This is a genomic window from Ferranicluibacter rubi (genome assembly GCF_011603255.1).
Classification (GTDB): Bacteria; Pseudomonadota; Alphaproteobacteria; order Rhizobiales; family Rhizobiaceae; genus Ferranicluibacter; species Ferranicluibacter rubi.
Genome location: NZ_JAANCM010000009.1, coordinates 1 through 115343 on the forward strand (window position 1 = coordinate 1; position 115343 = coordinate 115343).

The following is a 115343-nucleotide window of genomic DNA, read 5'->3' on the forward strand; positions in this document are numbered from 1 at the left end:
CGCAGTGAGGCGCTTGGGGGGGGCGGGGCGGAGGCTGGAGGCGAAGAGGCGCCGCGGACGTGCCTCATCCTTCCCGGTTCGCGCGGCTCCGAGATCACGCGGCTGCTGCCGGTGTTCCGCGAGGCGGTGGAGATCATGGCGCGGCGGACACCTGCGTTCCGCTTCGTCTTGCCGACCGTGCCGCGGCAGGCCGAGCATGTACGGGAGATGGTGCGCGACTGGCCGGTCAATGTCGAGGTGCTGGTGGGAACGCCGGCCAAGTGGCAGGCCTTTGCCGAGGCCGATGTCGCCATGGCGGCCTCCGGCACGGTCATCCTCGAACTCGGCCTTTGCAGCATTCCCGTCGTGTCGAACTACAAGGCGGACTGGCTGATCCGGATGATGCACAAGCGCATCCGCATCTGGACCGCCAACCTGCCGAACCTGATCGCCGACTATGTGATCGTTCCGGAATATTTTAACGAATCGATCCGGCCCGGCGCGCTCGCCCGCTGGATGGAACGGCTTGCGCTCGACACGCCGGAACGCCGCGCAATGATCGACGGTTTCGATACGGTGTGGGACGTCATGCGCACGGACGTGCCGCCCGGCGAGCGGGCGGCAGAGGTCGTGCTCGAGACGATGGCAGCGAAGGCTGCACGCCTCTAGAGGCTGTCAGGTTCGTTCTGAACCAGCCAGACTCTAAATCCCTCTTTTGTCGTTTGTCTCTTCGGGATAACCGGATTCCACTTATCCCAGACAAACTCTAGCGCGTCAGGCTTTGTCGGCCAGAAGGCGCTCGATGAGATCGGGGGTCAGTTCGGTGAAATGGGTGATGACGATGGTGGGGTCGAGGGTTTCCACGGCGACGTCGGAATAGCCGAAGGGGACGGCGATGGAGGGGATGGCGGCGTTCTGGGCGACGAGAATGTCGTTGCGGCTGTCGCCGATCATCACTGCGCGCCCGGGCGTTCCCCCGGCAAGGCGGATGGTGGCGAGCAGATGCTCGGCATGGGGCTTGCGGACGTCGAACGTGTCGCCGCCGGTGATCGCCGCAAAGCGGGCGGTGAGACCGAGGGTTTCGAGCAGCGTTCGTGCGAGCATTTCCAGCTTGTTGGTGCAGACGGCCAGCAGGTAGCCGGCGTCCGACAGCCGGTCCATGGCATCGAGCACGCCGGGATAGGGCATGGAAGCGCCGGGCATCGTGGCGTGGTAATGGGCGACGAATTCCTTCATCTGCCAGGCGAGATCGTCTTCGCTCAGCGGCTTGCCGCGCAGCTTGAACGTCCGCTCGATCATGGCCTGTGCGCCGTGGCCGACGAGATGGGTCAGGTCGTCATAGCCGACCGGTGCGAGGCCCGCCTGCGTGACCGCGTGATTGAGGCTCGCGACGAGATCGGGCGCGGTATCGACCAGCGTGCCGTCGAGATCGAAGACGATGGTGGCGGGGGCCGGGGAGCTGGATGAGGAGGCGCTGGATGAGTGGGACATGGTGGCGCGGCCTTTGCGGGTCTGGAGTCCGGGTCTGGGGTTTGCCTGCCGGGGTATGCGACCGCGGGCGGAAATGCAATCTGTCTCGGTTCGACGGCGATCGGCCGGTCGCTTGAGGGGGCACGTTCGGCGGGGTGTTCGTGCCAGGGGCTTTCCTCTGTCGCATGGGCCGTGTAAACCTCCGGGCGGCCGGGCCTGCCCGGACCACGGGTTCAACGGGAGACAGCGGCGCATGGATGCCCGCCACATGAAGATCAAGGCCGCCGAGGCGGCGCTCGCGCATGTCGAGGACGGCATGCGGCTCGGGATCGGAACCGGCTCGACGGCCGAAGAGTTCATTCGCCTGCTCGCCGAAAAGGTCGCGGACGGTTTTCGCATCGAGGGTGTTCCGACATCCGAGCGCACGGCGCGGCTATGCCTCGACCTCGGCATTCCCCTGCGCTCGCTGGACGAGCTGCCGGAACTGGACCTGACGATCGATGGCGCAGACGAGGTCGATTCCAACCTCAACCTCATCAAGGGCGGCGGCGGGGCGCTCCTGCGGGAGAAGATCGTGGCATCCTCCTCGGCGCGGATGATCGTCATTGCCGACGAGAGCAAGGTCGTGGACACGCTCGGCGCCTTCAAGCTGCCGATCGAAATCAACCCTTTCGGGCAGAAGGCGACGCTGATCGCCATCGAGAAAACCGCCGCACGGCTGGGGCTTGCGGGCGATCTCACCTTGCGCAGTTCCGGCGACGGGCTGTTCGAGACGGACGGTGGACATCTGATCGTGGATGCATCTTTTGGCCGCATTCCTGATGCAGATGCGCTGGCGCGCGAGCTGAACGGACTTCCGGGCGTGGTCGAGCACGGCCTCTTCATCGGCATGGCTTCTCTGGCGATCATCGCCGGCGAGGCGGGTGCCAGGGTGATGACGAGCGCACGATCGACCTGATCCCTATTCCCATTTACCGGACGCGTCGAACCGGCGCGACGCCCAAGAACACACAGGAGCTTTTTCGCATGAACAGATTTGCAGGCCGGGTCCGCGTCTTGACCACCTTCGTCCTTCTCGCCACCACGGCACCGGCAGCCTTTGCGCAGGACGTGACGGAAGACCACCTGAAGGCCGCGCGCGCCGCCATCTCCGCCATCGGTGCCACCGACAATTTCGACAACATCCTGCCAAACCTTGCCGAGCGCCTGAAGGCCAACCTGATCCAGTCCTCGCCGAACTATCAGGACCTGATCTCCTCGACCATCGACGCCAAGGCGCTGGAACTGGCCGGCCGCCGCGCCGATCTGGAGCGGGAAGCCGCGACCATCTATGCCAAGACCTTCACCGTGGAACAGCTCAACGCCATCAGCGCCTTCTACCAGTCGGAAGCCGGCAAGAAGCTGCTGAACGACGGCCCGATCGCGTCCCGGGAAATGCTGAAGGCGGCCGACATCTGGGCGGCCGGCGTTTCGCGCGACCTGAACGCGGAAGCCACTAAGTCGCTGCAGGCAACGCTCGCCCCGCCGGCCGACGCCGCTGCCGGCCAGGCTCCGGCCGCACCGGCACCCGCAGCGACACCGGCGCCCTGAGGCTATCGCTCGATCATCTTGATGACGTCTTTGCGCCCTCCGGACCTTCCGGGGGGCTTTTCTTTTGTCGGTCCGGCGCACTATATCAGTCGCATGCCAACGGGCAGCGCCGGACGTGACCGCGCCGCGCCCGCCTCTTCTCGGTTCCCGGAGCCCTTCCATGACATCTTACGATTATGATCTCTTCGTCATCGGCGGCGGGTCCGGCGGGGTGCGCAGCGGGCGCGTTGCGGCATCGCTCGGCAAGAAGGTCGCGATCGCCGAGGAATTCCGCTACGGCGGCACATGCGTCATTCGCGGCTGCGTGCCAAAGAAACTCTACGTCTATGCCTCGGCGTTCTCGACCGATTTCAAGGATGCCGAAGGCTTCGGCTGGACGGTCGGGGAGACATCCTTCGACTGGCATAAACTGGTGGCGGCCAAGGAAGCCGAGATCACCCGGCTGGAAGGGCTCTATCAGAAGGGGCTCGCCAATGCCGGCGCGGAGATTTTTCACACGCGGGCGGAGCTGGTCGGGCCGAACAGCATAAAGTTGATCTCGACCGGTCGCATCGTGACCGCGGAGCGGATCGTGATCGCCGTCGGCGGACGTCCGGCCCCGCATGATGCGCTGCCGGGCCATGAGCTGACGATCACCTCCAACGAGGTGTTCGACCTGCCCGAACTGCCGAAATCCATCCTGATTGCCGGCGGCGGCTATATCGCCGTGGAATTCGCCAACATCATGCACGGGCTCGGCGTCGAGACGACGCTGATCTATCGCGGCAAGCAGATCCTCTCGCGGTTCGACAACGACATGCGCGAGGGCCTGCAGAAGGCCATGACCGACAAGGGCATCCATATCCTCTGCGAGGACATCATCGAAACCATTTCGGACGCCGAGGCTGGCGGGCGGCTGGTGACGACGCTGAAGGGCGAGATTCTGACGGTGGATCAGGTGATGCTGGCGCTCGGCCGCGTGCCCAACACGGAAGGCCTCGGGCTGGAGGCTGCGGGCGTGAAGACCGACCATCAAGGGGCGATCGTCGTGGACGCGTTCTCGCGCACCAGCGCGCCGGGCGTCTATGCGCTGGGGGACGTGACCAACCGCGTGCAACTGACGCCGGTCGCCATCCACGAGGCGATGTGCTTCATCGAGACGGAGTACAAGGGCAACCCGACCTCGCCCGACCATGACCTGATCGCCACCGCCGTGTTCTCCCAGCCGGAAATCGGCACCGTGGGCCTGTCGGAAGACGAGGCCGCGCGCACGCTGCCGGATGTCGAGATCTACCGGACGGAGTTCCGGCCGATGCGCGCCACGCTGTCGGGCCGCTCCGAGAAGACGATCATGAAGCTGGTCGTGAATGCGGAAAACCGCAAGGTGGTCGGCGCGCATATTCTGGGCCCAAGCGCCGGCGAGATGGCGCAGCTTCTCGGCATCTCGCTGAAGGCAGGTGTCACCAAGGACGATTTCGCCCGGACGATGGCCGTGCATCCCACGGCGTCGGAAGAGCTGGTGACGATGTATGCACCGAGCTACCGGCTGCGCAACGGCGAGCGGGTGTAGAGCCGGATCGGCCTCGGCCGACGCGCCGGCTTCGATGATCGGGAGGGATGCCGGGTGAGTGCCGCGAGAAGCGGCACGAGCCAGCGCAGGCCATCCCAGGTGGTGTCGTCGAGCGGATCGGCGAAGACGTCGATTTTCCGCTTGCCGTGCGGGCGGGTGTTGTTACGGCCTGTTAGGGCGAGGATAAGAAGCTGGTCTCGCATGGGGCTCTCCTTCTCAAGGTGCATGATGGGGAGATAGCCGTCTGCCGCGCGCGATCGTAGACGCGGGAATGAAAGGGGCGTTTCATTCCTGCAGGGAGGCCACCTTTCGTCCTGGTGCTATAAGGGCCAAGCGCGTGAAGGGGACGGACGATGGACGAGACGGCTTGGGACGACCTGCAACTCTTTCTGCATGTGGCGATGGCGGGCGGCCTGAGCGCTGCAGCGGTGCGCACGGGCCTGAGCGCACCGACGATCGGACGCCGGATGCTGGCTCTGGAAAAATCCCTCGGCCGCTCCCTGTTCGAGCGTAGCCAGCAGGGTTACCGGCTGGCGCATGACGGCGAGATCCTGCTCGGCCATGTTCGTGGCATGCAGGCTGCCGTGGCCGGAATTGCCGGGTGGCGGTTCGAGCTTCCCATCGTAACGCTGGCCGGCGACAGCTGGACGGCCGGGTTCATGGCCGACCATATCGATGTGCTGCGGGGGCCGTTGGATCGCTTCCGGCTGTGCTGTCGGGACACGACAGAGGAACTGGCCTTTCGCGGCGTGGATGTCAGCCTGCTTCCCAAGGCACCGGCCGGCGGCAATGTCGCGGCGTTGCGATCGATCGGCATGCGCTATGCCGTCTATGTCGCGCGGCAGGCGCCGGCGGAGACGCGGGGGCGATGGATCTCGATGTCCACGGATACGGCGCGGCTGGCGCCGGAGCGCTGGGTCTTCGAGAACCATGAGGCCGACATCCACACCTGGACGACGAGCTTCGACCTTCTTCACCGGCTGGTGCGCAACGGGGCGGGGCGCAGCCTGATGCCGGTTTTCGTGGGGGATGCCGATCCGGAGCTGGAGCGGATCGGCGAACCCGTCGCAGCACTCGATCATGCGCTCCATATCGTCAGCCACGACGACGAGCGGCATCGCCCCGAGGTGCGGCTGGTGATCGAGCGTCTGGCGGCGCTGCTAAAAGCCAAGGCGGGCCTGTTTTCCGGGCAATCCGTCATGGCGCCGGCCTGAGCGTCAGGCACGGCGAACGCCGGGGCGGCCGCGGCCGACAGAGCCGGCGACGGGCTTTGCAAGCGGCATCTTAACGTCTATAAGCCCGCATCGAAGAGGGCGCCGGAGGAGGCGCCCCGTGCGACGAGGCCCGCCGATTGAGGCGGGACCGTGAAAGGCGATCGAGATGGCACAGAACTGGACACCGACCAGCTGGAGGCAGAAGCCTATCAGCCAAGTTCCCGACTTCCCGGATGCATCCGTCCTGGCGGCGACCGAGGCGCAGCTTGCGACCTATCCGCCGCTCGTCTTTGCCGGTGAAGCGCGCAACCTGAAGAAGGCGCTTGCCAATGTTTCCGAAGGCCGCGGCTTCCTGCTGCAGGGCGGCGACTGCGCCGAGAGCTTTGCCGAGCACGGCGCCGATACGATCCGCGACTTCTTCCGCGCCTTCCTGCAGATGGCTGTGGTGCTCACGTTCGGTGCCCAGCAGCCGGTCGTCAAGGTCGGCCGCATCGCCGGTCAGTTCGCCAAGCCCCGCTCGTCCAACATCGAGCGGCAGGGCGACATCGAGCTTGCGAGCTATCGCGGCGACATCATCAACGGCATCGACTTCACGCCTGAGTCGCGCATTCCGAACCCGGAACGCCAGATCATGGCCTACCGCCAGTCGGCGGCGACCCTGAACCTGCTGCGCGCCTTCGCGATGGGCGGCTACGCCAATCTCGACAATGTGCACCAGTGGATGCTCGGCTTCGTCAAGGACAGCCCGCAGGCCGAGCGCTACCGCAAGCTCGCCGACCGGATTTCCGAAACGATGGACTTCATGAAGGCCATCGGCATCACGCCGGAGACGAACCCGTCGCTGCGCGAGACCGATTTCTTCACCAGCCACGAGGCGCTGCTGCTCGGCTACGAACAGGCGCTGACCCGCGTCGATTCGACCTCGGGCGACTGGTACGCGACATCGGGCCACATGATCTGGATCGGCGACCGCACGCGCCAGCCGGACCATGCCCATGTCGAATATTGCCGCGGGATCAAGAACCCGATCGGCCTGAAATGCGGTCCGTCGATGACGGCCGACGGGCTGATCGAGCTGATCGATATCCTCAACCCTGCCAACGAGGCGGGCCGGTTGACGCTGATCTGCCGCTTCGGCCACGACAAGGTTGCCGAGCACCTGCCGCGCCTCATCCGCGCCGTGCAGCGCGAAGGCAAGAAGGTCGTGTGGTCCTGCGACCCAATGCATGGCAACACGATCACGCTCAACAGCTACAAGACCCGGCCGTTCGAGCGGATCCTCAGCGAAGTGGAAAGCTTCTTCCAGATCCACCGTGCCGAAGGCACGCATCCGGGTGGTATCCACATCGAGATGACAGGCAACGACGTGACGGAATGCACGGGCGGCGCCCGCGCACTCTCGGGTGCCGACCTTGGCGACCGTTACCACACGCATTGCGACCCGCGCCTCAACGCCGATCAGGCGCTGGAACTGGCCTTCCTGCTCGCCGAGCGGATGAAGGGCGGACGCGATGAGAAGCGGATGCTCGTCAACGGCTGGGCATAAGCCGCCGTCGATGATGTGACGTCCTTGCCAAGTTTGCAGGGGCCGGAGAGCGATCTCCGGCCCTTTTGCTGTCTGCGCCTCTGGTGGGATCGAGCCGAACGTTCAGCGAGAGCCCCTCAGTTCCGCTTGTTCTCGTAGGCTTCGAGACGGTCGTGGAGGCGGGCGATGTTGGCCTGAAGGGTGGCGATTTCCTTGAGGAGGACGTCGTCGATCTTGTGGTGGATGGAGATGAGTTCGATCTCCGACTTGAGGTTCACTTCATAGTCCTTCGAGGCATTCAGCCGGTCCTTGGCGGCCTCGCGGTTCTGCGACATCATGATGACCGGCGCCTGCAGGGCGGCGACCATGGAGAGGACGAGATTGAGGAAGATGAAGGGGTAGGGATCGAAGGCTTCGCTCTGGGTGAGGAGGAGGGTGTTCACCAGCGCCCAGGCGGCGAGGAAGACGAGAAAGCTGATGATGAAGGCCCAGGAGCCGCCGACGCGGGCGATCTGGTCGGCGAGGCGATCGCCAAAACTCTGGCTTGCGACGAAGCTGGCATTGACGTCCTCCGACAGTGTCTGGCGCGCATGCGCTCTTCCGATCACGCGGCGCTCGACCGCGCCGAGGGCTGCCGCCGGTTTGTTGAAGAGGCGGTGCGAGATATCTTCGATGGTGGACATGCGGGCTCCGGGGTCCTGAAACGCTCTGTGAGAGCGATACCGCCCTGTTTTCGGCGAAACTGTGTCGTTTCGCGGCAGGGTGTAAAAGTGGGGAAAATGCGGAAGGTAAGTTAAGTCTTAGTTATTCGTTTCCGCGCTAAAAATGAAACCGCGCGATGTGCGAAACTCCCCTTATGCGCCTTGTCGGACATCATGTCCTCCCGCTTCTTAACTGTCTTTGCGCGGTGATGCGCTTCACCGGAGTTTTTCGCATGTCGTTTCAAAATCTTTCCATCCTGAAAAAGGTCGGGCTGGTCGTCCTCGTGATGGGACTGTCCTCCGCCGCCATCGCCGCCGTGGGCATACGGGGCATCGGAGCGCTGGAGGAGACGATGGTTTCCGTCGGTGCGCGCGAGGAGGTCGCCCGCGAGGCGATGGATCTGCGGGTCGACGTCATCTCCATCAGCCGCATGACCTACCAGCTGGCCGCAGAGCCGGCCAAGGCGGCGGATGTCCGCACCGAGGCCGCGCGGCGGCAGAGCGAGATGCTGGCACGCCTGCCGAAGATCGAGGCTGCCGCCGACGCGACGCAAAAGGCCCAGATCAAGACGGTCGAGGAGAAGCTCACGTCCTATTTTGCCACGATCGATGCGATGGTGGACGCGGCAGCCGCACCCAGCGCCGACACCGCCTCCATGGCAGGGCCGCTCGGCCTGGCGCTCGATGCGCAGAAGGCAGTAACGGCCGCGGTCAAGGTTTACAGCACTTATTCCGGCGATGCGCTGGCGGCCGCCCGTGCCGAGGCCCTGCAAAGTTCGTCCACGACCATGTTCGTCGCGATCGGCGCCGCCATTGCCGCCATCGCACTCGGCGGCTTCGTCAGCCTGCTGGTCGCGCGCCGCGGCATTGTCGCTCCGGTCCGCGAGATGACCGGGGTCATGCGCGAGCTGTCCGAGGGACGGCTGGATGTCGGCACGATGGACACCGCGCGCCGTGACGAGATCGGCGAGATGGCGCGGGCGCTCGACGTCTTCCGCCGCAACGCTATCGCCATGCGGGACATGAAGGCACAGGAGGCGGCCCTGCAGGCGAGCAGCAGCGACCTCCAGTCGAGCATCGCCTCCGTCGTTGCCGCCGCTGTTGCCGGCGACTTCACGGCGCGTATCGATCGCGATTACGGATCGCCCGACCTCAACCGCTTTGCCGCCAGCGTCAACGAACTGGTCGGCAGCGTGGACCAAGCGATCGCCGAACTGCGCCGCGTCATCGAAGCGCTGTCGCAGGCCGACCTGACGCAGAGCATGAACGGTCGGTTCCAGGGCGCGTTCGGAGAACTGCAGGCCAATGTCAACGCGACGATGGTGACGCTGCGCTCTACCATGGAGAGCGTGCGCGGCGCGGGCTCGACCATTTCGGAAAGCTCGGCGGAACTGAGCGGGGCGGCGAACGACCTGTCGAAGCGCACCGAGCAGCAGGCCGCGGCGCTGGAAGAGACGGCGGCGGCCCTCGACGAGATCACCGCCACGGTCCGCACGGCCTCCATGCGGGCGAACGAAGCGCAGGACATGGTGCGCGAGACCAAGGCCAGCGCCGAACGGTCCGGCGCCATCGTGCGCAGCGCCGTCGATGCCATGGGACGGATCGAGGACTCCTCCAGCCGTATCGGGCAGATCATCGGCGTGATCGACGAGATCGCCTTCCAGACCAACCTGCTCGCGCTGAATGCCGGTGTGGAAGCGGCGCGCGCCGGGGAAGCCGGTCGCGGCTTTGCCGTCGTCGCGCAGGAAGTCCGCGAGCTTGCCCAGCGTTCGGCCAATGCCGCCAAGGAGATCAAGACGCTGATCAGCGCCTCGGCTTCGGAAGTCGAGGGCGGCGTGACGCTGGTGCGCTCCACCGGCACGGCACTGCTGGAGATCGAGAAGCTGGTCAATCAGGTCAATGGTCATGTGGAGAGCATCGCCACGGCCTCGCGCGAGCAGGCCACGGCGCTGGGCGAGATCAACACCTCCGTCAACCACATGGACCAGATGACGCAGAAGAACGCCGCCATGGTGGAAGAGACGACGGCCGCCAGCGAGACCCTCGCCGACCAGAGCCGCCAGTTGCAGCAGCTCCTCGCACGGTTCCGCCTGGAGCAGGGTTATGAGGCCGGTGTGCGCCGCGCGGCGTGAGGTTTGGCGGAAAAGGATGACGAGGGGCGCAGACGATGTCCGCGCCCCTTTTGTATTTCAGATGTGTGGCGTTCTGACCGCCTGTTCGCTCCGCGGTTCCGAAGGGCAGCCGATCACATCACCGGCTGCGGAAACAGCTCCGCGTGAGTTTCGAAGAAGCGGTCGGTGCCGTAGCGTTTGCCGAACATCATGTCGTGCTGGAGGAAGCGGTAGTCGCGCAGCACGGAAGGGATCTTCTTGTTGCGGGACCAGGCTTCGGTGTCCTTGCCGGCGGCGTCGATGAGCATGTAGCGGTCGACGACGTGGTAGCGATTGAAGACGTCGCCGAGGAAGGCGGTGTAGTATGGGTGCTCGAAGCCGCCGGTCTTCAGGATCTGGTAGGAGAGGAAGGCCGGGCTGATGGTGCCGACGTTCTTCACCGGGCCGGTCTTGTTCGACCAGATGACCAGCGGCGTCTCGTGGCTCGCCGCCATCTGCTCGACCGTGCCTTTGCGCGACGCCGTGACGTCGGGCATGTAGCCGGTGGAGGTATAGACGGTGTTCAGCGGCGGCAGGTGGTCGCCGAAGAGCACGATGATGGTCTCGCGGTCGCGTTCCTTGGCCCAATCCATCAGCATCTTCAGGCTGTCATCGGCCTCCTTCACGCCCTGCGCATAGGTTTCCAGCACCTGCCGGTCGTTCTCCGGCAGGTCGCCTTCAACCTTGATGGTGTTGTGCGCATAGCGGTTGGCCTCGTAGGGGCCGTGGCCCTGCAGCGTCACCGTGAAGAAGAAGAACGGATCGCGCAGTTCGTCGGCTTGGCGCATGATCTCTTTGGTCAGGGATTCGTCGGAGGTGAAGATGCCGCGCTTCTCCATGGGCGGCAGGTTTTCCTCCGAGCGAAACTGCTCGAAGCCGAAGGACTTGTAGACGGCGCTGCGGTTCCAGAACCAGCCCTGGAACGGGTGGACGGCGCGCGCGACATAGCCTTCGCCGCGGAAGAAGGTGGCGAGCGAGGGGATCGGGTTGCGGATGTACTGCTGGTAGGGAATGCTGCCATAGGGCAGGAAGGCATTCGAGAAGCCGGTCAGCGCCTCGAACTCGACATTGGCCGTCATGCCGCCGAACTCCGGCGAGAAGACGTCGCCGGACTGCATTTCGCGGATCGTCGGCATGGGATCCGGCGTGAGCTTCACGTTCGGCAGGCGGGTCGGATCCCAGAAGGATTCGCTCATGAGGACGATGACGTCGGGCTTGCCGCGATGCGACGTGCCGGCGGGCACAGGCTCGGTCGGGATCGCGTCGATGGCGTTGGCCATGTAGCCGGGAGGGGCCGCGACGTTCGCCATCGGCAGGTTCAGCACGAAGGCGAGCGTGAAGCCGTTGTGGCGGTAGTTTTCGGTCTGGTCCCACATGATGGGGATGATCTGCAGCCGGTCGCGCACCCAGGAGAACTGGTTGTAATCCATCAGGTGGTAGAAGCCGCCGAGGAGCGGCAGGGCGACCGCAAGGCGCGCAATGCGCTGGCGGCGCGTGAGCCTCGGGAACCGGCGCCAGGCGTGGCGGATGAGCCAGGTGAGGCCGGCCAGCGACAGGACGAGGCCGACGGCGATACAGATTGCCGTTCCTGGCCGATCGCGCACAAGAACGGGCATCAGCTCCAGGATCTGGCGGCCGAACAGGAAGTCTGTGGGATAGAGCGGATCGGAGAGGAAGATCTGCTTCTGGCGCGTGATGAGCGCCGGGACCAGCGCCAGCGGGGCGAGCAGGACGAGCCCGTATTCCGCGCGGCCGACGATGGCATCGACAGCGAGGAAGAGCAGGAAGAAGACGAAGGCCGTGACGAAGGCCGGGCGGGCAGGATCGAGGAGGAAGGCGTAGGCTTCGGCTGCCGAATTGCGGGCGATCCACTCGACGATGAAGATCAGCGAGACTGCCAGCAGAAACGAGACGACGATGCCGCGGATGTTGGACAGGATCTTCGACGGACGCAGGTCCTGGACCGCTGTCGGTCCATAGACGTCCACGGAGGGTTTGACGTTCACGGCTGACTGAAAACTCGCCATGGCCGGCTCCCTTCACAAATTCTTCGCATGACTGTCATACCGATGTCATGTTGAACAGGGGATGAATGTGCTTTCCCACGCACAATGCCTGTGATTTCATTGTTTTCGGTGGGGTGTTGCATTCCCGCGCGGAGGAGACGGCATGCGCAGTTCGGTCGAGATATTCACTGTGGAAACAGGCGAGACGCAGGTGGTCTGGCAGACAGACCGGCTGGTGGAGGCGCCGAATTTCGCGCCCGACGGCAACGGCCTGATCGTCAACGACGATGGCCGGCTCTGGCGCCTCGGTCTCGATGGCGGAGAGCCGGAGATGATCGACACGGGCTTTGCAGGCAGATTGAACAACGACCATGGCGTTTCGCCGGATGGGCAACGGCTCGCGATCAGCGACAAGACGGAATTCGGGAAATCTGCGATCTACACGCTGCCGATCGGCGGGGGAACGCCGACGCTCGTGACCCCGAACCTGCCCTCCTACTGGCATGGCTGGTCGCCGGATGGCAGGCGGCTGACCTATTGCGGCATTCGCGACCAGGTGTTCGATATCTACACGATTGCCGTCGATGGCGGCGAGGAGACGCGCCTGACGCGGGGCGAAGGGCGCAATGATGGGCCGGACTATTCGGCCGACGGGCGCTGGATCTATTTCAACTCCAGCCGGTCTGGCCACATGCAAATCTGGCGGGTGCCAGCGGAGGGCGGGCCGGCGGAACGCATCACCGACAGCCCCTATGGCGACTGGTTTCCGCATCCCTCGCCGGATGGCCGCAGCGTCCTCGTCATTTCCTATGACGGCGATGTGTTCGACCATCCGCGCGACCTGACGGTGCGGCTGCGGCTGATGGACCCTGACGGCGGCAACGCCCGGGAATTGTTCGAGCTCTTCGGCGGGCAGGGCACGATGAACGTGCCGAACTGGTCTCCGGACGGGAAGAGCTTCGCCTTCGTCCGCTATGCGCCGGTGTCGTAAGCGCCCGTCTCAGTTCGTCTGCTGCTGCTGGTAGCCGGGGCCTGCGGGGTGGTGCAGGTCGATGGAGGATTCCTCGGCCGGCAGGAAGGAGGGGCCGACCTGGCGGACGCGGTTCGCCTTGGGGTCGTAAGGCCGCTCGTTGACGGCGGGCGAGGGTGTCTCGACAGGCGCCGTGGCCGGAAGGAACACTTTCGGGGCGGCAGGCTCCGGGGCCGTGGGTGCGGCGGTGGCGGGTTGCGGCTTCGTGGTGATGGTGACCACCGCCTTGTCGGATGGGGTGCTCATGCGGGGAGCGGGTGCATCGGCGGGCAAGGTCGAGAAACCGGAACCCGGGTTCGTGGCGGCCGATTGCGACGGAATGCGGCAGCCGCACTGGCTGCGGGCAGCGGGGCTTCCGCTCTTGTAGGCGAACGCCGTGGGCAGATCGGTATAGGGGCTGCCGGTGCTGGCCGAGATCATGTCCTGCGTCTCGCCGGTCAGCGGATGATAGTAGAGTTCGGTCGTCGCCCCCGGGCAGCGTGCGCTGCAGGTTTGCGCATCGCGCTCGAAATCGTCCGGCGTGGCGTTGGCGGAGATCGGGAAGAACGAGCCGTCGCAGGTGCGCACGCACATGGTGCGCAACGGACCGTCCTGCGTCAGGAGATGAAGGTTGGGGGCGGACAGGTCCGTTATCGGCGGCTCGGACACAGGCCCGTCGGAAGGCCCCCTCAGGCTCGTCTCTTCGCTGCCGATCGGCGGGAGGTCGGCGATGATGTTGCGGAAGCGGCGAGGTTCGGATGCATCTGGCCCCGAGACCGACGCGCTGACGAGATCGCTGTCGACCGCCTCGCAGCGGTTGGCCTGCAGGGCCACCAGCACGCGGCGGCGGGCGGCGTCATCGTCCGAGCCCGCAATCTCTTCCGCGCGATGCGCCTTCAGGTCCGCGAGATCTTCGCTGATGGCGGTGATGCGGTTGTCGAGGTCGGCGCAGGCCTCTTCGTTGTCGCCATTGATGACGGTGACGCTGTCCGTGCTGCAGCCGAGCGCCCGCTGCTGGCTGCGCGCACTGCGAAGCTCCAGATTCTGGCGCGTGATGGCGCCGGTAACGTTGCGCTGCCGGGTGTCGTCATAGCCGCTGTCGTTCGACACCGTCTCGGGCAGGTCGGCGAGGCGCGCAAACAACCTGTCGCAGAGCGGAGAGGCTTCGGCACCCGCGGACAGGCACAGGAGCGGCGCGAGCAATGCGGCCATGGACACTCTGCGGATACTCAAACGTCGCCTGCCTCGGTGGGAATGTCCGGTCTCCCGGAGAGACCGATAAGATCCGCGCCCTCGGGAAGCGCGGATAAGACGATATCATAGACGCTTTGCATCTCTCTGCAACGCGCCTCGCGATCACATTCGCGCGGCCAGAACGGTTCAAACCGGGTGTGACGCTTCCACCACGGCCAGGGCCGCCATGTTCACGACGCCACGCGAGGTGACCGAGGGCGACAGGATGTGGGCGGGCAGGGCGGCGCCGAGCAGGATCGGCCCGACATGCAGGCCGTCGATCATGCTCTTCACCACGCCGAAGGTGATGTTGGCGGCATCCAGATTGGGGAAAACCAAGAGATTGGCATCCTCGTGCAGCGTCGTCGAGGGCATGACGCGTTTGCGCAGGACCTGTGAGATCGCCGATTCGCCGTGCATTTCGCCGTCCGCTTCCAGATCGGGCGCAAGCTCGCGCACGAACTCCATCGCCCGGCGCATCTTGCTGGCGCTTTCCGATTCGCGCGAGCCGAAGTTGGAATGGGAGACGAGGGCGGCGCGGGGCGTGATGCCGAAGCGCTTGATCTCTTCTGCCGCCATGATCGTCTTCTGCGCGATCTCTTCCGAGGTCGGGTTGAAGGTGACGAAGGTGTCGGTAAAGAACGTCGCGCCGTGCTGGGAGATCAGCAGGCTCATGGCCGAGAAATCCAGCGCGCCCGGCCGCTTGCCGATGATCTGCGCGATATCGCGCAGGTGGCGGCTGTAGCGGCCTTCGAGGCCGCAGATCAGCGCATCGGCCTCGCCGCGCTTCAGCGCGATCGCGCCGATGACGGTGTAGTTGGTGCGCACGATGGTGCGGGCGGCTTCCGGGATGACGCCGAGGCGACCGACCAGCGAGAGATACTGATCGACGTAATCCTTGAAGCGGCGGTCGCTTTCCGGATTGATCACCTCGAAATCGGTTTCCGGGCGGATGCGCAGACCGTAGCGCTTGAGGCGCGATTCGATGATCTGCGGGCGCCCGATGAGGATCGGCAGCGCCGTGCCTTCCTCCAGCAGCACCTGGGCGGCGCGCAGCACGCGCTCGTCCTCGCCTTCCGAGAAGATGACCCGCTTTTTTTCGGCGGCTTTCGCCAGCGTGAAGATCGGCTTCATGATGAAGCCGGAGCGGAACACGAAGCGGTTCAGCTGGTCGAGATAGGCATCGAAATCGGTGATCGGCCGGGCGGCGACGCCGCTGTCGGCCGCAGCTTTGGCGACGGCGGGGGCGATGCGCAGGATGAGCCGCTGGTCGAAGGGCGAGGGGATGAGATAGTCCGGGCCGAAGATGGGCGTTTCCTCGGAATAGGCGCGGGCGGCGACATCCGACGGCTCCTCGCGGGCAAGACCGGCGATGGCGCGCACGGCGGCCATCTTCATTTCCTCGTTGATCGTCCGGGCACCGCAATCGAGCGCGCCCCGGAAGATGTAAGGGAAGCAGAGGACGTTGTTGACCTGGTTGGGGAAGTCCGACCGGCCGGTGCAGATCATGGCGTCCGGCCGTGCCGCGCGGGCAAGGCTTGGCATGATTTCCGGGTTGGGGTTGGCGAGCGCCATGATGAGCGGCTTGTCCGCCATCTGCACCAGCAGTTCCGGCTTCAGCACGCCGGCCGCCGACAGGCCGAGGAAGACGTCGGCATTGGCGATGCTGTCGGCCAGCACCCGGTTGTCGCTCTTCTGGGCGTAGATCGACTTCCACTCGTCCATCAGGACTTCGCGGCCCTCGTAGACGAGGCCTTCGAGATCGTGGACCCAGATGTTTTCGCGCCGGGCGCCGAGCTCGACCAGAAGATTGAGGCAGGCGAGGGCTGCGGCACCGGCGCCGGAGGTGACGATCTTCGCCTTGGCGATGTCCTTGCCGGCGAGTTCGAGGCCATTGAGGATGGCCGCGGCGACGATGATGGCGGTGCCGTGCTGGTCGTCGTGGAAGACGGGAATGTCCATCTTCGCGCGCAGCTGGCGCTCGACCTCGAAACATTCCGGAGCCTTGATGTCCTCGAGGTTGATGCCGCCGAAGGTCGGCTCCAGCGCCGAGATGACATCGACCATGCGGGAGATTTCCGGCGCATCGATCTCGATGTCGAACACGTCGATGCCTGCGAATTTCTTGAAGAGGACGGCTTTGCCCTCCATCACGGGCTTGGAAGCCAACGGGCCGATATTGCCGAGGCCGAGCACGGCGGAGCCGTTGGAGACGACGGCAACGAGGTTGGCGCGCGCCGTGTATTCGGCGGCCATGGACGGGTCGTCGCGGATGGCGAGACAGGGTGCGGCGACGCCCGGGGAATAGGCGAGCGCGAGGTCGCGCTGGTTGCCGAGCGGCTTCGTCGCCTGGATCTCCAGCTTGCCGGGACGGGGATACCGGTGGAAGAACAGCGCCTGCTCGTCAAGGTCGCCGCCGGCCGGTGTCTTCGGTGTCTTGGTGTCTTCGCCGCTGCTCATCGCGTCAGTACCCTCTTTCAGAACGGGGTTCTTCTGGCACGAATTCGCCGGTGCGTACAGTTCGCGGCACAGGTTTTGGCAGGCTTCTCACATTCACGTGTTGTGTTGTCATGCTCCTGAAACAGGAGTCTGTTTTCAGGAATAGCAGGATCTGAAACCCGGAGAGGACTGATGGACCAGAGAGTGAGCGAGCCTGCCGTCCGGCATTTCCGGACCCTGTTCATTTCCGACGTGCATCTGGGCTCCAAGGCCGCAAAGACCGATTACCTGCTCGATTTCCTGCGCCTGCACGATGCCGATACGATCATCCTCGTTGGTGACATCGTCGATGGATGGCGGCTGAAGCGCTCCTGGTACTGGCCGCAATCCTGCAACGATGTGGTGCAGAAGCTGCTGCGCAAGGCCCGCAAGGGCACGCGGATCATCTATATCCCCGGCAATCACGACGAATTCCTGCGGGCCTTTCCCGGTATGCATTTCGGCGGCATCGAGGTGGCCTCGCGCCACATTCACGAGAGTGCCGACGGACTGCGCTATCTCGTGCTGCATGGAGACGAGTTCGACGTGGTGGTGCGCAATGCGCGGCTGCTCGCCTATCTCGGCGACTGGGCCTACGACACGGCGATCGTCATCAATATCGGGCTTGCCGCCGTGCGCCGCCGGCTCGGCATGCCCTACTGGTCGTTTTCGGCCTGGGCGAAGCAGCAGGTCAAGCACGCCGTCAATTTCATCGGCGAATTCCAGACGGTCGTGGCCGCGGAAGCGCGCAAGGCCGAGGCGGACGGCGTGGTCTGCGGGCATATCCACCATGCGGTGATCGAGGATATCGACGGCATCCGCTATATGAATTCGGGCGACTGGGTGGAAAGCTGCACGGCGATCGCTGAGCATGCCGACGGGCGCATGGAACTACTCACCTGGAACGTGCTGGCCGGCGCACCGCAGCCCGCAGAGGACAGCAGCGAGGCCCAGGCTCTGGTTGGTTCGTTTCTCGCGCGGCACGCCGCCTGAGCCGGGTCGCTTCCGGAAAGAGCCGGTGACGGTCATCTCCCTGTTTTCGGGAGAGGTTCGCACTGGCGCGGTCTACCCGGGCCATGATAACCGGCAGGATCGACATCAGGTCATCCCGAATGGATTCTTCCTCTTCGCCAAGGTTCCATGAGCCGGCGCCGCCTTCACGATTCGTGGCGCGGATCGCGCTGCTCTTTAGCGCGCCGCTGTTCATCAACGGGTTTGCGCTGCCCTTCTTCCCGGTCTGGCTGGCCTCATTGTCGTTCGATGCAGCGCAGATTTCGGTGATCCTGGCGGTACCGATGTTCGTGCGGGTGTTTTCTGCGCCGGTCGCGGGAATGATCGCGGATAAGCTTGGCGAGCGGACGCGGCTTCTCCTCTGGTCGGCCGGACTGTCGCTGCTGACGGCGCTCGGGCTGTTCGTGTCCCACGCGTTCTGGGCGGTACTGGCCATCTACACGCTGCAGGGCGTTGTCTATTCGCCCTATGTGCCGATCGTCGAGGCTGTGGCGCTGACCGGCGTGCGGCGCTGGGGCTTCGACTATGCGCGGATGCGGCTGTGGGGCTCCATCGCCTTCATTTGCGCGACGATGATCGGCGGCGCGCTGATCAGCCGTTTCGGCGCGATGATGGTGCTGCCGGCGATGACGGTGGGCTTCGTCGCCATGGTCGCGGTCACGTTCCTTGCGCCGCGCGTCGGAGCGCCGCGGCGTCCCTCCACGCTGACGACGCTGGCCGACCCGCCGCCGAAGGCGCTACGCGCGCCGGACATCCAGATGCTGCTGATGGGCGTCGGGCTCGTCAACGGCAGCCACGGCATGCTGTTTGCGTTTTCGGCACTCTACTGGACGAGCATCGGTTTCTCGGGGACGGAGGTGGGGCTGCTCTGGAGCGCCGGCGTCGCGGCGGAGATCGCCATGTTCGTCGCGGCCAAAATGATCCTCGTGCGGGTCAGCCTCTGGGGGATGATCTTTTCGGGCGCGGGGCTTGCCATCCTGCGCTGGCTCGTCTTTCCGCTCGATCTCGGCTTCTGGGGCTATTTCGCGCTGCAGTGTTCCCACGCCTTCACCTACGCCATCATGCATACGGGGCTTCAGACCATGCTGGTGCGCCGTGTGGCCGAGCGGCAGGAGACGGCGGCGCAAGGGCTTTACTTCTTCTATACCGGTATCTTCACGGCGCTTTGCACCTTCGTCTCCGGCATCTTCTATGGCTGGTTCGGCGTGCACGGCTTCCTGTCCATGGCGGTCGCCGCCTTCATCGGCTTTGCGCTTCTCATCGTCGCCTGGACGATTCAGCCCCAGAGTTCCGGCTCCAGCGGCATGAGCAGCGAGCCCTCATAGCGCAGGCCCGGCTCGCGGTCGCGCGCAAGCAGCAGCGGACCGTCGAGGTCGACGAAGGCAGCGCCTTGCGCGAGAAGGGCTGCGGGCGCCATGGCAAGCGACGTGCCCACCATGCAGCCGACCATGACGTCGAGGCCGAGTGTGCGGGCCCGGTCGCGCATGTCGAAGGCGTGGGTGAGGCCGCCGGTCTTGTCGAGCTTCATGTTGACGGCGTCGTAGCGGCCGGCGAGGTGATCGAGATCAGCGATGGTGTGGACGCTTTCATCCGCACAGACGGGAACCGGCCGGGGGACGCGGGCGAGGATCTCGTCATGGCCAGCCGGCAGCGGTTGCTCGATGAGCGCGATGCCCGCTTCCTCGCAGACGGCGAAATGTGCCGCCAGATTATCCTCCGTCCAGCCCTCGTTGGCATCGAGGATGATGATTGATTCGGGGGCGGACCGCCGGACCGCACGGATGCGGGCAGTGTCGTCCGCGGTGCCGACCTTGACCTTGAGGACCGGCCGGAAGGCGGCTTCCGCCGCACGGGCTGCCATCGTCTCGGCGTCGGCGAGCGAGATCGTGTAGGCGGTGACGAGGGGTTGCGGCATAGGAAGACCGGCGAGCTGCCACGCGGGAAGGGCACTCTTCTTTGCCTCCAGGTCCCAGATCGCGCAATCCACCGCATTGCGGGCCGCACCCGGCCGCATGATGCGGGCGAGTTCGGCCCGGCCGATGCCGCGCTCGATCGCGTGACGGCAGGCCTCGATGGCCGCGACGACGCTTTCGATCGTCTCGCCGTAGCGGGCATAGGGCACGCATTCGCCGATGCCGCTCGTCACGCCCTCCCGCAGCCGGCAGGTGACGACGGAGGCTGCCGTTTTGGAGCCTCGCGAAATGGTGAAGTGCCCGGCGATGGGAAAATGCTCGATGGTGATCTCAAGCGTGGTCATCTGCGTATAGCCCTTCCGAAACGATCCTTCCACAAGACGTGGCATCCACATCACGGTCGTCAACTGCCTGTCGTCACGATTGTCCCCGGCGTCTTTTCCATCGGTGACATCGTTAACGCCAGTCGCTATGAGTGTTGGCTGATCGCTCCCGATGCAACCTTTGCCCAGAGAATTTAGAGCCGCGTGACCAAAACCCTCGTCAAGACTGAAGCGACCGTCGAGCGCGACGATTCCGGCGAGAAGGGGGACACGGTCTATCGTTTCGGCGGTAACTGGCGCGCCTCCGGCCTGCCTTCCGTGGTGAAGCGTCTGGATGAAATGGCCAAGCCCGCCGGCGGGCCGCAGGGCGCGCAAGTCCGATTCGACCTCTCCGACATAAGCGCCATGGACACGGCCGGCGCCTGGATCATCCGCCGCTTCATGACGAAGCTCGGCGGCGACGAGGCGGTGACGCTGGATGGCGGCAATGCCGGCTATCTCGAACTCGTGAAGGCGCTGCCGGCCGAACTGCGCGATCCGCAGGCCGATAACGGCCCGCCGCGCACGCTCGCCGACCGCGCGTTCCAGCCGATCGGCAAGGCCGTGCTGGCGATGTGGGACGACACGGTCGCGGCCATGTACATCGTCGGTTCCGCCGTTCGCGGGGCACAGCTGAAGGTCGGCCGCCACAGCGGTCTGTCGCCCGCCGCCATTGTCAACCAGATCGATCGCATGGGCGTGCAGGCCGTGCCGATCGTTGCCCTGATGTCGTTCCTGATCGGCGCGATCATCGCGCAGCAGGGCGCCTTCCAGCTGCGTTATTTCGGCGCCGAACTCTTCGTGGTCGATCTCGTCGGCATTCTGCAGCTGCGTGAAATCGGCGTGCTCCTGACCGCCATCATGATCGCCGGCCGCTCCGGCAGCGCGATCACGGCCGAGGTCGGCTCGATGAAGATGCGCGAGGAGATCGATGCGCTGAAGGTGATGGGCCTGAGCCCCATCGGCATCCTCGTGTTCCCGCGTCTCGTCGCTCTCACCATCGCCCTGCCGCTTCTAACGATCATCGCCAATTTCGCGGCGCTTTCGGGTGCTGCCCTGGTGGTCAACATCTATTCCGGCATCACGCTCGATACCTTCCTCGCCCGTCTGCAGGAGGCCGTCGATTTCTCCTCCGTGCTCGCGGGCATGATCAAGGCGCCGTTCATGGCGTTGATCATCGGCATCGTGGCCTCGGTCGAGGGCATGAAGGTCGGCGGCAGTGCCGAATCGCTCGGCAAGCACGTGACGCAATCGGTGGTGAAGTCGATCTTCGTGGTCATCCTCATCGACGCCCTCTTCGCCATCTTCTACTCGGCGATCAATTTCTGATGGAGGCGACAGCGATGCAGACCGCCGACGATGCACAGGACAACACGCCCGGCCCAGCGAAGGATAAGGGCGATCGCGAGATCATCCTGTCGGTCAAGGACCTGACGGTCGCCTTCGGCACGAACGTCGTGCTGGATGCGCTGAACCTCGATATCTATCGGGGCGAGATCCTCGGCTTCGTCGGTCCTTCGGGCACGGGCAAATCGGTGCTGATGCGCACCGTGCTGCGGCTTCTGCCGCGCCGTTCGGGCAAGATCGAGATTTTGGGCGCTGAATATGACGCGGTGAGCGACGAGGAGCGCGTGGAACTCGACACGCGCCTCGGCGTGCTGTTCCAGCATGGCGCGCTGTTCTCCTCGCTGACGGTGAAAGAGAATATCCAGGTTCCGATGCGGGAATATCTCGACCTGCCGCAGGAGATCATGGACGATCTGGCGCGGCTGAAGATCGAGCTGGTTGGCCTTGCGCCGGAAGCGGCCGACAAGTTTCCCTCCGAACTCTCGGGCGGCATGATCAAGCGCGCAGCGCTGGCGCGCGCGCTGGCGCTCGATCCGGACCTCGTCTTCCTCGACGAGCCGACATCGGGTCTCGACCCGATCGGTGCCGCCGAGTTCGATGAATTGATCGCGCGGCTGCGGGACACTCTCGGGCTCACCGTGTATATGGTGACTCACGACCTCGACAGCCTGTTTTCGGTCTGCGACCGCATTGCGGTTCTCGGGAACAAGAAGGTCATGGTGGAAGGGACGATCGAGGACATGCTCGCCTCCGACGACGACTGGGTGCAGTCCTATTTCCGCGGCAAGCGGGCGCGCTCGATCGTGCGCGACGATGGCCACGACCTGCACCATCACGATCCGAACGCGCCGCGGCGCGACGAGAGCAGCCGGCAGGGCAGTGAGAAGAGCGGGCGCGCAAGCTGACCGGTTTTACAAGTTTCAGACAGTTCTAATTAGGCCCGCGCGGCCACAGGGTAGACGCCAAAGATGGAAACCAAAGCTAATTACACGATCGTCGGGTTCTTCACCATCGCCGTGATCGTCGCCGCCTTCGGGTTCGTCTACTGGATGTCCCAGTTCGGACGCGGCGGCGAAATGGTCGAGCTGGTCGTGAGCATTCCCGGCTCCGCCAACGGCCTGAGCGTCGGCTCGCCGGTGCGCTTCAACGGTATTCCCGTCGGCAGCGTCCGCAGCCTTGCGATCAACGCCAACGATCCGCGCTATTCGGTCGCCGTCACGGAAGTCTCCGCCGATGCGCCGGTGCTGACCTCCACCAAGGCCACGCTCGAAGTGCAGGGCCTGACGGGTGCTGCCTATATCGAGCTCAGCGGCGGCAACAAGGGCGAGCCGAGCATTCTGCGCAAGGCGATCGACGAGGGCACCTCGGCCCAGATCCAGGCCGACCAGTCGAGCGTGACCAGCCTGCTGGCAACCGCCGACAAGATCATGGACCGCGCCAATGACGCGATCGGCGATATCCAGGGCTTCGTCTCCGACGTCCGCGGGCCGCTGACCGGCACCATTACCAATGCCGAACGCTTCTCCAAGTCGCTTGCCGACAATTCGGAAGGTATCGACCAGTTTCTCGAAAGCGTGAGCGCGCTTTCGACCTCCATCAACAGCGCCGCCGAGAAGCTCGATTCGACGCTGACCTCTGCTGACGCGCTGGTGAAGTCGGTCAATCCGCAGGACGTGAACCGCATCGTGTCCAACGTCGCCCGGATGACCGACGAGCTGTCGACAGCCTCGGTCGGCGTGGCCGATACGATCGCGACAATCCGCAAGACCGCCGAGACCTATGAGCGCTTCGGCGCGAATGCGACGACGACACTGGCCAAGGTCGATTCGCTGCTGGGCGCCGTCGATACGCAGAAGGTGGGCAACGTCATCAACGACGCCTCGGTCGCCAGTGCCGACGCCCGCCGCGCGATCTCGACCTTCGCGTCGCTGGCCGACAGCGTGCGCGAGCGGCAGCCGGAGATCGACCAGACGATTACCGACGTGACGCAGATAGCCAACAAGCTGAACGCCGCTTCCAGCCGTGTCGATGGTATTCTCGTCAAGCTCGACGGCTTCCTCGGCGATGCGGATGCGCCCGGTATCTCGCAGGACGCACGCCAGACGCTGGCTTCGTTCCGCAGCGTGGCCGACAACATCAACGCCCAGATCGGCCCGATCGCAAACAACCTGAAGCGCTTCACCAGCTCCGGCCTGCGCGACATCGAGGCGCTGGTGGACGATACCCGCCGGACCGTGCAGTCGCTCGACAGCACCATCTCGACCTTCGACAAGAACCCGCAGCGGCTTCTCTTCGGCGGCGAGACGGTGAAGCAGTATGACGGGCGCACGCGTCGCTGAGGCTTGATAAAGGCTGACTGCGATTCGGATAAAGGCGGGACCGGCCAAGGTTTATGGCCGATCCCACGCCCTGCGAGACGCGCCTCGCACCGGGTATTTGACGAGAAGCGTGACATGACTGCACAGGTTGTCGCTTTTCCGCGCTGCACGTGATGCGACGGAGGCGTTTCGCCCTTGTCTTGTTCAAGTCGCTGCTTAGATTGCTCCCCATCAATAAGGGTCATGGCTGAATGTTTCCGGACGTCAACGGTACTGGTAAATCGCGTTTCCTCCGGGCTTTGGCTCTTCTTCTCGTGGCAGCACCGCTTGGCGCCTGCGCGGGAAAGCCGAATAACGACACCTACAGCCTGTCGTCCGTCCCGACAATTGAGGGACCGGCTGCGACCTCCAAGCAGATTCTCGTGCCTGAGCCGACGGCGCTGAAGGCGCTCGACAGCGACCAGATCGTCATCCGGCTTTCGGGCTCCGAACTGCAGTACCTCGCGAAATCGCAGTGGGGCGACCGCCTGCCGCGCATGGTGCAGTCGAAGCTGGTTCAGGCATTCGAAAACAGCGGCAAGGTCGGCGGCGTCGGCAAGCCGGGCGAGGGCCTCGCCATCGACTATCAGGTCGTGACCGAAATCCGCTCCTTCGAGGTGGACACGACCGGGTCGCGTACCGCGGTGGTGGAGATCTTCGCCAAGATCGTCAACGATCGCAACGGCACCGTTCGCGCCCAGAAGGCCTTCCGCGCCACCGTTCCGGTGTCGGGCACCGGTGCACCGGCCTATATCAAGGGGCTCGACGGGGCTGGCGCCAAGGTGGTCGCCGATATTGTTCGCTGGACGCTCACGGCGATCTGAGATCGAACATTCTCTTTCAACAACGGCTGCAGGGCGATCGCTCTGCAGCCGTTGTCGTTTCGGGTGGAAGAGAGAAATCCGACGCGACGCCCAAATGCCGCGTTCACCTTTATGTCTGCATCTCCGGAATCGTCATCTGGTTGATCACCTCGTCGACGCCCTCGACGGACGTGGCCGCTTCCACTGCGCGGTCCGCCTCCTCAAGCGAACTGATGAAGCCGGAGAGGACGATGGTGTTGCCGCGGGAGACGACGGTAACGTCGCTGACGTCTATGTCCCGCATGGCCGCCAGCGTATCGGCCACGCGGGTTTCCAGATCTGCCGGCTGGTTGGCTGCCGCATCGCCCGGGTCCGTACCGAAGAACGTCCGTTCCTTGTACACCATCGTCATTGCTCCTCTGATCCCATGCTTTTGCACGGACGAACAACGTCGATGGCGCCGATTGGTTGCGATCAGCCCCCAGTAGCGCCGACAGGCGCTCAGGGGTAGCGAACGACCGGCGGGAGCGAGGAGAGGATCGAGTCGACATTGCCCCCGGTCTTGAGACCGAAGATGGTGCCGCGGTCGTAGAGCAGGTTGAACTCGACATAGCGACCGCGCCGGACGAGCTGCTCGTCACGATCCTCTTCCGTCCACGGATTGTTGAAGTTCGAGCGGACGATCTTCGGGTAGAGCATGGCGAAGGCGCGGCCGATATCCTGGGTGAAGGCGAAGTCCGCTTCCCAGCCGCCCTGTTCGTCCGACGAGTGCAGCCAATCATAGAAAATGCCGCCCGTGCCGCGCGGCTCGTTGCGGTGTTTCAGGAAAAAGTATTCGTCGCACCATGCCTTGTAGCGGGCATGGTCGGCCACCGCATGACGGCCACAGGCGATCTCGAGACCCTTGTGGAAGAGGATCGTATCCGGATCTGTCATGACGCGGCGTCGGTCGAGCACGGGGGTGAGGTCGGCGCCGCCGCCGAACCACTGGCTGGTGGTCACGACCATGCGCGTGTTCATATGCACGGCGGGCACATTGGGGTTCACGGGGTGGGCGATCAGCGAGATGCCGGATGCCCAGAACCGGGGGTCTTCGGTCGCTCCGGGGATCTGCGCGCGGAACTCCGGTGAGAACTCGCCATAGACGGTGGAGGTGTGCACGCCGACCTTTTCGAAGACGCGGCCCGCCATCATCGACATGACGCCGCCGCCACCTTCGCCGCCGTCGCGCTGCCAGGGCTTCCGCTCGAAACGGCCCGGAGGCTCGTCGGCGAGCGGACCCGCGAGATCGTTCTCGATGGCCTCCAGGGCAGCGCAGATCGTGTCGCGCAGGCTCTCGAACCAGGCGCGGGCGCGCAGCTTCTTGTCTTCGATGTCGTCGGGCAGGCCGGGTGGCAGGTCGGGTCGTTCCATCGCGGCAGTCCTCGGTGCGTGGCGTTCGGTCATTCCTAGACTAATTCGGTGACGAGCGGAATTACAGGGTCGGTCTATCCTGTTGTTTTACCGGATTTGCCTCAATGTCTGCACCCGTTCTTGGAGCATGCACGTCTTCTCCGAACATGCGTGATTCGACTCGCAAAAATGCGGCGTGGTGCTTATCTTGTTTCCAGCACCGTATCTCTCCGGATGACGAAAGGGCGTGGCATGGCAAGACCTCGGGCACCTCCATCGCTCGATGGCCTGAAGCGGCAGATCGCGCGGCATCGCGAGCGGCGGTCCGAGACCGGTGGCAGCCTGTTCGTCCGCGAGACCTTCCTGCTTGACCGTCCCGCCGCCCGGGAAAAGGCGCAGGAATGGTTCGCGCATTTCCCAAAGGCCGCCTATTGGACCGAGGTCGAGAGCTGGCGTCAGCTCGAGGGCGACCGGATCGAGTTCACCATGCGCCGGCTGCCGACGGCGGATTAGGCCGGCGAGAGGTCCGAAGAGGTCTGGCGCAGGGCTTCGCCCGCAATCATCGCTACCGACATGGCAAGGTTGAGCGAGCGCTGGCCCTCGACCATTGGAATGATGATGCGCGCATCCGCTGTAGCATGGACCGTGTCCGGCACGCCGGCGCTTTCGCGGCCGAAGAGCAACGTATCTCCGGGCGCGAATGTGAAGCGGGTATAGGGCTGGGCCGCTTTGGTGCTCGCCAGCACCAGCCGCCGGCCGTTGCGCTGGCGCGCGTCCTCGAACGAAAGCCAGTTCACGTGCCGCGCCAGCGTGACGGAGGCGATATAGTCGAGGCCGGCGCGCTTCAGGTTCCTGTCCGACAGGTCGAAGCCGGCGGGCTCGATGATGTCGACGCCGAGGCCGAGGCAGGCGGCAAGGCGCAGGATGGTGCCGGTGTTGCCGGCGATATCGGGCTGGTAGAGGGCGATGCGCAGCATGCGAGCCGGTTACGGCATCCGTGCCGAATTGGCAACAGCGGGAGCCGGTCTTCCGGCACGGCGAAAAAAGCCGTCATGCGATCTGGTGCGGCCGTGAAAAATTCGTTAAGAGGTTGCCAGCGCCCACACGAACCGTACGGAGGATTGCATGGATATCTCAGTGACCGTCAACCTCCGGGTGACCTGGCTCCGATCCCTTCGGACCGCATCTCACCCCTGACCGGTTCGCGCCGCTTCTTCTCCGTTTCCGGATATTCCAGCGCCGCTCGCCAAGGTCTGATCGTGCTTTTCCCGGCATTGATCTCCGTGACGTCAGCCTGACGCCCATCGCGGCTTCGTTATCCCGAATGCGGACGCTTCCGCCTTCCCAATACCCTCTTTCTCGCCGCGATCCCTGGGCATGACCGTTTTCGGTCGTCATGGATCGCTCCGGAATCTCCTGTTTTTGGAGCCTGATCATGTTCGGCTGGTTTGAATCCCGCCTCGAAGCCTATCCGCAGGAGGAGCCGAAAGCGCCTCCGACAGGCCTGTTTGCCTTCTGCTGGCACTATTCCCGGCCGGCAGCCCCGTGGTTGTTCATCATGGCGTTCTGCGCAATGCTGATTGCCGTCGGCGAAGTCGCGCTGTTCCAGTTCCTCGGCAGCCTCGTCGACTGGCTGGCCGCGGCCGACCGCGCGACGTTCCTTCAGACGGAGGGAACGCGGCTGATGGTCATGGGGGCGATCATCCTCATCGGCCTGCCGGGCATCGTCGCGCTGAACTCGATGGTCATGCACCAGATCCTGCTCGGCAACTACCCGATGATCGCGCGCTGGCAGATGCATCGCTATCTGCTGCGCCAAAGCATGACGTTCTTTGCGAACGAGTTCGCCGGGCGCGTCGCGACCAAGGTCATGCAGACCTCGCTTGCCGTTCGCGAAACGGTGATGAAGATCCTCGACGTCTTCGTCTATGTCGTCAGCTACTTCGTCTCGATGCTCGTCGTCGTTGCCGCGGCCGACTGGCGGCTGCTGGCGCCGCTCGTCGTCTGGATGGCCTGCTATATCGGCATCGTCGCCTACTTCGTGCCGCGCCTGCGGAAGATCTCGAAAGAGCAGGCCGATACGCGCTCGATGATGACCGGGCGGATCGTCGACAGCTACACCAATATCGCGACCGTCAAGCTGTTCTCGCATGCGGGCCGGGAAGAGGTCTATGCCAAAGACAGCATGGACGCGTTTCTCGGCACGGTGCACAAGCAGATGCGCAAGGTCACGCTGTTCCACGTGCTGGTCTACACCAACAACTGCATCGCGCTGTTTGCCATCGCATCGCTCGGCATTCATCTGTGGATGACGAGCGACGTCTCGATCGGGTCGATCGCGATTGCCGTTTCGCTCGCCATGCGCATCAACGGCATGTCGCAGTGGGTGATGTGGGAGGTTTCGGCGCTCTTTGAAAACATCGGCACCGTTTATGACGGCATGTCGATGATGACGAAGGCGCACGATATCGTCGATATTCCCGATGCCAAGGTGCTCGATGCATCGCGCGGCGGGATCGTCTTCGATGCCATCGGCTTCGACTACGGCAAGCACAAACAGGTCATCGACCGGCTGTCGCTGTCGATCGCGCCGGGCGAAAAGGTCGGTCTGGTCGGCCGTTCGGGTGCGGGCAAGACGACGCTGATGAACGTGCTCCTGCGGTTCTACGACCTGAAATCGGGGCGCATCCTGATCGACGGGCAGGACATCGCCATGGTGACGCAGGACAGCCTGCGCCGGCAGATCGGCGTCGTGACGCAGGATACCTCGCTGCTCCACCGCTCCATTCGCGACAACATCGCCTATGGCCGGCCGGAGGCGACAGACGAGGAGATCGTCGCGGCGGCGAAGCGCGCCAATGCCTGGGAGTTCATCGCGATCCTCGAGGACAATCAGGGCCGCAAGGGTCTCGATGCTCAGGTCGGCGAACGTGGCGTCAAGTTGTCCGGCGGCCAGCGTCAGCGGATCGCGATCGCGCGCGTGTTCCTCAAGGACGCGCCGATCCTGATCCTCGACGAGGCGACTTCGGCGCTGGATTCGGAGGTGGAGCAGGCCATCCAGGAAAACCTCTTCGCCCTGATGTCCGGCAAAACCGTCATCGCCATCGCCCACCGGCTCTCGACGCTGACGGAGATGGACCGGCTGGTCATCCTCGAACAGGGCGAGATCATCCAGACCGGCACCCATGCCGAGCTGGTGCAGGAGAAGGGGTTGTACGCGGATCTCTGGTCGCGGCAGTCCGGTGGGTTCCTGCAGGAGGATGGGGACGCGAAGGACGAGGCTGCGGAGTAGGCGCTTCGGATCGTTCTTCTCATTGGGCTCGGTGGGTGGGGCTGCCCCTCACCCTAGCCCTCTCCCTGCGCGCGGGGAGAGGGGACGCGGTTGCGGTATCTCGTTTCCGTTGTGGCTTATTCGCGACGTGCCGTGGCTCGCTTGTGGTCTCTTCTCCCCGCGTGCGGGGAGAAGATGCCGGCAGGCAGATGAGGGGCTGGCCGTATCAAAAAGCACATCCCTACATCATGGACGGAATTTAACGCGCGCCCGCGGCCCGCGTGCATTGTCGTGACAAGCTCGGCGCGTATATTCCAGCTCATGTTCCTGCGCCCCATCTTCCGCTTCTTCGAAACCTGGATCCAGCCCTTCGCATATCGCGAGGCCTTGCAGCCGCCGCGGGGGCTTTTGGGGTTTATCTGGTTCTATATCCGTCAGGCCAAGGCGCCGTTCATTGCCATGCTGCTGCTCGGCGGCCTGAGTGCGGCGATCGAGGCGGCGTTGTTCTGGTTCGTCGGGCGGCTCGTGGATATCCTGGCGACGGTCGATCGGGCTGCCGGATGGGAGGGGTTGCTGGCGACGCATGGGCGGGAGCTGGTGGGGATGCTGCTCCTGATCGGCATCGTCCGCTTCGTCGTGACGCTGGTCATGGCGCTGGTCGATCAGCAGATCATTACCCCCGGTTTCTACAATCTGGTGCGCTGGCAGTCCTACCTCCATGTCGCGCGGCAATCGGTGTCCTTCTTCCAGAACGATTTTTCCGGGCGCATCGTCACCAAGGTCTGGTCCGGGGGGCAAGCGGCGGGCGACGTGGTGACCTCGCTGATGGAGAGCGTCTGGTTCGTCGGGATCTATTCGGTCTCGACGCTGGTGCTGGTCGGACAGCTGGACCTCACGATGGCGGTGGTGGTGTTCGTCTGGCTGGTCGTCTTCGCGGGCCTTGCGCGCTATTTCGTGCCGCGCATCCGGGCGCATTCCAAGGAGACGGCGGAAGCGTCTTCGATGCTGTCGGGCCGCATGGTCGATGCCTATTCGAACATCCAGACGCTGAAGCTGTTCGGTCGCGACGAGGAAAACGACCGCTACATGCGCGAAGGCTTCGACACCTTTCAGGCGACGACGCTGCGGTTTACCCGGTTCATCACCGGTGTGCGCGCCTCGATGGCGCTCCTGTCCGGCATCATGATCGTGACGATGGCAGCCCTTGCCGTGCACCTGTGGCTGGCCGGGGCGATCAGCTCCGGTGCCGTCGCGTTTACGCTGGCGCTGGTCCTGCGGCTGAATTTCCTGCTGTCGCGCATGATGGTGCAGTTCAACGGCATCATGCGCAATATCGGCACGATCCAGAATGCAGCCGACATGATCGCCCAGCCGATCGATCTCGTCGACAGGCCGCAGGCGCCCGATCTCGTGGTTCGCCAGCCGGGCATCGTGTTCGAGGGAATTCGCTTCCACTACGGGCGCGAGAAGGGTGTCATCGACGATCTCTCGCTGACGATCCGGCCCGGTGAAAAAGTGGGTATCGTCGGGCGTTCGGGGGCGGGTAAATCGACGCTCGTCAACCTGCTACTGCGTTTCTACGATCTCGAAGGCGGGCGCATCACGATCGACGGGCAGGATATCGCCGGTGTGCGGCAGGAATCGCTGCGGGCGCAGATCGGCATGGTCAGCCAGGATACGTCTCTGCTGCACCGCTCCATCCGTGACAACATCCTCTTCGGACGGCCGGATGCAGACGACCATGCGCTGCGGCTTGCCGCCGAACAGGCGGAGGCGCTGACCTTCATCGAGCGGCTGGAAGATCAGCGCGGGCGCACCGGGTTCGATGCGCATGTTGGTGAGCGCGGCATCAAGCTTTCGGGCGGGCAGCGTCAGCGCATCGCCATCGCCCGTGTCATGTTGAAGGACGCGCCGATCCTCGTTCTCGACGAGGCGACGTCCGCGCTCGATTCGGAGGTCGAGGCCGCCATCCAGGACAATCTCGACACGCTGATGAAGGGCAAGACCGTGCTGGCCATCGCGCACCGCCTTTCGACCATTGCAGCGCTCGACCGGCTGATCGTGATGGATGCAGGTGCGATCGTGCAGGACGGGACGCATGCGCAACTGCTCGCGGAGAAGGGGCTCTATGCCGAGCTCTGGTCGCGCCAGTCGGGTGGTTTTCTTGCCCGGGATGACACCGCGCCGTAACCCATGCCGTTACGGCTTGCGGAAAGCGAAGTCGGCGACGAGGCCGTAATGGTTGGAGCCGTAGTCCCGATCCAGACGCTTCACCGAGAGCGGCACGAGCGGCGGGCGGCTGTAGATGTGGTCGATCGCGACGCCGAAACCGGTATCGGCAAGCTGCACGGGCCATGTCGCCGGCTCGCGCGGCACGGTGCGCAGGCGCAGGTGGCGTAGCATATTCTGCATGTCGGGCGCGATGGTGCCGGAATTGAAGTCACCGGAGAGGATCAGCGGTTCCGTGGTGTTGCGCATGAAGGCAGAGAGGCGATCGAGTTCCTTCATGTGGTAGTTGTCGAAGAAGGGTTTCGACAGATGCGCTGCCACCATACGGAAGCTGCCGGCGGGCGCCGAGATGCGCGCTGACATCACCCTGTCCTTGCGCAGGTCGCTGAGGTCGCCGATGGAGACGTCAAGCATCGGGTGTTTCGAGAACATCAGGAGATCGCAGGTGGGAGTCCGCTCGCCACAGCCGAGCCGGTAGGGATAGGCGGCTTCGAGCCGCTGCAACTGCATGAATAGCGGCGCCCCCTCCAGAACGACGGCGACATCCGCATTCGACGCCATCAGCATGTCGGCGACATCCGTCGCGCCCTCGAGATTTTCCGACAGCATGTTGAACGAGATGATCCTGAGGCTCGAGCCGGCGGCGAGGTCGGCTGCCGTCGCGTCGATGGCGAACTCGCGTTTCATGAGAACGGAGTGTCCGGCGAGGGCGAGGGACATGACCAGGAACAGAAGGCTCGTGCGGCTGCGGGTGACGACGAACGACGCGAGCATCACCATCGCGATCGCAAAAGCTGCGTGTGTCTGCATGCTGTTGAGCAGCAGCAGCGGCCACACTGTGCCGAGGTAGCGAAGGGCGCAGAGGACGAGGCCGAGGGCTGCAAGGGTATTCAGGACAGTGGCAAGGGTCTTGCGCATGCAGGGGCTCTCTTTGCCGATCCGGATGCATGGCCGGTACCATGAAGATGAGAATGCTGCAATGCAGCATTAGCGCTGCGGCATGTTTGACGGCCGTCGAGGATTTTTGCTGGGTTCAGGCCATATTTCCAAGCGTCGGGTGTTGCCGGTTCGGCATACCGGCAACACCCGCGACAAAGCGTCACGCTCTGACTTACGCAAGGCTGCCCTGCGGCATTTGCAAGGCTGGACATGCAAGTTTATCAAGCATAGAACCCGGGAATGGCTCGGGAATCCGGAGCAGCGTCGCGCTGCCTATGGACCGGGCGGGGAGGCCCGGGGGGAAGCGGGATTAAATTGCGGCGAGCCGGTCTCGCCTTATTGATTTGGCGCCGTTCTTTCGCTCAACTGCGGAAGGACAGAACCGGCGTCGGGGACGCGTGGGCGGCTTTCGAGCTGCCGGGTTGAGAGGATGATGAGGCCGTGAGCGAACACCAGACAACAAGCGACACACCGAGCGAGCCGACACGGCGCGACTTCCTGTATCTGGCAACCGGCATGGCCGGTGCCGTCGGCGTTGCGGCGGTTGCCTGGCCGTTCATCGACCAGATGCGGCCGGATGCCTCGACGCTGGCGCTCGCCTCCATCGAGGTCGACGTATCCAGCCTGCAGCCGGGCATGTCGCTGACGGCGAAATGGCGGGGCAAGCCGGTCTTCATCCGCAACCGGACGGAGAAGGAAGTGGAAGAGGCGAAAGCCGTCCAGCTCGCCGACCTCAAGGACCCGGTCGCGCGCAATGCAAATATCGCAGCCGACGCACAGGCGACCGATCTCGATCGCTCGGCCGGCGAGGGCAAGGAAAACTGGATCGTGATGATCGGCTCCTGCACCCATCTCGGCTGTGTTCCGCTTGGCCAGGCCGGCGATTTCGGCGGATGGTTCTGTCCCTGCCATGGCTCGCACTACGATACGGCGGGCCGCATTCGAAAGGGTCCGGCGCCGATGAACCTCGCCGTGCCCAACTTTGCGTTCACATCCGATACAGTCATCAAGATCGGTTGAGGGGGATTGCCGATATGAGTGGGGAACATTCAACCTATACGCCGACGACGGGACTGGAAAAGTGGGTGGACTCGCGGCTGCCGCTGCCGCGGCTGGTCCATGACAGCTTCATCTCCTATCCCGTTCCGCGCAACCTGAACTACGCCTATACCTTCGGCGCCATGCTGTCGGTGATGCTGATCATCCAGATCGCCACCGGCGTCGTGCTGGCCATGCATTATGCCGCCGACACCACCGTCGCGTTCAACTCGGTCGAGAAGATCATGCGCGACGTGAACCATGGCTGGTTGCTGCGTTACATGCATGCCAACGGTGCCTCGTTCTTCTTCATCGCCGTCTACCTGCATATCGGTCGCGGGCTTTATTATGGCTCCTACAAGGCGCCGCGCGAAATCCTCTGGATTCTCGGCGTGATCATCTACCTGCTGATGATGGCGGCGGGCTTCATGGGCTACGTGCTTCCCTGGGGACAGATGTCCTTCTGGGGTGCGACGGTCATCACCGGCTTCTTCTCCGCCTTCCCGCTCGTCGGCGAATGGATCCAGCAGTTCCTGCTCGGCGGCTTTGCCGTGGACCAGCCGACGCTCAATCGCTTCTTCTCGTTGCATTACCTGCTGCCCTTCATGATCGCCGGCGTCGTCGTGCTGCACATCTGGGCGCTGCATGTGACCGGCCAGACGAACCCGACCGGTGTCGAGGTGAAGACCAAGACCGACACCGTGCCGTTCACGCCCTATGCGACGCTGAAGGACGCGCTCGGCGTGTCCGTCTTCCTGCTCGTCTATGCCTGGTTCGTCTTCTACATGCCGAACTATCTCGGTCATCCCGACAACTACGTACCAGCCAACGCGCTGAAGACGCCGGCGCATATCGTGCCCGAATGGTACTACCTGCCGTTCTACGCCATGCTGCGCGCCATCACCTTCGACGTCGGACCGATCGACTCCAAGCTCGGAGGCGTTCTGGTCCTGTTCGGTTCGATCATCGTGCTGTTCTTCCTGCCCTGGCTCGACACGTCGAAGGTCCGCTCGGCGGTCTATCGTCCCTGGTACAAGCTGTTCTTCTGGATCTTCGTCGTCAACGCGATCCTGCTCGGCTGGCTCGGCTCGCGCCCGGCCGAAGGCGGTGGCCTCTTCACGCTTCTGTTCGGTGGCGAATTGAAGGGCAATTATGTCGGTTATTCGCAGATCGGAACGATCTATTATTTCGGCTTCTTCCTTGTGATCATGCCGCTGCTCGGCCTGTTCGAAACGCCAAGGCGCATTCCCAACTCCATCACCGAAGCGGTGCTGGAAAAGAAGGCCGGCCTGAAGACGCCGGTGGCTGCGTGATGTCGACAGAAGAGACCAAGGACCTCAACACGATGAAAAAGCTGATCACCGGCCTCTTCCTTGCGACCTTTCTTCTCGCCGGCCCCGTGGCGGCGCAGGAGAACGCGCCGCACGAGGGGACGACCGCGACCGAGGAGCATGGTGGGGGAACGCCCCACTTTCCGATCAAGAAGCCGCATGAGGAAGACTGGTCGTTTGCCGGACCGTTCGGCCATTACGACAAGGGCCAGCTGCAGCGCGGCCTGAAGGTCTACACGGAAGTCTGTTCCGCCTGTCATTCCATGAACCTCGTCGCATTTCGCATGCTCGAGGAGCTTGGATATTCGGACGCTCAGGTAAAGACCTTTGCCGCAAATTACGAAGTACAGGACGGGCCGAATGCCGAGGGTGAAATGTACACCCGCAAAGCCGTGGCGTCGGACCATTTCGTCTCGCCGTTCCCCAATGCCGAAGCCGCCGCTGCGGCCAATAACGGGGCGGCTCCGCCGGACTTCTCGCTAATCGCGAAGGCCCGTGGCATCGAACGCGGCTTCCCCACCTTCGTGTTCGACATTTTCACGCAATATCAGGAAGGCGGCCCGGACTATATCCATGCGCTGCTCAATGGCTACGAAGAGCCGCCGGCCGGCGTCGAGATCGCGCCGGGCACGCACTACAACCCCTACTTCGCCAATGCCGCGGCGCTCGCCATGGCCAAGCCGCTGACAGAGGGCCAGGTGACCTATGAAGACGGGTCGCCGCAGACGGTGGAGCAATATTCCCGGGACATCTCGGCCTTCCTGATGTGGGCCGCAGAGCCGCACCTGGAACAACGCAAGCGCACGGGCTTCATGGTGCTGATCTTCCTGCTCATCTTCACCGGGTTGATCTATCTGACGAAGAAGTCGGTCTACGCCAGCAAAGAGCATTGAGCGGATCGGGGTTTGCCCCGACCGGGCTCGCGTCGAGCGACAGACGATATTCAACAAAAAATCCCGCAAGTTTGCGGGATTTTTTTATGGGCTGATGTCGATATCCGACCTTTAAGAGCGGATAGGCCCGTTCGCTCGCCTTACGACCAGAAGCGGCGGAAGGATGGGACGGTGTCCGCCGCTGCCTTGCGATAGCCGACGCCGTGGCCGATGAGGAAGCCGGCGAGACCAACGAGGCCGAGGAGAAGGACGGTCGAAGACGGGTGTTCGGTTGCCGTCTGGCGGACGGCGGCGGCCTCCGCCTTGACGACGTTCAAGGCCTTAGTTGCGGTTGGCTCGTGTTCGCGGTGGCCTTCGGGCAGGTCGAGATTTGTCATTGTCTTCTCCTTTGTCGTTCTTTGTGAATGCGGGTGAGCCTCCGCATCTCGGAGGCCGCCGCTTGTCACGTCACCGATTGTTCTCGACGTCGAGTTCGATCTGGCGGCGGGCGATCAGTTCGAGGGTTCGGTCGGGGGCGATCCGGTAGACCTCTTCCCACTCGCCGCCGCGATTGTCCCGGAAGCGGTGATTGAAGGTGCTGCCGATCGGCGATTTCATCAGCTTCGTGCGGGGCTGGCCGCCATAGATGATGCTGCCGGGAATCGGCTCGATCGGCTGCGCAGGCCCCCCAATGGATGTGCATGCCGTCAAACCCAAGAGGGCGGCGGAAACGGCGGTGATAGCCAGTCTGTTCATGCGGGTTACCTTTCGACGTGCTGGATGCCCAACGATCTTCCCGCCGTGATCGTTCCATGCGTCGTCTTTGCCGTCTGCGCTGGCGGATGCTTTCCCTGAAAACGTCGAAACCCGCCGCACGTTTTTCTCGTGCGGCGGGTTTCCAATGGGGGCCGTGGCAAGCCTTCGGTATGAAGAGCTTTAGCTGAAGCGGCCGGCGGCGTGGGCGAGCATGGTGTAGACCTTGCCCGTGTCCGAGGTCAGGTATGTCTGGGTGATCACCCGGTCTCGGTCGGTGCGGGCGACATCCGCCAGCAGCTGTTCGAAATCGGCGATGTAGCGATCGACAGCGGTGCGGAATTCCGCTTCGCGGTCGTATTTCCGCTGGATCTCGTCGAAGGTCTGCTGGCCCTTCAGCGTGTAGAGGCGGCGCGTGAACACGTCGCGCTCCCCGCGCTGGTAGCGGCGCCAGAGATCGACCGAAGCATCATGATCGATCGCACGGGCGATATCGACCGAGAGCGAGTTCAGCGATTCCATGACGTGGCGCGGGTTACGGCTGTCGGTGCTGCGCGGGGCCTGTGTCGGGGAGGCCTGAGCTGCGGAGGCAGGTGCCGTCTCCGGCCGCAGACGGGCGGGCGCGATCTGCTGCGGCTCCTCCTCGCGGGAGGCACCGCGCAGGAGATCGCGCATCCAGCCGGAACCGCCTTCGCGCATGTCGTCCTCTGCGCCCGAGGCCGGGCGGAGCGGCGAGCGATCGGCAATGCCGACGCTGCCGCGCAGCGGGGTCTCGGCGGCGGCTGCGGGCCGCTGCTGAGCGACGGGCTCCTGCGGCGGCCGCGCGGCTCTTTGCGGCTGAGCCGAAGGTGCGGCGGTCGGCGGAGCTTCCGGCTGAGGACGTGCGGCGGCCTGAGCAGGTGCCTGCGTCGGCTGGGGCTGGACGGACTGGGGCTGTGTCGGCTGAGGACGGGCCGCCTGCACCGAAGCCGTCTGGGCCGGAGCCGCCTGTGACGGTGCGGGTTGCGCAGCCGTCTCCTGCGGTGCCCGGGCCGCTGCCGGCGCTGGACGTGGCTGTGCCGGGGCTGCCGAGACCGGCGCCGGATGGCGTTGCGGCATGGGCGAGACTTCGGTCGTTACGACCGTCCGGGCCGGTGCCGCTTCCGCTGCGCGGGCGCCGAGCAGCGTGGTGGGGGCAGTCGGGTATGGTTGCTGGTACGGATTGCCTGCGGGTGCGGCGGCGACGGCTGCCGGAGCCGGTGCGTAAGAGGGCTGGGCCGGGGCATAGGCCGGCTGAGCGGCCTGCGTTGCCATGCGGCCGCGATGCGGTGTCGGCTCGCCGATTTCGAGCTGGCTGGAGGAGCGGCCGACGATGTCGGACAGTTCCTGCAGGGCCTTGATCTGCTCGGACACGGCGCGGCGCATGACGGCCGCGTTTTCCTTGGCTTCTTCCGGCAGGTCGAAGGCACCGCGCTTCAGTTCGGCGCGGGTCATGTCGAGTTCGCGACGGATCTCCTCGCCGGAGCGGCGGATCTCGTCGGTGGCGCCGGCAAAGCGGGCGATCGCTTCATCGACGGACTGGCGGATCTGCTCGCGCATCTTGTCGGACACCGCGTCGGACCGCTTGCCCGTCTCGTCGAGCAGGCCGTCGATCTCGGAGAGTGAGGCGCCGACACTGCCGCGCAGGCGGGCAGCAACCTCACCGGCGCGCTCTTCCGCACGGGCAAAGGTGCGATCGACGGAAGCGCCTGCCGTATCGGTTGCCGCGGCGATGGCGTCACGCATCGCTTCGCCGGCGGTGCGGGTGCGGGTTTCTGCTTCGCCAAGCGTGCGATCGACATCGGAGATGGCGCGCTGGACGCCGTCGCGCAGGGTCCCTGCGACCTGGCCGGAGCGCTCTTCCGTGCGGGCCAGAAGCTGATCGACCGACTGTTCGGCGTCCTGGCCGGCATGGGCCAGCGCGTCGCGCATGGCGTTTGCCGCCGTCTGCGTGCGCTCTTCCGCATCGGTGAGGATGCGGCCGACATCGCTGAAGGAGGCCTGAATGCCGCTGCGCAGGTTGCCGGCGATCTGGTTGGATCGATCCTCGGCGCGCTGGAACGAGCCTTCCACGAAGCCTTCCAGCGCCCGCATGGTGCGCTCGATGTCTTCCGAGCGGCTGACGAGGCCGACGGAGAGCGTGCGCAGGGCTTCCTGCCGCTCTTCGAGCGTGCCGGCGAGGTTGGACTGTGCGGCTGCCAGAAGATCTGAGGCCTGGCCAAGCATGCGCGAGTGATCCTCGAAGCGCCCGACGAGGCTGCCGACCTGCGAAAGCGTGCTGGACGAGATCGCGACCAGTCGGTCGGCCTTGCCTTCGAGAAGGCGGGTGGAAGCGGACAGCATGTCGGAGGTCCGCTCGGCGGTTTCCGAAAAGCGGTCGCCGGTGGCGTTCAGACGCTCGTCCATGGCGCCGAAGGTGCTTGTGGCTTCCTCGACCACGCCGGCAATGGCGGCGTTGCTCGTGGAGAGGCGTTCGATCAGCGCTTCCGCCGTCGATTGCAGCCGGTTCTCGACCATCTGGATCGCACGGGCGGTTTCCTCGGCGCGCTGCGAGATGGCACCAAGCTGTTCGCCGGTGCGGGCGGACAAAGCGGTGACGAGGGCGTCGTTTTCGGCGCGCAGGCGCTCGGCACCGTCGCGGGCGGCGGCGGTCAGGCGATCTGCGGCATCGCGGCCGGCGGCGACGTAGGTTTCCACGACCGGGCGGGCCTGCTCGTCGATGAGGCGCGACAGTTCGCTGGTGCGGCCGGACAGCATGGAGTTGAGATCGCGGGTGCGCTCGTCGAGCGTGGTGCGGATGGCCTCGCCGCGCGCTTCCAGCGCCTTTTCGACGTCGGAGAGGTTACGCTGCAGCGCATTGCCCTGCTCGGCAATTCGGGTTTGGGTCTCGGAGGCGCGGATAAGCGTTGCGTCCGCGGCGTCGCCGACGCTGCGGGCGAGTTCCGCGCTGCGCATGGCAGCCGTGGCCGCGGTGCGTTCGATGGCGTTCTGGAAGTCGGCCTGGCGCGCGGCCATTGCTTCTGCGAAGTCGCCACCGACCTTGGCCAGCGTCTCCGAGGACCGAACGGCTTCGGCGTCGATATCCTGCGTGGTGTCGGAAACGGCGCTGCGCAAGCTGCCGACGAGATGGGCCGCCTTGCCTTCGATCGTGCGGCTGACATTGTCGAGGCCGACATTGAGAGCGCGATCCATGGTTCCGAGCCGCTCCTCGATGCGGCCCGTGCCGCGCTCGATGGTCGTTTCGATCCGGCTTGCCGCTTCGCTGCTGATTCGGTCCAGTTCGCCGGTGCGCGAGGCGAGCGTCTCGGCGATGCGGGTGGCGGCTTCGCTGCTGATGCGGGCGATTTCCTCGGTGCGGCCGGCAAGGCTGCCGGAGATACGCTCGGCGGCGGTGCGGCTGGCATGGTCGAGTTCCGAGACGCGCTCGGATAGGGTGCCCGCGATGCGGTTGCCGGCGTCATTCACCAGCGTATCGACATTGCCGACGCTGTCGCGGATGCGGGTTTCGAGATGGCCAAGGCTCGCCTCGATGCGGGTCCCGGTTTCGTCGAAGCGGGTGTTGATGCCGGAGATCGAGGTGTCCATGCGCTCGGTGAGGCCATCGGCCGCACGGGTCAGTTCGGCCGTGGTATCGCCGAGGCGCACGGCCACGCGGGCGGTGCTGTCGCGCAGGCGATTGTCGAGCGCTTCCGCGCTCTGGTCGATCGTGCGGGCGAGTGCTTCCTGGCGCTCTTCGAGCGTCATTTCCAGCATGCCGGCGCTGGCGGCGATCGTGGTGGCGATGGTGGCCGCCTGATCGTTCAGCATATCGGAGAGCTGGGTGGACCCATCGGCGACCGCCGTATTCAGGGCGTCGATGCGGGTGTCGAGCACGACGCGCAGACGGTCTTCCGTCGTGGACATCGTCTGGTCGAGGCTGGCAGCGCGGGCCGACAGGGTCTGTTCGATGGCGCCGGCGCGGGTGTCGATGGCGGCGGCCAGTTCGGCCGCGTGGGCGGAGAGTGCGCCGGCGATCTCGCCGCTGGCACCGGTCATGGTGCCGGCGATGGCATTGACGCGGCCGGTCATGTCCTCTGCGATGCCGGCGGTGCGGGCCGTGAGGTCGCGGTCGATCTCACCGATGCGGTCAGTCATCGTCTCGGCGATGGCGCTTGCGCGGAAGGAGAGCTGGTCTGCTATATCCTCAACGCGTGTGGCAAGCGTGTCGCCCATTTCGGACGCGCGGCCGACGAGAATGCGCGACAGGTCGTCCGTGCGTTCGGCAAGACGGTTGTCGAGGGCTGCGGTCTGGCCGGTGAGCGTTTCGTCGAGCGCACGGGCGTGATCGTCGATCATGCTGCCCAGGCGGACGGTGGTGCCGTCGAGCGCGCGCTCGATGCGGTCCGTGGCGCTGGAGAGCGAGCCGGAGAGGGTGGCTGCGCGCTGCTCGATGGAGCCGGTTGCATCGTTGAGCATGTCGCCGAGGCTGGACGCGCTGGTGGCGAGAAGGAAATCCAGGCGCTCGGTGGTGCCGTCGATGGCGTTTTCGATCGCCGCGGTCGAACCGGTGAGAACGTCGGACAGAGCCGATGTGCGGGTGGCGAGCATCTCGTCCATGTGGCCGGCCGTGCTAGAGACCGCTTTGTCGAGCTGGCGCGTCGCTTCCGACAGCGTGCTCTTGATGTTCGAGGCCCCGCGGACGAGAACCGCATTGATGTCGTCGGCATTGCCTTCGACGGCGCTTTCGATGGCGGAGGTGGTGGCGGCGAGTTCCCGGGCGCGGGCGGCAAGGACCGCATCGATGCGCTCGGCAGAGCCGGCAAGCGTGCCGTCCAGCATGGAGGTCGCGCCGGCCAGCGTCGCCGACAGGCCGGAGGTGCCGCGGGCCAGCAGCGTGTCGAGCTGTTCCGCGGTGCCCTCGATGACGCTTTCGATGCCGGCCGTGGACGATGCAAGGACGCCGGAGAGGGACATGGTCCGCTCCGACAGGACCTCATCGATCGCCCGCGTGGAACCGGAAAGGGTCGTGTCGAGCGTGCGGGTTGCCTGGTCGAGAGTCTGCGACAGGGCGGACGTGCGCTGCGCGAAGACCTGGTCGATCTGCTCGGAGGTGCCTTCGAGAGCGCTTTCGATACCGGCGGTCGAGGAGGCGAGAACGCCCGAGAGCGACATGGTGCGCTCGATCATGATCTCGTCGATGCGCTCGGCGGTGCCAGAGAAGGTGCCGTCCAGCGCACGGGTCGCGTCCGACAGGGCGCCGGTCAGCGTGGTGGTGCCGCGGGTGAGGACGCGGTCGATCTGTTCGGCGGTGCCTTCGACGGCGCTTTCGATGCCGGCGGTGGAGGAGGCCAGCACGCCCGAAAGCGACATTGTGCGCTCGACCATAATGTCTTCGATGCGTTCGGCAGTCCCGTCGAAGGTCCGGTCAAGCGTCCGCGTGGCTTCGGCAAGCTTGCCGGCGAGCGTGTCGGTGTTCGAGGAGAGCACCCGATCGATCTGCTCCGCCGCGCCGTCGACGGCGCTTTCGATGCCGGCAGTGGACGAGGCGAGGACGCCCGAAAGCGTCATGGTGCGCTCGACCATGATCTCATCGATGCGCTCGGCCGTGCCCGAGAAGGTGGTTTCGAGCGTGCGGGTGGCGCCCGAGAGTGCGCCGGTGAGGTTGTTGGTACCGCGTGTGAGGACGAGGTCGATCTGTTCGGCTGTGCCTTCGACGGCACTCTCGATGCCGGCGGTCGAGGAGGCGAGGACGCCGGAGAGCGTCATGGTGCGCTCGGTGAGAATCTCGTCGATGCGCTCGGCCGTGCCCGAGAAAGTATTGTCGAGCGTGCGGGTTGCTTCCGAGAGGGCGCCGGTGAGGTTGTTGGTGCCGCGTGTGAGGACGAGATCGATCTGCTCGGCTGTGCCTTCGATGGCGCTCTCGATGCCGGCGGTCGAGGAGGCGAGGACGCCGGAGAGCGTCATGGTGCGCTCGGTGAGGATCTCGTCGATGCGCTCGGCGGTGCCCGAGAAGGTGGTGTCGAGCGTGCGGGTCGCCTCCGACAGGGCGCCGGTGAGGTTGTTGGTGCCGCGTGTGAGGACGAGATCGATCTGCTCGGCTGTGCCTTCGACGGCGCTTTCGATGCCGGCGGTCGAGGAGGCGAGGACGCCGGAGAGCGTCATGGTGCGTTCGGTGAGGATCTCGTCGATACGCTCGGCTGTGCCCGAGAAGGTGTTGTCGAGATTGCGCGTGGCGTCGGCAAGGGTGCTGTTGAGGGCGCTCGTGCCGCGCGACAGGATCTGGTCGATCTGCTCGCTCGTGCCTTCGATCGCGGCCGTGGAGCCTGCGAGGACGCCGGCGAGGCGTGTGGTGCGCTCCGCCATGACCTCATCGATGCGTTCGGCCGTACCGGCGAAGGTGGTATCGATGGTGCGCGTTGCGCCCGACAACGTCTCCGACAGGGTCGCCGTGCCGCGGGTGAGCAGCGTATCGATCTGTTCCGTCGTGCCTTCGAACAGGCTTTCCATGCCAGCTGTCGTGCCGGCGAGGACGCCCGAGAGTTCGAGCGTGCGCTCGGTCAGCATGCTGTCGATCTGCTCGGCGGTGCCTTCGAGCGCCGCGGTGGAGCTGGCGAGCACGCCCGAAAGCGTCATGGTGCGTTCGCTGATGATGTCGTCGATGCGCTCGGCCGTGCCGGTGAAGGCGCCTTCGATGGTGCGGGCAGCATTCGACAGGGTGGCGTCCAGCGCGCCGGCGCGGTCGCTCATCAGGGTTTCGATGCGCGTCGCATTGTTGGACAGCGTCTCGGTGATCGTCGCTGCACGGGCCGCCATGATGCCATCGATCCGTTCGGCATTGCCTTCCAGGGCGCCGTCGAGCGCTTCGGTGCTCGCGGCGAGCATGACGGAGAGTTCCAGCGTGCGGTCGGAGAGCGTGTCGTCGAGACGCTGATGGCTGGTTGCGATGGTGCTCGCCAGATCGTCGGCGCGCGCGGTCAGCGAACCCTCAATGCGATCCTGTGCGGCATCGAGACCCTGCAACAGGCCGCGGGCACGGCTGTCGAGCGTTTCCTGCAGCCGCTGCTCGGCGCTGCCGATGGCGGTGGCGACATCGTCGCTGCGGGTGGCGAAAGCCTGCTCGATATTGCCCCGGGCCGTGTCGAGGGCGCCGAGAAGGCGCTCGCTGCGGCTGTCGAAAGCGTCCGACAGGCGCCGCTCCGTCGTTTCCAGAGCGGATGTGACGACGCCGGTGCGTTCGGTGAGCAAAGCGCCGATGCGGGTTTCGGAGGCGCCGAGCCCCTCCATGAGGGCGCCGGTGCGGGTGTCGAGCGTTTCGGCAAGGCGTGCCTGGGTGGTGCCGAGCGCGGTCTCGATGCTGTCGGCGCGCTCTGCGAAATCGGACTCGATGCGGTCCTGCGCGGCGGTGAGGGCGCTCATCAGCGAGCCGGAACGGGCGGCGAGAACGGTGTCGATGCGCTCATGCGCCTGACCGATCACGCTGTCCATCTCTCCGGTGCGGGCGGAGATGCTTTCCTCGATCATGGCCTGCGAGGCGCCAAGGGTGGTGGCGATGGACAGCGACTGATCGCCGATGGCGGCCTGGAATTTCTCGAGACCGTCGTCCAGCAGGCGGCCGAGCGTGTCGGAGCCGCCGGCCACGGACTGGTCGATGCGCGAGAGGCTATCGGCCATCTTCGCATCCAGCAGGCCGGCGCGGCGTTCGAAGGCGGTGGCAAAATCCTGGAAGCGGCCGTCGAAGGCGGTGGCCAGCTGGCCGACCGTGCCCTGCAGCTTCTCCTCGAAGAAGCCGGAGCGCAGGTCGAGATCCATAATGGCGTCGTCGGCCGCGGTCTTCAGGTTCTGGCGGAAGCTTGCCCCCTTTTCGTCCAGCGCGCCGTTCAGCGTGTTGAGGATGTCGTCGAGGCCGCCGGTGATGGCCTGCTGGCCGACGACGAGGCTCTCGTTCAGGTCGCGCGTCCGGGCGATCAGCGTCTCGTTCAGCTGGCGGGCGCGCTCGTTCAGCGCGGCATTCAGCTTCTCGGTGTTGCTGTCGAGCGTGGAGGCGCGCGTCTCGAACTGTCCGAGAAGCTGCTGTCCGCGCTTGATGAGCGTGTGGTTCAGCGCTTCCAGGCGGGTATCGAACTCGCTGGTGATGTCGGCGCCGGCCGCGTTGAGGCCGCTGACGAGCGCATCGGTGCGGGTGCTGAGAAGCGTGCTGATCGACTGCGATGCGGCCTGTGACTTTTCCATCAGCGCGGCGGCGCGGGTCTCGATCAGCGAGGCCGCAGCCTCGCCCGAGGTCGCGAGCCGCGTCTGCAGGTCTTCGCTGGCATTGGTCAGGTCGTCGCGCAGCTGGGCGTGGACGCCGGTGATGGAGGAGCGGATGCGCTCGGCATGGCCGACGATCGCTTCACGCTCCAGACCGAGTTCCTGCACGAGCGTGCGGACCCGGAGTTCGTTGTCGCTATAGCTGCGCTCGAGTGCGTTGACTTCGGAATGGACGAGGGTTTCCAGCTCGGTCGCGCGGGCGATCGTGCGCTCGATGCCTTCGTTCATGGCCGAGACTTCGCGGCGGACGGCCTGGCCGACCGTCATGATGCGGTCGGACGCGGTGGTTTCCGGTTCTGCCAGACGCAGGGCGACCTCGGTCATAGAGCGGGCGGCATTCCGCATTTCCTGCGCGCGCGCCATCATCACGCCGAAGGCGAAGAAGAGCATGACCGGGAGGACGATGAAGATGGCGGCGACGATGGCGCCGGGCAGGGCGGCAAGCGCTGCCAGCGAACGGATCTGCCAGATTTCCGGGCCGTAGAGCAAGTTGGCGATCCCGAAACCGGCGACGATCCAGATCAGCGACAAGATGGCGGCGCCGCGCATTGCGGTCCGGGCGGAACGGGCTTCGAGCGAACGGAGCATGGCCGGCGCCGTGCGACGGCTGTCGTCGTTGGCGGGGGCGAAGGTCGGCGATTTCGCGCCTGGGGCTGCCGGAACCGGTTCCGGCGCGAGGCTGCGCGGCTGGGCGAGGGGATCGTCGACAGGCTGGGCGGCGCGGGGCTGGGCTGCCGGCTTCGGGGCGGTAGCCGGCTGGGCAGGCTTCGCGCTTCCTGCTGCACGGGACGGGGCTGCACGGGAGGGGGACGTCGCGGCGGTTGCCGCGGCCTGCGGCTTCGGCGCCGTGCGGCCGGCTTCCGGCGGTGTCTCGTTGAGCGCGGACTTCAGTTCGTCGAAATCGATCCTCAAAGCGTCTTCGAGCGCTTGGAAGGCCTTGTCGTCGATCGACTCGTTGCTCTTGTTCGTCGCCATGCAGATACGCCTCGTTACCGAACTTTCCGTCTCGACATCGCGCAGCTGTCATGGCTGCCGACAATGCCGGATCGGGGGTGAGGACAGTTCCTGCGCATTGGATGCACGCAATACAATGACCGCACCAATTTCATACCGCGACCGGTGATGCTTTTTCCCATGGTCGCACAGCCATGGGAAGGGCCTCCCGGAGGGATGCCGGGCCCTTTGCGGGAACCGATATCCTGTAACGTATCGTAGTGACACATCCGGGGTAGTCTTACAATTAACGCCCCGGGGCATTCGTTAAAATGCTAACAAGTTCTTAACGGAATTCAGCCCCGGGAAGGCGTGAAGACCCTGCAATGCCGGATGTTTTCGTTCGTTAACCATACTTGACAAAAGCCGCCCTGATTGCGCCCGGTTTTCATCTGATAGCAGCCCCGCTGCTGTGAAATCCACAGGAGACGGCAGTGCGGCGACGGGCCGGGTGCGCAGGGCTTCAGGCTCAAGGCGACCGCGACCATCGCATCCCGCATCGCCACCCGGATTCCGAGCCCGCGGGATGTCCCGCAACGAGCCGGCAGCGTTGGAAAACAGAATAAGGAAAACGTGCATGGCCGCCCTCAACATCGCCTTCGACAGTCCCGAAACGGTACTTGGCCATCTTCACTCCCGCGGACGCCCCATCGACCTCGTCCACCTCGCCAACCAGACGATGGGCGACAAGGTGCTGGAGATCGAAGTGCTGCAAATCTTCGCGCGACAGTCGCGTCAGATCGTCAAGGAACTGCTGGTCGAAGATGCACAGGTCCGCAAGGCCGCCGCGCATCGACTGAAGGGTGCGGCACTGGCCGTCGGCGCTTTCACGGTCGCCCATGTCGCCGCGTCCGTCGAAGAGCGGCCGGAGGATTCCGAAATCCTCGCCGCGCTCTCGTCCGCCGTTCTCGATACCGAGATCTTCATTCTGAAGCTCTGCCGCTAGCGGCCAGCGACACACGCCCGTCCGCGACGCTGGATCGCGGCGGCATCCTTCGGAAAGCAGGCAAATCGACCTGTTTTCTTGACGGCTCGCCTGAAACAGTGTGAGAAAAACGGGCACCCCCTTTTTGCGGGCGTCGTGCCCGTTGGCATTGGCGGTCCCGCGCATCGAGCATCCGAGACCGCGCCATCATGACAAAACTCAGCATCATTGCCTTCGACGGCACCCGCCACGAGCTGGAGGTCCAGACCGGATCGACCGTCATGGAAAATGCGGTTCGCAATTCCGTGCCCGGCATCGAGGCGGAATGCGGCGGCGCCTGTGCCTGTGCCACCTGTCATGTCTATATCGACGACGCGTGGACGGCCGCCGTCGGCGCGCCGGAGGCGATGGAAGAGGACATGCTGGACTTCGCCTACGACGTCCGTCCGACCTCGCGGCTGAGCTGTCAGATCAAGATGAGCGACGCGCTGGACGGCCTCGTCGTTCATGTGCCGGAACGCCAGGCCTGATTTTCAGGCCTGATCGACTGACGGCATTGTCGCCCAAAAAAAGCCCCGCCTGTCGCAGGGACAAGCGGGGCCAGGAGGGCGCATCGCACGCAGGATGAGGGAGGGATCATCTGCGGCAACAGGACACGCCAGGAGAACAACAGGGCAGGGGCAAGCGTATCCGGTCGCCACGCGATCCGGTTCCGGACAGGTCCTTGCAAATATCGTCAGGGTCTTCAAGCCGGAAACACGACGGCCTCGATGCACATCCCGGTGGCATCGGCTTTGGAAGCTTCGTTTCTTCTTGGCTTCCGATGTTTAGACTATAGCCGAACTTGGCGCCGGCCACTATCGCTAGAAATCATCAATGAGTTGTTGCGGGTGACGGCACGTGTTTCAGCGCGTCTGGGACTCGGTCGGCTTTGCCATGCGCTCCAGACGGTACTGGAGCAGGCGCACCATGCGCAGGTCGAAATTGGCGGCCTCGCGACGGTCGAAGGCAGCCTGGTCCTTGTCGTGCGCGGCAATCGCGTCTTCGCTGGCGCGGGCGACGCGGGCCTGCATCCGCTCGCAATCCACCGCCGGCGGCAGGGAGAGGAAGGTCTTTTCCATGTCGCGCGCATGGTTGCGGGCGATCTCGGCGTGGCGCTCCTCGTGGCGCTTGATGTCGCTCGACAGCGTGTCCCAGACGAGGCCGAGATCGCGGCCGGCGGTGTTGCGGTTCTTCCAGCGCGGCAGGATGAGCTTGGTATTGAGCGTCACGCGGGCGCTGCCGACGGAGCAGAGGCGTCCGCGACGGACATAGCTCACCGTTCCCCCGAACTTGATGCGGGTGGCGCCGGGATGGCGCGCGCCGGTTTCGCGCATCTGCGGGCCCTGCGACGAGAGCGCCGCGTCGAGTTCCGCCGCGGTACGGCCGCCGACGGAGAAATAGGTGATCGTCTTGTTCATCACCGTTTCCGCCCCGGCCGTCAGCGGCTCGGTGATCATGAGGAGGGCCGCCAGCGGGACGAGAAGGAATTTGCGGGCCGTGGTCATGGATAAGCTGTCTCGACGGTTGATGTCGCCCAAAGCTTGGGGCATAGGCTGGGCAAGCGCAACTGAAAATGCCCGGCGCCTTGAAACAAGGTTAGCGCTGCAACCCCACAAGGTCGGCCGTTTCGCCGAGATCCGTCATGGTTGATTCCCTCGATGCCGCCGATCCCTTTGCCGCCCTCGAATGGTCGCTGGCGCACGGCCGCAGCCTGACGCTCGGCCCGCGCGGCGTGCTCATGGCGATCGTCAATGTGACGCCTGATTCCTTCTCGGATGGCGGCAGCTTTCTCGATGTCGACGCGGCGCTCGCGCATGCGCAGGCCTGTCTGGCACATGGCGCAGGTATTCTCGACATCGGCGGCGAATCGACGCGCCCGGGCGCCGAGGCGGTTTCCGCAGCGCAGGAGCAGGATCGTGTTCTCCCCGTCATCGAGCGGATCGCGCGCGAGACGGATGCCCTGATTTCGATCGACACCTACCGCGCAGAAACGGCGCGGCTGGCGCTGGCCGCCGGTGCGCATATCGTCAACGATGTGCACGGCCTCCAGCGGGAGCCGGACATCGCCGCCATCGTGGCGCAGGCGCGCGCCGGTGTCTGCATCATGCATACCGGGCGCGGGCGCGTGAAGGCTGAGGATGTGATCGCGGATCAGAGGCTGTTCTTCGCCCGGTCCCTGGAGATCGCGGCGGATGCCGGGATTGCCGCGGATGCCATCGTGCTCGATCCGGGTTTCGGCTTTGCCAAGGAGGCTTCCGAAAGCTGGGCGCTGATGGCGCGGCTGGGTGAGTTGCATGGCCTTGGACACAGACTGTTGATCGGCACCTCCCGCAAGCGGTTCCTCGGTGCGGCTACCGGTCGGGAAGCGGCCGAGCGGGACGTTGCGACGGCGGCGACCACGGTGGCGGCGCGGCTGGCCGGCGGCGCGATATTTCGCGTCCACGATGTCGCTTTCAACAGGGACGCCCTGATGGTCGCGGATGCTATACTGGCGGCACGACCCTGACGCATTTAAACGTTTTCAGCGGCACCGGCGACGCGCCGCGGCTGCGACTATCGGCAGGAGATCCCGATATGACGCCGACCTATACGATCACGCTCAAGAATTGCGCCTTCTTCGCGCGGCACGGCGTTCATGACGAGGAGGAGTTTCTCGGGCAGCGATTCTTCGTGGATGCGGAACTGGTGGTCGAGCAGGGATCGGCGCTGCGGGAAGACCGGATCGAGGATACGGTGCATTACGGCATCGCCTTTGCCGAGATCGAGAAGATCATCACCGGCCGCCGTCGCTATCTCATCGAGGCGCTGGCGCTGGAGATCGCCGAGATGCTGTGCGCGCGCTGGCCGCAGATCCATCGGGCGAAGATTTCCATCCGCAAGCCGAACGCACCGGTGCCGGGCGTGCTGGATTACGTCGCGGTGACCGTCGAGCATGTCGCCAAGCCATGAGCAGGATCGATGACGCCGTATGGCACCAGGCGGCGATCGGGCTCGGCGGGAATATCGGCGATGCGGCCGCTGCCATCGCGGAAGCGCTGGTGCGGCTCGATGCGCATCCTGACGTGACGGTCCTGGCCGTTTCCAGCCTCTACCGTACGCCGCCCTGGGGCAAAACGGATCAGGACTGGTTCTTCAATGCCTGCGCGGTGGTGCAAACGACGCTGGAACCGGTGGCTCTTCTCGAAGCGTGTCTCGACGTGGAAAAAGCCATGAAGCGGCAGCGGCTGGAGCGCTGGGGGCCGCGTACGATCGATCTCGACGTGCTGACCTATGACAGGATCACGATGGAAACGGCGGCGCTGACGCTGCCGCATCCGCGCATGACGGAGCGGGGCTTCGTGCTGCTGCCGCTGGCCGAGATCCTGCCCGACCATATCGTTGCAGGACGGAGCGTTGCCGCTTGGGCTGAAACGGCCGATGCGGCGGGTATCGAGATGGTTGACGGGCGCGAAGACTGGTGGCGTGATCGGACGGCGACCGTTTGACGTGACATGAATCGGGCAGGGCGCTCAGATATGCCTGCCCGATAGAATCTCTTTGCTATGATCGCATTGTCCGACGGCGAAGCAGAGACGCTTCGCCTGGAAATGCTTTAGCGGATCGAGCCGACGGCCATCTGATCGGTCTGGCGCGTGAGCGCGACGCCGATGACGGGGACCATGGTTTCCTCGACCTTCACCGAAATCGTGATGTTGAGGAGCGAGGGATCCGACATGCGGGCGATCATCGCGCCGTTCAGCTTCTTGCGGTTGATGCCGACGACGATCTTGTCCTTGGCGACATTGCCCGAGACGATGTCGAGGCCCTTGCCTTCGGCGCCATCGAGGAACTTGCCGGAATAGCTGTTGCCCTTCTGGCTGATGACGGCCGACATCGGCTGCTTGAAGACGCCGACGCGGCAGAAGCCGTCGAGCTTGATGCCGGTGTCGTCGGTCGGTTCGCCGGTGAGGTCGCAGGTAAACTTCGTGCCCTTGTACTTGCCCGCGACGATTTCGCCCGGACCTTTCCACTGGCCGGCGACCTGTTCGAAGAAGGCCTTGTCGCGGCTGTCGGCCAGCGCTGGGGCAGGGATGGCGGCGAATGCCACCAGCGTGAGTGCGGCCATACATGCGGCAGGGCCGCGCGCGATCAAAGAAGGGCGCGAGAACATGGGCGATCCTTGAGGGTCGGTGTCGAGAACGTGAGGTGACATTGGCACTTGAATGGTTAATGGAGCGTTTCCGTCGGCCTGACGGCGCGTGTAAACCGCGACGATCCGCCGGATCGCTGCAGATTTGCAACGCTTTCGTTTTGCGCCGCCCGCACTATCTTGAAGGGAGCGCGGGCTTGATGAGAGCGCTGGCAGGCCTGCACGGTGCCTTTGAACAGTGGCCTGATGTCGCGCAATCGATTCGGGGCCGGGGAGACGAGCGATGACGCATGCACCTGAGGAGATCGCGTCCGGCGCTGCAGGCGGAGGGCGGCTGATTTATCGCCATGGGCTACTGACACGGCTGACGCACTGGGCATGGGCCGTCGCGCTCTTCTTCCTGCTCCTGAGCGGCCTGCAGATCTTCAACGCGCATCCCACCCTCTATATCGGCAAGCAGTCGGGCTTCGCCTTCGACAACAGCGTGCTCCGGATGGACGCGATCTATGGGCCCGACGGGCAGCCGCAGGGGCGGACGACCGTGTTCGGGCACAGCTTCGACACGAGCGGCGTGTTTGGCATGAGCGGGCCGGCGGACAGCCCGGCCTATCGCGGCTTCCCCGCCTGGGCAACGGTGCCGTCCTATCAGGATCTCGCGACGGGCCGCGTCGTGCATTTCTTCTTTGCCTGGGTGCTCGCCTTCACGCTGTTCGTCTGGCTGGTTTCCGCCATCGCCGCCCGCAGGCTACGGCGCGACCTGCTGCCGACAGGGCAGGACCTGCGCCACTTACCCCGCGATATCGGCGACCATGCGCGGCTGAGGTTTCGCCATGACGGGCGCTACAATGTGCTGCAGAAGATCTCCTATGGCGGCGTGCTCTTCGTCCTGTTTCCGCTGGTCATTCTGACCGGGCTTGCAATGTCGCCGACCATGAATGCCGCCTGGCCGTTCCTGCTCGATCTCTTCGGCGGGCGACAGACCGCTCGGACGCTGCATTTCGCCTGCATGCTTGCGCTCGTTCTCTTCTTCGTCGTGCACATCGTCATGGTGTTGCTGGCGGGGCCGGTGAACGAGCTGCGCTCCATCATCACAGGCCGCTATCGCACGCGGGACACCGCGCCACCTGCGGAAATCGCCGCGAAGGAAGCAAGATCATGAGCCGAACCTTTCTTGCCAACCGCCGGCGGTTTCTGACGCTCGCGGGCGTCGCGGCCTCCACCGTGCCGCTTGCCGGCTGCGACGTGCTCGACGGCGTTCTCTCGGGCGACAGCGCGGTTCGCCAGACGCTCGCCTCCGCAAACAGCCTGAGCTACCGCGTCCAGCGCATGCTTGCGGGTGACAGGCTGGCGCCGGAGTTTTCGGCCACCGAAATCCGGCAGGGTCAGCGGCCGAACGGCTCGACCGATCCAGACGGGGCCGATTATCTCGCGTTGAAGGCGACGGCCTTCGCGACCTACCGGCTCCCCGTCACCGGGCTCGTCGAGAAACCGCTCGATCTCGGCCTCGAAGAAATACGCGCCATGCCCTCGCGCACGCAGATCACGCGCCACGACTGCGTCGAGGGCTGGAGCTGCATCGCCAAGTGGACCGGTGTGCCGCTCGCGACCATTCTCGATCAGGCGAAGGTTAAGCCGGAGGCCCGCTATGTCGTCTTCCAATGTTACGATGCCATGAATCTTGGACTCGGCGGCCCGACGCCCTATTACGAATCCATCGACCTTCTCGATGCTCGCCACCCCCAGACGATTCTTGCCTATGGCTGCAACGACCAGGCGCTGTCGGTCGCCAACGGCGCGCCGTTGCGCGTGCGGGTCGAGCGGCAGCTCGGCTACAAAATGGCCAAATACATCAAGTCGATCGAACTCGCATCGACGCTCGCCCCCTATGGCGGGGGCAAGGGCGGGTTCTGGGAGGATGTCGGCTATGACTGGTATGGCGGGATCTAAGCCATCACAGGCTCGAAGGACGGCTAGACGTCGTCCACGGTCGATCGTTTCTGGCCGGGGGCGATGTCGCCGATGAAGTCGCCGATGCCGGGGCGCTTCAAGGCGCGGAAGGGCATGGGGCGGCAGAGGTCCATGGCGGCGATGCCGATGCGGGCGGTCATGAGACCGTTGACGACGCCTTCGCCGAGACGGGCCGAGAGCTTCGACGCGATGCCGTGGCCGAGCACCTGCTGAACGAGACTGTCTCCCACAGCGATCGAGCCGGTGACGGCGAGATGGGCGAGCACGTCGCGGATGAGGCGAAAGAGGCCGAGCGTTCCCGGGCGACCGCCATAGAGATCGGCCATGGCGCGGATGAGGCGGGCCGATTCGAACACGACATAGCCGAGATCGACAAGTGCCCGCGGGCTGACCGCGGTGACGATGGAGACGCGTTTCGACGCGTTGAGGATGAGCGTGCGGGCCTGCCGGTCGAGCGGCATCAGGAGTTCGCGCTCTGTGAGCTCGATCAGGTGGGGACCATCAATGATCTCGCCCTCGGTCGCCTTCAGGCGTTCGCGGCCTTTCGCCGTCTCGGGACGTGCCGCGAGGTGCTGGACGAGATCGTTCATGGTCTTGCGGGCGACCGTGTTGCCGGGTGCGGCGAAAGCGGCGGCCACCTCTTCTTTCAGCGACTGGACGGCATTGAGCCGCATCAGGCCGAGGACCTCGCGGCCGACGATGCCGAGCACGGCCAGAACGACGATGGCCGCCGCCGCGATGGCGACATAGCCGAGGGCGTCGTTGCGCGTGAAGAGGTCGCGCACGAGGCTGTCGATCCAGAGGCCGAGGGCGAGCGAGACGAGGACGCCGAGCGCACCGAGCGCGAGCTTCGCCAGCGAGAACCGCCGCCGCGGACGGCGCTCCTCCAGCGCGGAAACGACGGTCGTAGAGAGCGTCGTTTCCGCGAAGGGGTCTTCCGCATCCGGCGTCAGGACAACGCCATCGCCGAAGCTTGCCGGCGCGCGGCGGGTCTCCGGCGGCGTTGGCTGTTCTCCTTCGACGGTGAAGGCGGCGGGGCGGCGGGGAAGGTCGCTCATGCGAGGCGGTCTCCGAACAGGAACTGCATGGCCCGATCGAGCCGGATATGCGGAACGGACAGTTTTAGCCCGCCGCCCGTCTCCTGGATATGCGGCGGGCGGAAGCGGACGAAATTGACCTCCGGCACATGCTGACCGGGCTCCTCATCCATCTGGCGGAACAGGCTGTCGGGATCGCGCGGCAGGTCACCGGGGAAGATCGCGGTCTTGCGCTCGCCGTCGAACAGCTCGCCATTGATGCGCTCGCCGGCGATGGGTGTTCCCACGATGACCGGCAGCGGGTGGCCGTCATGGTTGACGGTCGCCTCGCGGGTGGCGCGCACCGAGGCGAGCGCCATGACCTCGACGCCGGCACCACTGCCGCCGATCCGCTCCATGGCGCGCGCGACGATGCGCGCGGTGATGCGCTCCAGCCGGTCATGGCTTTCGTGGTGCAGGTGGTCTGCCTTGGTGGCGGCGATCAGCACCTTGTCGATGCGGCGGGTGAGGAAGGAGGAGAGGAAGGAGTTCGTTCCCGGCTGGAAGCAGCCCATGACGTCCGCCAGCGCGCTTTCGAGATCGAGCAGCGCTTCGGGGCCGCGGTTGATCGCCTGCAGCGCGTCCACCAGCACGATCTGGCGGTCGAGGCGGGCGAAGTGCTCGCGGAAGAACGGCTTTACCACATGCGTCTTGTAGGCCTCGTAGCGGCGCTCCATCATTGCGTGTAGCGAACCGGATGCGGGGCGACCGTCGGGCAGGTCCGGCAGGGGCGCGAAGGTCAGCGCCGGCGAGCCCTCCAGATCGCCCGGCATCAGGAAACGGCCGGGCGGCAGGGTGGAGAGCGATCGCTCGTCCGTGCGGCAGGCCCGGAGATAGCGGGTGAAGGCTTCGGCCAGCGCGCGGGTGCGACCCTCGTCCGCTTCCGCCTGCGGCGGGGCGGTTTCGCAGAGCGCCAGCCATTCGGCAGAGAGCTCGCGGCGAATGCCGCTGCGCGCGCGCGCGACGGTCTGGGCGCTGAAGGTGCGATAATCCTGCGAGAGGAGCGGCAGGTCGAGCAGCCACTCGCCGGGATAATCGACGATATCGATCGACAGGCGGCCCGGCGAAAACATGCGGTTCCAGCCGCTTGCGCTTTCATAGTCGAGCGTGATGCGCAGCTGCGAGATGGCGCGCGTCGAATCGGGCCAGATGCGATCTCGCACCAGCGCCGTGATATGATCCTCGTACTGGAAGCGTGGCACGGCATCGTCGGGTTGCGGCTCCAGCCGTATTTTCGACACGCGGCCGGAGCGAACGGGTTCGAACACCGGCAGGCGCCCGCCATTCAGGAGGTTGTGGACGAGGGAGGAGATGAAGACCGTCTTGCCCGCGCGCGACAGGCCGGTAACGCCGAGGCGGACCGAGGGATTGACGAGCCCGGCGGCGCGATCCGTCAGGGTATCCAGAGCGATTTTCGCATCGTCGGACATGCGGGTGAGAAAAGACACGCGGCTTGGCTTCCCTTCGTTGAGATCAGGCGACATCCGGACCGGACGGCCCGCAAGCGATATAGGGAGCCGCGCGCGTGCGGGAAAGGCAGGCGCGCCCAACGTGTCGTGGAAAGATCGCTCGCAGATCTGGATTTACGGGGTCATGACCTCGACAAGCCGGCCGGGAAGTTCGTCTAAGGCCGTGTCCGGCTTGCGGGCGATGGCGATGACCATGCCGGGCAGGAAGCCAGCGGGCAAAGCGCGCGTGGCGGTCGCCGAGCCGAGGCACTCCCAGGCGAGATGCTCCAGAACCGGATTGTGTCCGATGATGGTCAACGGAGCGCCGGCGCCGGCTCTCGCTTTGATGTCACCGATGACGGCGAGATAGGCATCGAGCGCGCCGTCATAGAGCGGCTCCTCGAATGAGATCGAAGCGGACGGCGTCGTGCCGAGCAGAATATCGGCGGTCTGGCGGCAGCGGCGTGCCGACGAGCAGGCGATATCGCCCAGCGTCCAGCCGCGCTTCTGTAGCGTCGCGGCCATGCGGGCTGCATCCGCCCGGCCCATCTCATCGAGCGTCCGGTCGAAATCCCGCTCTCCAGCCCTTGGGCCCCCCGCACGGGCATGGCGGACGAGGAACAGGGCTGGCTGGGATATTGCGGAAGACATGGAGGAAGCCACCGGACGACTGAGATCAGACCTTGTCTCCCGGCCGTCGGCAAAGATCAAGCGTGGGCCGGGCTTCCGACGTTGCGACAGAGAGGACTAACCGAAAAAGACTGCCTCTTTTTTCGGCCGGATTGCATTGTGCGGACGTCCGAACCTCCGGTCGTGCAGCGGCCATCCGGTATCGGACAGCCGCCTTCCTGTCATGTTCTTGTAATTCTGGTGAAATATGAGGCCATTAGCTTCGTTTTCGAGCAATTTGAAATATGCGTGCGCCGTTCGCAGAGACTTGAAACACAGTCTTCATAGGTCTATAGACCCGCCGCATGAGATGTTCTTCAGGAGAAACGCGTTGAGTGAGAAGATCGATCTTGGTACCTTCGTTCTTTCCGAAGACGATGAATTCATGAACTCCCAGCAACGGGCTTACTTTAGAGCCAAGTTGAATGCCTGGAAGAACGATATCCTTCGGGAAGCGCGCGAGACGCTCGGCCACCTTGCCGAAGAGAGCGCCAATCACCCCGATCTCGCCGACCGCGCCTCATCGGAAACCGACCGTGCCATCGAGCTTCGGGCACGCGATCGTCAGCGCAAGCTGATCTCCAAGATCGATGCCGCCCTGCAGCGGATCGACGAAGGCACCTACGGCTACTGCGAGGAAACCGGTGAACCCATCGGCCTGCGCCGCCTCGACGCCCGCCCTATCGCGACCCTGTCGATCGAAGCACAGGAACGGCACGAGCGCCGCGAGAAGGTTTATCGCGACGAGTGAGCGTCCTTTTTCGGACGCCGTGCATTCTGAACATCTTCTAAATGGTCGCCTTTGGCGGCCATTTTTGCGTCAGGGGACCAGTCCAGGTCGGAAGGCGTCCTGTTACGCGGCGCAATCCATCATGGCTTGCGCTCGTTCCCCATCTCGCTCAGCATCCGGTTCATCTCCTCCTCAAGCGTCGGCTCGTTACGCGGGGCCGGGCGGGGTGCTTCGATGGACGGGGCGCGGGGCGCGGAGTCGGGTGCCAGACGGCCGAGGTCGCCGGAGATCTGGGCGTCGAGCAGGCGCTCGAAATCCCGTCCTTCGTCACGGTTGCCGATCTCGGTGCCGGGCGGCTTGGGTCTTGCAGCAGCGGCTGCCGGCTGGGCGGGAGAGGCGGCTGCAGCCGGCGCGGGGATCTGGGGGAGAACACGCGCGCGGGCGGCTTCGAGAATGTCCTCGGGGGCCTTCCGCCCGGACGGAGCGGCGGCACCCGCGAGCGATTGCGGCGGTGCTGTCTGGGCCGGTGCGGCGGTGCGGGTTGCCGGCGGCTGTCGGGGCGCGATGGCGTCGTCGCCATAGAGCGCCTGCCCCATATTGGAGACTGGCGGCTGTGTCGGGCGTGCTGCCGGGCGAGGGTCCGGCATCGACTGAGCGCGCTGCTCGGGCCTTGGTTCTGTTCGGACTTCCGGGCGACGCTCCTGCGCGATGCGGGCGGCAGGTGCGGGCAGGGCATCCGGGCGGGCAGGTGCTGCAAGGTTTGCGGCAGAGGGCTGGCCGGCGATCTGCTGTGTGGCGGGCGGCGCGGCGATGGCCGTCTGTCCAGCCTCGGAGGCGTCCAGTCGCGGCTTGGCGCCGACGATCCGGCTTTCGATGACGATATCGGTCGGACCGCCGATCATGATCAAGTGCTCGACATCATCCCGGCGCACGAGCACGAGCCGGCGGCGCGTATCCACCGCCGCGGCGTCGAGGACGGCAAGACGCGGCTGGCGATTCTTGCCGCCGCGGATGAAGGGGGAGGATGCGCGATTGCGCATGAACCAGAGGACGGCCACCAGAGCCAGCAGACCCGCGGCGACGGCCACGGCCGCGATGATGAACCGACCGCCGTTATTGCCGACGACATCTTCAAACATCTTCGCTCTCCTCGTCTTTTAGGTGCAGCGCATAAGCGACGCTGCGGAATTGGGAATTGACGTCTTTTTGCCGGTGGAAACAAGCCGTGAGAACGCGTTGTCCCGGTAAATGGAGCGGTCGCCTGTCGCGTCCAGAGATGGCCGTGCGGAAATCCGGGCCGATCTACGGAATGTCGGAAACGCCTGCTGACATATGGGCGTCTTCGTCCTGTCGGTCTGTCGACGGCGCGAGGGCGGGAAGGGGAACGAGCCTTGCCTGCCGAATGACGGGCAAGACGCTACGATACCGAGATTCCTTGTGAATTCGGCGTTAATTCGCCCCACTGACGCCTTGAGAACGCTTTGTCAGACTGGCGTCGGCTGATAAAGAGAATCGACCAATGACGTCGCGTGCGCGGACCTTCCATGGGCCGGGCCATTTCAAGCGGCGGGGCAATGAGGACCCTGATGACGAAACTGCGACAGGCAGACGAGTATCGCATGCCGATCGTCGATCGGGGAACGCGTCCGGGAACCGTGCTGCGCATCGTGCTTCTGGCGATCGTGCTGATCGCCTCGGCCGCGGCTTTCGTGATCTTCAAGAACCAGCTCGGCAACGAGGTGGTGCTCGGCATTCTCGGCATCCTCGCGATGGTCGGCATCTTTTTTCTGGTTTCCGCCGTCATCGGCTTCATCGAGGTCATGCCGCAGTCGCGCCCCGACGAGCTCGCGCGCGCCTTTCTCGACGGGCACCCCGAGGGCACCTTGATCACCGACCGAAAGGGCCGGATCGTCTATGCCAATGCGGCCTATGGCGCGCTGACGGGTGCCGACAAGGCGAACGACGTGCAGTCGCTGGAGACCATCCTCTCGCGTGACCGCGAGGCGACGGAGGCGATCTACCGCCTGACGAACGGCCTGCGTGAGGGCAAGGCCGGACACGAGGAATTCCGCCTGATGAAGCCATTGCGTGCCGCTGGCGGATCGGCGGGCTCCGGTGCGCACTGGTTTCGCCTGAAGGCCCGCGTGCTGCCGCTTGAGGATGCCGACCGCAATCCGCTCTATATCTGGCAGATCTCCGACATCACTGCCGATCGCGACGATCAGGAGCGTTTCTTCAAGGAACTGCAGAACGCGATCGACTATCTCGACCACGCGCCGGCCGGCTTCTTCTCCGCCGGCAAGAAGGGCGAGATCTTCTACATCAACGCGACGCTGGCCGATTGGCTCGGACTCGATCTGACCAAGTTCCAGCCGGGCTCGATGACGATCGCCGATCTGGTGGCCGGCGAGGGACTGGCGCTGGTGCAGTCGGTGCAGGCGGATCCCGGCCTGCGCAAGACGAAGACGCTCGACCTCGATCTGCGCCGATCGAACGGGCAGAGCTTTGCCGTGCGCATGGTTCACCGGGTCTCCTCTGCCCGCGACGGTGCGCCCGGCGAAAGCCGGACGATCGTGCTGGCGCGCACGGTGGACGAGGAAGCCGATCCTTCGGCCTCGCTTGCGGCCATCCGCTTCACGCGCTTCTTCAACAACACGCCGATGGCGATTGCCTCCGTGGATGGCAACGGCCGCATCCTGCGGACCAATGCGCCCTTCCTAAAACTGTTTTCGGGCGTGGTGTCGCAGGACGACATGGAGCGCGGGGCGCTGCTGGAGAGCGTGGCGCGCGTGTCCGAACGCGGTCGCCTGCAGGAGGCGCTGGCGGCGGCCAAGGACCGGCAGAGCGATATCGCGCCGCTCGACCTGCCGCACCCGACCGACGAGAACCGCTTCTTCCGTTTCTACGTCAATGCCGTGATCGACCAGAGCGTCGCGAACCAGAGCGAACCGGCGCCGGAAGAGGCCGCCATCGTGTATGCCGTCGAGATTACCGAGCAGAAAGCGCTGGAAACCCAGATGGCGCAGACGCAGAAGATGAATGCGGTGGGAACGCTCGCCGGCGGCATCGCACACGACTTCAACAATGTGCTGACCGCCATCCTGCTCTCCTCCGATCATCTTCTGCTCTCGGCGCGTCCCTCCGACGCGAGCTTTGCCGACCTGATGGAGATCAAGCGGAACGCCAACCGCGCCGCCGTGCTGGTGCGCCAGCTGCTCGCCTTTTCGCGCAAGCAGACCATGCGCCCGACCGTGCTCAACATGACCGACGTCATCGGCGACCTGCGCATGCTGGTGGACCGCATGACGGGCACGCATGTGAAGCTGGAAGTGGAATATGGCCGCGACCTCTGGCCGGTACGCACCGATCTCGGGCAGTTCGAGCAAGTGCTGATCAACCTTGCGGTCAACGCCCGTGACGCCATGCCAAGTGGTGGCACGATCACGATCCGCACCCGCAATATGCCTGCCGAAGAAGCGGCGGCGCTCAACCGACGCGAGCTTCCGGCGGAGGATTTCGTCGTCGTGGAGGTCAGCGACGAGGGGACGGGCATCCCGCCCGAGATCGTCGACAAGATCTTTGAGCCGTTCTTCACCACCAAGGAAGTCGGCAAGGGCACGGGCCTCGGCCTCTCCATGGTCTACGGCATCGTCAAGCAGTCCGGCGGCTTCATCTATCCGGAATCCGAAGTCGGCAAGGGCACCACCTTCCGCATCCTGCTGCCGCGCTTCATCGAGGAGACGATGCCGGCGTCCGGCGAGCCGGGTGCTCTCGACCAGCCGCTGACGCTCGCCACCTCGATCCCCCCGAAGGCAGAGGAGCCGACCGACCTCACCGGCGACAGCGCCATCGTCCTCCTCGTCGAGGATGAAGAGGCCGTGCGCCGCGGTGGCAAGCGCATGCTGGAGACGCGCGGCTACAAGGTCTACGAAGCCGGCTCCGGCGTCGAAGCGCTGGAGGTGATGGAAGAGCTGAACGGCATGGTGGACATCGTCGTCTCCGATGTCGTCATGCCCGAAATGGACGGTCCGACGCTGCTGCGCGAGCTGCGCAAGACTTATCCCGATCTCAAGTTCATTTTCGTGTCCGGTTATGCCGAGGATGCCTTTGCGCGGAACCTGCCGGCGGATGCGAAATTCGGATTTCTGCCGAAGCCGTTCTCGCTGAAGCAGCTGGCGGTGGCCGTGCGCGAGATGCTGGATAGCTGATCTCATGTTCGGCGCGCGCTGGTCCCTCCCGAAATGCGGCTCGGATCAGGTGGCTGCCGAGCGGCTATCTGGCAGCGTCGCCAATGACATGACTTCGGCCAATCGCGGCCGGCAATGAATGGGATATGTCCATGCGCCTTCCCCTGCTTCTGCTCAGCACGCTTTTGATGCTTTTCGCCGCAGCGCCGTCTTTTGCGGCGACCTACCGGACACCCGAGGCGCTGATCAAGGCGCTCTACCGCTACGACCCCGACGAAACGGACGCCGAAGCGCCGTCGCCCTATACGCCCTTCTTCTCGGACGCGCTCAATGCGCGTTTCCAGGCAGACCGCGACAGTACGCCGGAGGGCGAAGTGGGTGCGATCGACTTCGACCCGGTGATCTCCGGCAATGACGGACGCGCGCGCAAGGTGACGACCAGCCCGCCGATCATCATCGACGACAGGGCCGAGCTGGAGGTGAGCTTCGAGAATGGCGGGCCGGTGACGCTCTACTACACGCTGGTGCGGGAGCATGGCGGCTGGAAGGTGGACGATATCGCCAACCAGCAGGGCGATATCCCGTGGAGCCTGTCGGGCCTGTTCAACGACGCCAGCCGGTAGGGCGGTCGATGTCGGGATGAGGCGGCGCGATGATGACGCCGCCTCGTTCCCCGGGTATCACATCATCGCAACGGCGATTTCGGCGGCGAGGCGTGCATTGTTCTCGACCAGCGCAATGTTGGTTTCGAGGCTGCGGCCATCGGTCAGCTCGAAGATGCTCTGCAGCAGATAGGGCGTGACCGCCTTGCCGACGATCTTGTCGTGGTCGGCATTGTCGAGCGCGCGGGCAATATAGATCTCCATTTCGTCGCGCGGAATTTCGCTTGTCTCCGGTACCGGGTTGGCGATCAGCATGCCGCCGTCGATGCCGAGGCGGTCGCGCATCCGCTGAAAGTTGGCGATGGCGGCGGGGCTGTTCAGCATCAGCGGGCTCTTCAGCCCCGAATCGCGCGACCAGAAGGCCGGGAAGATGTCGCTGTCATAGGTGACGACCGGCACGCCGCGGGTTTCCAGCACTTCGAGGGTTTTTGGAATATCGAGGATGGCCTTTGCGCCGGCGCAGACCACGATAACGCCGGTGCGGGCGAGCTCTTCGAGGTCGGCCGAGATGTCGAAGGTCTCCTCGGCCTTGCGGTGCACCCCGCCGATGCCGCCTGTGGCGAAGACGCGGATGCCGGCGCGGGCGGCGGCGATCATGGTGGCGGCGACGGTGGTCGCGCCCGTGCGGCGTTCGGCGATAGCAAAGGCAAGGTCGGCGCGCGAGACCTTCATGGCGCCGCGGGTCTGGGCCAGCGCTTCCAGCAGTTCGGCATCGAGACCGATGTGCAGCGTGCCGTCGATGACGGCGATGGTCGCGGGAACGGCGCCCTGGTCACGGATGATCGCCTCGACGCTGCGGGCCATGTCGAGATTGCCGGGGTAGGGCATGCCATGGGTGATGATGGTCGATTCCAGCGCGACGATGGCCGAGCCACGTGCCTTGGCGGCGGCGACTTCGGAGGAATAGGCGATCGGCAGATCGTGCGAGATGGGGCGTGTCATGGGGCATCCTTTTCGGCAATGCGGTGATGAGGCTGTGAAAACAGGATTTCGGCAGGCGACACAAGGTCCAATTCCTGCGCCAGCCGTTCTGGAGAAAGATCGTCTGCCACCGCCAGCGGCGAGCGGACGGTCACGGCGGCGGCACCCACGCCTGCGCGCAGGCATTCGCCGAGAGCCGCGCCCCGCATCAGGGCGTCGAGGAAGCCGGCCGCCAGCGCATCTCCGGCGCCGGTCACGTCGCCCAAGGCTTCGATGACAGGGGGGCGCACGGTTGCGACCGCGTCGCCCTTGAAGGCAACGGCCGCACGGCCGCCACGCGTGACCACCCCGCCGGCAATGCCCGCGCCTCGCAGGATCGCCGGCCAGCCGTCCGCCGTCGTGCTCTTTTCGCCGCCGATCGCGGCGGCCTCGGCCTCGTTGAGAAACAGAAGGTCGAGATGGGGAAAGGCCGGCCTCAGCCTTTCGACCTTTGCCGGAGAGATGGCGATCGCCGCCGTCCGCGCACCTGCTTCCTTCGCCATCCGAAGGGCGGCGGACAGCGTTTCGGCGGGCAGGTTCGCATCGACCAGCACGAGATGCGCCTCGTCAACGAGATCGCGCAACGCGCGCTGGCGGAGCCTGCGGGGCGAGAACATCGTGTAGAGATCCATGTCGGCGAGCGCGACGACGAGGTTGCCGTCCGCCTCCAGAATGGCGGTGTAGCTCGGCGTCCGCCTGTCGAGGAAGGTGAACGCGCGGTCGATGACGCCCGCGGCTTCCGCCGCACGCGCCACCGTTTCCCCCTCCGCATCGCCGCCACGCGGCGCGACCATGCTGACGGACAGGCCCAGCCGCGCCATGCCGCGTGCCGCGTTGAAACCGCCGCCGCCGGCCTCCTCGAACCAGCGGCCCGGATTGCTGGCGCCGAGCGTCGTGGTGCTGGCGATACGACCGCGCCGATCGATATGCGCGCCGCCGAAGACGACCACGTTCTTCATGCGATGTCTCCTGGTGCGAGAACCCCTACGAACCGATTCGCTCGACCGGACGGAGGGGAGAACGGTTGTACTTCAATGACATGCACAGGGGAGAACATGAACGGAACACAGCTCGAATTCGAATGATGAGTCAATGCGTTGAAGGCCTCTTGCAGGATGAGAACAAAAAGAGTACATACAGACCAGCGGCGGGTTCATTGCCTCGATTGACCCGATAACCTAAAGGTGGATGAAATGGCTCAGAACTCTTTGCGGCTCGTAGAGGACAAATCGGTGGATAAAAGCAAGGCGCTGGAAGCAGCACTCTCCCAGATCGAACGGTCGTTCGGCAAGGGATCGATCATGAAGCTCGGTGGAAAAGACAGTATTGTCGAGATCGAGACCGTTTCGACGGGATCTCTCGGCCTGGATATTGCGCTGGGCATCGGCGGCCTTCCCAAAGGGCGCATTGTCGAAATCTACGGTCCGGAGAGCTCGGGCAAGACGACGATGGCGCTGCAGACCATTGCCGAGGCACAGAAGACCGGCGGCATTTGCGCGTTCGTGGATGCTGAGCACGCGCTCGATCCGGTCTATGCCCGCAAGCTCGGCGTCGATCTTGAAAACCTCCTGATTTCGCAGCCGGATACCGGTGAGCAGGCACTTGAGATCACCGATACGCTGGTCCGCTCCGGCGCGATCGACGTTCTCGTCATCGACTCGGTGGCGGCTCTGACGCCGCGGGCGGAAATCGAAGGCGAAATGGGCGACAGCCTTCCCGGCCTGCAGGCCCGCCTGATGAGCCAGGCGCTGCGCAAGCTGACGGCCTCGATCTCGAAGTCGAAGTGCATGGTGATCTTCATCAACCAGATCCGCATGAAGATCGGTGTCATGTTCGGTTCGCCGGAAACGACGACGGGCGGCAACGCACTGAAGTTCTATGCCTCGGTTCGCCTCGACATCCGCCGTATCGGCGCGGTCAAGGAGCGTGACGAGATCATCGGCAACCAGACCAAGGTCAAGGTCGTCAAGAACAAGATGGCACCGCCCTTCAAGCAGGTCGAATTCGACATCATGTATGGCGAGGGCGTGTCCAAGACCGGCGAACTGGTCGATCTCGGCGTCAAGGCCGGCATCGTCGAAAAATCCGGCGCCTGGTTCTCCTACAACAGCCAGCGTCTGGGGCAGGGTCGTGAAAACGCCAAGGCCTATCTGCGCGACAATCCGGAGACGGCGCGCGAGATCGAGCAGTCGCTTCGCCAGAACGCCGGCCTGATCGCCGAGAAGTTCCTGGAAGACGGCGGTCCAGAGCCGGACAGCGATGGTGACGAAGCCGCTCTGGGCTAGGACGCGCGAAGAGAGTCTCGAGGTGCGTGACGTTGTCGTCATGCGCGCCTCTTCAGGCAGGCTCGACAGGTTCTGATGTCAGGCCATGCCTGTGTCGAGCGGCTGCTCCCTTCCGGGGCGGCCGTTTTGCTGTGTGATCGGTGCAGACCGTGATGGGCGATCCGTGCGGGCGCGAAGGATTGCACGTGGTGGCGCCTGTTGCGGGACATGCTGCTGGACAGGCATTTCTGCGAACGATAAAAGCCTCGGGTTCGCGCATGCCTGCTGCTCCGATGATGGAACCGGCTTGCGCGTGGACGTGAACAATCGATACCGCCCGGAGCCGCTCGTTAGCAGCAGCCAGGGTAGCGCAGGGACGAAGGACCAGACATGAGCGGCGTAAACGAGATCCGGTCGACATTCCTCGACTATTTCAAGACGAACGGCCACACGGTCGTGCCGTCGAGCCCGCTCGTGCCGCGCAACGATCCGACGCTGATGTTCACCAATGCGGGCATGGTCCAGTTCAAGAACGTCTTTACCGGTCTGGAGCAGCGCCCGTTTTCCACCGCCACGACCGCGCAGAAATGCGTGCGCGCCGGCGGCAAGCACAACGACCTCGACAATGTCGGTTACACCGCGCGCCATCACACCTTCTTCGAAATGCTCGGCAACTTCTCGTTCGGCGATTATTTCAAGGAACGCGCCATCGAGCTTGCCTGGAACCTGATTACGAAGGAATTCGGCATCGATGCCAAGCGTCTGCTGGTGACGGTCTACCACACCGACGACGAGGCGTTCGGCCTCTGGAAGAAGATCGCCGGCCTCTCCGACGACCGCATCATCCGCATCCCGACCAGCGATAATTTCTGGGCCATGGGCGATACCGGCCCCTGCGGTCCGTGCTCGGAAATCTTCTACGACCACGGCGATCATATCTGGGGTGGACCTCCAGGCTCGCCGGACGAAGATGGCGACCGGTTCATCGAGATCTGGAACCTCGTCTTCATGCAGTATGAGCAGGTGACGAAGGAAGAGCGCCTCGACCTGCCGCGCCCGTCGATCGACACCGGCATGGGCCTGGAACGCGTCGCGGCGCTGCTGCAGGGCAAGCATGACAATTACGATATCGACCTTTTCCGCGCGCTGATCTCGGCCTCCGAGGAAGCGACCGGCGTCAAGGCCGAGGGCGACCGGCGCGCCAGCCATCGGGTGATCGCCGACCACCTGCGCTCCTCCGCCTTCCTGATTGCCGATGGCGTGCTGCCGTCGAACGAAGGCCGTGGCTATGTGCTACGCCGCATCATGCGCCGGGCAATGCGCCATGCCGAATTGCTGGGCGCCCGCGAACCTTTGATGTGGAAGCTGCTGCCGGCGCTGGTTGGCGAGATGGGCCGTGCCTATCCGGAACTGGTGCGAGCCGAGTCGCTGATTTCGGAGACGCTGAAGCTTGAGGAAACCCGTTTCCGCAAGACGCTCGATCGCGGCCTCGGCCTGCTCGCCGACGCGACGGCGACGCTCGACAAGGGCGATACGCTCGATGGCGAGACGGCGTTCAAGCTCTACGACACCTACGGCTTCCCGCTCGACCTGACGCAGGACGCGCTGCGCGGCCGTGGCATCGGCGTCGATCTCACAAGCTTCAACGATGCGATGCAGCGGCAGAAGGCCGAAGCGCGCGCCAGCTGGTCCGGTTCCGGCGATACCGCGACGGAAACCATCTGGTACGAGCTGAAGGATCGCTTCGGCGCAACCGAGTTCCTCGGATACGACACGGAGACGGCCGAAGGCGTCGTGCAGGCGCTAGTGCGCGGCGGGGCGCTGATCGAGTCGGCATCGGCCGGCGAAACCGTCCAGATCGTGGTCAGCCAGACGCCGTTCTACGGCGAATCCGGTGGCCAGATGGGCGATACCGGCATCATTACCTCCGACGGCGCACGCCTGAGCGTGACCGACACGCAGAAGCGCGGCGAGGGCGTGTTCGTCCACATCGCGACGGTCGATGAGGGCACGATCAAGGCTGGCGACGCCGTGGCGCTGACCGTCGATCACGCCCGCCGCGGCCGGCTCCGCGCCAATCATTCGGCGACACACCTGCTGCACGAGGCGCTGCGCGAGGTTCTGGGCACCCATGTCGCGCAGAAGGGGTCGCTGGTCGCGCCCGAGCGCCTGCGCTTCGACGTCTCGCACCCCAAGCCGATGACGGCCGAAGAGCTGAAGATCGTCGAGGACATGGCCAATGAGATTATCGTCCAGAATACGGCTGTGACGACACGCCTGATGAGCGTCGACGACGCCATTGCCGAGGGCGCTATGGCGCTGTTCGGCGAAAAATATGGCGACGAGGTGCGCGTGGTGTCGATGGGGCAGGGCGTGCGCGGCACGAAGGCCGGCCGTCCCTATTCGGTCGAGCTCTGCGGCGGCACGCATGTCGGTGCGACGGGCGAGATCGGGCTCGTGCGAATCCTTGGCGAAAGCGCCGTCGGTTCCGGCGTACGCCGCATCGAGGCACTGACCGGCGTCTCGGCGCTCGGCTATCTCTCGGAACAGGATGAGCGCGTGAAGACGCTGGCCTCCACGCTGAAGGTCCAGCCCGGCGACGTCATCGGCCGCGTTGAGAGCCTGATGGACGAGCGGCGCAAGCTCGAGCGCGAACTGACGGATGCGCGGCGCAAGCTGGCGCTCGGGGGCGGCGGTGCTGCCGGCTCCACGGATGCGGCGCGCGAGATCGGCGGCATCAAGTTCCTCGGCAAGGTCGTCACCGGCGTCGATCCAAAAGACCTCAAGGGCCTTGCCGACGATGGCAAGAAGAGCCTCGGCTCCGGCATCGTCGCCTTTATCGGCGTGGCCGATGACGGCAAGGCCAGCGCGGTCGTTGGCGTGACCGAAGACCTCGTCAAGGCGCACAGCGCCGTCGATCTCGTCCGCATCGCGTCCGTCGCCCTCGGCGGCAAAGGCGGCGGCGGCCGTCCCGACATGGCCCAGGCCGGCGGCCCCGACGGCACCCTCGCCGCCGACGCCATCGAAGCGGTCGCGCAGGCGATCGCGGATATTGCGGCTGCTGCTTGATCGAGCTTGTTTGAGGGCGCGCTGACGACAGCGCGCTCGCATTTTCTTGAGTGTACGTGATGATCGCCCTGGGGCGCTTTGGTCATACAAGCTGTTCAGCCGCAGGGAGCTTTCAGACGGTTTCTGGCTCATCGTTTCCGATGAGAAAAAGCGAAAACCGCAAAAGCTTCTTCTGTAAGGGCCCGATGATAACGGGCGGTCCATCCACCTCTCCGTCATTCTGGGCTTGACCCGGACTCTAGCCAGCCCAAGTCCTCGGGCTGAGACCTGTCTTTTGACCTGACAGGCGTCGCTTCTGAAACCGCATCGGTGAAGATAGAGGCAGAGTTTTTGTCGGCAGCGTGCCTGCCGTCTCGCCAGAAATTTGCTCCGCCTGTTGCCCAGTTTGGCAGCCGATCAAGCGGACCACGTATCGGAGCCGCTTGCAACCGCCCATGTTCAAAGCCTTGACAGCGCCGCCTCGCTCCGGTGGCTAAAGCGGCTTGCGATACTGAACAAACCCCGAGGCCGCCGCGACGCGGTCGTAGAGGCGGCGGGCGGTGGTGTTGTGGTCTTGGGTCAGCCAGTAGAGGCGGCCGGCTTGTTTCTCGCGGGCGAGATCGGCGGTGGCTTCGATGAGGGCGCCGCCGGTGCCTGCGCCGCGGCTGGTGGGGTCGACGAAGAGGTCCTGGAGGTAGCAGGTGCTCTCCGGAAGCCAGCAGGAACGGTGGAAGATGATGTGGGCGATGCCGGCGAGGCGGTCGTTCGCATCGAAGGCGCCGAGCGCATGCATGGGCTCGGAGGCGTCCAGCAGCCGCTGCCAGGTGAGATCGTATTGGGCCTCCGGGAGCGTCGTCTCGTAGAAGGCGAGGTAGGCGCGCCACATCGGTTCCCACTGCGTACGATCCTGCGGTTCGAGGGGGCGGATCGTCTGCTGGGTGAGGCTTGTGGTCATCGGTGTCTCGCGGGAGGATGTCTTACGCCGGGTAAGAGCGCTGCGTGTAGTATGACCAAGTGATGAAACGAAAGAACCCGGCTGTAAAGCCGGGTTCGATGCATGCCGTCGGGTTTTGTGCCGGATCAGGCGGCCATGGCCTTACCCAGGTTTTCGTCGATCTTGTCGAGGAAACCGGTGGTGGAGAGCCAGGGCTGGTCGGGACCGATGAGGAGTGCGAGGTCCTTGGTCATGTAGCCGTCCTCGACCGTCTCGATGCAGACGCGCTCCAGCGTGTCGGCGAACTTTGTCAGCTCGGCATTGCCGTCGAGCTTTGCGCGATGGGCGAGGCCACGCGTCCAGGCGAAGATCGAGGCGATCGAGTTGGTCGAGGTTTCCTCGCCCTTCTGGTGCTGGCGGTAGTGGCGCGTCACCGTGCCGTGTGCGGCTTCGGCTTCCACCGTCTGGCCATCCGGTGTCATCAGAACCGAGGTCATCAGGCCGAGCGAGCCGAAGCCCTGGGCCACGATGTCGGACTGGACGTCGCCGTCATAGTTCTTGCAGGCCCAGACGTAGCCACCCGACCACTTGAGCGCCGAGGCGACCATGTCGTCGATCAGGCGGTGTTCGTACCAGATCTTGGCTTCCTTGAACTTGTCTGCGAATTCCTTTTCGAAGACCTCCTGGAAGATGTCCTTGAAGCGGCCGTCATAGACCTTGAGGATGGTGTTCTTGGTCGACAGGTAGACCGGAACGCCGCGCTGCAGGCCGTAGTTCAGCGATGCGCGGGCGAAATCGGTGATCGATTCGTCGAGGTTGTACATGCCCATGGCCACGCCGGCGGCCGGTGCGTCGTAAACTTCGTGTTCGATTTCCGTGCCGTCGTCGCCGACGAACTTCATCGTCAGCTTGCCCTTGCCGGGGAACTTGAAGTCGGTCGCGCGGTACTGGTCGCCGAAGGCGTGGCGGCCGACGATGATCGGCTTGGTCCAGCCGGGAACGAGGCGCGGCACGTTCTTGCAGATGATCGGCTCGCGGAAGATGACTCCGCCGAGAATGTTGCGGATCGTGCCGTTCGGCGACTTCCACATCTTCTTCAGGCCGAATTCCTCGACGCGCTGCTCGTCCGGGGTGATTGTCGCGCACTTGACGCCGACGCCGTGCTTCTTGATGGCGTTGGCCGCGTCGATCGTCACCTTGTCGTCGGTGGCGTCGCGGTTTTCCATGCCGAGATCGTAGTATTCAAGGTCGATGTCCAGGTAGGGGTGGATCAGTTTTTCCTTGATGAACTGCCAGATGATGCGGGTCATCTCGTCGCCGTCGAGTTCGACGACGGGATTGGCGACCTTGATCTTGCTCATGAATACGTGCCTCGTAGCTTGGAGTGGGGCTGGAAATAACGGATGCCCCGTTTGCGGAACGGACGATAGGTGGCGCTATAGCATTGGCAAGGCCCGAGGCAAAGCGGCGGGCGTTAAAACTTATGCGACTTTCGCGATCTTATCGTTTGAAAACAGTGGATCGAGCGTCGATACGACATGGCCATGGATGTCTTTTCCCTGCGTGACTGGCTGCTCGCCAACGATCCCGCCTTTTCGCGGCTGCGCACCGGGCTGCGGGTGACGCTGAGCGTCTGCCTGTCCGTCGGTCTTCTCGCAGCGTTTCACAGTCTCGTCGCTCCTCTACCGAAGGCCGCCTATGCGCTGGCCATCACGCTGTCGATCCAGAGCGGCCTGTCGGTGAAGGACGCCTCGATGCGCGAGCAGTTCGCGACGCGGCTTATGGGCTGCGGCGTCTGCATCGGCGTCGTGGGGCTTGCCGCGCTTCTGGAAGGGAACCGGCTCGCCTCCGATCTCGCCTTCCTCGTGCTGATCTTCCTGGCCACTTACGCCAGGACTTTTGGGCCGCGCGGCTTCGCGCTCGGCATGTTCGCCTTCATGTCTTACTTCATCGGCGCCTATCTCCGGCCCGACCTCGGCGACCTGCCGGCAACGGCGCTGGGGCCGCTGACGGCGCTTCTGGTCGGGCAGGGCGTCCGCCGCTTCGTCCTGGCCGACGACTGGCGGGTCGATCTCGGTCGGGCGGTGGTGGCGGTGGAAACGCGGGTCGATCGCATCCTCGCCCGGATTTCCGCGACGACCGGCGGGATCGACGAGCGCGACCGGCGGCAGATGGATCGGCAGGTGGAGCGGCTGAAGGATGCCGTGCTGATGGCGGAAAGCTTCGTGCCGGCGCGGCCCGAGACGGACGGGCGACACGATGCGGAACGGGACGATCCGCGCCGGATCGCGGTGACGATCTGCCTCTTCGAACTGCATGTCGCGGCCGAGAGCCTCGTCGTTCTCTCGCGGCAGGCTTTTCCGCCGGCGCGGCTGGTTGCCGCCCTGCGTGTTGGATCGCGGGAGCGGGTGGAACGGCTGGCCCGCAATGCCGCGCGATCGGCACCGGACGACATCTATCTGCAGGAAACGATCGATGCCTGCCTGTCGCTCGATGCTGTGCGGCGGCGGCTTGCCGTTGCGGTGCAGCGGTTCGTGGCGGCGCCGGATGTTTCGCGAGGGATGGAGGCGCCGGACAATGCTGGAGCGGTCGGGCTCAAGCTGGCAGGCTTCACCCTCTCCGACCCGGCGGTGCGCACGGCCATCCAGATCACGCTCGCCTCCGCCCTTGCCATGGTTTTCGGGCTGATGCTGTCGCGGGAGCGATGGTTCTGGGCGGTGCTGTCGGCCTTCCTCGTCTTTACCAATACGCGATCCCGCGGGGATACGGCGATGCGGGCCGTCCAGCGGTCCATCGGGACGCTGTTCGGCATCTCCGTCGGTCTCGTGGCAGCGAGCCTGCTGCAGACGATGACGCCGGTGATTCTCGTTCTCGCCGCTGTCTGCGTCTTTCTGGCGTTCTACCTCCTGGCCATCTCCTATGCCGCCATGACCTTCTTTGTGTCGATCGTGCTGGCGCTGGTCTACAGCCTGATCGGCAGCCTGACGCCGGAGGTGCTGATCCTACGGCTCGAAGAAACGGTCATCGGCTCGCTCGCGGGGTTGGCGGTGGCCTTTCTGGTCTTTCCTGCACGGACGGAAACGCTGGCGGGCGAGGCGCTTCACCGCTGGTGCACAGCGCTGCGGCGCCTGTTGACGGATGCCGCGGAAGGGCGCAGCGGCTTCGATCTGATCCACCGGTCGCAGGTGCTGGAGCGGGCCTATGCCGAACTTTCCTCGGTCGTCCGGCCGCTCGGATCCTCTTGGCAACTGGTGACGCGGCCGGGCGTCGTGCGGCAAACGCTGATGACTTTGATGACGGCGACCTACTGGGCGCGGACCTTTGCCGGCGGGCTCGCGGCCGATCCGTCCCGCAACGGGCTGGACTTCCACGTCGTCGGCGCAGGGGAAGCAGACGAAGGCGGCCTCCCGTCCGCGCAGATGGTGCCGCTGGTGGCGGAGGCGCTGGCCGCCGTCGACCGGATCGAGGCGAAGGGTGGCGCGTTATTTTTGACGAAGCGGATGGCGCTGCCGCGCAAGCGCCGTCATTTCCGCCTATCGCGGCAGTCGTCCCTCGTCGGCCTGGAGATGATCGCGCTGACGCTGTCGCGGCTGGAGCCGGAGCTAGAGGCGGGGGACGCGCCACAGACATCCCCGCCGACCAAGCCGGGGCCGCATCAGGAGAGCCGCGCGTGAAACGAACCCTTCTCTGTACCCTTTTTGCCCTCGCCGGCACGGCGGCACATGCCGCCGATGTCGCGGCGCCGGTCAAGGAAATCATGGCGGAAGCGCAGAATGGCTGGTCGGAAAATCCGGTCGGGGAACCGCGCGACTATTTCGATGACGAGCGTCTGAAGCGGATCTACAGCCAGGATTTCGTACGTGTCTACAAGGATGCGACGCGTTTTCCCGCTTTTGAGGATGGCGATTCGCCACTCGATTACGACCCGATCGTCAGCGGGCAGGACAGTTGCTCGCTGAAGGACGTGAAGATCGTGCCGGCAGCACCCGTGACCGGGCGTGCCGATGTGGCTGTTACCTTCGACAATATCTCCTGCCTTGAAGATCCGGGCGACCGGAAGCCCGCCGAGCTGCATTTCATCGTCGTCGAGGAAAACGGGCATCCCGTTATCGACGATATCCTGCGCGGCGGCGAGCAGGGCTCGCTGAAGGGCGAACTTGCCGCCATCGCCGCGCAGGGTGCGCAGTAGGCCCCGTCTTTCAAAACCGGCCGATCTGTGCGACGAAGCGGCGACATGTGACGGGAGCCGTTTCGGATGCGGCACCGCTTGGAATGGGGACGATATGGCAGGTACGAACAGTGAGCGTCCGCTTCTGGCGGAGGGACCGGCGATCATTCTGGTCCATCCGCAGCTCGGCGAGAACATCGGCATGGTTGCCCGGGCGATGGCGAATTTCGGGCTGGCCGAACTGCGTCTCGTCAACCCGCGCGACGGCTGGCCGAGCGAGAAGGCGCAGGCCGCCGCCAGCCGGGCCGACCATGTCATCAATCAGGCCAAGCTGTACGAGACCACGGAGGAGGCCGTTGCCGACCTCAATTTCGTCTATGCGACGACGGCGCGTGACCGATACGGCTATAAGCCGGTGCGTGCGCCGGGCGTGGCGGCGGAAACGCTGCGCGGCCGTTTTGCCAAGGGCGAGAAGACCGGGATCCTCTTCGGTCGTGAACGCACCGGTCTCACCAATGAGGAGATCGCGCTGGCCGACGAGATCGTGACGTTTCCGGTCAATCCGGCCTTCGCCTCGCTCAATCTCGCGCAGGCCGTGTTGCTGATGTCGTACGAGTGGATGAAGACGTCCATGGTCTCGGAGGACCAGACATCCTTTCAGGCGCTGCCACAGCAGCCGGCGACCAAGACCGATCTGCAGGGACTATTCGATCATGTGGAAGAAGCGCTCGATTCGCGGGGCTATTTCCGGCCGCTCGCCAAGCGCCCGAAGCTCGTTGACAACCTGCGGGCGGTTCTGACGCGGCCGGCCTTCAGCGCTACCGAAATCCGCGTCATCCGCGGTGTCATTTCCTCGCTCGACCGCTTTTCCCGGGAAACGCCGCGCGGCGCGGGTGCGCCCGCCGATGGACGGAGCGGGGCCGGCCGCAACGTCGCGTCGCCAGAGACGGTATCGCCAGACGAGAGCGAGAGCTGACATGAAGCCGGTTCTCGTCTTCGACAGCGGTATCGGCGGGCTGACGGTGCTGCGCGAGGCGCGGGTGCTGATGCCGGAGCGGCATTTCATCTATGTCGCCGACGATGCAGGCTTTCCCTATGGCGGCTGGACGGACGAGGCGGCGCTCAAGGCGCGGATCATCGGCCTTTTCGCGGACCTTCTCGCGCAGCACGATCCGGAGGTGTGCATCGTCGCCTGCAATACGGCGTTTACGCTGGTGGGGGCTGACCTTCGCGCCGCCTTCCCGCAGATGCGCTTCGTCGGCACGGTTCCCGCGATCAAGCCGGCGGCGGAGCGGACGCGCTCCGGCATGGTCTCGGTGCTCGCCACCCCCGGCACGGTCAAGCGCGCCTATACCCGTGATCTCATCCAGTCCTTCGCCGCGCAGTGCGATGTCCAGCTTGTCGGCTCGCAGCATCTGGCGGCGATGGCGGAGGCCTATATTCGCGGAGAGACGGTGGAGGATGCCGCCGTGCTCGAAGAGATCGCGCCGTGTTTTCGGGAGGTTGACGGGCGCCGCACCGACATCGTCGTGCTCGCCTGCACGCATTACCCCTTCATGGCCAACGTCTTCCGCAAGCTTGCGCCCTGGCCGGTGGACTGGCTCGATCCGGCGGAAGCCATCGCCCGGCAGGCCCGCCGGCTGGTGCCTGCGTCTGAGAGCTACGTGCCGCTAACGGGCATCGATCCCGCGATCTTCACCTCGGCAGCGCCTGACTTCTCCACACGGCGGTTGCTGCAGGGGTTCGGGCTGACGGTGTCGCCGCCGCTTTAAGTCCTTGTTTTGCTGCATGTCGTTCTCGCAAAACCGCTGCACACTTTTGCGCGACATGCTTTAGCTGTGGGTTGCGCCCGATGACGGGCGCGGGACTTCGCAAATTCTGATAGGCATCAAGACTGCCGGCGTGGCGGCGCGGCATTCCAGACGAGAACGAGGGTTTCATGAAGGTCGGCATCGACATGGGGACGGCGATGGACGGCGCGTCCGTACCGCTCGATATCGAAGAATTGCTGGCGACGCGCCTTCTGGTGCAGGGCAATTCCGGTTCCGGAAAATCGCATCTGCTCCGCCGCCTTCTCGAGCAATCCGCACCCTGGGTGCAGCAATGCATCATCGATCCGGAAGGCGACTTCGTGACGCTGGCCGACAAGTTCGGCCATGTGGTGGTGGAAGGCGAGCGGACGGAGGCGGAGCTTGTGGGCATCGCTTCGCGCATCCGCCAGCATCGCGTCTCCTGCGTTCTCTCGCTGGAAGGGCTCGATATCGAGCAGCAGATGCGCACTGCTGGCCTTTTCCTCAATGCTCTGTTCGATGCCGACCGGGAGTTTTGGTATCCGATCCTCGTGGTCGTGGACGAGGCGCAGTTGTTTGCGCCCTCGGTCGGCGGCGACGTGACCGAGGAGGTGCGCAAGCTCTCGCTTGGCGCGATGACCAATCTGATGTGCCGCGGCCGTAAACGCGGTCTCGCCGGTGTGATCGCGACGCAGCGGCTGGCGAAGCTTGCCAAAAACGTGGCAGCGGAAGCCTCCAACTTCCTGATGGGACGCACCTTTCTTGATATCGACATGGCGCGCGCTGCCGACCTGCTCGGCATGGATCGGCGGACGGCGGAGATGTTTCGCGATCTGAAGCGGGGCTCCTTCGTGGCGCTCGGGCCTGCCTTGTCGCGCCGTCCGCTGCCGGTGACGATCGGGACGGTGGAGACCTCGGCACGGTCGACCAGTCCGATGCTGACGCCTCTGCCGGAGGCGATGGCGGATGTGGAAGACCTGATCTTCACGCCCGACCCGGACGAACTCACCCGGCCGCTGACGCGCCGAACAGTGCCGGCACCCCGGCCGGCGACGGATATTCTGGCCGAACTCTCGCGTCCCCGCCCGGAACCCGTGGCACCCATCGAGGCGCGTCCGCAGCAGCCGGACATGCCGCCGGCCGACCGGGATGCGCTCCTCGACCAGATCCTCGCCGAAATCCTCGATCATCCCGGTGCGGCCTTCCGGGCCGATGCGGAGCTGTTTCAGGACTTCCTCGTGCGCTGCCGTATCCGTCGCGTGCCGGGTGCAGCACTTTCCCTGTCGGCGTTCCGCCGCAAGATGGCGATCAGCCGCTCCGGCGTCGATGCCGATACGGCTGCGACCGACGCCTGGAAGACGGCGCTCGACCTGTCGCGGCAGGTGACGGAGGATCTGCAGGGCGTGTTTCTCAACGTTGCGCAGGCTGCCTTGCGGGGGCTGCCATGCCCCTCCGACCTGATGATCGCGCGCGCCTACGGCACCCATTCCTCACGCCGCGCCCGCCGTTTGCTCGGCTATTTCGAAGAGCAGGGGCTGATCGTCGTGCACGGCGATGCGGCCGGCCGACGGATCGTTGCGTTTCCCGACCTGAATACCGAAACGGCGCCGGGCGATCCGAATGCTGCGCTCGACATGGACGAGCGGAGCGCTGCGGAATAGGTCAGGTCGGGATGAGGTGAAGGGCTTCGGCGCCGCCGATGACGGTTGTCACATCGATATGACGGTCGAAGGTCGCAAGCCTGCCGCCCTTCGACGCGGCAAGGCCGAGGAGATAGGTATCGGTGATTTGATTGTGGTGGGTGATTCTCTCGAGGGAAAAGAAAGAGGCGTTTGCGAGGCTGACGTCATCCGCCCAAGAATGCCGTCTGGCACGTTTTGCTATCATATCGATCATTCCGGAGACGACGACGGCCGAGCCGGGGTAACGGACATAGGTTCGGTTGCTCAGTATCCGAATGACGCCGTTCTCCGTGATCGGGCATGTGGCCCAGCCATCCTCGCCGAGATCACGTATCCATTCGTGTGCGGCGCTATGAAACGGACTGCCGGCGTCCAGCAGCGCGATCAGGACATTCACATCGAGAAGATAGATCATGCCTCCTCGTCTCGAAGCGCGTTGACCATCTCCAGAGTTGTGACCGGGGTGCCCGGGGTATAGGGGAGAACCGGAAATCCGTTTCTCTCCACTCCCGTCGGCGATCGTTCAAGGGAGCCGCGCACGAGGTCGGAAACAATCTCGTCGAACGTTTTCTTCTCGCGTGCGGCCATTCCTTCGACGGCGTCAACGAGGTCTTCATCGATCCTTGCAGTCCGCGGCATGACGTTCTCCACATCCGAGAGGTCCTTATACCTGACAACATCGGTCACCTCAACGCATGCCCTATGTTGACAATTCCATGACTTGCCCCTAAACACCGCGACAACGCCGGGCCGCAAAGCCCGGTGTTTTATTTGACATGTCCCGTGGCGTCTCCGTTAGCTTAATGCGAGAGGCCTGTCAGAACGGCGCAAGCGGTTCAGAGGAGGGCGTGTTTCCTTCATCCTGTCTGGCAACGGACGGGTGCAACGTTCTGAAAGGAAATGCGATGAGCAAGCGCGAATCGTCCAAGTACAAAATCGACCGCCGTATGGGCGAGAACATCTGGGGTCGTCCGAAGTCCCCGGTGAACCGCCGCGAATACGGCCCCGGCCAGCACGGCCAGCGTCGCAAGTCCAAGCTTTCGGACTTCGGTGTTCAGCTGCGCGCCAAGCAGAAGCTCAAGGGCTACTACGGCGACATCCGCGAGAAGCAGTTCCGCGCGACCTACGACGAAGCCAACCGCCGCAAGGGCGACACCTCGGAGAACCTGATCGGTCTGCTCGAATCGCGTCTCGACGCGATCGTGTACCGCGCCAAGTTCGTTCCCACGGTCTTTGCTGCCCGTCAGTTCGTCAACCATGGCCACGTCACGGTCAACGGCGTTCGCGTCAACATCGGTTCGTACCGCTGCAAGGTCGGCGACGTCATCGAAGTTCGTGAAAAGTCCAAGCAGCTCGTTTCCGTTCTCGAAGCCGTCGGCCTCGCAGAGCGTGACGTTCCCGACTACATCGAAGTCGATCACAACAAGATGGTTGCGACCTTCGCACGCATCCCGTTCCTTGCAGACGTGCCTTACGCCGTTATCATGGAACCGAACCTGGTCGTCGAATTCTATTCGCGATAAGCTTTTGGCCAGGCTTCGGCCTTGCACATTCGGGAAAAAGCCGCTCCATTCGGGGCGGCTTTTTTCATGCGAAGAACCGCCTGGCAACGACGTGAGGACCCCATGTCGGATACGGAACATCTCGATCTCCAGTCGGTGCTCGACGACATCTATGCAGCCGTCGAGCCGCGGCGCGGCGAGGGGAAGGTTGCGGACTATATCCCCCAGCTTGCCCGCATCGACCCCAAGAGCTTCGGCATGGCGATCGTCACCGTCAATGGCAAGGTGTTTTCCGTGGGCGATGCCGCGGTTCCATTCTCGATCCAGAGCATTTCCAAGGTCTTCACGCTGACGCTGGCGCTCGGCAAGCATGGCGAGCGACTGTGGAAGCGGGTGGGGCGCGAGCCGTCGGGTTCTGCCTTCAACTCGATCGTGCAGCTGGAGCATGAGGGCGGAAAGCCGCGCAATCCCTTCATCAATGCCGGCGCCATCACGATCAGCGACCTCATTCTTGCCGGCCACACGCCGCGCGAGGTGATCGGCGAGATCCTGCGCTTCATGCGGATGCTGGCCGATGACGAGGATATCTCGATCGATCCGCAGGTGGCGAAATCGGAGGCCGCGACGGGTTTCCGCAATGCGGCGCTCGCCAATTTCATGCGGTCCTTCGGCAAGCTCGATCATCCCGTAGAGCATGTCCTCGGGGTCTATTTCCACCACTGCGCCATTGCGATGACCTGCGTGCAGCTTGCCAGGGCCGGCCTGTTCCTGGCCAATAACGGGCAGCAGCCGGGCACGGGGCACTCCATCGTGTCGCGCCAGCGGGCGCGCCGTATCAACGCGCTGATGCTGACCTGCGGCCATTACGACGGCTCCGGCGATTTCGCCTATCATGTCGGCCTTCCCGGCAAGAGCGGCGTCGGCGGCGGCATCATGGCGGTGGCGCCGGGTAAGGCCGCGGTTGCCGTCTGGTCGCCGGGGCTGAACGAGAACGGAAATTCGCAGCTCGGCTCGGTGGCGCTGGAAATGCTGGCGAACCGCACCGGATGGTCCGTGTTCGGCGCGTAACGCGATCTTCGGATCGATTTGTCTTGATCTTGACACGTCCGGCGGGCATGGCAGGCCATCCAAACGCATCCGCGTGCCTGTCGGCCTCCTGCCGAAGAGCCTCTGCCGGAAAGCCCGTCGATGACACCTGATTCCATGCTGCTGAACGACGATCCCAAGGGATCGCACATCGAACCTCTGGCCGAACCGCCCGCCGATCTGCCGGCGATCTTTCGCGGCATGCCGGACAGCGTCAGCTTCAACAAGCTGCGCAAGCGCCTCTTGCGCAATGTCCGCCAGGCGATCGAAGATTTCGGGATGCTGAATGGCCAGAAGCGCTGGCTGATCGGCGTGTCCGGTGGCAAGGACAGCTACAGCCTGCTGGCGCTGCTGATCGACCTGCAATGGCGCGGCCTGCTGCCGGTCGAGCTGATTGCCTGCAATCTGGATCAGGGCCAGCCCAACTTCCCCAAGCACATCCTGCCGGAGTATCTCGCGTCCATCGGTGTGCGTCACCGCATCGAGTATCGCGACACCTATTCGATCGTGAAGGAGAAGGTGCCGGCGGGCGGGACCTATTGCGCGCTCTGTTCCCGCCTGCGGCGTGGCAATCTCTACCGGATCGCCCGTGAGGAGGGCTGCGATGCCCTTGTACTCGGCCATCACCGCGAGGACATTCTCGAGACCTTCTTCATGAACTTCTTCCACGGCGGGCGGCTGGCGACGATGCCGGCAAAGCTCGTCAATGACGAGGGCGACCTGACGGTGCTCAGGCCGCTGGCCTATGCGGCGGAAGACGATCTCGCGAAATTCGCCGCCGCCATGCAGTTCCCGATCATCCCCTGCGACCTTTGCGGCTCGCAGGACGGGCTGGAGCGCAATGCGATGAAGGCGATGCTGGCCGACATCGAAGCCCGCATGCCCGGCCGCAAGGACACGATGCTGCGCGCGCTCGGCCATGCCAACCCGTCGCACCTGCTCGACCCCAAGCTTTTCGACTTCCAGTCGCTGACGACGCAACCTACAAAAACGGAGCATCTTTCATGACCCGCGAGATCGACATTGCCGGACTGGCCAACCTGCTGCAGGAGGCCGCCGCAATCGAAATCATGCCGCGCTTCCGCAATCTTTCGAGCGGCGACGTCCGGATGAAGACGGAGGCGATCGACCTCGTCACCGAGGCCGACGAAGCGGCGGAGCGGCTGATCAAGGCGCGCATCGGCGATGTCGTTCCGGGGGCGCTGTTCATCGGCGAGGAGTCGGTTGCCGCCGACCCTGCGCTTCTGGACAAGCTCGCCGGCGCCGACGTCGCCGTCATCGTCGATCCGATCGACGGCACCTTCAACTACGCCGCGGGAATGCCGCTGTTCGGTGTGATGGCGAGCGTGGTCGCAGGCGGTGAGACGATCGCCGGGATCATCTACGATCCGATGGGCAATGACTGGGTGATCGCGGAGAAGGGGGCCGGCGCGTGGCTTTGCCGTGCAGACGGATCGCAGGACCAGCTTTCGGTCACCCCGGCGCCGGCGACGCTTGCGGATCTCGTTGGCTGCGCGTCCACGGGGTTCTATGCGCCGGACGCGCGCCGGACCATCATGGGCAACATGGCCAGCGTGCGGATCGCGACCAGCTACCGCTGCGCAGCGCATGAGTACCGCGCCTTCTCCGCCGGGCACTTCCACTTTCTGATGTATCAGAAGCTGATGCCGTGGGACCATCTGGCGGGTTGCCTGATCGCAGAAGAGGCCGGCGCCTATGTTCGCCGCTTCGATGGTTCGCGCTACCAGCCGCAGCATCTGGATGGTGGTCTGCTGGTCGCGTCCGATGAGGCAAGCTGGCATCTGCTGCGGGAGAAGGTTTTCACGATCTGACGTCTTGGACAGACTGTGATACCAAAAAGGGCGGCCAGTGGCCGCCCTTTTTCGATTCTGCCGCCAAGGCTGTTCGTCAATGGCCGCCCATGCCCGGTTCCATCTCCGGCTCGTCGCCGGGGTGGGTAAAGAGCTGTCCGCGTTCGGCCCAGAGCACGGCAAGGATGGTGAATATGCCGAAAAGGGCGAAGCCGACGAAGAGCGGGCGCACCGTCCCGTCGAACATCTGCCCGATCATGCCGCCGAGGAGAGCGCCGCCGGTGGTTGAGACGAAGCCGGTGACCGCCGTCGCCGTCCCCGCGATATGGCCCATGGGCTCCAGGCAGATGGCGGTGAAGTTCGTGGTGATGACGGCGAAGAACATCAGCATGATGCTGAGCATCAGATAGGTGAAGAGGAAGGATGGCGTGCCGAAGAACGCGACGCCGACCGCGAGCAGTCCGAGTGCTGTGAAGATGATCATGCAGGCATGGGAAATTCGGCGCATGCCGAAGCGGCGGACGAAGTAGCCGTTTATGAAGTTGGCGACTGCGATGCCGGACGCCGTACCGGCAAAGGCGATCGGCAGCCAGTCGCCGAGGCCATAAACCGTTCCGAAGATCTGCTGCACCGTGACGATGAAGGTGCAGATGACGGCGGTGAACAGCGTGAGGCCGAGCATGTAGCCGCAGGTGATGCGGTTGGTGAGGACCGTGCGGAAGCCGCCGGAGATCGCTGCGACTGAGAGGGGCAGCCGCTCGGAAACCGGCAGCGATTCGCGCATGCGCAGGCTCGCCCAGACGAACAGGATCGCGCCGATGACGCCAAGCAGAATGAAGATCCAGTGCCAGTCGGCATAGGTGAGCACAGCCTGGCCGAAGGACGGCGCGAGGATCGGCACCAGCATGAAGACGATCATGATGTAGGACATGACCCGGGCCATCTCGCGGCCATCGAAGCAGTCGCGCGTGATCGCCGTGGTGGTGATGCGGATGGCGGCGCCGCCGACGCCTTGGGCGAAGCGGAAGGCGAGGAGGGCCGTAAAACTCTCCGTCCAGGCGGCGGCAAAGGTCGTGACCGTGAAGATGGCCAGGCCAAGCAGCAGGATCGTGCGCCGGCCGAAGGCATCCGCAAGACTGCCGAAGACCAGCTGGGCGAAGCCGAAGCCGAAGAAGTAGACCGCGATGACCAGCTGCGCGTCGTTCGGATTGGGCACATTGAGCGAGCTGGCGATATGCGGTAGCGCGGGGAGCATGCTGTCGATGGCGACCGCAATGCTCGCCGTCATCAAAGCGATGGTGATGACGAACTCGCGGAAGCCGAGCCCGATGCGTTGCGAGCCTTGCGGCAGAGGAGGCTGGGAGGGGGTGGACATACGGATCTCGATCTTAAGGGCGGTTGGGGCTCAGCCGGCGGGATGGTGGTGATCGGACGAGAACAGGCGGCCGCGCTCGGCCAGCAGCACGAAGAAAAGGCCGATGATGGCGACGGACATGAAGCCGAATGCCAGCGGCGTGACCGTGCCGTCGAAGGCCTGGCCGATCATGGCGCCGATAAGGGCGCCGCCGATGGTCTGCATGAAGCCGATGACGGAGGATGCCGTGCCCGCGACATGGCCGAGGGGTTCCATGGCCATGGCGTTGAAGTTCGCGCCGATCAGGCCGAACTGGAACATGGCGCTCCCGTAGAGGATGGCAAACAGCCAGAACGGCAGGAAGCCAGCTGCGGAGAACAGGGCCCAGACGGCGCTGGCTGCTACGAAGAGCAGAAGCGCGATGTGGGATACCCGGTGCATGCCGTAGCGGCCGACGAGGCGCGAATTGGTGAAGGACGCCACCGCCATGAGGCCCGCGAAACAGGCAAAGACCAGCGGGAAGTAATTGCCGAGGCCGAACACGCCGACCATGACCTGCTGGGCCGAATTGATGAAGCCGAACAGTGCGCCGAAGATGAAAGAGATCGACAGCGCGTAACAGAGTGCCGTGCGATTGCCGAGAACGATGGCGAAGGAGGCGGCAATGCCCTTGATCGTGAACGGGCGGCGGTTCTCCGGGGCAAGCGTCTCCGGCAGGTAGAGCACGACGAGCACGGTCGCGAAGAACGCGTAGATGGAGATGACCAGGAAGATCATGTGCCATTCGGCAAACAGCATGACCAGCTGGCCGATGCTCGGTGCAATGACGGGCACGACCATGAAGACCATCATGACGAGCGACATGACCTCGGCCATCATGCGCCCGCCATAGATATCGCGGACGATGGAGACGCTGATGACGCGGGTGGCGGCAGCGCCGAGGCCCTGCACGAAGCGCAGAGCGAGCAGTGCGCCGAAGCTTGGCACGAAGACGATGGCGAAGGCACAGAGCGCATAGATCACCAACCCGGCGATCAGCGGCATCTTGCGCCCGAACCTGTCGGACAGCGGCCCGAAGAAGAGCTGGGCGCTGCCCATGCCGATCAAGTAGGAGGTGATCACGAACTGGCGGCTGTTCTCGTCGGCAACACCGAGGCTTTGGCCGATCTCCTGCAAGCCCGGCAGCATCATGTCGATCGACAGGGCGTTGATCGACATCAGCATGGCCATGATGGCGATGAACTGACCCTTCGACAACGGCATCGCGATGGCGGGTTCCGTGGTGGACGTCATTTTCAAAAGTCCTTCCATCCCGCCGCTTTGCGGCAGGCGATCCGACGGAAGCACGCGGCAGCGCCGCGCATCGGCCGGACGTTCAGCCATAGGTCGTAGCCGATCCCGAGACCAAGTGATCGCTTGATCGGGGATCATTGGCCCATAGCGCTTTTCAACGAAATCTGCCGGAAACCGGCCATGATGGGATGCATCGCTGCTGTCCCGGTGTGTCTGTGAGAGGACGGATCACCGCATGATTCGGAACCCTGATCAAACATATCGCGGTGCTCGCGGCTTCGGTAGCGCAATCCGGCAACAGCTGCGTGACGACATATCGACCGGCAGCTGCCGCGTATTTACTTTTCAACGGGTCGGGATGCCTCGGCTGAAAACAATGACCCCGGCGCGAGGCCGGGGACCAGATATCTTGCAGAGGAAGCCGGATCAGGCCGAAGCTTTGACCTCGACGCCGTTTTCCTGCAGATGCGTCTGAAGCTCGCCGGCCTGGAACATCTCGCGGACGATATCGCAGCCGCCGATGAATTCGCCCTTGATGTAGAGCTGGGGAACCGTCGGCCAGTTCGAATAGTCCTTGATGCCCTGGCGCAGATCCGCATCCGCGAGAATGTTGACGCCCTTGTAGTCGACGCCGAGATATTCGAGGATCTGCACGACCTGTCCCGAGAAGCCGCACTGCGGAAACTGCGGGGTGCCCTTCATGAAGAGCACGATGTCGTTGGTCTTGACCTCGTTGTCGATGAAATCGTGGATGCCGGTCATACTTGAATTCCTTCTCTGTCCCGCTTCAAGGACGGGTGTCGATAACAGTCACATAGCATGCCGCGGCGCGGTTTTCACCCATCCCGCTCGAAAAAAGGATGGGACCTCCGCATGAAGCGGAGAAACCCTCGACATTTGGTATTAGACGCGCTTCTGCTTGCTGCGCGCAGCCGCGGTGCGTTTGCGGCTGACTTGCTTCTTCGGCGCCATGGCCTTGATGATCGCATCTTTGACGAGCCCGGTCACAACGCCGGTCGGGGTGCGGGCCTGCCGGCGCGTCCGCTTCGTCGTGCCGGGGCCGCTCTTCTTCAGGATCTCCTTCAAGACCCCGTCGACCACGCCTGCGAACAGCATCTTCATCAGGCCGGCCATTCGTTTACTCCGGAACCGATGTCTGCAGGGCAAGCGCGTGGAGTACGCCGCCCATATTGCCTTGCAGCGCGTTGTAGACCATCTGGTGCTGCTGCACTCGGCTCTTGCCGCGGAAGGCTTCCGCGACGACTTCGGCCGCATAATGATCGCCGTCGCCGGCGAGATCGCGGATGGTCACCTGCGCACCGGGAATGCCGGTCTTGATCATGTCCTCGATATCGCCCGGTTTCATCGCCATGGGGTGTTCTCCTTGTTCCCGTACGGGTTAACCCGCTCGGGCCCGATCCGGTTCATTCTGTGGCTTTATTCGGTCGCAGGCAATTCACCGGACATGAAGTCAGGGAACCACGATTCATACGCCTTTTGCAATCTCTCGATCGGAACGGCGCGGGCCGCGCCGAGCGTGACGGTCGCGCCGCCCGTCTTGCCGATGACGGGCGCATAAACGCCGCGGATTTCGGCGATGTTCTGGATCTCCTCGACATCGTCGGTCTTGACCGTGACGACGTAGCGGGCCTGATCCTCGCCGAAGAAGACGGGAATAGGGTCGCGGCCTTCAACGGCATCGATCGTCGCGCCGATGTCGGAGGCGATCGCCATTTCGGCGATGGCAAGGGCGAGACCGCCGGACGAGCAATCGTGGACGGATGTGACGAGGCGGTCGCGGATGAGCTCGCGGACGAAGTCGCCGGACTTGCGTTCAAGCGCCAGATCGACATGCGGCGGTGGGCCGTCAGTGCGGCCGTGTATGTCGCGCATGTAGACGGACTGGGCGAGGTGGGTTCCGAGTTCTACCGGCGCGCCGACGAGCAGGATCGTCTGGCCTTCGGCTGCGAAGCGAATACGGGCCATCTTCGACCAGTCGTCGATGAGGCCGACGCCGGCAATGGTCGGGGTCGGCAGGATCGCCTGACCGTGCGTCTCGTTGTACAGCGAGACGTTGCCCGAGACGATCGGGAAGTCGAGCGCGAGGCAGGCTTCTCCGATACCCTTAATGGCATGAACCAGCTGGCTCATGATCTCGGGCTTTTCCGGGTTGCCGAAATTCAAGTTGTCGGTGGCCGCCAGCGGCAGCGCGCCGGTCGCGGTCATGTTGCGCCAGCATTCGGCGACAGCCTGCTTGCCGCCTTCGAAAGCATCGGCCTCGACATAGCGGGGCGTGACGTCGGAGGAGAAGGCGAGTGCCTTCGTGGCGTGCCCCTCGACGCGCACGACACCGGCATCGCCGCCCGGCAGCTGCAGCGAGTTGCCCTGGATCAGCGTATCGTACTGCTCGTAGACCCAGCGGCGCGAGGCGTTGTTCGGGGATCCCACAAGCTTCAGCAGCGCATCCGCGATGTCGGCCTGGGGAATGTCATCCGCGGCAAGCGGAGCCGGTACCTTGGCCGGCGTCCAGGGGCGATCATATTCCGGTGCTTCGTCGCCGAGTTCCTTGATCGGCAGGTTCGCGACTTCCTCGCCCTGATGGAGCACGCGGAAGCGCAGATCGTCCGTCGTCTTGCCGACGATGGCGAAGTCGAGGCCCCATTTGACGAAGATCGCCTTGGCGACCTCTTCTTTGGAGGGCTCGAGCACCATGAGCATGCGCTCCTGGCTTTCCGACAGCATCATTTCATAGGCCGTCATGCGCTCTTCGCGCACCGGCACTTGATCGAGGCTCAGCTCGATGCCGAGCCCGCCCTTGGCGCCCATCTCGACGGCCGAGCAGGTGAGGCCGGCAGCGCCCATGTCCTGAATAGCGATGACGGCGCCCGTCTTCATCAGTTCGAGGCAGGCTTCCAGCAGGCACTTTTCGGTGAAGGGGTCGCCGACCTGCACGGTCGGACGCTTCTCTTCGATCGATTCGTCGAATTCGGCCGAGGCCATCGTCGCACCGCCCACGCCGTCGCGGCCGGTCTTCGCGCCGAGATAGACGACCGGCAGGCCTACGCCCTTGGCTTCCGACAGGAAGATCGCGTCGGTCTTGGCGAGGCCCGCCGCGAACGCGTTGACGAGGATGTTGCCGTTGTAGCGGGCGTCGAACTCGACTTCGCCGCCGACCGTGGGAACGCCGAAGGAATTGCCGTAGCCGCCGACACCGGCGACGACGCCGGAGACGAGGTGGCGGGTTTTCGGATGATCCGGGGCACCGAAACGCAGCGCATTCATCGCCGCAATCGGCCGCGCGCCCATGGTGAACACGTCACGCAGGATGCCGCCGACACCCGTTGCCGCGCCCTGATAGGGCTCGATGAAGGAGGGGTGGTTGTGGCTTTCCATCTTGAAGACGACGCAGTCGCCATCATCGATATCGACGACGCCGGCGTTTTCACCGGGGCCCTGGATGACGCGCGGGCCCTTGGTCGGCAGCGTCTTCAGCCATTTCTTCGAGGATTTGTACGAGCAGTGCTCGTTCCACATGGCCGAGAAGATGCCGAGTTCGGTAAAGCTCGGCTCGCGGCCGATCAGATCCAGGATGCGCTGGTATTCGTCCGGCTTCAGGCCGTGGGAGGCGATGAGGTCCGGCGTGATCGGGCGGGCATTTGAGATGGCCATGTGAAGGTTCCCTGAGACGTTGGGCGGTTCTTAGCCGAAGCCCGCCCGTCGCGCGACAGGAAAATGCCGTGGGAATGCTGCCAAATGGCGGTAAAAATGGTTTTCAGAATTGATAACCGACCATCAGGCCTGCCCGCGTGAAGCCGCCGTTCGGGCCGTCGCAGAGCTTGGCATGGGAGGCGTGTTCCACCTGACCGATGAGGCTCCATTTTTCATCGAGGCGATAGCCGACGGCGGCGTATTCATGAAAGAGAAGCCGGCAGCCGAGGCGGGGGCCCTCCTCACCTGACCCATCGAGATTGCCGTCATGCACGAGGCCGCCGAAGCCGGCGTCGAGAAAGAGCTTGGGGCTGACGTCGAAGGTCCAGTTCAGGCCGGCAAATGCCAGATTGGCGCCGTTGCCTGTGCCGATCTCCCCGCCGACATGGACGCGCGGACGGGCCAGCGCATCTCGCCAGTCGGTGGCCGTGTCGCGGTCGAACGGATCGAAGAACAAGGTGAATGACGGAAAGGCGCCGTCTTCGTGGAGGTTGCCATCGGCAATGGAGGCCGTCGCGCCGAAGCGCAACTCGTCGAAAGTGCCGTCGCCGGCGGAGGCCGGCAATGCAAAGCCAAGCTGCCCGCTAACGAGAAGGAGGCATGCCAGCGCCAAAGGGCGGCGGCTCGGCTTCGGCTGGGTGTTGCCGGCAGGAATCATGTGAATGTCCACACTTATGAAGGTCGTGCGTGGACTGAAGCAGGTCTGTCTTGCGGGAGACTTGCCTCAACTGGCGCTGTCGTAGCCGGCAAGACCTCCGTCCAGCACGTTCCGGAGCATATGGAAGCCGCGGCGGACATCCTCGCGGCCGTGATTGGAAAAGGCGATGCGGACCCGGTGGTGCACCTTGTCGGAGCGTCCGGCCTTGAACTCGTCCTCGCCATCGATCAACACGCCGGCCTCGAAGGCGGCCGCCTTGAACGTGCCCGCCAGCCACGGCTCGGGCAATTGCAGCCAGAGGAAGGGGATCTGGGGGACGGACCGGAAATCGTGTCCGCTGAGGATATCGCGGGCGAGAGCCTCCCGTGCCTCCAGTTCCACAACGACGCGGCTGAGGATGGCTTTGGCTTCACCGGACAGCACCAGCCTTGCGGCGCATTCCGCCAGCAGGAACGCGGTGCCGCCGGTCAGCATCTTGTGGGCGATCTTCACGCGGGCGGCGAAGTGCGGCGGGCAGGAAACCCAGCCACCGCGAACGCCGGGTGCGACGGACTTCGACAGGCCGGACACGACGAAGGTCCGCTCCGGCGCGAGCGCTGCAAGCATGGGCTGGGTGTCGTTCGTGAGGACGCCGTAGATGTCGTCCTCGATCAGCAAGACATTGTATCGCCGGGCGATGGTGGCGATCGCCTGACGCCGCGTGCGATCCATCGTGGCCAGCGTGGGATTCTGCAGGGTCGGCATCAGGAAGACGACGGCCGGGTGCTGCTGCTGGCAGATGCGCTCGAAATCCTCCGGCACGAGGCCCTGCGCATCGATGTCCCCGGCAAGGATGCGCCGGCCCATGAGGCTGAGCGCGCGAGCGACCTGGCTGTAGGTCATGTTTTCAAACAGGATGCGATCACCGGGCGCCGTCACAGCCGTGACGACGGAGACGATGGCGGCGTGGACGCCCTGCGTGACGACGATACCCTCGACATCCGGCACCCAGCCGGCGCGCGCCATCCAGGCGGCGCCCGCTTCCTGCCAGTGCGTTGGCGCCGCGCGCGTGTAATCGGCGATCTCCGTCGGATGGTCGGACACGACCTGCGCCAGGATCTCTTGGACGACCTGCGCCTGCCCGACATGCGATGCCCCGGTCGCATCGAAGCGCAGCTTGCCCGTCGGCGCCTCGAAAGGACGTGTGCCGGCTAAGGATTTCATCGAATCGGACGTGGTATCGGTTGTGGTCTTCCGCTCGCGGACATAGGTGCCGCGCCCGACTTCGCCGGCCACCAGCCCGCGTTCGTGCACGAGGGTATAGGCGCGGCTGACAGTGCCGAGGGTTACGCCGATATCAAAGGCCAGATTTCGCTGTGCCGGCAGTTTTTCACCGGGCGGCAGCGCGCCGCTGTCGATCGCAGCCTCGATGGACTGCGCGAGCTTGAGATAGAGCGGTCCGTCGCCGGCCGAGAGATCAGGAAGCCAATTTGTCATGGTGACAATAATGACATTGCTCGATTGTCTTTGTCAATTGTACGCATTGATCCGAAATGATTTTGCAGGACTTGGGAGCAATCACGATGTCGGTCAGCCAGTATAACGATACAATTGGAACAATTTATCCCGATAGTTTCGAGCGTGAGCGGTTGTTTCGATCAAGCGGCGACATGGTTTCGCCGCCACGTCCGATAAGGCGTGGCTTTCTCGGACGGATAAGGGAAAGATTTGCCGAATGGCGGATGAAGCGTGCGGGACGGCTCGTGCTCAGGGATCTGACGGATGATCAGCTGAACGATATCGGCCTGACGCGCTGGGACGTTCGTGAGGAGCTTGGCAAGTCGTACTTCATCGAGTGAGTGCTGGCACCGTATCGTCCGGTCAGCACTTCACTCGATGGATGCAGATCAGAGAGACTTGGTAGAGTCATAGGCGAGTCGGCGACAGCGGAGCACGATGGATGCTGGCCCGGCGGCGAGACGGGATCAGCAGCCTTTTTCGCCAGCCATCCAGCGCTTGATGTCGCCTGTCATGCGTGTGCCGACCGGTTCGCTGAACAGGGGACCGAAGGCATCGACCTTGGCCGGATGGCCTTCGGCCTGGATGACCGCAAGCGGGCGGGCTTCGGGATTGTTGCGCTTGACGAGCAGGATGCGCGGGCGACCGGAGAACGAATTGAGTTCCGGTGCGAGGCGGTAGGCCTTGAAGGCAGCATCGCCCGACTTGAACCAGCAGGCGTTGGCGCTGAGCGCGATGCGCTCCATCGTCGGCAGCGCCGCGACGTTGCGGACGGGTGCCGGCTCCGGTGCCGACTGGCAGCCGGACAGGAGCGCTGCGATGGCGGCAGCGATGGAAGACAGGCAAGCAGGATTCATCGCTGGATCTCGGTATGGGTCCGGCTACGCCGGACGCTGTGTCGGAAAGAATCGCGGCCGATGATCAGGCCGCAATGACGTCGAGAGCCGAGGCGAACAGGGCGCGACCGTCCGAGCCGCCATGCGCGGCTTCGATCAGGTTTTCCGGATGCGGCATCATGCCGAGAACGTTGCCGCGGGCATTGGTGACGGCCGCGATATCGTTCATCGAGCCGTTCGGATTGGTGCCGGCCGCATAGCGGAAGACGACCTGGCCGTTGCCTTCGATGTCCTTCAGCGTTTCAGCGTCGGCAAAGTAGTTGCCGTCGTGATGGGCGACCGGGCAGCGGATGATCTGGCCTTCCGCATAGGCGCGGGTGAAGTCCGTCGAGGCGTTGACCACTTCGAGCTTGATCTCCTTGCAGACGAACTTCAGCGAAGCGTTGCGCATCAGCGCACCCGGAAGCAGGCCGGCCTCGAGCAGGATCTGAAAGCCGTTGCAGACGCCCAGTACACGGACGCCCTGTTCCGCCTTGGCCTTGATCGCCTGCATGACGGGCATGCGGGCGGCAATGGCGCCGCAGCGCAGGTAATCGCCATAAGAGAAACCGCCGGGAATGACGATCAGGTCGACATCCGGAATTTCGGTTTCCGTCTGCCAGATGGTGACCGGCGGCTTGCCGGAGATCATGGTCAGGGCGGTGATCATGTCACGGTCGCGGTTGAGACCGGGGAGCTGAACGACGGCGGACTTCATGGATGCGGATCGAACCTTGACTGTGCCTCGGCGAGCTCACGCAGCTCGAGGCGGTTTTCAATGCGGTCGAGACGGGTCTCGTGGCGTCCGAGGACGCCATAGATGTTGTGAATGTCCTGCTGAACGGAAACGAGCGTGCCACGCATGCTCTGCATCTCGCTCTTCAGTTCACCGATGGACAGATCCAGCTTGTCGAACCGCTGATGAAACCTCTTCAGCAACTCGTACATCAGTTCATTTGTGACCTCTGCCATGCCACTCTCCCGCAACCTTCAGTCGAGGGAGATAGTATAGTTCTCGATCACGGTGTTTGCCAACAGCTTATCGCACATGGCCTTTACGTCGGTTTCGGCTTTCGCGCGGTCGTCGGTGTCGACCTTGAGGTCGAACACCTTGCCCTGGCGAACCTGGCCGATGCCTTGAAAACCGAGGGCGCCGAGGGCGCCTTCGATTGCCTTGCCTTGCGGGTCGAGAACGCCGTTCTTGAGCGTTACGGTTACGCGTGCGGTGATCACTTGTCGTTTTCCTCGAAACTGGATGCTCTCGGGTTCTGGCGGCTTACTTGACCAGAACCGGACCGGAACCGCGCGGCGGTTCGTTTTCATTCATGATGCCGAGACGGCGGGCGACTTCCTGATAGGCTTCGACTAGGCCGCCCATATCGCGGCGAAACCGGTCCTTGTCCATCTTTTCCTTCGTCACGACGTCCCAGAGACGGCAGCTGTCGGGCGAAATCTCGTCGGCCAGGATGATCCGCATCATGTCGCCTTCAAACAGGCGGCCGCATTCGATCTTGAAATCGACCAGCTGGATGCCAACGCCGAGAAACAGGCCGGTCAGGAAGTCGTTGACGCGGATGGCGAGCGCCATCACGTCGTCGAGCTCCTGCGGGCTTGCCCAGCCGAAGGCCGTGATGTGCTCTTCGGAGACCATGGGGTCATCGAGCGCGTCGGCCTTGTAATAGAACTCGATGATCGAGCGCGGCAGCACGGTGCCTTCCTCGATTCCGAGGCGCTTGGACAGCGATCCGGCCGCGACATTGCGCACGACGATCTCGAGCGGGATGATCTCGACTTCCTTGATCAACTGCTCGCGCATGTTGAGGCGGCGGATGAAGTGGGTCGGGATGCCGATGCGGTTCAGATGCGTGAAGATATATTCGGAGATGCGGTTGTTCAGCACGCCCTTGCCATCGATGACGTCATGCTTCTTCTTGTTGAAAGCGGTGGCATCGTCCTTGAAGAACTGTATCAGCGTGCCCGGCTCGGGGCCCTCATAGAGGATCTTGGCCTTGCCTTCATAGATTCGGCGGCGACGGTTCATAGACTCTGTCTCATATTGTTGTGGGCGCTGGGAGATGCGCCTTTTCGTTGGTGCAGTCGGGGCATGTTTTTCTCCCGGGTCCATAGCGGAAAAGAAAACATTTCACAATCGGCGTCTGATCCGTCCTCGGGAAACGCGAGGGGCAATCGCTGCATTGCAGGCCTGCGCCGGCCTCATGGCGGCCGCGGGATTATTCTGCAGCAGGGGGAGAACCTTCCGTTGCAAGAGCCGTATCAGCGGTTGCCGGCAGGCGCGCGCGCAGGAAGGCTTCTATGTCCCGCGTCCCCATGGGGCGGGCGAGGGCATACCCCTGCAGGACGTCACACCCCATCGTCCGGAGCAGATCGATCTGCGCCTGCGTCTCGACGCCTTCCGCAACGATCTCGATATCGAGCGCATGGCCCATTTCGATGATCGCGGCGATCAGGCGACGATGGCGTTCGCCGCGTGTCAGCGGGGCGATGAGCGCCCGATCGATCTTCAGCCGCTTCGGGTGAAGTGTGGTCAGCCCGAGGACGGAGGCGTGGCCTGTACCGAAGTCGTCGATCTCGATGGCGATACCGGCTTTGCGGATGCGATCGATGGCTTTGGACATCTCGTCGTCGAGGGCGTCGAGGAAGATCGATTCGAGCATTTCGAAAACGAAGGTGCCCTTGGGGAAACTCTGCGTCGGGAAGGACGCGAGCAGCTGGGGATCGAGCAGGCGGCGGGCGGAGATGTTGACGGACATGCGGGGGACATCGAGCCCTTCGAGCCTCCAGCGCAGAAAGTCCGCGCAGGCTTTCTCCGCCAGAGACCGGTCGATGCGCCACATCACGTCGATATCTTCGGCGATCTTCAGAAACCGGTCCGGTGCGAGGACGCCGTGCTCGGGATGCTGCCAGCGCGCCAGAGTTTCGACACCGCTGATCTCGAGCGTCTTTGCATCGAACTGCAGCTGGTAAAACGGCATGAAAGCGTCGTCGTCCAGCCCGCGCAGGATGTCGTCGGCTGTCTGTTTGATCGCGCGGTTTCGATTCTCCAGCTCTGCCGTGAAGAGAACGGTGCGGCTGCCCTTCTGCGCCTTGGCAGAGGATAGGGCGATCGCGGCGTTGATCAGCGCCTGGCGTCCGTCCACATCGTCGCCGGTCCGGGAAAGCCCGATGCTGACGCCACAGCGACAGAGGTGGCCGTCGCAGGGGATGGGTGCTTCCAGGATGCGTATGACCTCCTCTGCGATCTGCGCCGCATTCTCCGAGCGCTCGCCGGCCCCCAGCACGAGTGCGAACTCGTCGCCTCCGATGCGCGCAAGCCACTCGTCGTGAAAACGCAAACTTTCCAGCAGACCGGCCACGTGGACGATGGCAGCGTCACCCGCCCTATGGCCGAGCGTATCGTTGATCTCCTTGAAGCGGGAGAGGTCGATATGCAGGATGGCGTGGGCGGGACGAGGACCGTCCGGGGGTGCCGGGAGGCTATCCAGCCAGCGCAGGAGAGCGTGCCGGTTCGCAAGGCCCGTCAGCTGGTCCTGCAGGGCGCGACGCTCGATCTCGCGCCAGGCGCTCTCCAGTGCCTCGTACCGGGTTTCGGACAGCGTGCGGGCCTGTTCGAGGCTCTGCTGCAGCATGACGTCTTCCGTCACATCCCAATTGGCGCCGAGCAGCCGGTGGTGGCCTTTACCGTCGCGGAACGTCACCGAGCGGGAGTGGAGGTAGCGAACCTCGCCATCAGGCCGGATGATCCGGAACGCATTGAAGAAGGGTTCCCCGGAGGCGATTCCCGCATTGATCGTCGCCCAGGTTCGATCGCGGTCTTCGGGATGGAGGGTCTTTTCGAGCAGATCGCCCTCATCTTCGTCGGGCCGGTCGCCGTAGCCGAAGATCTGCATGAGGACGGCATCGCGCGTGACACGGCCTGTCTCCAGATCCGCATCGAACACGCCGATCTTGGAAACATCGAGTGCGAGCCTCAAGCGCCGGGAAACGTCGTCCGGCGGAACCATGTCGAGAGGAGCGCTGTCGCTCTGGCTGCCAGGTTCGCTCGTCACATCCACGTCCGCCCAGCCCGGGGAGTATCGCCCGAGACAGGTTCGTCTTCAGGCACCTTTCCATCTATCAGGATTCACCCAGATATACGGGTAAGTCAAGGCTTTAGGCGGCTGAGAAACTGGGCGAAGACCATCGTGCCCTCGGGCCACGGTCCGTGGCCCGATTCAGCGTTGAGATGACCCGACTCGCCTGCATCCACGAGCGTAGAGCCCCAGGCATTGGCAATGTCGCCGGCATGCTCGTAGGAGCCGAAATGATCGTTGCGGCTGGCGACGATCATGGAGGGAAAGGGAAGCGGGTCGCGCGGGTAAGGTCCGAACGTCATCAGATGCTTCGGTCGGATTTTCGGGTTTTCGACATCCGGTGGAGCGACGAAGAAGGCGCCGGCGATCTTGTGCTGGTTTTCCTTGGAAATGGCATGAACGGCCGTGGCGACGCCGAGGGAATGCGCGACGATGACCACCGGCTTGGTTGCCGCCTCGATCTCTTCGTTCATCCGGGCGACCCAGTCCTCGCGCACGGGCTTCACCCACTCCGCCTGTTCGACGCGGCGTGCCGAGGCGAGCTTGCTTTCCCAGCGGGTCTGCCAGTGGCCGGGACCGGAGTTGGTATATCCGGGGACGATGAGGATGTCTGCTTCCGAGGCTTTCATGATGTCGCGATGTGCGGTGGCAAACCTTCGTTGTCAAGACCTGAGGCCGTCAGGCACCGCGTTTGGGGCATGTTGCGAGCGTCACCTATCGGAAAAGTTTATAGTAGGAGGCAATTTTGGCGCTGGTGTTCGAGGAGGTCATCAGGCGAACGCCGATCTGATCGCCGCGGGCCCACTGCACCATGCCGTTCATGCGTCCGAGTTCTTCGGTGTCGATGACGACCGCCTGGCCCTGCGTTGCCTTGATATCGTAGGCCAATTGCAGGTTCATGCCAGCATCAGACAGATCGACCACGGTTCCGGTGCTCGTCTTGTCCCGGCAGGTGACGCGCCCCGTCAGCTTGACGCGGGACCGCGCTTCTCGTTCCATACCTATTTGTGCCGGCATGTCGGTTTTGCTCCCCCTCGTCTGCATGTTAGCTGCAGTTAACAAAGTATCGGGAAGCATTCACCAAAGTCTTGCGCGGAACGATCGCATTCTAGCGAATGCGATCGTTCCGGCGATTTCGGAGCGGATCTGCGTGAGGCGGATCAGCCGAAGACGCGACGGAAGATCGTGTCCACATGCTTGGTGTGATAGCCGAGGTCGAACTTCTCGCGGATGTCGGCTTCCGGCAGGTAACCCCGGACCTCTTCGTCGGCGAGCAGCTCTTCCAGGAAGTCCTTGCCCTGTTCCCACACACGCATCGCATTGCGCTGGACGAGGCGATAGGCGTCCTCGCGCGAGGCGCCGGCCTGGGTGAGGGCGAGGAGAACGCGCTGCGAATGGACGAGGCCCCGGAACTTGTTGAGGTTGCCCATCATGTTGTCGGGGTAGATCAGCAGCTTGTCGATGACATTGGTCAGGCGGGCGAGGGCGAAATCGAGCGTCACCGTCGCGTCCGGGCCGATCATGCGCTCGACGGAGGAGTGCGAGATGTCGCGCTCGTGCCAGAGGGCGACATTTTCCATGGCGGGAATCGAGAAGGCGCGCACCATGCGGGCGAGGCCTGTCAGGTTTTCGGTCAGCACCGGGTTGCGCTTGTGCGGCATGGCCGACGAGCCCTTCTGGCCCGGCGAAAAATACTCCTCGGCTTCCAGAACTTCCGTGCGCTGCAGATGGCGGATTTCGGTCGCAACGCGCTCGACCGACGACGCGATGACGCCGAGGATGGCGAAGTACATGGCGTGGCGATCGCGCGGGATGACCTGCGTGGACACCGGTTCCGGCTTCAGGCCGAGGGCCGCAGCCACATGTTCCTCGACGCGCGGGTCGATGTTGGCGAAGGTGCCGACGGCACCGGAGATGGCGCAGGTGGCAATTTCTTCCCGGGCGGCGACGAGGCGGGCACGGCAGCGCTCGAACTCGGCATAGGCCAGCGCCAGCTTCACGCCGAAGGTGGTGGGCTCGGCGTGGATACCGTGCGAGCGGCCGATGGTGACCGTATCCTTGTGCTCGAAGGCGCGGCGCTTCAGGGCCTCCAGCAGGCGGTCCATATCGGCCAGCAGCAGGTCCGTCGCCTTGACGAGCTGGACGCTGAAGCAGGTGTCGAGCACGTCCGACGACGTCATGCCCTGATGGACGAAGCGGGCGTCCGGGCCGACGATTTCGGCGAGATGCGTGAGGAAGGCGATGACGTCGTGCTTGGTGACGGCTTCGATCTCATCGATCCGGTCGACGTCGAACGTGGCTGCGCCACCCTTTTCCCAGATGGTGCGTGCGGCCTCCTTGGGGATGACGCCGAGATCGGCGAGCGCGTCACACGCATGCGCCTCGATTTCGAACCAGATGCGGAACTTGGTTTCGGGCGACCAGATGGCGACCATTTCCGGACGGGAATAGCGGGGGATCATCGGCTGTCAGCTTTCTCTCGGATATCGTTGGCCGAGCCTCTATCAAAGATGTCCGGCAAGCTCAACGCCGAAGGGTGTTTCCGCGCCCGTGCTCATCGTCCCGTGTCAGCCACAAGCTCATGCCGAGAAGTGCGGGAAGTCCTATCGGCAGATAGAGCCGGACGCCCATGACGATGAACTGGTAGACGGCGCCCGCACTGGTGAAGGCGAACTGGTAGAACCAGATGCGAGTGGCGAAGGGTGCGTGCCAGCGGGAGAAGAACAGGCGATACTGCATGGCGAACAGAAAAGCCGTCATGCCGATCGTCAGAAGGGTCAGGCAAAGGAACGTGCAGGCAAAGCGTGTTTCGGCGCGCTGGCCGAGCGAAAGTGCCCGCGAGACGAAGATGCTGATCGGCAATGCGAGCATGCCGCCGACGAAATAGAGGACCAGAACCGACACGGTGTGGCCCGTTCCGGCGCGCCCGTGCAGGAACAGGGAGGCGAAGGCGCAGAGCGACATCAGGAGCCCCCAGACCGGCGCGAGGAGCAGGTGGCGCGTTGCACCCTGCCAGCCGGCGCGCAACCGGTCTGCGACCGTCCTGCCGAGGCTCGGACGTGGGGCGACTGTCGGCAGCCGCGGCGGGCCGCCGTCGCTGGTCATCCGCGACCGCCTTCCGCAAGCGTACGGAGCTTCTCGATCGCCGTGCGATAGGCCTCGGGCGAGCCGCCGCCATAGATCGCGGATCCCGCGACGAAAACGTTTGCGCCGGCAGCAGCGGCTGTTGCAATCGTCGCCTCGGTGATGCCGCCATCGACCTGGATGTCGATCGGCCGGTCGCCGATCAGGCTGCGGACCCGGCGGATCTTGTCGAGGGTCGGCTCCACGAATTTCTGGCCGCCGAAGCCGGGATTGACGGTCATCACCAGCACGAGATCCACCGTATCGAGCAGGTATTCGACGGTGGCTTCCGGCGTTGCCGGGTTGATGGCGACGCCGGCCTTCTTGCCGAGGTTGCGGATCGTCTGGAGCGAGCGGTGCAGGTGTGGCCCGGCCTCGGCATGTACGGTGATGCTGTCGCATCCGGCCTTGGCGAACGCTTCGAGATAGGGATCGGCGGGAGAAATCATCAAGTGGCAGTCGAAGGGAGCGTCCGTGATGGGACGCAGAGCTTTCACGACATCCGGGCCGAAGGTGATGTTGGGCACGAAATGGCCGTCCATCACGTCGAGATGCACCCAATCAGCACCGGCGACCACGACGTCGCGCACCTCTTCACCGAGCCGCGAGAAATCGGAAGCGAGAATGGACGGGGCGATACGAATGGGAAGCGGCATGCTCAAATCTCCGGGACGCGTTTCCGTCGCTTCGACGCAAGGAAAACGGCTGCATCATCTCTCCCTGAACCGATTCCGGTCCGAGTGCCGATGCAGTAGCATTGGTGGACGGGAGCGGCAATGTCGGGGCTCTCAGGGCGATGTGGGCCGCAGGTCGCGCCAGCACGGCTTGATATCGCCTTCGGCCGGTGTCGCATCATGTACGCCGCGCGCGATCGCCCGTGCCATCGTGGCGGCGGCGGCGGCGCAGAGGCTGAGAAAATCCGCAGGGCTGAGATTGCCGGGCCGTCTGCCCGTCGAGACGGCAAAGATCAGATCGCCATCGAGAGGGGTATGCGACGGCCAGAGCGCGCGGGAGAACCCGTCATGCGCCGCGACGGCGAGGCGCTTGGCTTCGGCTTTCGTCAGGGAGACATCCGTGGCGATGACGGCGATGGTCGTATTGGCCATCGGCGTGACGGCATCGAGCTTGGTGCGGATGGCCGTCGCGTTGGCCGGCAGGGGCATGGGCAGGCCCCGTCCGCCGAACTCGTCGTCCAGCTCGAAGGGGGCCGCCCAGAAGCAGGCGGTGTCGCCGACGGTCGCGGAGCCGAGCGGGTTGACGGCGGCAAGCGCGCCGACGGTGATGCCGTTCGCAAGGACGGTCGATGCGGTACCGAGGCCGCCCTTGACGGTGGCGGTGTTTGCGCCCGTGCCGGCACCGATGGTTCCGGTCGCGACGTCGCTTGTGGCGGCCATGGCGGCTGTGTAGCCGAGGTCGCGATAGGGCGCATAGGTGCCCCAATTCTTGTCGCCACCATTGTTGAGGTCGAACAGGATGGCGGCCGGGACGATCGGCACGATGGCGGGACCGACTTTCAGCCCACGGCCCATCGCGCGGAGGGCGGCCTGCACGCCCGATGCGGCATCGAGGCCGAAGGCGGAGCCGCCGGCAAGGCAGATCGCATCGACGGTCTGCACGCTGTTATGAGGCTCCAGCAGGTCGGTTTCGCGCGTGCCGGGCGAGCCCCCGATGATCGAGACGGCGGCAACGGCCGGGGGATCGCAGAGGATGGCGGTCACGCCGGATTTCAGCCGGTCGTCCTGCGCATGGCCGACCGTGAGCCCGGGAACATCGGTCAGCGCATTTCGTGGCCCACGTTGCATCGTCATGTCGCGGCCCTCATTCGCCCGGCGGCGGCGCATCCACGAAGCGGCCTTGGCGCCATTCCATCAGCCTGTAGGGATTGTCCGCGAGTTCGTGGCCGGCATCGATCCGGATGGTTCCGATGACGGTGGGATAGGGCGCTTTTGGCAGTGCATCGGCCAGCGGCGTGCCGTCCTTCAGCGCGCGGTCCTTCGCCTGCTCAGCCAAGGTCATCGCGGCGAAGGCGGGCAGGGCATAGCCGTCGGGCACGATATTGGCGGCGCGCATCGCCGCCGCGGTGGCGGTCGCCTCTGGCAGGGTCGCGGCTTCCGGCAATGTGACGGCGAGGACGCCGTCTGCCAGTGGAACCGGCTGGTCGGCCGCATCCAGCGCTTCGCCGCCCAGGAGCGTCAGCGGGAGTTTTTCGCTGCGGGCGTCTCGCGCGATGATCGCGGCGTCGCTCCGGTCGCCACCGATCAGAACATGGGTCGCCCCGCTGCGGGCGAGGCGGCGCACGAGACTGATCTGCTGCTCCTGCGCCGGGCGGTAGGTATCGGTGAAGACGGGCGTCAGGCCCGTCTCGGCCAGAGCCGACCGCACGCCTTCCACGAGGTCGCGCCCATGGATCGTGCCGTCGTCGATCAGAGCGAGAGGCTCGCCCTTCCAGCGCTCGATGATGATGCTCGCGATCTTTTCGGCTTCCCTGCGGGCGTTCGGCACCAGCCGGTAGAACGGCCAGTTGTTCTTGCGCGCATCTTCCATGAGGATATCGGAGCGGACGCTCAGGGTGACGGCGGGGATGCCGGTGCCGGCAAGCGTCGGCAGGACGGCTTCGAGGCTCTCGGTGCAGAGGAAGCCGACCAGTGCCTCGGCGCCCGCCGCAGCGACGGCGGCCTTCAAGGTCTCGGCATCGTTAGCCTCGCAGGTTTCGGGAATGGCGACGACCTCGGAGCCGCGGGCCTCCGCCTGGAACCGCGCGCCTTCTAGAACCTGCCGTCCAAGCAGAGCGAGCGGGCCTTCGACGGGGGCGACGACGCCGACCTTCAGCCCGGCAGCGGCGGCACCGGATGCCATGCCGGCGGCGAGTGCGAAAGCAGGAATGAGAACGAGGACGCGGGACATGGATCTTTCAAGGCTCGGAGCTGACCGGGCGGGTTGGCAATGTTTGCGACGGGACGCCGGTCCTGCATGTTCGGCAATCCGGGGACGCGCGTCAAAGGAAAACGGTCGGTTCTTCCGGAGATGCCCATGTTTTGACTTTGAGAACAGGCTGGAAGGGGGCCTCCGGCTGCTCGGAGCGAAATGACGATGGCGCAAAGTGATCGCGGAAAATCCGCGGGCGGCATGGCTGAAAACCAGTGGCCCACGCACTATATCGGTCGTCTTGCGGCAACCGCCTGGCTGACGGCCTGTTCCGGTGGCACGATCAGGGATATTTCCATGACGAATGATGCAGATGCGCATGATCCCCTCCTGCTTGCACAGGCCTGGAGCCAGCAGGGCCGGGCGGTTGCGCTCGCCACAGTGATCGAAACGTGGGGGTCTGCGCCGCGGCCGGTCGGCAGCCACCTCGTCATCGATGAAGACGGAAATTTCGATGGTTCCGTTTCCGGTGGATGCGTGGAAGGGGCGGTGGTGACTGAAGCGGTGGACGTGGTCGCTTCGGGCGAGGCTCGTGTGCTCTCGTTCGGCGTGGCCGACGAGACGGCCTGGCAGGTCGGCCTGTCATGCGGCGGGCAGATACGGGTCCTCGTGCAGACGGTCGGCGCCGGGCTGGACCTGACGTCTCTTAGCCGGCTCAACGAACTGCATGGTCATCGGCGCGCCGTGGCTTGCCTGACCGATCTTGCGACAGGCCGCGCGCGCGTTTTCGCCGAGGGCGAGGAGGGGCCTGACGATGTCAGGGCTGCCTTCGTGACCGGCGTGTCGCGGCTGGCCGCCGACGGGCTCTGTTTCGTCAACATCTACCGTCCGCCGCCGCGGCTCGTGATCATCGGCGCGGTGCATATCGCCCAGGCTTTGGTGCCGATGGCGGAGATGGCAGGGTTTTCCGCTCTCGTCATCGATCCCCGGACGGCCTTTGCGACGCCGGAGCGGTTCGGCGGCGTCGATCTCATTGCGGACTGGCCGGAAGACGTGCTGCCGCAACGGCCGCTCGATGCCTATACGGCGCTTGCGGCCATCACGCATGATCCGAAGATCGACGATGCCGCGTTGAAGGCAGCGCTGGAGGCCGGCTGTTTCTACGTGGGTGCTCTCGGCAGCCGGAAGACGCATGACAGGCGCGTCGAGCGCCTTCAGGCACTGGGGCTGACGCCGGAGGCCATCGCGCGCATCTCCGCGCCCATCGGGCTGAACATCGGAGCCGCGACGCCTGCGGAGATCGCGGTGTCGATTCTGGCCGATATCATTCAGGCGCTTCGAATGCGGTCTGTTGTGGAGACTGTTTCCGCTCTCGGGACGGTCGGCGCATGAGGTTCGGTCCGGTGCCGCTCGGCGACGCGGAAGAGGGTATTTTGGCGCATGCCGTGGCGCTTCCGGAGGGACGGCTTGCCAAGGGGACGCGTCTTGGCGCCACGGATGTTGCGGCCCTTGCTGCCATCGGCATGGATCGGGTGGTCGTTGCCCGTCTCGGGCCTGACGATATCGGCGAGGACGAGGCGGCGACGTTGATCGCGGCCGGAATCGTGCCGGATTACCTGACATTCTCACCGGCCTCGACCGGCCGCCTGAACCTGCACGCGGCCGAGGATGGTCTCTTCGTCGCGACGCGCGACCGTGTGGACCGCTTCAACCGCATCGACCCCGCCATCACGCTCGCCTGTCTTGCCGATCATGTGGCGGTGCGGGCCGGTGATATGGTGGCGACGATCAAGATCATTCCGCTTGCTGTGGATCGGCGACGTGCAGAGCAGGCCGCCTCGATTCTTGCGGAAGCACCAGCCTTTGCCATCAAGCCGTTCATCCCGCGCGACGTCACGCTCGTCTCGACCCTGCTCCCGTCTTTGAAGGTGCAAGTGATGGACAAGACGCGGCGCGTGCTGGAGGATCGGTTGCGCCGGTCGGGAAGCCGTCTGACGGGTGACGTCCGTGTGGCGCACGAGCAGAATGCGGTCGCCGAAGCGATCCGCAACGCGGTGGCGGAACCCCGCGACCAGTCGCGTCTGGTGATCGTGTTCGGCGCATCTGCGGTGACGGATCGGGACGATGTCATTCCGGCTGCAATCCGTGCGGCCGGTGGCGAGGTCGATCATTTGGGCATGCCGGTCGATCCGGGCAATCTTCTCGTGCTCGGTACCCTCGGCAATGTCAGGATCATCGGCGCGCCCGGTTGCGCGCGTAGCCCGAAGGAGAACGGTTTTGATTGGGTGCTGGACCGGATCCTTGCGGGCGAGACGGTGGGCGCGCGGGAGATCACGGGCATGGGCGTCGGCGGGCTGCTGGCGGAAATCCCGACGCGTCCGCGCCCACGCGCTCGTAGCGAGGTGGATGGGAACGGTGTTCAGGCGATACGCCCGCTCATCGTGCGCGCCGTGGTGCTTGCGGCCGGTCAGGCGAGCCGCATGGGTACGGCGGGGCATCACAAGCTGCTGGCGGAATTCGACGGCATGCCGCTGGTGCGCCGGACCACGGAGGTGGCGCTTGCCGCGAGCCGCGAGCCGGTGACGATCGTGACCGGACATCGGGCGGGCGAGATCCGGGGGGCGCTGTCCGGGCTTGATCTGGTGTTCATGCACAATGACGACTTTGCTTCGGGCATGGCGTCGTCGCTGATCGCGGGCCTCGACGGTATCGGACCCGAGGCGGATGGGATGCTGGTGCTGCTGGCGGACATGCCCGGGGTAACGGCTGGGGATGTGCGGCGGTTGATTGCGGCCTTTGAAGAACAAGGTGGACAGGCCGTCGTGCGCGCCGTCTATGGTGGCAAGCGGGGCAACCCGGTGATCCTGCCGCGCGCGCTGTTTCCCGCGCTCCGCAAGCTCGAAGGCGATGTCGGCGCGCGGCACGTGATCGAGACAGGCGGACTGCCGGTCGTCGATGTCGATATTGGCCCGGCCGCCCATCTCGATCTCGACACGCCGGAAGCGATCGCTGCGGCCGGTGGTGTGCTGAAGGGATAGCGAATGGATATCGAAGCGATCGAGGATCTGTTTTCCGGGCTTGGCCCGGTGACCATCAAACGCATGTTCGGCGGCAAGGGCGTCTATCGCAACGGGCTGATCGTGGCGATCGATCTCAACAGCGAGCTTATGCTGAAGGCGGATCGCGAGAGCGCGTCCCTCTTCGAGGCGGCCGGTGCCCGCCAGTGGAGCTATGAGGGAAAGGCGGGCAAGAAGCCGGTTTTCATGCCCTACTGGTCGATCCCCGATGCAGCGCTCGATGATCCCGATGAAATGACGCGCTGGGCGCGGCTTGCCTATGAGGCGGCGGTGCGCTCAGCCAAGTAGGCTCTGGGTCCGAAGAGCCGCGATCGCATCCGCCGCAAAGCGGGAGAGCGGCGCGGGCAGGGCGTCGAGATCGTACCATCCGATATCCGCCAGCTTATCCGGCTCGGTCTCCAGAGGATCGCCGTGCGTATCGCGCGTGACGTAGATCAGCGAGATCCAGTGCTGCCGGTCCGCATCGAGCACATGCTCGCTGACGCAGAGAAAGTCGATGGCGTCGCCGATCGCGAGCCCGCTTTCTTCCACGCCCTCGCGACGTGCCGCGGAACGGCTGTCCTCCATCATGTCGACCTTGCCGCCCGTGATGGTCCAGTGTCCCTGTTCCGGCGCCTTCAGCCGGCGGCAGAGGAGGATTTGGTTGTCGCGCAGGATAGCGAGGCCGCAGCCGACGCCTGGGAAATCGATACCGGGAGCGGCAGGCTTCGATGTCGTCAAGGGGACCTCCACTGTCAGGCACAACAACGCAGAGCGCTCTGCCTGTACAGCAGAACGCAGGAAGCGCAGCGGTTCATGGAACACACTGCGCTTGAGCTGTCTCAGAAAAGCCGATCAGGCCTTGCCGGCAACCAGCATGAAGGCGGGAATTTCGTCGCCGAAGCCGACCGGGGTCGGGCCGTCGTCATGGTCGCGGCGATAGCGATTGCGGCGGTCGCGATTGTCGTCGTTGGCAGGCGACGCCGGGCGATGGTTCCGGGGGCCGGCGTTCTGCGGCTTCGGGTCTGCCTTGCGTTCTGCTCTCACGGGTTCAATCCTTGGCTGCACCGATTCGGTCTGGAGATGAGTATCGTCTGTCTTGATGTCAGGCTTGTGACCGGGGGCCTTGATGGCTTCCGCCTTCACCGCATCCGGCTTGTAGCTCTCGGCGCTGTAGCCATCCGGCTTCGTACCGTAGGGGCGCTGCGCATCGGGATTGTGGTCCACGACGTGGCGCGGGGCATGATCGCGCTCCCGCTCGCGTCCGCGACGCTTGCCGTCACGGCCGCCCTTCTTCTCGGAACGACCGCTGTCGGTGCTTTCCATCGGCGCCGGCAGATCGTCGAGACCGCCATTGTGCCATTCGATCTTCTGATCGATGAGCTTTTCGATCGCATCGGCCGCTTTCACATCGCGACGGCTAACCAGCGTGAAGGCGGCGCCCGAGCGCCCTGCGCGGCCCGTGCGGCCGATCCGGTGGACGTAGTCCTCGGCATGGATCGGAACGTCGAAATTGAACACGTGGCTCACATCCGGGATGTCGAGGCCGCGGGCGGCGACGTCGGAGGCGACGAGCAGCGTGATCGCATTGTCCTTGAAGCCCGCGAGCATCTTGGTGCGCGAGCTCTGGTCCATGTCGCCATGCAGCGCACCGACGGAGAAGCCGTGGCGGGTGAGCGAGCGGAAGAGATCAGCGACATCGAGCTTGCGGTTGCAGAAGATGATCGCGTTCTTCAACTCGTCCTGCGAGCGAATGAGATCGCGCAGGATGGCGCGCTTCTCGTAATCCTTGCCGTGCGTGGCGACGAAGCGTTGCGTCACGGTCTTGGCGGTCGAGGAGGGTGGGGCCACCTCGATGCGCTCGGGGTTCTGCAGGAAGCGGTCGGCCAGCTTCTGGATTTCCGGCGGCATTGTGGCCGAGAAGAACAGCGTCTGGCGCGTGAAGGGAATGAGCTTGGCGATGCGCTCGATATCGGGGATGAAGCCCATGTCCAGCATGCGGTCGGCTTCGTCGATGACGAGGATCTCGACGCCCGTCATCAGCAGCTTGCCGCGCTCGCAATGGTCGAGCAGTCGGCCGGGTGTGCAGATCAGCACGTCGGCGCCGCGTTCCAGCTTGCGGTCCTGCTCGTCGAACGAGACGCCGCCGATGAGAAGCGCAATGTTGAGCTTGTGATTCTTGCCGTACTTCTCGAAGTTCTCGGCGACCTGCGCGGCGAGTTCGCGCGTCGGTTCCATGATCAGCGTGCGCGGCATGCGCGCCCGGGCGCGGCCCTTTTCGAGCAGCGTCAGCATGGGCAGCACGAAGGAGGCCGTCTTGCCCGTTCCCGTCTGCGCGATCCCAAGGATATCGCGGCGCATCAGCGCCGGCGGAATGGCGTTCGCCTGGATGGGCGTCGGGATCGTGTAGCCCGCATCGGTGACGGCGGAGAGAACTTTTTGGCTCAGGCCAAGATCAGCAAACGTTGTCAAAGGGAAATCTGTTTCCGTTCCGGTTCTAACGAACTCTGGTGCCGCGGGCCGCGCTCTCGAGGTCCGTCGTGGGCGCTCATAGGCCCAAGCTTGCGGAAAGTCAAGAAAACTGGCGCTTTGCGGCGATCGAGACGCGTCAAGTCGGGGAATCCGGCTCGAACACCCTGAATATGGGACGGAATTTCTTTTTGGGAAGCGTTTCAGTCGATATAGCTGCTGAGCTTCATCCCCGCATTCAGGAAGCGCATAGGATCGACGGCATCGCCGTGAAGCCGGACCTCGTAATGGAGGTGCGGGCCGGTGGAGCGGCCGGTGCTGCCGGAGCGCGCGATGGCGTCCCCGGCCTTCACGACGTCGCCGACATTGACGAGAATGGTCGAGAGATGCCCGTAGCGCGTGCTGACACCATTGCCATGATCGATCTCGACCATATTGCCATAGCCCCCGTTGCGGCCGGCAACGACGACCTTGCCCGGCGCCGTCGAGCGGACGCTGGTGCCGGTGGCGACCCGGAAATCGATGCCGGCGTGCAGCGCCAGTCGGCCGAGAAACGGATCCATGCGATTGCCGAACTGGCTGGTGATGTCGCTCTGCGGCGCCGGGTTGCTGAACGGCAACTTGCGGACTTCGCCGCGCACCTGTTCGAGGCGCACGAGCGCGGTATCGAGTTCGACCAGCTGACGGTCGAAGACATCCTTCGTTTCCGGCTCGACATAGGGACCGCCCATGGCGGTATCCGTGCTGTCGCCGCCGCTCCGCACACGCGCTTCGTCGGCATCTGCCGGATCGGGCGTGACGGAGAGGCCCGTGCGGGCGACGATGGTCTCGATGGCATCGGTTGCGCTGATGGCGCCGGACGTGAGTGTCGCGATCCTGTCCTTCTGCGAGCGCTCTATATCCTTCAGAGAATGGGTGACGCGCGAGAACAGGCGGTCGGCGCGATCGGTGATCGTATCGCCGCCGCGCGCGTCGGTGCGGGTGAAGGGAGCGGCGTAGGCAAGCGCCGGCCCCTTGGGCGCTGTCTTTGCGGCAAGGCCCATCAGACGTTCGATGGCCTGGATGCCGCCGGTGGCGTCCGCATGCTTTTCGGTCTCGACCTTGTCGGTGCCGGGATCGGCAAGACCGGATTCCTCAGCGCGCTCGATGAGGGAGCCGAGCTTGCCGTGGCGCGAGGTGAGGGCCTGTTGCTGCTGGAGAAGTTTCTCGACCTTCTCCTCCACCACCTGCTGGTCGAGCAGTTGGCGGCTGGTGACGCGATCGACCTGAGCGCGTAGCGCCGAGATGCGATCCTCGTAATCGTGCTGCATGCGCGCCTGACGTGCCATGGTGCCGCCGATCAGGTCGTCGCGCAAGACGAGATAGGAGGTCGAGGCGAGGTAGCCGATGGCAAAGAGGGCACCGAGCGAGACGCCGACGGCGGTCATCCACGGACGCACCGTCATGTGGTGGACTTTTTCACCACGGGCGAGGATCAGGATCGGCTGTTCCTTGCGCTTGCCGAATATCGGGCTTCCCGAACTCTGAGACACAATTTACTCCCGCAGCATGCCCTTAATCCATGCGCGGAGTAGACCTTGTTAAGGTTAATATTTGCTTGATGTCGCCCGGTGAATGCACTGTCTCAGATGTTCACCGAGGCCGTCATCGAGCGGTAGAAGGACGGCGTCAGTCCGGCTTCTGCGCGGGCGACATCGTTGAACGGCGCCTTCAGGGGGCCGCGGAAATTGGCGCGAACGAGATCCTGAAAGGCGCGGGCCGGGTCCTTGCCCTCGCGGGCGCAGAGGAAGCGAAACCACTTGGCGCCAACGGCCACATGGCCCTTCTCATCCTCGTAGATGATGTCGAGAATGGCGGCACTGGCGTCGTCGCCGGATTGGCGCATCTTTTCCTGCAGAGCGGGCGTCACGTCGAGGCCACGGGCTTCGAGGATGAGGGGAACGACGGCAAGACGCGCAGTCAGGTCGTTGCGGGTGTCGTGTGCCGCCTGCCACAGCCCGTCATGGGCCGGAAGGTCTCCGTATTCGGCACCGAGATCGCGCAGGCGATTGCGCACCAGCCGGAAATGCTTCGCCTCCTCGAAGGCGACCCGCATCCAGCCATCGAAGAACGAGTTCGGTACGCGCTCCGTCGCAAACCGCGCGACGATGTCGAGCGCAAGATCGACGGCGTTCAGCTCGATATGGGCAATGGCATGGAGGAGAGCGATGCGCCCGCGCAGGGTCGTCAGCGCGCGGCGCGGGACGCGCTGGGGCGGTATCAGCTCCGGTTTTTCCGGGCGGCCGGGGCGGACGGGTACGGGTGTGTCGAGCGGCGAGCGTAGGGACAGGCGCCGCTCGCTCCAGCGACGCGCCGCCTCCTGGGCGAGATCCGCCTTGAGGTCGAGATCGGAGGCGCGAATGGCGAGGGCGGCACCGTCGCGCAGCGATCGCATCGCGAGTGAACCCGTCGCTACGCTGCCGGAGGACGGAGCCTCTGGAGAGCCTCCCGCCATCGCTTCGTCGCTCACGCGGTTGCGGCCTGAACGGCGGCAAGGACCTCTTCGACGTGGCCGGGAACCTTGACCTTTTCCCACACCCGCGTGACGACTCCATCCGGTCCGATGAGAACGGTGGTACGCTCCACACCCATGTATTTCTTGCCGTACATGCTTTTCTCGGCCCAGACGCCATAGGCTTCAAGGGTCGTCTTCTCCTCGTCCGCCGCAAGAATCACGGCGAGATCGTGCTTGGCGACGAACTTGTCGTGCTTCTTTGCCGAGTCGGGCGACATGCCGATCACGACCGCATTGGCGGCCTCGAATGCCTTGATGTTTGCGGTAAAGGCGATCGATTCGGCCGTGCAGCCGGTGGTGTCGTCCTTGGGGTAGAAGAAGAGCACGACCTGGCGGCCTGCCTGCTCGGCGAGCGAGACGGTTCCGCCGCCGTCTCGCGGCAGATTGAAGTCCGGCGCCTTTGCGCCTGTGGCGATGACGGTCATGTTGGCTCCTGTTTTCTGTACGGTGTGTCGGCGGATATTGATGAAATACGCCGTTCCGACCATTTGTCGCCTCACTTATATGGTGCAAAGTGGTACGCCGTCATCCCCGCTGGGAGAATGGCCGATCGTGGACGGCGGTTTGACGGCTCGTGTCATTTATCATGGTCATCGGCTTCATGTTCGCCGGCGCACACGGTTTTCGTGGCGCAAGACCTCAACGCCGGTTGCCGCATCGTTTGCCGAAAGGCAGGATGAATGGATGACCGAATTGATTTGTTAAATAGGGCTTACGCCTCGAGCCACGGGATATTGCCGAGACATGCATTTTTCGACCTTCGCAGAGGCCGACACCGCTCATGAGTGAGATCCGGGGTGAAAAGACCGTCTTCCGCAAGGAGGACATCGTCGCGTTGCATTCGCTGCCTTCGGCCCAGGCGCACGATCCCTGCATCCTGCATGCGACCACGCGTCGCCGCTGGCCGCGCCGTTGCGTCAAGGGTGTTCTCGGGCTCGTCTCCGTCCTGATCCTGCTTGCCGCCGGCCTCGTCGTCGCTGTGGAAGCCGGCGGAATCGACCGCATTTTGAATACGCGCGCCCAGGCGGCGCTGAACAATGCGCTCGGCGATGCCTATCATGTCGATGTGGGAAGCACCGTGGTGCGCCTGACCGGTGATGGCGCGCTGGCGCTGAAAGCGCAGGATGTCTCGCTGAAGCGCAGTGCCTCCGACGAGCAACTGCTGACCACCGAATCGGTCTTCATCGAGCTCGATCCGCTTTCGCTCCTGTCCGGCAAGATTTCCGTCTCCCGCATCGAGGCAGAAGGTGCGCGTCTCGCACCGGCTATCCTGCCGCAGGGCAAGCCTCTCGACCTCACCCGCATCCGCATCGCCGATGTCAGCGGGGCGATGGAGGCCGTCTTTGCGCAGATGGATACGATCTCCAGCCTGATCGCCCGCAGTGGCACGCAGGTGGTGCGTATCGCCGATGTGATGCTGCCGCTTTCCGGGCCGCGCAACCGCGTGGTGAAGCTCGACGTTCACTCGCTCGATTTTGCCCGTGCCGAGAACGGGTCCATGACGATCCGCGGCGATGCCGCGATCGACGGGACATCGACGGCGCTGCAGCTGACGGCCGACAGTGACAAGGGACGCATCGTCCGCCTCGGCGGCGCCGTGACCGGCCTGCCCACCTCGGCCCTGCTCTACCGTGCGGAGACCGCGACCGAGCCACCGTTCGGTCTCGATACCAAGGCCTCGATCAACCTCTCTGCCGTGCGGTCCGGTGAAGGCGTTGCGCCCGAGCTGACCATGTCCGGAGCCCTCGATCAGGGCGTCTTCGTCGCAAGCGGCCTGCAATCCGATCTCCTGCCGTCCAATGTCAATCTCGCTTATGATTTCGATCGCGGTAGCATCGAGGTGAACACCTCGACGGTCCGCCTCGGCAAGTCGGTGTTCCCGTTCAGCGGCTCCGTCCGCGATATCGATTCGACGAGCGCGGCATCCATGGCGCCGGCCGCGACGCTTTCGCAGGCAACGCCGCCGTCGGACCCGATCTCGCTGGCTCTGCCGAAGGGTTTCAGCATCGACGTGCTGGTGAAGGGCGGAACATCCGCCCCGATCGACGTCAACGAGCCGCCGCTGACCTTCGATGCGAAGGTCGCAGGCGACTTCCAGTCCGAGCGGCATGCGCTGTTGTTCCGCGAGCTTTCCGTCGCCAGCAACCTCGGCACCTTCGCCGGTTCCCTTTCGATCGCGTTTTCGAACACGTCGCCGCAGATCAATTTTGCGGGCCTGACCACGGACATGCAGACGGCCGGCATCAAGCAGCTCTGGCCCTGGTGGGTCGGCAAGAAGGCCCGTGCCTGGGTGATTTCAAATATCTTCGGCGGCACCGTCAACAACGGCAAGATCCAGCTGGCGATCGAGGAAGGGCGTCTGGCGGAAACCGCCGGCCCGGTCGAGTTCGGCGCAGACGAATTGACGATCGATTTCGACATCGGCGGCGCGCGGGTCAATATTGCCGGCGACATACCGCCGTTGCGCGATGCGACGGGGCATTTCACGCTGCGGGGCGCGCGCGCCCAGGTGGATATCAACAGCGGTACGGCTTATTTTCCGTCCGGGCGGACGGTGACGCTCAATGGCGGAAACCTCATCCTCCCGAATACCTATGCCAAGCCGTTGATGGCGGAACTCAAGCTGCAGGTGACCGGCGAGGCGGATGCGATCGCCGAACTCGTGAGCTATCGGCCTCTGGAAGCCCTGCAGAAGACCCCATTCAAGGCGGAGGACTTCTCCGGCCCCATGACGGCGGATGTCGGTGCCCGGTTCGGGCTTGCCCGCGACCAGCACCCGCCGCCGCCGGAATGGCAGGCGGAAATGCGCCTGAACGGCGTTTCGCTGAAGACGCCGATGGCCGGTCGCGAGATCTCCGACATCGACGGAACGTTGCGCATCGACCCTCAGCATGCCGTTCTCGACGCGAAGGCGGCGGTCGATGGCGTCACGATGAAGCTCGACGCGGTGGAACCGATCGGGGCGAACAGCCCGGTCAAGCGCAGCCGCACCGTCTCCGGCACCTTGCCCGACGGCGCGCTCGCCAAGTTCGCACCGGGGCTCTCCGGCATCGTCGATGGACCGGTCGGTCTCGACGTGGACCTGCAGGAGGGTGACCGGCAGGTGGTCAAGGTCGATCTGGAAGGTGCGACCCTCTCTCTGCCGTGGATCGGCTGGAGCAAGGGGCGCGGCGTGCCGGCGACCTCGAGCCTTTCGGCGGTGACGAGGGACGGGGTGACGTCGATCAGCGACTTCAAGATCTCGGGCGAGAGCTTTGGGGCCGGCGGATCGATCACCATCGACAAGGCCGGCCTGGCCGCCGCAGACCTCACCTCCGTGCGGCTTGCTGCCGGCGACAACTACGCCGTCTCGGTGAAGCGGCAAAAGAGCGGCTACGGCGTGACCGTCAACGGCACCTCGGCCGATATTCGCTCGGTCATCGACAGCCTGAAGTCGCCGGGCGCGAAAGGCGACGTTTCCCAAGCGGCGGCCAAGCGCATCTCGATCGATGCCTCGCTGGAGAGCGTACAAGGTTTTCACTCGGAAACGCTCTCCAACGTCAACCTGACGTACACCGCCCGCGGAAAGGCGATCGAGGGACTGAAGCTGAAGGCGGTGACCTCCACCGGACAGGCCGTGGTCGGCGATCTCGTGGCGTCCGGCGCCGACAATATCGTGCAGCTGACGAGCGGCGATGCAGGCGCTCTTGCCCGGTTCGCCGATATCTACGCCAACATGCGCGGCGGCCTTTTGAACCTGAAGCTCCGGGACCGCGGCGGCAATTCCTGGCGTGGAACGCTCGATATCCGCAAATTCGCGCTCGTCAACGAGCAGCGGCTGCAGTCGATGGTCTCCTCTCCCTCGACATCCGATGGGCGGAGCCTGAACCAGGCGGTCAAGAAGGATATCGACATGAGCTCGGCGAAGTTCGAGCGCGGCTTTGCCAATCTGGCGCTCGACGGCGGGCAGATCGCCCTCGACAACGGCGTCGTGCGTGGCAGCGACGTCGGCGCGACGTTTCAGGGCGTCGTGCGCGACCCGAACGGCAAGATCGACATGACCGGCACTTTCATGCCGGCCTACGGCCTCAACCGCCTCTTCAGCGAACTGCCGCTGATCGGCACCCTTCTCGGCAACGGCCGCGACCGCGGCCTGCTCGGCATCACCTTCAAGCTGACAGGCTCCTTCACCAAACCGAACCTGACCATCAACCCCCTGTCGATCATCGCGCCGGGCGTGTTCCGGAATATTTTCGAGTTCAACTGAGGACGGGGAGTGTGCGTGCGGCTGAACGCAAAAGGCATCGGGCAGGGATTGCTGCCCGATGCCTCGGCGTAAGTCTCGATAGGATTGCTTGTTGCTCGTCTTACGACGGGCGAACGAGGATGTGTTTCTTTTTGCCGAGCGACAGCTTGATCACGCCGTCTGCGGTCAGTTCGCTTGTGCCGATGGCCTTGCGCTCGTCTGAGATCGCGACATCGTTGATGCGGACGGCGCCACCCTGGATATGGCGGCGGGCTTCGCCGTTGGAGGCGGCGAGGCCGGAGCGGACGATCAGCGTCAGGAGCCCGAGGCCGGCGTCGAGTTCGGCGGCCGGGATCGTGATGGACGGCAGGTCTTCGGCGAGCGCACCTTCCTCGAAGGTCTTGCGCGCGGTCTCGGCAGCCGCCTCTGCAGCGGCGCGGCCGTGCAGGATCGCGGTCACCTCGGTTGCCAGCGTCTTCTTCGCCTCGTTGATCTCGGCGCCGCCAAGGGCCGTGAGCTTTGCGATCTCGTCCATGGGCAGCGTCGTGAAGAGCTTGAGGAAGCGGCCGACATCGGCATCTTCCGTGTTGCGCCAATACTGCCAGAAGTCATAGACCGGCAGCAATTCGGCGTTCAGCCAGATCGCGCCGGAGGCCGACTTGCCCATCTTCGCGCCCGACGACGTGGTGAGCAGCGGCGAGGTGAGCGCGTAGAGCTGCTGCGTGCCCATGCGGTGGCCGAGATCGATGCCGTTGACGATGTTGCCCCATTGGTCGGAGCCGCCCATCTGCAGGCGGCAGTCGTAGCGCTTGGCCAGTTCCACGAAGTCGTAGGCCTGCAGGATCATGTAGTTGAATTCGAGGAACGAGAGCGACTGCTCGCGGTCGAGCCGCGTCTTGACGCTGTCGAAGGAGAGCATGCGATTGACGGAGAAGTGCCGGCCGACATCGCGCAGGAATTCGAGGTAATTGAGCGGACGCAGCCATTCGGCGTTGTTGACCATCAGCGCGGCGTTGCCGGGCTTGTCATAATCGAGGTAGTTGGCAAAGCAGCGCTTGATCGAGGCGATGTTCTCCTCGATCGTTTCCACCGTCATCAGCTTGCGGGCTTCTTCCTTGAAGGAGGGGTCGCCCACCATGCCGGTGCCGCCGCCCATCAGAGAGAGCGGCCGGTGGCCGGTTTCCTGCAGCCAGTGCAGCATCATGATCTGCGTGAGGTGACCGACATGCAGGCTCGATGCGGTAGGGTCATAGCCGATATAGGCCGTCACGACCTCCTTCTGGAACAGCGCATCCAGCCCGCTCTCATCGGAGAGCTGGTGGAGAAAGCCGCGCTCGTCGAGGGTGCGGAGGAAATCGGACTTGAACCTGGACATGGACCTGAACTCTTCAATCTGGCTGAAGCCGGGCCTTTAGCATTGTTTTTTGCGAAGTGCATCCGTCTCGGTCATGAATGTTGCAGACAGGGATCGCCGACGCGATTCGGCGGGAGTGACATGAAATGACGGCGGTGAAGACGGCGATAGGGCTGATGAGCGGTACCAGCATGGACGGGATCGACATCGCGCTCGTGGAGACCGACGGCGAGGCGATCGTCAGGCGCGGCCCGTCGCACGGGCTTTCCTATGACAGCGGATTTCGTGCACGGCTGAAGGCAGCTCTTGTCATGGCGGGCGCGATCCGGCATCGCGCCGAGCGTCCGGGAGACCTTGCGCGCATCGAGCGGGACCTGACGCTGCTGCATGCCGTTGCCGTTCACGACTTCCTCCATGCTCACGGGCTGAAGTCCTCCGATATCGATGTGATCGGTTTCCACGGGCAGACGGTGCTGCACCGTCCGGACGCCGGGCTGACCGTGCAGATTCACGACGGGGCTCTCCTGGCGGCGGAAACGGGGATCAACGTCATCCATGACATGCGTGCGGCCGACATGGTGGCCGGCGGGCAGGGGGCGCCGCTCATCCCCGTCTATCATCAGGCGCTTGCCGCCAATCTGCCGGGCGATCTCGAAGGGCCTGTCGTGTTCGTCAATATCGGCGGTATTTCCAACCTGACCTTCGTTGGTGACGATGGACACCTCTCGGCCTTCGACAGCGGACCCGGAAACATGCTGATCGACCAGTGGATCGAGGCCCATGGCGGCGGGGCGTTCGATGCCGGCGGTGCCGTTGCTGCGGCAGGCGCCGTCGTGCCTGATGTTGCAGCCCGATACCTGAACCACACGTTCTTTTCGGGCAATCTTCGCCGTTCGCTCGATCGCGGTGATTTCGCGCCGCCTGCCAAGGGCGAGGTCTCGCTGGAAGACGGCGCCCGCACGCTCGCCTATGTCACAGGTGCCGCGATCCTGCGCTGCGCGACGCATCTGCCGGCCCGGCCGAAGACCTATATCGTCTCAGGAGGAGGTCGGCTCAATCCGGTTATCATGCGTGAATTCTCGGTGCTGGCGGCGGAGAACGGCGCCCGCGTCGTATCGTCCGATGCCGTGGGGCTGGATGGTGGCGCGATGGAGGCGGAAGCCTGGGCCTATCTCGCGGTGCGGTCGCTGCGCGGTCTGCCGCTGACGTTTCCGGGGACAACGGGCGTGCGGGAGCCGATGAGCGGGGGTATTCTCAATCCAAAGCCATGATCGACGGGGATCAAGGACGTCTCAGAAGCTCCAATGCTTCGTCGATCTCG

The 115343-nt window shown here is 64.5% G+C and carries 101 protein-coding genes (1 of these 101 running past the window's edge); 47 read left to right on the top strand and 54 right to left on the bottom strand.

Translation table 11 applies throughout. From position 1 onward, the window contains the following. Positions 1-648, top strand: a 648-nt coding sequence (locus tag G8E10_RS16770; RefSeq protein WP_486187684.1) for a glycosyltransferase family protein, incomplete at its 5' end; no start/stop codon positions are given. Between the two features lie 105 nt (positions 649-753). Here G8E10_RS16770 and G8E10_RS16775 read toward each other — a convergent pair. Next, positions 754-1470, bottom strand: a complete 717-nt coding sequence (locus G8E10_RS16775; RefSeq protein ID WP_167130000.1) for an HAD family hydrolase — start codon at positions 1468-1470, stop codon at positions 754-756. A 232-nt stretch (positions 1471-1702) separates the two neighbouring features. Between G8E10_RS16775 and rpiA the strand changes: the two genes are divergently transcribed. The 3 genes from rpiA to gor all read left to right on the top strand — a co-directional run bounded on the left by rpiA (position 1703) and on the right by gor (position 4588). After that, positions 1703-2407 (top strand): ribose-5-phosphate isomerase RpiA, encoded by a 705-nt coding sequence (gene rpiA, locus G8E10_RS16780; protein ID WP_110799020.1) that lies wholly within the window; start codon positions 1703-1705, stop codon positions 2405-2407. A 68-nt stretch (positions 2408-2475) separates the two neighbouring features. After that, a complete protein-coding gene (locus tag G8E10_RS16785; protein ID WP_167130001.1) occupies positions 2476-3039 on the top strand; it encodes a DUF2059 domain-containing protein in 564 nt (187 codons plus the stop codon). 160 nt (positions 3040-3199) lie between these two features. Beyond that, positions 3200-4588, top strand: coding sequence for a glutathione-disulfide reductase (gene gor, locus G8E10_RS16790; protein WP_167130002.1), 1389 nt, complete (start codon positions 3200-3202; stop codon positions 4586-4588). Here the strand turns inward: gor and G8E10_RS16795 are convergent. Further along, the gene (locus tag G8E10_RS16795; RefSeq protein ID WP_167130003.1) at positions 4558-4791 is read right to left on the bottom strand and encodes a hypothetical protein; all 234 of its coding nucleotides are present in this window, start codon (positions 4789-4791) and stop codon (positions 4558-4560) included. The genes gor and G8E10_RS16795 overlap by 31 nt on opposite strands. 150 nt (positions 4792-4941) lie before the next feature. Here G8E10_RS16795 and G8E10_RS16800 point away from each other — a divergent pair, with 150 nt between their 5' ends. Further along, positions 4942-5802 carry a LysR family transcriptional regulator gene (locus G8E10_RS16800; RefSeq protein WP_167130004.1) on the top strand — a complete coding sequence of 287 codons (861 nt, stop codon included), beginning with the start codon at positions 4942-4944 and terminating at the stop codon, positions 5800-5802. Positions 5803-5968: 166 nt separating this feature from the next. Further along, on the top strand, positions 5969-7348 hold the full coding sequence (locus G8E10_RS16805; protein WP_110727987.1) for a class II 3-deoxy-7-phosphoheptulonate synthase: 1380 nt from the start codon (positions 5969-5971) through the stop codon (positions 7346-7348). 116 nt (positions 7349-7464) lie between these two features. On the opposite strand, the gene G8E10_RS16810 is transcribed toward G8E10_RS16805, so the two are convergent. Beyond that, a complete protein-coding gene (locus G8E10_RS16810; protein ID WP_110799015.1) occupies positions 7465-8010 on the bottom strand; it encodes a DUF1003 domain-containing protein in 546 nt (181 codons plus the stop codon). Positions 8011-8261: 251 nt separating this feature from the next. On the opposite strand from G8E10_RS16810, the gene G8E10_RS16815 reads away from it, so the two are divergent. Continuing rightward, entirely contained in the window at positions 8262-10160 is a 1899-nt protein-coding gene (locus G8E10_RS16815; protein WP_167130005.1) for a methyl-accepting chemotaxis protein, read from the top strand. A 113-nt stretch (positions 10161-10273) separates the two neighbouring features. Here G8E10_RS16815 and G8E10_RS16820 read toward each other — a convergent pair whose 3' ends face one another. Further along, a complete protein-coding gene (locus G8E10_RS16820) occupies positions 10274-12205 on the bottom strand; it encodes an LTA synthase family protein (RefSeq protein WP_167130006.1) in 1932 nt (643 codons plus the stop codon). Positions 12206-12347: 142 nt separating this feature from the next. On the opposite strand from G8E10_RS16820, the gene G8E10_RS16825 reads away from it, so the two are divergent. Further along, entirely contained in the window at positions 12348-13175 is an 828-nt protein-coding gene (locus G8E10_RS16825; RefSeq protein ID WP_167130007.1) for a TolB family protein, read from the top strand. A gap of 9 nt (positions 13176-13184) precedes the next feature. Here G8E10_RS16825 and G8E10_RS16830 read toward each other — a convergent pair whose 3' ends face one another. Beyond that, positions 13185-14405: a DUF2865 domain-containing protein gene (locus G8E10_RS16830; protein WP_167130008.1), complete on the bottom strand. Its 1221-nt coding sequence runs from the start codon at positions 14403-14405 to the stop codon at positions 13185-13187. A gap of 168 nt (positions 14406-14573) precedes the next feature. After that, positions 14574-16886 (bottom strand): NADP-dependent malic enzyme, encoded by a 2313-nt coding sequence (locus G8E10_RS16835; RefSeq protein WP_167130009.1) that lies wholly within the window; start codon positions 16884-16886, stop codon positions 14574-14576. A 171-nt stretch (positions 16887-17057) separates the two neighbouring features. On the opposite strand from G8E10_RS16835, the gene G8E10_RS16840 reads away from it, so the two are divergent. After that, entirely contained in the window at positions 17058-17897 is an 840-nt protein-coding gene (locus G8E10_RS16840) for a UDP-2,3-diacylglucosamine diphosphatase (RefSeq protein WP_132447371.1), read from the top strand. 119 nt (positions 17898-18016) lie between these two features. Beyond that, a complete protein-coding gene (locus tag G8E10_RS16845) occupies positions 18017-19240 on the top strand; it encodes an MFS transporter (RefSeq protein WP_167130010.1) in 1224 nt (407 codons plus the stop codon). Here G8E10_RS16845 and dgcA read toward each other — a convergent pair. Further along, the gene (dgcA, locus tag G8E10_RS16850) at positions 19192-20172 is read right to left on the bottom strand and encodes an N-acetyl-D-Glu racemase DgcA (protein ID WP_167130011.1); all 981 of its coding nucleotides are present in this window, start codon (positions 20170-20172) and stop codon (positions 19192-19194) included. The two genes, G8E10_RS16845 and dgcA, sit on opposite strands and share 49 nt — an antisense overlap. A 183-nt stretch (positions 20173-20355) precedes the next feature. On the opposite strand from dgcA, the gene G8E10_RS16855 reads away from it, so the two are divergent. The 4 genes from G8E10_RS16855 (at position 20356) to G8E10_RS16870 (ending at position 24718) form a co-directional block, all read left to right on the top strand. Further along, the gene (locus G8E10_RS16855; RefSeq protein ID WP_422037414.1) at positions 20356-21519 is read left to right on the top strand and encodes an MlaE family ABC transporter permease; all 1164 of its coding nucleotides are present in this window, start codon (positions 20356-20358) and stop codon (positions 21517-21519) included. A gap of 14 nt (positions 21520-21533) precedes the next feature. Further along, positions 21534-22442 (top strand): ABC transporter ATP-binding protein, encoded by a 909-nt coding sequence (locus G8E10_RS16860; protein ID WP_167130012.1) that lies wholly within the window; start codon positions 21534-21536, stop codon positions 22440-22442. Positions 22443-22505: 63 nt separating this feature from the next. Next, entirely contained in the window at positions 22506-23876 is a 1371-nt protein-coding gene (locus tag G8E10_RS16865) for an MlaD family protein (RefSeq protein ID WP_110799010.1), read from the top strand. A gap of 230 nt (positions 23877-24106) precedes the next feature. Next, the gene (locus G8E10_RS16870; RefSeq protein WP_167130013.1) at positions 24107-24718 is read left to right on the top strand and encodes an ABC-type transport auxiliary lipoprotein family protein; all 612 of its coding nucleotides are present in this window, start codon (positions 24107-24109) and stop codon (positions 24716-24718) included. A 109-nt stretch (positions 24719-24827) separates the two neighbouring features. Here G8E10_RS16870 and G8E10_RS16875 read toward each other — a convergent pair whose 3' ends face one another. After that, positions 24828-25103 carry a BON domain-containing protein gene (locus G8E10_RS16875; RefSeq protein WP_167130014.1) on the bottom strand — a complete coding sequence of 92 codons (276 nt, stop codon included), beginning with the start codon at positions 25101-25103 and terminating at the stop codon, positions 24828-24830. Between the two features lie 95 nt (positions 25104-25198). Next, a complete protein-coding gene (gene hemF / locus G8E10_RS16880; protein ID WP_167130015.1) occupies positions 25199-26110 on the bottom strand; it encodes an oxygen-dependent coproporphyrinogen oxidase in 912 nt (303 codons plus the stop codon). 231 nt (positions 26111-26341) lie between these two features. Between hemF and G8E10_RS16885 the strand changes: the two genes are divergently transcribed. Then, positions 26342-26602 (top strand): hypothetical protein, encoded by a 261-nt coding sequence (locus G8E10_RS16885; RefSeq protein ID WP_167130016.1) that lies wholly within the window; start codon positions 26342-26344, stop codon positions 26600-26602. On the opposite strand, the gene G8E10_RS16890 is transcribed toward G8E10_RS16885, so the two are convergent. Next, on the bottom strand, positions 26599-27066 hold the full coding sequence (locus G8E10_RS16890) for a tRNA (cytidine(34)-2'-O)-methyltransferase (protein ID WP_167130017.1): 468 nt from the start codon (positions 27064-27066) through the stop codon (positions 26599-26601). The genes G8E10_RS16885 and G8E10_RS16890 overlap by 4 nt on opposite strands. 458 nt (positions 27067-27524) lie before the next feature. Between G8E10_RS16890 and G8E10_RS16895 the strand changes: the two genes are divergently transcribed. Both G8E10_RS16895 and G8E10_RS16900 read left to right on the top strand, forming a co-directional pair. Beyond that, entirely contained in the window at positions 27525-29381 is a 1857-nt protein-coding gene (locus tag G8E10_RS16895; RefSeq protein ID WP_167130018.1) for an ABC transporter ATP-binding protein, read from the top strand. Positions 29382-29681: 300 nt separating this feature from the next. Beyond that, a complete protein-coding gene (locus G8E10_RS16900) occupies positions 29682-31550 on the top strand; it encodes an ABC transporter ATP-binding protein (RefSeq protein WP_167130019.1) in 1869 nt (622 codons plus the stop codon). 9 nt (positions 31551-31559) lie between these two features. On the opposite strand, the gene G8E10_RS16905 is transcribed toward G8E10_RS16900, so the two are convergent. Next, positions 31560-32507, bottom strand: a complete 948-nt coding sequence (locus G8E10_RS16905; RefSeq protein ID WP_167130020.1) for an endonuclease/exonuclease/phosphatase family protein — start codon at positions 32505-32507, stop codon at positions 31560-31562. Between the two features lie 462 nt (positions 32508-32969). Here G8E10_RS16905 and petA point away from each other — a divergent pair, with 462 nt between their 5' ends. Genes petA through G8E10_RS16920 form a run of 3 tightly spaced genes read left to right on the top strand, consistent with a single transcriptional unit; the run spans position 32970 to position 35790 of the window. Then, positions 32970-33548: a ubiquinol-cytochrome c reductase iron-sulfur subunit gene (petA, locus tag G8E10_RS16910; RefSeq protein WP_092933972.1), complete on the top strand. Its 579-nt coding sequence runs from the start codon at positions 32970-32972 to the stop codon at positions 33546-33548. Positions 33549-33562: 14 nt separating this feature from the next. Then, positions 33563-34879, top strand: a complete 1317-nt coding sequence (locus tag G8E10_RS16915; RefSeq protein WP_110799003.1) for a cytochrome b — start codon at positions 33563-33565, stop codon at positions 34877-34879. Between the two features lie 32 nt (positions 34880-34911). After that, positions 34912-35790 carry a cytochrome c1 gene (locus G8E10_RS16920; RefSeq protein WP_110807586.1) on the top strand — a complete coding sequence of 293 codons (879 nt, stop codon included), beginning with the start codon at positions 34912-34914 and terminating at the stop codon, positions 35788-35790. Positions 35791-35930: 140 nt separating this feature from the next. Here the strand turns inward: G8E10_RS16920 and G8E10_RS16925 are convergent, their stop codons facing one another. The 3 genes from G8E10_RS16925 to G8E10_RS16935 all read right to left on the bottom strand — a co-directional run bounded on the left by G8E10_RS16925 (position 35931) and on the right by G8E10_RS16935 (position 45801). After that, positions 35931-36167: a hypothetical protein gene (locus G8E10_RS16925; protein ID WP_167130021.1), complete on the bottom strand. Its 237-nt coding sequence runs from the start codon at positions 36165-36167 to the stop codon at positions 35931-35933. Positions 36168-36237: 70 nt separating this feature from the next. After that, the gene (locus G8E10_RS16930) at positions 36238-36525 is read right to left on the bottom strand and encodes a hypothetical protein (protein WP_167130022.1); all 288 of its coding nucleotides are present in this window, start codon (positions 36523-36525) and stop codon (positions 36238-36240) included. 180 nt (positions 36526-36705) lie between these two features. Beyond that, complete coding sequence (locus G8E10_RS16935) at positions 36706-45801, bottom strand: apolipoprotein A-IV repeat region-like domain-containing protein (RefSeq protein ID WP_167130023.1); 9096 nt, start codon at positions 45799-45801, stop codon at positions 36706-36708. A 595-nt stretch (positions 45802-46396) separates the two neighbouring features. Between G8E10_RS16935 and G8E10_RS16940 the strand changes: the two genes are divergently transcribed. Beyond that, on the top strand, positions 46397-46765 hold the full coding sequence (locus tag G8E10_RS16940) for an Hpt domain-containing protein (protein ID WP_167130024.1): 369 nt from the start codon (positions 46397-46399) through the stop codon (positions 46763-46765). 188 nt (positions 46766-46953) lie between these two features. Beyond that, positions 46954-47274, top strand: a complete 321-nt coding sequence (locus G8E10_RS16945; RefSeq protein WP_110798998.1) for a 2Fe-2S iron-sulfur cluster-binding protein — start codon at positions 46954-46956, stop codon at positions 47272-47274. Positions 47275-47649: 375 nt separating this feature from the next. Here G8E10_RS16945 and G8E10_RS16950 read toward each other — a convergent pair whose 3' ends face one another. Further along, positions 47650-48291, bottom strand: coding sequence for a DUF922 domain-containing Zn-dependent protease (locus G8E10_RS16950; protein WP_167130025.1), 642 nt, complete (start codon positions 48289-48291; stop codon positions 47650-47652). Positions 48292-48428: 137 nt separating this feature from the next. Between G8E10_RS16950 and folP the strand changes: the two genes are divergently transcribed. From folP to folK, 3 genes are all read left to right on the top strand, one after another. Then, positions 48429-49292, top strand: a complete 864-nt coding sequence (gene folP, locus G8E10_RS16955) for a dihydropteroate synthase (RefSeq protein ID WP_167130026.1) — start codon at positions 48429-48431, stop codon at positions 49290-49292. Between the two features lie 68 nt (positions 49293-49360). Continuing rightward, positions 49361-49735, top strand: coding sequence for a dihydroneopterin aldolase (gene folB / locus G8E10_RS16960; RefSeq protein ID WP_092983924.1), 375 nt, complete (start codon positions 49361-49363; stop codon positions 49733-49735). Next, on the top strand, positions 49732-50271 hold the full coding sequence (folK, locus tag G8E10_RS16965) for a 2-amino-4-hydroxy-6-hydroxymethyldihydropteridine diphosphokinase (protein WP_167130027.1): 540 nt from the start codon (positions 49732-49734) through the stop codon (positions 50269-50271). Before folB ends, folK begins: the two co-directional genes overlap by 4 nt. Positions 50272-50378: 107 nt before the next feature. On the opposite strand, the gene G8E10_RS16970 is transcribed toward folK, so the two are convergent. Continuing rightward, positions 50379-50936, bottom strand: a complete 558-nt coding sequence (locus tag G8E10_RS16970; protein ID WP_167130028.1) for a hypothetical protein — start codon at positions 50934-50936, stop codon at positions 50379-50381. 262 nt (positions 50937-51198) lie between these two features. On the opposite strand from G8E10_RS16970, the gene G8E10_RS16975 reads away from it, so the two are divergent. Together G8E10_RS16975 and G8E10_RS16980 are read left to right on the top strand one after the other, a co-directional pair. After that, a complete protein-coding gene (locus G8E10_RS16975) occupies positions 51199-52074 on the top strand; it encodes a cytochrome b/b6 domain-containing protein (protein WP_167130029.1) in 876 nt (291 codons plus the stop codon). After that, the gene (locus G8E10_RS16980) at positions 52071-52862 is read left to right on the top strand and encodes a molybdopterin-binding protein (protein ID WP_167130030.1); all 792 of its coding nucleotides are present in this window, start codon (positions 52071-52073) and stop codon (positions 52860-52862) included. Before G8E10_RS16975 ends, G8E10_RS16980 begins: the two co-directional genes overlap by 4 nt. A 23-nt stretch (positions 52863-52885) precedes the next feature. On the opposite strand, the gene G8E10_RS16985 is transcribed toward G8E10_RS16980, so the two are convergent. From G8E10_RS16985 to G8E10_RS16995, 3 genes are all read right to left on the bottom strand, one after another. Beyond that, positions 52886-53941 (bottom strand): YcjF family protein, encoded by a 1056-nt coding sequence (locus tag G8E10_RS16985; RefSeq protein ID WP_110798990.1) that lies wholly within the window; start codon positions 53939-53941, stop codon positions 52886-52888. Beyond that, positions 53938-55389 (bottom strand): YcjX family GTP-binding protein, encoded by a 1452-nt coding sequence (locus tag G8E10_RS16990; RefSeq protein ID WP_167130155.1) that lies wholly within the window; start codon positions 55387-55389, stop codon positions 53938-53940. Before G8E10_RS16990 ends, G8E10_RS16985 begins: the two co-directional genes overlap by 4 nt. A gap of 153 nt (positions 55390-55542) precedes the next feature. Continuing rightward, a complete protein-coding gene (locus G8E10_RS16995) occupies positions 55543-56058 on the bottom strand; it encodes a SixA phosphatase family protein (protein ID WP_167130031.1) in 516 nt (171 codons plus the stop codon). 349 nt (positions 56059-56407) lie between these two features. Here G8E10_RS16995 and dksA point away from each other — a divergent pair, with 349 nt between their 5' ends. Continuing rightward, complete coding sequence (gene dksA / locus G8E10_RS17000; RefSeq protein ID WP_110798987.1) at positions 56408-56827, top strand: RNA polymerase-binding protein DksA; 420 nt, start codon at positions 56408-56410, stop codon at positions 56825-56827. A 119-nt stretch (positions 56828-56946) separates the two neighbouring features. On the opposite strand, the gene G8E10_RS17005 is transcribed toward dksA, so the two are convergent. Next, entirely contained in the window at positions 56947-57945 is a 999-nt protein-coding gene (locus G8E10_RS17005) for a flagellar biosynthetic protein FliO (RefSeq protein WP_167130032.1), read from the bottom strand. A 447-nt stretch (positions 57946-58392) separates the two neighbouring features. On the opposite strand from G8E10_RS17005, the gene cckA reads away from it, so the two are divergent. Together cckA and G8E10_RS17015 are read left to right on the top strand one after the other, a co-directional pair. Next, a complete protein-coding gene (gene cckA / locus G8E10_RS17010) occupies positions 58393-61014 on the top strand; it encodes a cell cycle histidine kinase CckA (RefSeq protein ID WP_167130033.1) in 2622 nt (873 codons plus the stop codon). 131 nt (positions 61015-61145) lie between these two features. After that, positions 61146-61616, top strand: coding sequence for a YqhG/Tai3 family protein (locus tag G8E10_RS17015; RefSeq protein ID WP_167130034.1), 471 nt, complete (start codon positions 61146-61148; stop codon positions 61614-61616). A 57-nt stretch (positions 61617-61673) separates the two neighbouring features. On the opposite strand, the gene G8E10_RS17020 is transcribed toward G8E10_RS17015, so the two are convergent. Both G8E10_RS17020 and G8E10_RS17025 read right to left on the bottom strand, forming a co-directional pair. Continuing rightward, the gene (locus G8E10_RS17020; protein ID WP_110798983.1) at positions 61674-62597 is read right to left on the bottom strand and encodes a pseudouridine-5'-phosphate glycosidase; all 924 of its coding nucleotides are present in this window, start codon (positions 62595-62597) and stop codon (positions 61674-61676) included. Then, positions 62594-63574: a carbohydrate kinase family protein gene (locus tag G8E10_RS17025; RefSeq protein WP_167130035.1), complete on the bottom strand. Its 981-nt coding sequence runs from the start codon at positions 63572-63574 to the stop codon at positions 62594-62596. Before G8E10_RS17025 ends, G8E10_RS17020 begins: the two co-directional genes overlap by 4 nt. 234 nt (positions 63575-63808) lie before the next feature. Between G8E10_RS17025 and recA the strand changes: the two genes are divergently transcribed. After that, positions 63809-64900, top strand: coding sequence for a recombinase RecA (gene recA, locus G8E10_RS17030; RefSeq protein WP_110727950.1), 1092 nt, complete (start codon positions 63809-63811; stop codon positions 64898-64900). Positions 64901-65269: 369 nt separating this feature from the next. Continuing rightward, complete coding sequence (gene alaS / locus G8E10_RS17035; RefSeq protein WP_110798981.1) at positions 65270-67948, top strand: alanine--tRNA ligase; 2679 nt, start codon at positions 65270-65272, stop codon at positions 67946-67948. Positions 67949-68420: 472 nt separating this feature from the next. Here alaS and G8E10_RS17040 read toward each other — a convergent pair whose 3' ends face one another. Together G8E10_RS17040 and G8E10_RS17045 are read right to left on the bottom strand one after the other, a co-directional pair. Beyond that, positions 68421-68882, bottom strand: a complete 462-nt coding sequence (locus tag G8E10_RS17040; protein ID WP_167130036.1) for a GNAT family N-acetyltransferase — start codon at positions 68880-68882, stop codon at positions 68421-68423. A 125-nt stretch (positions 68883-69007) separates the two neighbouring features. Continuing rightward, a complete protein-coding gene (locus G8E10_RS17045; RefSeq protein WP_092933920.1) occupies positions 69008-70222 on the bottom strand; it encodes an NADP-dependent isocitrate dehydrogenase in 1215 nt (404 codons plus the stop codon). A 183-nt stretch (positions 70223-70405) separates the two neighbouring features. Here G8E10_RS17045 and G8E10_RS17050 point away from each other — a divergent pair, with 183 nt between their 5' ends. The 5 genes from G8E10_RS17050 to G8E10_RS17070 all read left to right on the top strand — a co-directional run bounded on the left by G8E10_RS17050 (position 70406) and on the right by G8E10_RS17070 (position 76480). Continuing rightward, the gene (locus tag G8E10_RS17050; protein WP_167130037.1) at positions 70406-72535 is read left to right on the top strand and encodes an FUSC family protein; all 2130 of its coding nucleotides are present in this window, start codon (positions 70406-70408) and stop codon (positions 72533-72535) included. Then, complete coding sequence (locus G8E10_RS17055; RefSeq protein ID WP_167130038.1) at positions 72532-73050, top strand: hypothetical protein; 519 nt, start codon at positions 72532-72534, stop codon at positions 73048-73050. The genes G8E10_RS17050 and G8E10_RS17055 overlap by 4 nt, the downstream gene beginning before the upstream one ends. Positions 73051-73144: 94 nt before the next feature. Beyond that, on the top strand, positions 73145-74005 hold the full coding sequence (locus G8E10_RS17060) for an RNA methyltransferase (RefSeq protein WP_167130039.1): 861 nt from the start codon (positions 73145-73147) through the stop codon (positions 74003-74005). Position 74006: 1 nt separating this feature from the next. Beyond that, positions 74007-74801 (top strand): glutamate racemase, encoded by a 795-nt coding sequence (murI, locus tag G8E10_RS17065; RefSeq protein ID WP_281517629.1) that lies wholly within the window; start codon positions 74007-74009, stop codon positions 74799-74801. A gap of 167 nt (positions 74802-74968) precedes the next feature. Next, a complete protein-coding gene (locus G8E10_RS17070) occupies positions 74969-76480 on the top strand; it encodes a helicase HerA domain-containing protein (RefSeq protein ID WP_167130041.1) in 1512 nt (503 codons plus the stop codon). Position 76481: 1 nt separating this feature from the next. On the opposite strand, the gene G8E10_RS17075 is transcribed toward G8E10_RS17070, so the two are convergent. Both G8E10_RS17075 and G8E10_RS17080 read right to left on the bottom strand, forming a co-directional pair. Next, positions 76482-76916: a TA system VapC family ribonuclease toxin gene (locus G8E10_RS17075; protein WP_167130042.1), complete on the bottom strand. Its 435-nt coding sequence runs from the start codon at positions 76914-76916 to the stop codon at positions 76482-76484. Next, the gene (locus G8E10_RS17080) at positions 76913-77188 is read right to left on the bottom strand and encodes a CopG family transcriptional regulator (protein WP_132447335.1); all 276 of its coding nucleotides are present in this window, start codon (positions 77186-77188) and stop codon (positions 76913-76915) included. The genes G8E10_RS17075 and G8E10_RS17080 overlap by 4 nt, the downstream gene beginning before the upstream one ends. A 218-nt stretch (positions 77189-77406) precedes the next feature. Between G8E10_RS17080 and rpsD the strand changes: the two genes are divergently transcribed. The 4 genes from rpsD (at position 77407) to G8E10_RS17100 (ending at position 80921) form a co-directional block, all read left to right on the top strand. After that, complete coding sequence (gene rpsD / locus G8E10_RS17085) at positions 77407-78024, top strand: 30S ribosomal protein S4 (protein ID WP_092933906.1); 618 nt, start codon at positions 77407-77409, stop codon at positions 78022-78024. A 102-nt stretch (positions 78025-78126) separates the two neighbouring features. Continuing rightward, a complete protein-coding gene (locus G8E10_RS17090; RefSeq protein ID WP_167130043.1) occupies positions 78127-79071 on the top strand; it encodes a glutaminase in 945 nt (314 codons plus the stop codon). Between the two features lie 120 nt (positions 79072-79191). Continuing rightward, positions 79192-80097 carry a tRNA 2-thiocytidine(32) synthetase TtcA gene (ttcA, locus tag G8E10_RS17095; protein ID WP_281517630.1) on the top strand — a complete coding sequence of 302 codons (906 nt, stop codon included), beginning with the start codon at positions 79192-79194 and terminating at the stop codon, positions 80095-80097. Beyond that, positions 80094-80921 carry an inositol monophosphatase family protein gene (locus G8E10_RS17100; protein WP_167130044.1) on the top strand — a complete coding sequence of 276 codons (828 nt, stop codon included), beginning with the start codon at positions 80094-80096 and terminating at the stop codon, positions 80919-80921. Before ttcA ends, G8E10_RS17100 begins: the two co-directional genes overlap by 4 nt. A gap of 76 nt (positions 80922-80997) precedes the next feature. Here the strand turns inward: G8E10_RS17100 and G8E10_RS17105 are convergent, their stop codons facing one another. The 8 genes from G8E10_RS17105 to G8E10_RS17140 form a co-directional block, all read right to left on the bottom strand. Continuing rightward, positions 80998-82275, bottom strand: coding sequence for a multidrug effflux MFS transporter (locus tag G8E10_RS17105; protein WP_167130045.1), 1278 nt, complete (start codon positions 82273-82275; stop codon positions 80998-81000). Positions 82276-82305: 30 nt separating this feature from the next. After that, positions 82306-83547 carry a multidrug effflux MFS transporter gene (locus tag G8E10_RS17110; RefSeq protein WP_165910563.1) on the bottom strand — a complete coding sequence of 414 codons (1242 nt, stop codon included), beginning with the start codon at positions 83545-83547 and terminating at the stop codon, positions 82306-82308. A gap of 426 nt (positions 83548-83973) precedes the next feature. Continuing rightward, a complete protein-coding gene (gene grxD, locus G8E10_RS17115; protein ID WP_110727936.1) occupies positions 83974-84309 on the bottom strand; it encodes a Grx4 family monothiol glutaredoxin in 336 nt (111 codons plus the stop codon). Positions 84310-84450: 141 nt separating this feature from the next. After that, on the bottom strand, positions 84451-84681 hold the full coding sequence (locus G8E10_RS17120; RefSeq protein WP_167130046.1) for a hypothetical protein: 231 nt from the start codon (positions 84679-84681) through the stop codon (positions 84451-84453). A gap of 4 nt (positions 84682-84685) precedes the next feature. Next, positions 84686-84919 (bottom strand): BolA/IbaG family iron-sulfur metabolism protein, encoded by a 234-nt coding sequence (locus G8E10_RS17125; protein ID WP_062593005.1) that lies wholly within the window; start codon positions 84917-84919, stop codon positions 84686-84688. Positions 84920-84984: 65 nt separating this feature from the next. Further along, complete coding sequence (purL, locus tag G8E10_RS17130) at positions 84985-87216, bottom strand: phosphoribosylformylglycinamidine synthase subunit PurL (RefSeq protein WP_167130047.1); 2232 nt, start codon at positions 87214-87216, stop codon at positions 84985-84987. Positions 87217-87319: 103 nt separating this feature from the next. After that, entirely contained in the window at positions 87320-87913 is a 594-nt protein-coding gene (locus G8E10_RS17135) for an acyloxyacyl hydrolase (protein ID WP_167130048.1), read from the bottom strand. 66 nt (positions 87914-87979) lie between these two features. Beyond that, the gene (locus tag G8E10_RS17140; protein WP_167130049.1) at positions 87980-89389 is read right to left on the bottom strand and encodes an aminotransferase-like domain-containing protein; all 1410 of its coding nucleotides are present in this window, start codon (positions 89387-89389) and stop codon (positions 87980-87982) included. 86 nt (positions 89390-89475) lie between these two features. Here G8E10_RS17140 and G8E10_RS17145 point away from each other — a divergent pair, with 86 nt between their 5' ends. Continuing rightward, positions 89476-89751: a DUF1127 domain-containing protein gene (locus G8E10_RS17145; RefSeq protein WP_167130050.1), complete on the top strand. Its 276-nt coding sequence runs from the start codon at positions 89476-89478 to the stop codon at positions 89749-89751. Positions 89752-89877: 126 nt separating this feature from the next. On the opposite strand, the gene G8E10_RS17150 is transcribed toward G8E10_RS17145, so the two are convergent. The 13 genes from G8E10_RS17150 to G8E10_RS17210 all read right to left on the bottom strand — a co-directional run bounded on the left by G8E10_RS17150 (position 89878) and on the right by G8E10_RS17210 (position 100403). After that, complete coding sequence (locus tag G8E10_RS17150) at positions 89878-90267, bottom strand: hypothetical protein (RefSeq protein WP_110798964.1); 390 nt, start codon at positions 90265-90267, stop codon at positions 89878-89880. 64 nt (positions 90268-90331) lie between these two features. Continuing rightward, positions 90332-91003, bottom strand: a complete 672-nt coding sequence (purQ, locus tag G8E10_RS17155) for a phosphoribosylformylglycinamidine synthase subunit PurQ (protein ID WP_110727929.1) — start codon at positions 91001-91003, stop codon at positions 90332-90334. Next, the gene (locus tag G8E10_RS17160) at positions 91000-91257 is read right to left on the bottom strand and encodes a hypothetical protein (RefSeq protein WP_167130051.1); all 258 of its coding nucleotides are present in this window, start codon (positions 91255-91257) and stop codon (positions 91000-91002) included. The genes purQ and G8E10_RS17160 overlap by 4 nt, the downstream gene beginning before the upstream one ends. 18 nt (positions 91258-91275) lie before the next feature. Further along, a complete protein-coding gene (gene purS, locus G8E10_RS17165; RefSeq protein ID WP_092933883.1) occupies positions 91276-91518 on the bottom strand; it encodes a phosphoribosylformylglycinamidine synthase subunit PurS in 243 nt (80 codons plus the stop codon). A 43-nt stretch (positions 91519-91561) separates the two neighbouring features. After that, the gene (gene purC / locus G8E10_RS17170) at positions 91562-92326 is read right to left on the bottom strand and encodes a phosphoribosylaminoimidazolesuccinocarboxamide synthase (RefSeq protein WP_092933881.1); all 765 of its coding nucleotides are present in this window, start codon (positions 92324-92326) and stop codon (positions 91562-91564) included. A 190-nt stretch (positions 92327-92516) separates the two neighbouring features. Beyond that, positions 92517-94352 carry an EAL domain-containing protein gene (locus tag G8E10_RS17175; RefSeq protein WP_167130052.1) on the bottom strand — a complete coding sequence of 612 codons (1836 nt, stop codon included), beginning with the start codon at positions 94350-94352 and terminating at the stop codon, positions 92517-92519. Between the two features lie 95 nt (positions 94353-94447). Continuing rightward, a complete protein-coding gene (locus G8E10_RS17180) occupies positions 94448-95005 on the bottom strand; it encodes an RBBP9/YdeN family alpha/beta hydrolase (RefSeq protein WP_110727925.1) in 558 nt (185 codons plus the stop codon). A gap of 85 nt (positions 95006-95090) precedes the next feature. Next, on the bottom strand, positions 95091-95453 hold the full coding sequence (locus tag G8E10_RS17185; protein ID WP_425530851.1) for a PilZ domain-containing protein: 363 nt from the start codon (positions 95451-95453) through the stop codon (positions 95091-95093). An 83-nt stretch (positions 95454-95536) separates the two neighbouring features. Continuing rightward, a complete protein-coding gene (gene purB / locus G8E10_RS17190; RefSeq protein ID WP_110734471.1) occupies positions 95537-96838 on the bottom strand; it encodes an adenylosuccinate lyase in 1302 nt (433 codons plus the stop codon). Positions 96839-96899: 61 nt separating this feature from the next. Then, a complete protein-coding gene (locus tag G8E10_RS17195) occupies positions 96900-97481 on the bottom strand; it encodes a hypothetical protein (RefSeq protein WP_167130053.1) in 582 nt (193 codons plus the stop codon). Further along, the gene (gene rpe / locus G8E10_RS17200) at positions 97478-98155 is read right to left on the bottom strand and encodes a ribulose-phosphate 3-epimerase (RefSeq protein ID WP_167130054.1); all 678 of its coding nucleotides are present in this window, start codon (positions 98153-98155) and stop codon (positions 97478-97480) included. The genes G8E10_RS17195 and rpe overlap by 4 nt, the downstream gene beginning before the upstream one ends. A gap of 132 nt (positions 98156-98287) precedes the next feature. Further along, a complete protein-coding gene (locus tag G8E10_RS17205) occupies positions 98288-99301 on the bottom strand; it encodes a P1 family peptidase (RefSeq protein ID WP_167130158.1) in 1014 nt (337 codons plus the stop codon). A 16-nt stretch (positions 99302-99317) separates the two neighbouring features. Continuing rightward, on the bottom strand, positions 99318-100403 hold the full coding sequence (locus G8E10_RS17210; RefSeq protein WP_167130055.1) for an ABC transporter substrate-binding protein: 1086 nt from the start codon (positions 100401-100403) through the stop codon (positions 99318-99320). A gap of 186 nt (positions 100404-100589) precedes the next feature. Here G8E10_RS17210 and G8E10_RS17215 point away from each other — a divergent pair, with 186 nt between their 5' ends. Genes G8E10_RS17215 through G8E10_RS17225 form a run of 3 tightly spaced genes read left to right on the top strand, consistent with a single transcriptional unit; the run spans position 100590 to position 103729 of the window. Further along, complete coding sequence (locus tag G8E10_RS17215) at positions 100590-101756, top strand: XdhC family protein (protein ID WP_281517631.1); 1167 nt, start codon at positions 100590-100592, stop codon at positions 101754-101756. Continuing rightward, entirely contained in the window at positions 101753-103402 is a 1650-nt protein-coding gene (locus G8E10_RS17220; protein ID WP_167130056.1) for an NTP transferase domain-containing protein, read from the top strand. The genes G8E10_RS17215 and G8E10_RS17220 overlap by 4 nt, the downstream gene beginning before the upstream one ends. Positions 103403-103405: 3 nt before the next feature. After that, positions 103406-103729, top strand: coding sequence for a TfoX/Sxy family protein (locus tag G8E10_RS17225; RefSeq protein WP_167130057.1), 324 nt, complete (start codon positions 103406-103408; stop codon positions 103727-103729). Here the strand turns inward: G8E10_RS17225 and G8E10_RS17230 are convergent. From G8E10_RS17230 to G8E10_RS17250, 5 genes are all read right to left on the bottom strand, one after another. After that, a complete protein-coding gene (locus tag G8E10_RS17230) occupies positions 103718-104161 on the bottom strand; it encodes an NUDIX domain-containing protein (RefSeq protein WP_167130058.1) in 444 nt (147 codons plus the stop codon). The two genes, G8E10_RS17225 and G8E10_RS17230, sit on opposite strands and share 12 nt — an antisense overlap. 114 nt (positions 104162-104275) lie before the next feature. Beyond that, positions 104276-105892 (bottom strand): DEAD/DEAH box helicase, encoded by a 1617-nt coding sequence (locus tag G8E10_RS17235; RefSeq protein WP_110798953.1) that lies wholly within the window; start codon positions 105890-105892, stop codon positions 104276-104278. A gap of 200 nt (positions 105893-106092) precedes the next feature. Next, positions 106093-107421: a M23 family metallopeptidase gene (locus G8E10_RS17240; protein WP_245419845.1), complete on the bottom strand. Its 1329-nt coding sequence runs from the start codon at positions 107419-107421 to the stop codon at positions 106093-106095. A gap of 92 nt (positions 107422-107513) precedes the next feature. Continuing rightward, positions 107514-108323 (bottom strand): ferritin-like domain-containing protein, encoded by an 810-nt coding sequence (locus G8E10_RS17245; protein ID WP_167130160.1) that lies wholly within the window; start codon positions 108321-108323, stop codon positions 107514-107516. 71 nt (positions 108324-108394) lie between these two features. Then, positions 108395-108868: a peroxiredoxin gene (locus G8E10_RS17250; protein WP_167130059.1), complete on the bottom strand. Its 474-nt coding sequence runs from the start codon at positions 108866-108868 to the stop codon at positions 108395-108397. A 356-nt stretch (positions 108869-109224) separates the two neighbouring features. Here G8E10_RS17250 and G8E10_RS17255 point away from each other — a divergent pair, with 356 nt between their 5' ends. After that, on the top strand, positions 109225-112689 hold the full coding sequence (locus G8E10_RS17255) for a DUF3971 domain-containing protein (protein WP_167130060.1): 3465 nt from the start codon (positions 109225-109227) through the stop codon (positions 112687-112689). Positions 112690-112789: 100 nt separating this feature from the next. Here the strand turns inward: G8E10_RS17255 and tyrS are convergent, their stop codons facing one another. Next, positions 112790-114043 (bottom strand): tyrosine--tRNA ligase, encoded by a 1254-nt coding sequence (gene tyrS / locus G8E10_RS17260; RefSeq protein WP_110798949.1) that lies wholly within the window; start codon positions 114041-114043, stop codon positions 112790-112792. Between the two features lie 125 nt (positions 114044-114168). Here tyrS and G8E10_RS17265 point away from each other — a divergent pair, with 125 nt between their 5' ends. Beyond that, entirely contained in the window at positions 114169-115293 is a 1125-nt protein-coding gene (locus G8E10_RS17265) for an anhydro-N-acetylmuramic acid kinase (RefSeq protein WP_167130061.1), read from the top strand. A 10-nt stretch (positions 115294-115303) separates the two neighbouring features. Here the strand turns inward: G8E10_RS17265 and G8E10_RS17270 are convergent, their stop codons facing one another. Next, positions 115304-115343: the final stretch of a hypothetical protein gene (locus G8E10_RS17270; RefSeq protein ID WP_132441875.1), read on the bottom strand. Its footprint extends 170 nt past the window's final position; 40 of the gene's 210 nt are visible here — the last part of the coding sequence; its start codon lies off the right edge, out of view — the gene reads right to left on this strand; it ends in the stop codon at positions 115304-115306.

Bases quoted from the DNA above. Each gene is read 5' to 3' on its own strand.
- G8E10_RS16775 (WP_167130000.1), bottom strand. From the start codon at position 1,470: ATGTCCCACTCATCCAGCGCCTCCTCATCCAGCTCCCCGGCCCCCGCC.
- rpiA (WP_110799020.1), top strand. From the start codon at position 1,703: ATGGATGCCCGCCACATGAAGATCAAGGCCGCCGAGGCGGCGCTCGCG.
- G8E10_RS16785 (WP_167130001.1), top strand. From the start codon at position 2,476: ATGAACAGATTTGCAGGCCGGGTCCGCGTCTTGACCACCTTCGTCCTT.
- gor (WP_167130002.1), top strand. From the start codon at position 3,200: ATGACATCTTACGATTATGATCTCTTCGTCATCGGCGGCGGGTCCGGC.
- G8E10_RS16795 (WP_167130003.1), bottom strand. From the start codon at position 4,791: ATGCGAGACCAGCTTCTTATCCTCGCCCTAACAGGCCGTAACAACACC.
- G8E10_RS16800 (WP_167130004.1), top strand. From the start codon at position 4,942: ATGGACGAGACGGCTTGGGACGACCTGCAACTCTTTCTGCATGTGGCG.
- G8E10_RS16805 (WP_110727987.1), top strand. From the start codon at position 5,969: ATGGCACAGAACTGGACACCGACCAGCTGGAGGCAGAAGCCTATCAGC.
- G8E10_RS16810 (WP_110799015.1), bottom strand. From the start codon at position 8,010: ATGTCCACCATCGAAGATATCTCGCACCGCCTCTTCAACAAACCGGCG.
- G8E10_RS16815 (WP_167130005.1), top strand. From the start codon at position 8,262: ATGTCGTTTCAAAATCTTTCCATCCTGAAAAAGGTCGGGCTGGTCGTC.
- G8E10_RS16820 (WP_167130006.1), bottom strand. From the start codon at position 12,205: ATGGCGAGTTTTCAGTCAGCCGTGAACGTCAAACCCTCCGTGGACGTC.
- G8E10_RS16825 (WP_167130007.1), top strand. From the start codon at position 12,348: ATGCGCAGTTCGGTCGAGATATTCACTGTGGAAACAGGCGAGACGCAG.
- G8E10_RS16830 (WP_167130008.1), bottom strand. From the start codon at position 14,405: ATGGCCGCATTGCTCGCGCCGCTCCTGTGCCTGTCCGCGGGTGCCGAA.
- G8E10_RS16835 (WP_167130009.1), bottom strand. From the start codon at position 16,886: ATGAGCAGCGGCGAAGACACCAAGACACCGAAGACACCGGCCGGCGGC.
- G8E10_RS16840 (WP_132447371.1), top strand. From the start codon at position 17,058: ATGGACCAGAGAGTGAGCGAGCCTGCCGTCCGGCATTTCCGGACCCTG.
- G8E10_RS16845 (WP_167130010.1), top strand. From the start codon at position 18,017: ATGGATTCTTCCTCTTCGCCAAGGTTCCATGAGCCGGCGCCGCCTTCA.
- dgcA (WP_167130011.1), bottom strand. From the start codon at position 20,172: ATGACCACGCTTGAGATCACCATCGAGCATTTTCCCATCGCCGGGCAC.
- G8E10_RS16860 (WP_167130012.1), top strand. From the start codon at position 21,534: ATGCAGACCGCCGACGATGCACAGGACAACACGCCCGGCCCAGCGAAG.
- G8E10_RS16865 (WP_110799010.1), top strand. From the start codon at position 22,506: ATGGAAACCAAAGCTAATTACACGATCGTCGGGTTCTTCACCATCGCC.
- G8E10_RS16870 (WP_167130013.1), top strand. From the start codon at position 24,107: ATGTTTCCGGACGTCAACGGTACTGGTAAATCGCGTTTCCTCCGGGCT.
- G8E10_RS16875 (WP_167130014.1), bottom strand. From the start codon at position 25,103: ATGGTGTACAAGGAACGGACGTTCTTCGGTACGGACCCGGGCGATGCG.
- hemF (WP_167130015.1), bottom strand. From the start codon at position 26,110: ATGGAACGACCCGACCTGCCACCCGGCCTGCCCGACGACATCGAAGAC.
- G8E10_RS16885 (WP_167130016.1), top strand. From the start codon at position 26,342: ATGGCAAGACCTCGGGCACCTCCATCGCTCGATGGCCTGAAGCGGCAG.
- G8E10_RS16890 (WP_167130017.1), bottom strand. From the start codon at position 27,066: ATGCTGCGCATCGCCCTCTACCAGCCCGATATCGCCGGCAACACCGGC.
- G8E10_RS16895 (WP_167130018.1), top strand. From the start codon at position 27,525: ATGTTCGGCTGGTTTGAATCCCGCCTCGAAGCCTATCCGCAGGAGGAG.
- G8E10_RS16900 (WP_167130019.1), top strand. From the start codon at position 29,682: ATGTTCCTGCGCCCCATCTTCCGCTTCTTCGAAACCTGGATCCAGCCC.
- G8E10_RS16905 (WP_167130020.1), bottom strand. From the start codon at position 32,507: ATGCGCAAGACCCTTGCCACTGTCCTGAATACCCTTGCAGCCCTCGGC.
- G8E10_RS16915 (WP_110799003.1), top strand. From the start codon at position 33,563: ATGAGTGGGGAACATTCAACCTATACGCCGACGACGGGACTGGAAAAG.
- G8E10_RS16920 (WP_110807586.1), top strand. From the start codon at position 34,912: ATGAAAAAGCTGATCACCGGCCTCTTCCTTGCGACCTTTCTTCTCGCC.
- G8E10_RS16925 (WP_167130021.1), bottom strand. From the start codon at position 36,167: ATGACAAATCTCGACCTGCCCGAAGGCCACCGCGAACACGAGCCAACC.
- G8E10_RS16930 (WP_167130022.1), bottom strand. From the start codon at position 36,525: ATGAACAGACTGGCTATCACCGCCGTTTCCGCCGCCCTCTTGGGTTTG.
- G8E10_RS16935 (WP_167130023.1), bottom strand. From the start codon at position 45,801: ATGGCGACGAACAAGAGCAACGAGTCGATCGACGACAAGGCCTTCCAA.
- G8E10_RS16940 (WP_167130024.1), top strand. From the start codon at position 46,397: ATGGCCGCCCTCAACATCGCCTTCGACAGTCCCGAAACGGTACTTGGC.
- G8E10_RS16945 (WP_110798998.1), top strand. From the start codon at position 46,954: ATGACAAAACTCAGCATCATTGCCTTCGACGGCACCCGCCACGAGCTG.
- G8E10_RS16950 (WP_167130025.1), bottom strand. From the start codon at position 48,291: ATGACCACGGCCCGCAAATTCCTTCTCGTCCCGCTGGCGGCCCTCCTC.
- folP (WP_167130026.1), top strand. From the start codon at position 48,429: ATGGTTGATTCCCTCGATGCCGCCGATCCCTTTGCCGCCCTCGAATGG.
- folB (WP_092983924.1), top strand. From the start codon at position 49,361: ATGACGCCGACCTATACGATCACGCTCAAGAATTGCGCCTTCTTCGCG.
- folK (WP_167130027.1), top strand. From the start codon at position 49,732: ATGAGCAGGATCGATGACGCCGTATGGCACCAGGCGGCGATCGGGCTC.
- G8E10_RS16970 (WP_167130028.1), bottom strand. From the start codon at position 50,936: ATGTTCTCGCGCCCTTCTTTGATCGCGCGCGGCCCTGCCGCATGTATG.
- G8E10_RS16975 (WP_167130029.1), top strand. From the start codon at position 51,199: ATGACGCATGCACCTGAGGAGATCGCGTCCGGCGCTGCAGGCGGAGGG.
- G8E10_RS16980 (WP_167130030.1), top strand. From the start codon at position 52,071: ATGAGCCGAACCTTTCTTGCCAACCGCCGGCGGTTTCTGACGCTCGCG.
- G8E10_RS16985 (WP_110798990.1), bottom strand. From the start codon at position 53,941: ATGAGCGACCTTCCCCGCCGCCCCGCCGCCTTCACCGTCGAAGGAGAA.
- G8E10_RS16990 (WP_167130155.1), bottom strand. From the start codon at position 55,389: ATGTCCGACGATGCGAAAATCGCTCTGGATACCCTGACGGATCGCGCC.
- G8E10_RS16995 (WP_167130031.1), bottom strand. From the start codon at position 56,058: ATGTCTTCCGCAATATCCCAGCCAGCCCTGTTCCTCGTCCGCCATGCC.
- G8E10_RS17005 (WP_167130032.1), bottom strand. From the start codon at position 57,945: ATGTTTGAAGATGTCGTCGGCAATAACGGCGGTCGGTTCATCATCGCG.
- cckA (WP_167130033.1), top strand. From the start codon at position 58,393: ATGACGAAACTGCGACAGGCAGACGAGTATCGCATGCCGATCGTCGAT.
- G8E10_RS17015 (WP_167130034.1), top strand. From the start codon at position 61,146: ATGCGCCTTCCCCTGCTTCTGCTCAGCACGCTTTTGATGCTTTTCGCC.
- G8E10_RS17020 (WP_110798983.1), bottom strand. From the start codon at position 62,597: ATGACACGCCCCATCTCGCACGATCTGCCGATCGCCTATTCCTCCGAA.
- G8E10_RS17025 (WP_167130035.1), bottom strand. From the start codon at position 63,574: ATGAAGAACGTGGTCGTCTTCGGCGGCGCGCATATCGATCGGCGCGGT.
- recA (WP_110727950.1), top strand. From the start codon at position 63,809: ATGGCTCAGAACTCTTTGCGGCTCGTAGAGGACAAATCGGTGGATAAA.
- alaS (WP_110798981.1), top strand. From the start codon at position 65,270: ATGAGCGGCGTAAACGAGATCCGGTCGACATTCCTCGACTATTTCAAG.
- G8E10_RS17040 (WP_167130036.1), bottom strand. From the start codon at position 68,882: ATGACCACAAGCCTCACCCAGCAGACGATCCGCCCCCTCGAACCGCAG.
- G8E10_RS17045 (WP_092933920.1), bottom strand. From the start codon at position 70,222: ATGAGCAAGATCAAGGTCGCCAATCCCGTCGTCGAACTCGACGGCGAC.
- G8E10_RS17050 (WP_167130037.1), top strand. From the start codon at position 70,406: ATGGATGTCTTTTCCCTGCGTGACTGGCTGCTCGCCAACGATCCCGCC.
- G8E10_RS17060 (WP_167130039.1), top strand. From the start codon at position 73,145: ATGGCAGGTACGAACAGTGAGCGTCCGCTTCTGGCGGAGGGACCGGCG.
- murI (WP_281517629.1), top strand. From the start codon at position 74,007: ATGAAGCCGGTTCTCGTCTTCGACAGCGGTATCGGCGGGCTGACGGTG.
- G8E10_RS17070 (WP_167130041.1), top strand. From the start codon at position 74,969: ATGAAGGTCGGCATCGACATGGGGACGGCGATGGACGGCGCGTCCGTA.
- G8E10_RS17075 (WP_167130042.1), bottom strand. From the start codon at position 76,916: ATGATCTATCTTCTCGATGTGAATGTCCTGATCGCGCTGCTGGACGCC.
- rpsD (WP_092933906.1), top strand. From the start codon at position 77,407: ATGAGCAAGCGCGAATCGTCCAAGTACAAAATCGACCGCCGTATGGGC.
- G8E10_RS17090 (WP_167130043.1), top strand. From the start codon at position 78,127: ATGTCGGATACGGAACATCTCGATCTCCAGTCGGTGCTCGACGACATC.
- ttcA (WP_281517630.1), top strand. From the start codon at position 79,192: ATGACACCTGATTCCATGCTGCTGAACGACGATCCCAAGGGATCGCAC.
- G8E10_RS17100 (WP_167130044.1), top strand. From the start codon at position 80,094: ATGACCCGCGAGATCGACATTGCCGGACTGGCCAACCTGCTGCAGGAG.
- G8E10_RS17105 (WP_167130045.1), bottom strand. From the start codon at position 82,275: ATGTCCACCCCCTCCCAGCCTCCTCTGCCGCAAGGCTCGCAACGCATC.
- G8E10_RS17110 (WP_165910563.1), bottom strand. From the start codon at position 83,547: ATGACGTCCACCACGGAACCCGCCATCGCGATGCCGTTGTCGAAGGGT.
- grxD (WP_110727936.1), bottom strand. From the start codon at position 84,309: ATGACCGGCATCCACGATTTCATCGACAACGAGGTCAAGACCAACGAC.
- G8E10_RS17120 (WP_167130046.1), bottom strand. From the start codon at position 84,681: ATGGCCGGCCTGATGAAGATGCTGTTCGCAGGCGTGGTCGACGGGGTC.
- G8E10_RS17125 (WP_062593005.1), bottom strand. From the start codon at position 84,919: ATGGCGATGAAACCGGGCGATATCGAGGACATGATCAAGACCGGCATT.
- purL (WP_167130047.1), bottom strand. From the start codon at position 87,216: ATGGCCATCTCAAATGCCCGCCCGATCACGCCGGACCTCATCGCCTCC.
- G8E10_RS17135 (WP_167130048.1), bottom strand. From the start codon at position 87,913: ATGATTCCTGCCGGCAACACCCAGCCGAAGCCGAGCCGCCGCCCTTTG.
- G8E10_RS17140 (WP_167130049.1), bottom strand. From the start codon at position 89,389: ATGACAAATTGGCTTCCTGATCTCTCGGCCGGCGACGGACCGCTCTAT.
- G8E10_RS17145 (WP_167130050.1), top strand. From the start codon at position 89,476: ATGTCGGTCAGCCAGTATAACGATACAATTGGAACAATTTATCCCGAT.
- G8E10_RS17150 (WP_110798964.1), bottom strand. From the start codon at position 90,267: ATGAATCCTGCTTGCCTGTCTTCCATCGCTGCCGCCATCGCAGCGCTC.
- purQ (WP_110727929.1), bottom strand. From the start codon at position 91,003: ATGAAGTCCGCCGTCGTTCAGCTCCCCGGTCTCAACCGCGACCGTGAC.
- G8E10_RS17160 (WP_167130051.1), bottom strand. From the start codon at position 91,257: ATGGCAGAGGTCACAAATGAACTGATGTACGAGTTGCTGAAGAGGTTT.
- purC (WP_092933881.1), bottom strand. From the start codon at position 92,326: ATGAACCGTCGCCGCCGAATCTATGAAGGCAAGGCCAAGATCCTCTAT.
- G8E10_RS17180 (WP_110727925.1), bottom strand. From the start codon at position 95,005: ATGAAAGCCTCGGAAGCAGACATCCTCATCGTCCCCGGATATACCAAC.
- G8E10_RS17185 (WP_425530851.1), bottom strand. From the start codon at position 95,453: ATGCTTCCCGATACTTTGTTAACTGCAGCTAACATGCAGACGAGGGGG.
- purB (WP_110734471.1), bottom strand. From the start codon at position 96,838: ATGATCCCCCGCTATTCCCGTCCGGAAATGGTCGCCATCTGGTCGCCC.
- G8E10_RS17195 (WP_167130053.1), bottom strand. From the start codon at position 97,481: ATGACCAGCGACGGCGGCCCGCCGCGGCTGCCGACAGTCGCCCCACGT.
- rpe (WP_167130054.1), bottom strand. From the start codon at position 98,155: ATGCCGCTTCCCATTCGTATCGCCCCGTCCATTCTCGCTTCCGATTTC.
- G8E10_RS17205 (WP_167130158.1), bottom strand. From the start codon at position 99,301: ATGCAACGTGGGCCACGAAATGCGCTGACCGATGTTCCCGGGCTCACG.
- G8E10_RS17210 (WP_167130055.1), bottom strand. From the start codon at position 100,403: ATGTCCCGCGTCCTCGTTCTCATTCCTGCTTTCGCACTCGCCGCCGGC.
- G8E10_RS17215 (WP_281517631.1), top strand. From the start codon at position 100,590: ATGGCGCAAAGTGATCGCGGAAAATCCGCGGGCGGCATGGCTGAAAAC.
- G8E10_RS17220 (WP_167130056.1), top strand. From the start codon at position 101,753: ATGAGGTTCGGTCCGGTGCCGCTCGGCGACGCGGAAGAGGGTATTTTG.
- G8E10_RS17225 (WP_167130057.1), top strand. From the start codon at position 103,406: ATGGATATCGAAGCGATCGAGGATCTGTTTTCCGGGCTTGGCCCGGTG.
- G8E10_RS17245 (WP_167130160.1), bottom strand. From the start codon at position 108,323: ATGCGATCGCTGCGCGACGGTGCCGCCCTCGCCATTCGCGCCTCCGAT.
- G8E10_RS17250 (WP_167130059.1), bottom strand. From the start codon at position 108,868: ATGACCGTCATCGCCACAGGCGCAAAGGCGCCGGACTTCAATCTGCCG.
- G8E10_RS17255 (WP_167130060.1), top strand. From the start codon at position 109,225: ATGAGTGAGATCCGGGGTGAAAAGACCGTCTTCCGCAAGGAGGACATC.
- tyrS (WP_110798949.1), bottom strand. From the start codon at position 114,043: ATGTCCAGGTTCAAGTCCGATTTCCTCCGCACCCTCGACGAGCGCGGC.
- G8E10_RS17265 (WP_167130061.1), top strand. From the start codon at position 114,169: ATGACGGCGGTGAAGACGGCGATAGGGCTGATGAGCGGTACCAGCATG.